The sequence below is a fragment of the Streptomyces sp. NPDC005803 genome (assembly GCF_040630435.1).
Taxonomy (GTDB): domain Bacteria; phylum Actinomycetota; class Actinomycetes; order Streptomycetales; family Streptomycetaceae; genus Streptomyces.
Genome location: NZ_JBEXXO010000006.1, coordinates 57535 through 169578, shown reverse-complemented (window position 1 = coordinate 169578; position 112044 = coordinate 57535). Strand labels below are relative to the sequence as shown.

Annotated in this window: 107 protein-coding genes and 2 pseudogenes (2 of these 109 cut by a window edge); 61 read left to right on the top strand and 48 right to left on the bottom strand. The window is 70.6% G+C overall.

Features of this window, described 5'->3' with window-relative positions; translation table 11 throughout:
* From ABZ454_RS11330 to ABZ454_RS11305, 6 genes are all read right to left on the bottom strand, one after another.
* On the bottom strand, positions 1–709 hold the start of the coding sequence (locus tag ABZ454_RS11330) for a hypothetical protein (RefSeq protein WP_359537338.1). The gene continues 1271 nt to the left of window position 1, outside the view; 709 of the gene's 1980 nt are visible here — the first part of the coding sequence; its start codon is at positions 707–709; the stop codon falls past the left edge of the window.
* Between the two features lie 3 nt (positions 710–712).
* On the bottom strand, positions 713–2500 hold the full coding sequence (locus ABZ454_RS11325) for a heparinase II/III family protein (protein ID WP_359537337.1): 1788 nt from the start codon (positions 2498–2500) through the stop codon (positions 713–715).
* Positions 2488–3252 (bottom strand): SDR family NAD(P)-dependent oxidoreductase, encoded by a 765-nt coding sequence (locus ABZ454_RS11320; protein WP_356319819.1) that lies wholly within the window; start codon positions 3250–3252, stop codon positions 2488–2490. The genes ABZ454_RS11325 and ABZ454_RS11320 overlap by 13 nt, the downstream gene beginning before the upstream one ends.
* 45 nt (positions 3253–3297) lie before the next feature.
* Positions 3298–4221, bottom strand: coding sequence for a carbohydrate ABC transporter permease (locus ABZ454_RS11315; protein ID WP_359537334.1), 924 nt, complete (start codon positions 4219–4221; stop codon positions 3298–3300).
* Positions 4208–5116 carry a sugar ABC transporter permease gene (locus ABZ454_RS11310; protein ID WP_359537332.1) on the bottom strand — a complete coding sequence of 303 codons (909 nt, stop codon included), beginning with the start codon at positions 5114–5116 and terminating at the stop codon, positions 4208–4210. Before ABZ454_RS11310 ends, ABZ454_RS11315 begins: the two co-directional genes overlap by 14 nt.
* A 72-nt stretch (positions 5117–5188) precedes the next feature.
* Positions 5189–6457 (bottom strand): ABC transporter substrate-binding protein, encoded by a 1269-nt coding sequence (locus ABZ454_RS11305; protein WP_356319822.1) that lies wholly within the window; start codon positions 6455–6457, stop codon positions 5189–5191.
* Positions 6458–6683: 226 nt separating this feature from the next.
* Here ABZ454_RS11305 and ABZ454_RS11300 point away from each other — a divergent pair, with 226 nt between their 5' ends.
* Positions 6684–7766, top strand: coding sequence for a LacI family DNA-binding transcriptional regulator (locus ABZ454_RS11300; RefSeq protein ID WP_359537330.1), 1083 nt, complete (start codon positions 6684–6686; stop codon positions 7764–7766).
* Between the two features lie 129 nt (positions 7767–7895).
* Here the strand turns inward: ABZ454_RS11300 and ABZ454_RS11295 are convergent, their stop codons facing one another.
* Positions 7896–9287 carry an endo-1,4-beta-xylanase gene (locus tag ABZ454_RS11295; RefSeq protein ID WP_356319824.1) on the bottom strand — a complete coding sequence of 464 codons (1392 nt, stop codon included), beginning with the start codon at positions 9285–9287 and terminating at the stop codon, positions 7896–7898.
* 597 nt (positions 9288–9884) lie between these two features.
* Here ABZ454_RS11295 and ABZ454_RS11290 point away from each other — a divergent pair.
* Positions 9885–10322, top strand: coding sequence for a VOC family protein (locus ABZ454_RS11290; RefSeq protein WP_359537329.1), 438 nt, complete (start codon positions 9885–9887; stop codon positions 10320–10322).
* A 105-nt stretch (positions 10323–10427) separates the two neighbouring features.
* Here the strand turns inward: ABZ454_RS11290 and ABZ454_RS11285 are convergent, their stop codons facing one another.
* Positions 10428–10871: a hypothetical protein gene (locus tag ABZ454_RS11285; RefSeq protein ID WP_359537327.1), complete on the bottom strand. Its 444-nt coding sequence runs from the start codon at positions 10869–10871 to the stop codon at positions 10428–10430.
* A 361-nt stretch (positions 10872–11232) separates the two neighbouring features.
* Complete coding sequence (locus ABZ454_RS11280; RefSeq protein ID WP_359537325.1) at positions 11233–13083, bottom strand: serine hydrolase; 1851 nt, start codon at positions 13081–13083, stop codon at positions 11233–11235.
* 181 nt (positions 13084–13264) lie between these two features.
* On the opposite strand from ABZ454_RS11280, the gene ABZ454_RS11275 reads away from it, so the two are divergent.
* Together ABZ454_RS11275 and ABZ454_RS11270 are read left to right on the top strand one after the other, a co-directional pair.
* Entirely contained in the window at positions 13265–14374 is a 1110-nt protein-coding gene (locus tag ABZ454_RS11275) for a nitronate monooxygenase family protein (RefSeq protein WP_359537323.1), read from the top strand.
* Positions 14371–15912, top strand: a complete 1542-nt coding sequence (locus ABZ454_RS11270; protein WP_359537321.1) for an acyl-CoA synthetase — start codon at positions 14371–14373, stop codon at positions 15910–15912. The genes ABZ454_RS11275 and ABZ454_RS11270 overlap by 4 nt, the downstream gene beginning before the upstream one ends.
* A gap of 234 nt (positions 15913–16146) precedes the next feature.
* On the opposite strand, the gene ABZ454_RS11265 is transcribed toward ABZ454_RS11270, so the two are convergent.
* Positions 16147–18579 carry a penicillin acylase family protein gene (locus ABZ454_RS11265; RefSeq protein ID WP_359537319.1) on the bottom strand — a complete coding sequence of 811 codons (2433 nt, stop codon included), beginning with the start codon at positions 18577–18579 and terminating at the stop codon, positions 16147–16149.
* A gap of 150 nt (positions 18580–18729) precedes the next feature.
* Here ABZ454_RS11265 and ABZ454_RS11260 point away from each other — a divergent pair, with 150 nt between their 5' ends.
* Positions 18730–20229 carry an acyl-CoA synthetase gene (locus tag ABZ454_RS11260; protein WP_359537317.1) on the top strand — a complete coding sequence of 500 codons (1500 nt, stop codon included), beginning with the start codon at positions 18730–18732 and terminating at the stop codon, positions 20227–20229.
* A gap of 171 nt (positions 20230–20400) precedes the next feature.
* On the opposite strand, the gene paaK is transcribed toward ABZ454_RS11260, so the two are convergent.
* Positions 20401–21696: a phenylacetate--CoA ligase PaaK gene (gene paaK / locus ABZ454_RS11255; RefSeq protein ID WP_359537315.1), complete on the bottom strand. Its 1296-nt coding sequence runs from the start codon at positions 21694–21696 to the stop codon at positions 20401–20403.
* A gap of 180 nt (positions 21697–21876) precedes the next feature.
* On the opposite strand from paaK, the gene ABZ454_RS11250 reads away from it, so the two are divergent.
* Positions 21877–23400, top strand: coding sequence for an alpha/beta hydrolase (locus ABZ454_RS11250; RefSeq protein ID WP_359537313.1), 1524 nt, complete (start codon positions 21877–21879; stop codon positions 23398–23400).
* 22 nt (positions 23401–23422) lie between these two features.
* On the opposite strand, the gene ABZ454_RS11245 is transcribed toward ABZ454_RS11250, so the two are convergent.
* Positions 23423–25057: an FAD-dependent monooxygenase gene (locus ABZ454_RS11245; RefSeq protein WP_359537311.1), complete on the bottom strand. Its 1635-nt coding sequence runs from the start codon at positions 25055–25057 to the stop codon at positions 23423–23425.
* A 254-nt stretch (positions 25058–25311) separates the two neighbouring features.
* On the opposite strand from ABZ454_RS11245, the gene ABZ454_RS11240 reads away from it, so the two are divergent.
* The 7 genes from ABZ454_RS11240 to ABZ454_RS11210 all read left to right on the top strand — a co-directional run bounded on the left by ABZ454_RS11240 (position 25312) and on the right by ABZ454_RS11210 (position 30638).
* Entirely contained in the window at positions 25312–26433 is a 1122-nt protein-coding gene (locus tag ABZ454_RS11240) for a SchA/CurD-like domain-containing protein (protein WP_359537309.1), read from the top strand.
* A gap of 76 nt (positions 26434–26509) precedes the next feature.
* Positions 26510–26944: a cupin domain-containing protein gene (locus tag ABZ454_RS11235; RefSeq protein WP_356319837.1), complete on the top strand. Its 435-nt coding sequence runs from the start codon at positions 26510–26512 to the stop codon at positions 26942–26944.
* A complete protein-coding gene (locus tag ABZ454_RS11230; RefSeq protein ID WP_356319838.1) occupies positions 26941–28209 on the top strand; it encodes a beta-ketoacyl-[acyl-carrier-protein] synthase family protein in 1269 nt (422 codons plus the stop codon). Before ABZ454_RS11235 ends, ABZ454_RS11230 begins: the two co-directional genes overlap by 4 nt.
* Entirely contained in the window at positions 28206–29444 is a 1239-nt protein-coding gene (locus ABZ454_RS11225; RefSeq protein WP_359537307.1) for a ketosynthase chain-length factor, read from the top strand. Before ABZ454_RS11230 ends, ABZ454_RS11225 begins: the two co-directional genes overlap by 4 nt.
* Positions 29445–29482: 38 nt before the next feature.
* The gene (locus ABZ454_RS11220) at positions 29483–29740 is read left to right on the top strand and encodes an acyl carrier protein (protein ID WP_356319840.1); all 258 of its coding nucleotides are present in this window, start codon (positions 29483–29485) and stop codon (positions 29738–29740) included.
* Between the two features lies 1 nt (position 29741).
* Positions 29742–30221: an SRPBCC family protein gene (locus ABZ454_RS11215; RefSeq protein WP_356319841.1), complete on the top strand. Its 480-nt coding sequence runs from the start codon at positions 29742–29744 to the stop codon at positions 30219–30221.
* Positions 30222–30305: 84 nt separating this feature from the next.
* Positions 30306–30638, top strand: a complete 333-nt coding sequence (locus tag ABZ454_RS11210; RefSeq protein WP_356319842.1) for a TcmI family type II polyketide cyclase — start codon at positions 30306–30308, stop codon at positions 30636–30638.
* A gap of 65 nt (positions 30639–30703) precedes the next feature.
* On the opposite strand, the gene ABZ454_RS11205 is transcribed toward ABZ454_RS11210, so the two are convergent.
* The 3 genes from ABZ454_RS11205 to ABZ454_RS11195 form a co-directional block, all read right to left on the bottom strand.
* Entirely contained in the window at positions 30704–31765 is a 1062-nt protein-coding gene (locus tag ABZ454_RS11205; RefSeq protein ID WP_359537304.1) for a methyltransferase, read from the bottom strand.
* A 35-nt stretch (positions 31766–31800) separates the two neighbouring features.
* Positions 31801–32874 (bottom strand): right-handed parallel beta-helix repeat-containing protein, encoded by a 1074-nt coding sequence (locus ABZ454_RS11200; RefSeq protein WP_359537302.1) that lies wholly within the window; start codon positions 32872–32874, stop codon positions 31801–31803.
* Positions 32875–33031: 157 nt separating this feature from the next.
* Positions 33032–34660, bottom strand: a complete 1629-nt coding sequence (locus ABZ454_RS11195) for an acyl-CoA synthetase (RefSeq protein ID WP_359537301.1) — start codon at positions 34658–34660, stop codon at positions 33032–33034.
* A 166-nt stretch (positions 34661–34826) separates the two neighbouring features.
* On the opposite strand from ABZ454_RS11195, the gene ABZ454_RS11190 reads away from it, so the two are divergent.
* The 7 genes from ABZ454_RS11190 (at position 34827) to ABZ454_RS11160 (ending at position 42647) form a co-directional block, all read left to right on the top strand.
* The gene (locus ABZ454_RS11190; RefSeq protein WP_356319846.1) at positions 34827–35627 is read left to right on the top strand and encodes a crotonase/enoyl-CoA hydratase family protein; all 801 of its coding nucleotides are present in this window, start codon (positions 34827–34829) and stop codon (positions 35625–35627) included.
* 15 nt (positions 35628–35642) lie between these two features.
* The gene (locus tag ABZ454_RS11185) at positions 35643–36584 is read left to right on the top strand and encodes an OB-fold domain-containing protein (RefSeq protein ID WP_356319847.1); all 942 of its coding nucleotides are present in this window, start codon (positions 35643–35645) and stop codon (positions 36582–36584) included.
* Complete coding sequence (locus ABZ454_RS11180; RefSeq protein ID WP_359537299.1) at positions 36585–37637, top strand: thiolase domain-containing protein; 1053 nt, start codon at positions 36585–36587, stop codon at positions 37635–37637.
* Entirely contained in the window at positions 37630–38796 is a 1167-nt protein-coding gene (locus tag ABZ454_RS11175; protein ID WP_359537297.1) for a thiolase domain-containing protein, read from the top strand. The genes ABZ454_RS11180 and ABZ454_RS11175 overlap by 8 nt, the downstream gene beginning before the upstream one ends.
* Before the next feature lie 283 nt (positions 38797–39079).
* Entirely contained in the window at positions 39080–39487 is a 408-nt protein-coding gene (locus ABZ454_RS11170; protein ID WP_356319850.1) for an ACT domain-containing protein, read from the top strand.
* A 131-nt stretch (positions 39488–39618) separates the two neighbouring features.
* Positions 39619–40119, top strand: a complete 501-nt coding sequence (locus ABZ454_RS11165) for a hypothetical protein (RefSeq protein ID WP_018550733.1) — start codon at positions 39619–39621, stop codon at positions 40117–40119.
* A gap of 239 nt (positions 40120–40358) precedes the next feature.
* Positions 40359–42647, top strand: a complete 2289-nt coding sequence (locus ABZ454_RS11160; RefSeq protein WP_359537295.1) for a glycoside hydrolase family 95 protein — start codon at positions 40359–40361, stop codon at positions 42645–42647.
* Here ABZ454_RS11160 and ABZ454_RS11155 read toward each other — a convergent pair.
* Entirely contained in the window at positions 42623–44836 is a 2214-nt protein-coding gene (locus ABZ454_RS11155) for a germacradienol/geosmin synthase (protein WP_359537293.1), read from the bottom strand. The genes ABZ454_RS11160 and ABZ454_RS11155 overlap by 25 nt on opposite strands.
* Positions 44837–45238: 402 nt before the next feature.
* Here ABZ454_RS11155 and ABZ454_RS11150 point away from each other — a divergent pair, with 402 nt between their 5' ends.
* On the top strand, positions 45239–46570 hold the full coding sequence (locus ABZ454_RS11150; protein ID WP_359537292.1) for a peptidoglycan recognition family protein: 1332 nt from the start codon (positions 45239–45241) through the stop codon (positions 46568–46570).
* A gap of 108 nt (positions 46571–46678) precedes the next feature.
* On the opposite strand, the gene ABZ454_RS11145 is transcribed toward ABZ454_RS11150, so the two are convergent.
* On the bottom strand, positions 46679–47821 hold the full coding sequence (locus ABZ454_RS11145) for an aminoglycoside phosphotransferase family protein (protein ID WP_356319854.1): 1143 nt from the start codon (positions 47819–47821) through the stop codon (positions 46679–46681).
* Between the two features lie 231 nt (positions 47822–48052).
* Between ABZ454_RS11145 and ABZ454_RS11140 the strand changes: the two genes are divergently transcribed.
* Positions 48053–49549 (top strand): hypothetical protein, encoded by a 1497-nt coding sequence (locus ABZ454_RS11140; protein WP_356319855.1) that lies wholly within the window; start codon positions 48053–48055, stop codon positions 49547–49549.
* Positions 49550–49662: 113 nt separating this feature from the next.
* Here ABZ454_RS11140 and ABZ454_RS11135 read toward each other — a convergent pair whose 3' ends face one another.
* Both ABZ454_RS11135 and ABZ454_RS11130 read right to left on the bottom strand, forming a co-directional pair.
* On the bottom strand, positions 49663–51123 hold the full coding sequence (locus tag ABZ454_RS11135; RefSeq protein ID WP_359537291.1) for a SpoIIE family protein phosphatase: 1461 nt from the start codon (positions 51121–51123) through the stop codon (positions 49663–49665).
* 348 nt (positions 51124–51471) lie between these two features.
* Positions 51472–51765, bottom strand: a complete 294-nt coding sequence (locus ABZ454_RS11130) for a hypothetical protein (RefSeq protein ID WP_356319857.1) — start codon at positions 51763–51765, stop codon at positions 51472–51474.
* Positions 51766–51986: 221 nt separating this feature from the next.
* On the opposite strand from ABZ454_RS11130, the gene rpmG reads away from it, so the two are divergent.
* Together rpmG and ABZ454_RS11120 are read left to right on the top strand one after the other, a co-directional pair.
* A complete protein-coding gene (gene rpmG / locus ABZ454_RS11125) occupies positions 51987–52151 on the top strand; it encodes a 50S ribosomal protein L33 (protein ID WP_359537290.1) in 165 nt (54 codons plus the stop codon).
* Positions 52152–52222: 71 nt separating this feature from the next.
* Positions 52223–52483 (top strand): type B 50S ribosomal protein L31, encoded by a 261-nt coding sequence (locus ABZ454_RS11120; protein ID WP_356319859.1) that lies wholly within the window; start codon positions 52223–52225, stop codon positions 52481–52483.
* A gap of 188 nt (positions 52484–52671) precedes the next feature.
* On the opposite strand, the gene ABZ454_RS11115 is transcribed toward ABZ454_RS11120, so the two are convergent.
* The 3 genes from ABZ454_RS11115 to ABZ454_RS11105 all read right to left on the bottom strand — a co-directional run bounded on the left by ABZ454_RS11115 (position 52672) and on the right by ABZ454_RS11105 (position 56433).
* The gene (locus tag ABZ454_RS11115) at positions 52672–53346 is read right to left on the bottom strand and encodes a YoaK family protein (RefSeq protein WP_359537288.1); all 675 of its coding nucleotides are present in this window, start codon (positions 53344–53346) and stop codon (positions 52672–52674) included.
* A gap of 126 nt (positions 53347–53472) precedes the next feature.
* Positions 53473–54846: a deoxyribodipyrimidine photo-lyase gene (locus ABZ454_RS11110; RefSeq protein ID WP_359537286.1), complete on the bottom strand. Its 1374-nt coding sequence runs from the start codon at positions 54844–54846 to the stop codon at positions 53473–53475.
* A 57-nt stretch (positions 54847–54903) separates the two neighbouring features.
* Positions 54904–56433, bottom strand: coding sequence for an SDR family oxidoreductase (locus tag ABZ454_RS11105; RefSeq protein WP_359537284.1), 1530 nt, complete (start codon positions 56431–56433; stop codon positions 54904–54906).
* 162 nt (positions 56434–56595) lie between these two features.
* On the opposite strand from ABZ454_RS11105, the gene ABZ454_RS11100 reads away from it, so the two are divergent.
* From ABZ454_RS11100 to ABZ454_RS11085, 4 genes are all read left to right on the top strand, one after another.
* The gene (locus ABZ454_RS11100; protein WP_359537282.1) at positions 56596–57249 is read left to right on the top strand and encodes a VanZ family protein; all 654 of its coding nucleotides are present in this window, start codon (positions 56596–56598) and stop codon (positions 57247–57249) included.
* A gap of 206 nt (positions 57250–57455) precedes the next feature.
* Positions 57456–57971 (top strand): DinB family protein, encoded by a 516-nt coding sequence (locus ABZ454_RS11095; protein ID WP_356319864.1) that lies wholly within the window; start codon positions 57456–57458, stop codon positions 57969–57971.
* 148 nt (positions 57972–58119) lie between these two features.
* Positions 58120–58566, top strand: coding sequence for a nitroreductase family deazaflavin-dependent oxidoreductase (locus ABZ454_RS11090; RefSeq protein ID WP_359537280.1), 447 nt, complete (start codon positions 58120–58122; stop codon positions 58564–58566).
* A gap of 191 nt (positions 58567–58757) precedes the next feature.
* Positions 58758–59156, top strand: coding sequence for a DUF6221 family protein (locus tag ABZ454_RS11085; protein WP_356319866.1), 399 nt, complete (start codon positions 58758–58760; stop codon positions 59154–59156).
* A 149-nt stretch (positions 59157–59305) separates the two neighbouring features.
* Here ABZ454_RS11085 and ABZ454_RS11080 read toward each other — a convergent pair whose 3' ends face one another.
* Complete coding sequence (locus ABZ454_RS11080) at positions 59306–59494, bottom strand: DUF6381 family protein (RefSeq protein WP_356319867.1); 189 nt, start codon at positions 59492–59494, stop codon at positions 59306–59308.
* A gap of 266 nt (positions 59495–59760) precedes the next feature.
* Here ABZ454_RS11080 and ABZ454_RS11075 point away from each other — a divergent pair.
* The 3 genes and pseudogenes from ABZ454_RS11075 to ABZ454_RS11065 all read left to right on the top strand — a co-directional run.
* Positions 59761–59958: pseudogene (locus ABZ454_RS11075) on the top strand (serine hydrolase); the annotation flags it as partial.
* A gap of 955 nt (positions 59959–60913) precedes the next feature.
* Positions 60914–61237: an NIPSNAP family protein gene (locus ABZ454_RS11070; protein ID WP_359537277.1), complete on the top strand. Its 324-nt coding sequence runs from the start codon at positions 60914–60916 to the stop codon at positions 61235–61237.
* A gap of 64 nt (positions 61238–61301) precedes the next feature.
* Entirely contained in the window at positions 61302–61847 is a 546-nt protein-coding gene (locus ABZ454_RS11065; protein WP_359537275.1) for an MOSC domain-containing protein, read from the top strand.
* Between the two features lie 302 nt (positions 61848–62149).
* Here the strand turns inward: ABZ454_RS11065 and ABZ454_RS11060 are convergent, their stop codons facing one another.
* A complete protein-coding gene (locus ABZ454_RS11060) occupies positions 62150–63049 on the bottom strand; it encodes a LysR family transcriptional regulator (protein ID WP_359537273.1) in 900 nt (299 codons plus the stop codon).
* Between the two features lie 269 nt (positions 63050–63318).
* On the opposite strand from ABZ454_RS11060, the gene ABZ454_RS11055 reads away from it, so the two are divergent.
* From ABZ454_RS11055 to ABZ454_RS11045, 3 genes are all read left to right on the top strand, one after another.
* The gene (locus ABZ454_RS11055; protein ID WP_359537272.1) at positions 63319–64419 is read left to right on the top strand and encodes a M20 family metallopeptidase; all 1101 of its coding nucleotides are present in this window, start codon (positions 63319–63321) and stop codon (positions 64417–64419) included.
* Between the two features lie 76 nt (positions 64420–64495).
* A complete protein-coding gene (locus ABZ454_RS11050) occupies positions 64496–64993 on the top strand; it encodes a hypothetical protein (RefSeq protein WP_359537270.1) in 498 nt (165 codons plus the stop codon).
* 135 nt (positions 64994–65128) lie between these two features.
* Positions 65129–65539, top strand: a complete 411-nt coding sequence (locus ABZ454_RS11045) for an SRPBCC family protein (protein ID WP_356319876.1) — start codon at positions 65129–65131, stop codon at positions 65537–65539.
* Between the two features lie 137 nt (positions 65540–65676).
* Here ABZ454_RS11045 and ABZ454_RS11040 read toward each other — a convergent pair whose 3' ends face one another.
* On the bottom strand, positions 65677–65925 hold the full coding sequence (locus ABZ454_RS11040) for a hypothetical protein (RefSeq protein ID WP_359537268.1): 249 nt from the start codon (positions 65923–65925) through the stop codon (positions 65677–65679).
* Positions 65926–66121: 196 nt separating this feature from the next.
* Between ABZ454_RS11040 and ABZ454_RS11035 the strand changes: the two genes are divergently transcribed.
* Both ABZ454_RS11035 and ABZ454_RS11030 read left to right on the top strand, forming a co-directional pair.
* A complete protein-coding gene (locus ABZ454_RS11035; protein WP_359537267.1) occupies positions 66122–66910 on the top strand; it encodes a DUF4232 domain-containing protein in 789 nt (262 codons plus the stop codon).
* A 779-nt stretch (positions 66911–67689) separates the two neighbouring features.
* A complete protein-coding gene (locus ABZ454_RS11030) occupies positions 67690–69243 on the top strand; it encodes a polysaccharide lyase family 1 protein (protein ID WP_359537265.1) in 1554 nt (517 codons plus the stop codon).
* 138 nt (positions 69244–69381) lie between these two features.
* Here ABZ454_RS11030 and helR read toward each other — a convergent pair whose 3' ends face one another.
* A complete protein-coding gene (helR, locus tag ABZ454_RS11025) occupies positions 69382–71526 on the bottom strand; it encodes an RNA polymerase recycling motor ATPase HelR (RefSeq protein ID WP_359537263.1) in 2145 nt (714 codons plus the stop codon).
* A 588-nt stretch (positions 71527–72114) separates the two neighbouring features.
* Here helR and ABZ454_RS11020 point away from each other — a divergent pair.
* Positions 72115–72672 carry a DinB family protein gene (locus tag ABZ454_RS11020; protein ID WP_359537261.1) on the top strand — a complete coding sequence of 186 codons (558 nt, stop codon included), beginning with the start codon at positions 72115–72117 and terminating at the stop codon, positions 72670–72672.
* A gap of 67 nt (positions 72673–72739) precedes the next feature.
* On the opposite strand, the gene ABZ454_RS11015 is transcribed toward ABZ454_RS11020, so the two are convergent.
* The gene (locus ABZ454_RS11015) at positions 72740–73696 is read right to left on the bottom strand and encodes a chlorophyllase (RefSeq protein WP_359537260.1); all 957 of its coding nucleotides are present in this window, start codon (positions 73694–73696) and stop codon (positions 72740–72742) included.
* 444 nt (positions 73697–74140) lie between these two features.
* On the opposite strand from ABZ454_RS11015, the gene ABZ454_RS11010 reads away from it, so the two are divergent.
* A complete protein-coding gene (locus ABZ454_RS11010; protein ID WP_359537258.1) occupies positions 74141–74683 on the top strand; it encodes a hypothetical protein in 543 nt (180 codons plus the stop codon).
* A 277-nt stretch (positions 74684–74960) separates the two neighbouring features.
* Here ABZ454_RS11010 and ABZ454_RS11005 read toward each other — a convergent pair whose 3' ends face one another.
* From ABZ454_RS11005 to ligD, 4 genes are all read right to left on the bottom strand, one after another.
* Positions 74961–75413 carry a helix-turn-helix transcriptional regulator gene (locus ABZ454_RS11005; RefSeq protein WP_359537256.1) on the bottom strand — a complete coding sequence of 151 codons (453 nt, stop codon included), beginning with the start codon at positions 75411–75413 and terminating at the stop codon, positions 74961–74963.
* A gap of 112 nt (positions 75414–75525) precedes the next feature.
* The gene (locus ABZ454_RS11000) at positions 75526–75936 is read right to left on the bottom strand and encodes a VOC family protein (RefSeq protein WP_356319883.1); all 411 of its coding nucleotides are present in this window, start codon (positions 75934–75936) and stop codon (positions 75526–75528) included.
* Positions 75937–76270: 334 nt separating this feature from the next.
* Positions 76271–77074 carry a methyltransferase domain-containing protein gene (locus ABZ454_RS10995; RefSeq protein ID WP_359537254.1) on the bottom strand — a complete coding sequence of 268 codons (804 nt, stop codon included), beginning with the start codon at positions 77072–77074 and terminating at the stop codon, positions 76271–76273.
* 198 nt (positions 77075–77272) lie between these two features.
* Entirely contained in the window at positions 77273–78241 is a 969-nt protein-coding gene (gene ligD, locus ABZ454_RS10990; RefSeq protein ID WP_359537252.1) for a non-homologous end-joining DNA ligase, read from the bottom strand.
* 203 nt (positions 78242–78444) lie between these two features.
* Here ligD and ABZ454_RS10985 point away from each other — a divergent pair, with 203 nt between their 5' ends.
* Complete coding sequence (locus ABZ454_RS10985; protein WP_359537251.1) at positions 78445–80478, top strand: prolyl oligopeptidase family serine peptidase; 2034 nt, start codon at positions 78445–78447, stop codon at positions 80476–80478.
* A 123-nt stretch (positions 80479–80601) separates the two neighbouring features.
* Here the strand turns inward: ABZ454_RS10985 and ABZ454_RS10980 are convergent, their stop codons facing one another.
* Positions 80602–81282, bottom strand: coding sequence for a winged helix-turn-helix domain-containing protein (locus tag ABZ454_RS10980; RefSeq protein ID WP_359537249.1), 681 nt, complete (start codon positions 81280–81282; stop codon positions 80602–80604).
* Positions 81283–81347: 65 nt separating this feature from the next.
* Here ABZ454_RS10980 and ABZ454_RS10975 point away from each other — a divergent pair, with 65 nt between their 5' ends.
* The 5 genes from ABZ454_RS10975 (at position 81348) to ABZ454_RS10955 (ending at position 87153) form a co-directional block, all read left to right on the top strand.
* A complete protein-coding gene (locus ABZ454_RS10975) occupies positions 81348–82982 on the top strand; it encodes an isocitrate lyase/phosphoenolpyruvate mutase family protein (protein WP_359537247.1) in 1635 nt (544 codons plus the stop codon).
* Between the two features lie 145 nt (positions 82983–83127).
* Positions 83128–84381 (top strand): amidohydrolase, encoded by a 1254-nt coding sequence (locus ABZ454_RS10970; RefSeq protein ID WP_359537245.1) that lies wholly within the window; start codon positions 83128–83130, stop codon positions 84379–84381.
* Positions 84382–84575: 194 nt separating this feature from the next.
* Positions 84576–85127 (top strand): YciI family protein, encoded by a 552-nt coding sequence (locus ABZ454_RS10965; protein WP_359537243.1) that lies wholly within the window; start codon positions 84576–84578, stop codon positions 85125–85127.
* 303 nt (positions 85128–85430) lie between these two features.
* On the top strand, positions 85431–86603 hold the full coding sequence (locus ABZ454_RS10960; RefSeq protein WP_359537241.1) for a serine hydrolase domain-containing protein: 1173 nt from the start codon (positions 85431–85433) through the stop codon (positions 86601–86603).
* 100 nt (positions 86604–86703) lie between these two features.
* A complete protein-coding gene (locus tag ABZ454_RS10955) occupies positions 86704–87153 on the top strand; it encodes a spore-associated protein (RefSeq protein WP_359537239.1) in 450 nt (149 codons plus the stop codon).
* Between the two features lie 180 nt (positions 87154–87333).
* On the opposite strand, the gene ABZ454_RS10950 is transcribed toward ABZ454_RS10955, so the two are convergent.
* Positions 87334–88224 carry an LLM class F420-dependent oxidoreductase gene (locus ABZ454_RS10950; protein ID WP_359537237.1) on the bottom strand — a complete coding sequence of 297 codons (891 nt, stop codon included), beginning with the start codon at positions 88222–88224 and terminating at the stop codon, positions 87334–87336.
* A 411-nt stretch (positions 88225–88635) separates the two neighbouring features.
* On the opposite strand from ABZ454_RS10950, the gene ABZ454_RS10945 reads away from it, so the two are divergent.
* On the top strand, positions 88636–88884 hold the full coding sequence (locus tag ABZ454_RS10945; RefSeq protein ID WP_356325749.1) for a DUF5133 domain-containing protein: 249 nt from the start codon (positions 88636–88638) through the stop codon (positions 88882–88884).
* Positions 88885–88992: 108 nt separating this feature from the next.
* Positions 88993–89337, top strand: a complete 345-nt coding sequence (locus tag ABZ454_RS10940) for a hypothetical protein (protein ID WP_359537235.1) — start codon at positions 88993–88995, stop codon at positions 89335–89337.
* A 170-nt stretch (positions 89338–89507) separates the two neighbouring features.
* On the opposite strand, the gene ABZ454_RS10935 is transcribed toward ABZ454_RS10940, so the two are convergent.
* Together ABZ454_RS10935 and ABZ454_RS10930 are read right to left on the bottom strand one after the other, a co-directional pair.
* Positions 89508–89861 (bottom strand): PRC-barrel domain-containing protein, encoded by a 354-nt coding sequence (locus ABZ454_RS10935; RefSeq protein WP_359537234.1) that lies wholly within the window; start codon positions 89859–89861, stop codon positions 89508–89510.
* Positions 89862–90203: 342 nt separating this feature from the next.
* A complete protein-coding gene (locus ABZ454_RS10930) occupies positions 90204–90374 on the bottom strand; it encodes a hydrophobic protein (protein ID WP_356321831.1) in 171 nt (56 codons plus the stop codon).
* Positions 90375–90689: 315 nt separating this feature from the next.
* On the opposite strand from ABZ454_RS10930, the gene ABZ454_RS10925 reads away from it, so the two are divergent.
* Complete coding sequence (locus ABZ454_RS10925; protein WP_359537232.1) at positions 90690–92000, top strand: ATP-grasp domain-containing protein; 1311 nt, start codon at positions 90690–90692, stop codon at positions 91998–92000.
* Positions 92001–92035: 35 nt separating this feature from the next.
* Positions 92036–94084, top strand: a complete 2049-nt coding sequence (locus ABZ454_RS10920) for a CocE/NonD family hydrolase (RefSeq protein ID WP_359537231.1) — start codon at positions 92036–92038, stop codon at positions 94082–94084.
* A gap of 65 nt (positions 94085–94149) precedes the next feature.
* Here the strand turns inward: ABZ454_RS10920 and ABZ454_RS10915 are convergent, their stop codons facing one another.
* The gene (locus tag ABZ454_RS10915; RefSeq protein ID WP_359537229.1) at positions 94150–94752 is read right to left on the bottom strand and encodes a gamma carbonic anhydrase family protein; all 603 of its coding nucleotides are present in this window, start codon (positions 94750–94752) and stop codon (positions 94150–94152) included.
* An 8-nt stretch (positions 94753–94760) separates the two neighbouring features.
* Positions 94761–95621, bottom strand: a complete 861-nt coding sequence (locus tag ABZ454_RS10910; RefSeq protein WP_359537227.1) for a hypothetical protein — start codon at positions 95619–95621, stop codon at positions 94761–94763.
* Between the two features lie 134 nt (positions 95622–95755).
* On the opposite strand from ABZ454_RS10910, the gene ABZ454_RS10905 reads away from it, so the two are divergent.
* Both ABZ454_RS10905 and ABZ454_RS10900 read left to right on the top strand, forming a co-directional pair.
* Entirely contained in the window at positions 95756–96034 is a 279-nt protein-coding gene (locus tag ABZ454_RS10905) for a hypothetical protein (protein WP_359537225.1), read from the top strand.
* A gap of 154 nt (positions 96035–96188) precedes the next feature.
* Entirely contained in the window at positions 96189–96575 is a 387-nt protein-coding gene (locus ABZ454_RS10900; RefSeq protein ID WP_359537224.1) for a hypothetical protein, read from the top strand.
* A gap of 136 nt (positions 96576–96711) precedes the next feature.
* Here ABZ454_RS10900 and ABZ454_RS10895 read toward each other — a convergent pair whose 3' ends face one another.
* The 3 genes from ABZ454_RS10895 to ABZ454_RS10885 form a co-directional block, all read right to left on the bottom strand.
* Positions 96712–96900 (bottom strand): hypothetical protein, encoded by a 189-nt coding sequence (locus tag ABZ454_RS10895; protein WP_359537223.1) that lies wholly within the window; start codon positions 96898–96900, stop codon positions 96712–96714.
* A gap of 290 nt (positions 96901–97190) precedes the next feature.
* Positions 97191–97454, bottom strand: coding sequence for a hypothetical protein (locus ABZ454_RS10890; RefSeq protein ID WP_359537222.1), 264 nt, complete (start codon positions 97452–97454; stop codon positions 97191–97193).
* A 1-nt stretch (position 97455) separates the two neighbouring features.
* Complete coding sequence (locus ABZ454_RS10885) at positions 97456–97707, bottom strand: hypothetical protein (protein ID WP_359537220.1); 252 nt, start codon at positions 97705–97707, stop codon at positions 97456–97458.
* Positions 97708–97895: 188 nt separating this feature from the next.
* Between ABZ454_RS10885 and ABZ454_RS10880 the strand changes: the two genes are divergently transcribed.
* Together ABZ454_RS10880 and ABZ454_RS10875 are read left to right on the top strand one after the other, a co-directional pair.
* A complete protein-coding gene (locus ABZ454_RS10880) occupies positions 97896–98693 on the top strand; it encodes a GntR family transcriptional regulator (protein ID WP_359537218.1) in 798 nt (265 codons plus the stop codon).
* Positions 98694–98766: 73 nt separating this feature from the next.
* Positions 98767–99021: a hypothetical protein gene (locus ABZ454_RS10875; protein ID WP_359537216.1), complete on the top strand. Its 255-nt coding sequence runs from the start codon at positions 98767–98769 to the stop codon at positions 99019–99021.
* Positions 99022–99404: 383 nt separating this feature from the next.
* Here the strand turns inward: ABZ454_RS10875 and ABZ454_RS10870 are convergent, their stop codons facing one another.
* From ABZ454_RS10870 to ABZ454_RS10845, 6 genes are all read right to left on the bottom strand, one after another.
* Complete coding sequence (locus ABZ454_RS10870; RefSeq protein WP_359537214.1) at positions 99405–99884, bottom strand: hypothetical protein; 480 nt, start codon at positions 99882–99884, stop codon at positions 99405–99407.
* 74 nt (positions 99885–99958) lie between these two features.
* Entirely contained in the window at positions 99959–100279 is a 321-nt protein-coding gene (locus ABZ454_RS10865; protein ID WP_359537212.1) for a hypothetical protein, read from the bottom strand.
* 240 nt (positions 100280–100519) lie between these two features.
* Entirely contained in the window at positions 100520–100867 is a 348-nt protein-coding gene (locus ABZ454_RS10860; protein ID WP_359537210.1) for a hypothetical protein, read from the bottom strand.
* A gap of 93 nt (positions 100868–100960) precedes the next feature.
* Positions 100961–101905, bottom strand: a complete 945-nt coding sequence (locus ABZ454_RS10855; protein ID WP_359537208.1) for a hypothetical protein — start codon at positions 101903–101905, stop codon at positions 100961–100963.
* A 45-nt stretch (positions 101906–101950) separates the two neighbouring features.
* Entirely contained in the window at positions 101951–102694 is a 744-nt protein-coding gene (locus ABZ454_RS10850) for a hypothetical protein (protein WP_359537206.1), read from the bottom strand.
* A gap of 252 nt (positions 102695–102946) precedes the next feature.
* The gene (locus ABZ454_RS10845) at positions 102947–105190 is read right to left on the bottom strand and encodes a hypothetical protein (protein ID WP_359537204.1); all 2244 of its coding nucleotides are present in this window, start codon (positions 105188–105190) and stop codon (positions 102947–102949) included.
* A gap of 827 nt (positions 105191–106017) precedes the next feature.
* Between ABZ454_RS10845 and ABZ454_RS10840 the strand changes: the two genes are divergently transcribed.
* From ABZ454_RS10840 to ABZ454_RS10815, 6 genes are all read left to right on the top strand, one after another.
* Complete coding sequence (locus ABZ454_RS10840; protein ID WP_359537202.1) at positions 106018–106407, top strand: DUF6221 family protein; 390 nt, start codon at positions 106018–106020, stop codon at positions 106405–106407.
* Positions 106397–106630, top strand: a complete 234-nt coding sequence (locus ABZ454_RS10835; protein WP_359537201.1) for a hypothetical protein — start codon at positions 106397–106399, stop codon at positions 106628–106630. The genes ABZ454_RS10840 and ABZ454_RS10835 overlap by 11 nt, the downstream gene beginning before the upstream one ends.
* 166 nt (positions 106631–106796) lie before the next feature.
* The gene (locus ABZ454_RS10830) at positions 106797–106937 is read left to right on the top strand and encodes a hypothetical protein (RefSeq protein ID WP_359537199.1); all 141 of its coding nucleotides are present in this window, start codon (positions 106797–106799) and stop codon (positions 106935–106937) included.
* Positions 106938–106958: 21 nt separating this feature from the next.
* Positions 106959–107192 carry a hypothetical protein gene (locus ABZ454_RS10825; protein WP_359537198.1) on the top strand — a complete coding sequence of 78 codons (234 nt, stop codon included), beginning with the start codon at positions 106959–106961 and terminating at the stop codon, positions 107190–107192.
* Between the two features lies 1 nt (position 107193).
* Positions 107194–107364, top strand: coding sequence for a hypothetical protein (locus ABZ454_RS10820; protein WP_359537197.1), 171 nt, complete (start codon positions 107194–107196; stop codon positions 107362–107364).
* 464 nt (positions 107365–107828) lie between these two features.
* Positions 107829–108815: a DUF4238 domain-containing protein gene (locus ABZ454_RS10815; RefSeq protein WP_359537196.1), complete on the top strand. Its 987-nt coding sequence runs from the start codon at positions 107829–107831 to the stop codon at positions 108813–108815.
* On the opposite strand, the gene ABZ454_RS10810 is transcribed toward ABZ454_RS10815, so the two are convergent.
* A complete protein-coding gene (locus tag ABZ454_RS10810; RefSeq protein ID WP_359537194.1) occupies positions 108816–109220 on the bottom strand; it encodes a hypothetical protein in 405 nt (134 codons plus the stop codon). It lies immediately after the preceding gene.
* Between the two features lie 20 nt (positions 109221–109240).
* On the opposite strand from ABZ454_RS10810, the pseudogene ABZ454_RS10805 reads away from it, so the two are divergent.
* Positions 109241–109324, top strand: a pseudogene (locus ABZ454_RS10805) (hypothetical protein); the annotation flags it as partial.
* On the top strand, positions 109313–110038 hold the full coding sequence (locus ABZ454_RS10800; protein WP_359537486.1) for a LysR substrate-binding domain-containing protein: 726 nt from the start codon (positions 109313–109315) through the stop codon (positions 110036–110038). The pseudogene ABZ454_RS10805 and the gene ABZ454_RS10800, both read left to right, overlap by 12 nt.
* A gap of 149 nt (positions 110039–110187) precedes the next feature.
* Here the strand turns inward: ABZ454_RS10800 and ABZ454_RS10795 are convergent, their stop codons facing one another.
* Positions 110188–110676, bottom strand: a complete 489-nt coding sequence (locus tag ABZ454_RS10795; RefSeq protein ID WP_359537192.1) for a flavin reductase family protein — start codon at positions 110674–110676, stop codon at positions 110188–110190.
* Positions 110677–111241: 565 nt separating this feature from the next.
* Between ABZ454_RS10795 and ABZ454_RS10790 the strand changes: the two genes are divergently transcribed.
* A protein-coding gene (locus ABZ454_RS10790; RefSeq protein WP_359537191.1) for a cellulose binding domain-containing protein crosses the window boundary here: on the top strand, positions 111242–112044 show its start. The gene runs 1324 nt beyond the window's last position; only the first 803 of its 2127 coding nucleotides appear in the window; the start codon lies at positions 111242–111244; its stop codon lies beyond the right edge, outside the window.

Below are 112044 nucleotides of genomic sequence, written 5' to 3'. Positions count from 1 at the left end.
CCGTCTGGTGCAGCCGGTAGCGGAACGTGCGGGAGAGGAAGCCGCCCCTGTCCCACCAGTCGACGCCCTCCGCCTCCTTCAGGAGGTCCAGGTGGGCGGCGAGGAACGGCACGCCGTAACGCCAGTAGACGACCCCCTCGGCATGCGATCCGTCCTCGGGCATCAGGTCCAGGACGGTGCCGAGGTTGTCCTTGGCGCGCTCGCTCCACTCCTCCTTGCCCAGCACGTAGCCGGCCGTCGCCAGACCCGCGTAACAGATCCAGTTGTGGTTCTGCCAGTACGACGACGACCACCAGCGGCCCTCGCTCGCCACCGCGAACTCGTACATGCGCCGGCCCTGGAGCAGCAGCTTGTACCGCAGGAGCGCCCGGACCTCGTCCGGCAGGTCGTCGTCGAGCCACCGGTAGGCGAGGGAGAGGTGGTGCAGCAGCCAGCCGGCGTCCAGGTCGTGGTCCGGCATGTGGGCCTTGCCCCAGTGCGGCAGCCGCACCGCGGCCTCGATCCAGCGCAGGCTCTCCGCCAGGTGCGCGGGATCGCCGCCGACCCGGTAGGCGAGAGCCGGGTTCGAGGCGGCCGGGCCGAGCCAGGTGATGCTGGCCGACGGGTGGGTACGGGGAGGGGCCAGCCCGCGGTGGCGGGCGGCCTCCTCGTACAGGCGCAGCTCCTGCGCCGGGCGCGGGCCGGGCGGCGGGGTCGCCGAGAGCAACAAGGGTCAGTCCTCCGTCCGGAAGGTCGCGGTGCTGCCGTCGGCCAGGCGTACCGTCAGCCCGTCGCCGTCCAGCCGTACGTCGCTCACCGCGGGGCCGGCCGACGCGGCCTGGTAGACCGAGGCGAACGTGACCTTGTCGGTGTCGGCGGTGAAGTCCACCCGGGTACGGACGCGTTGGGGGTCATCGGCCGGCCCGGGGCCCGGCCGGCTCACCGGGCGCACCGGGACGTCGGCCCGGTGCGTGTGCCAGCCGTGCAGGGTCTCGTCGCCGTACCAGGTGGTGCGGGTCGCGCCCGCCGCCTGCACCTGCACGTCCAGCGCGGTGCCGGGTCGGAGCTGGGCGGTGATGCGGCGGGACCCGTCGGCCGTCACGGTCAGCAGGTCCACCAGATAGCCGGCCCCCGCCACGATCCGTCGCACCCCGCGCACACCCTCGTACGCCGTGGTCACCTCGGCGGTGACGGACCGGGCGTCCGACCCCAGCAGCGCGCCCGCGCACTCCGCCTGTTCGCGGCCGTCCACCCGGAAGGACGGATGGGCCTCGGCCGATGCGTAGAGATCACGGAACTCGGCGTGGGCGTAGGGCACCTGGCCGGGATCGGGCTGCCACGGCGTGGTGTCGCCGTAGAGATAGAGGGACAGCTTGTCCCGGTGGCCGTGCGAACCGCCGTGCGGGCCGAAGTCCAGCAGCGCGTGGATGCCCGCGACCCGCAGCACGGCGTAGCCCGCCGTGGTGAACAGGGTGAGCGCACCCGGCGCCGGGCGCTCCGGGAGCGGCGGGCCGGTGAACCAGCCGCCCAGCTCCCGGTCCAGCCCGTCGTCATCCGCGCCCAGCTCCGAGCGGGCCCGGTCCGCCACCGCGTCCAGGGCGGCCGAGGGAACCAACTGCTGTGCCAATGACACCAGTTCAAGCCACTCAAGGGCCAGCGGGGCACGTAGGTACGGGCCGTCGTGCAGGGCCGGAAGAATGCCGCCCGGTGTGGCGATCGCCGCCAGCACATCCGTCATCCCCGCCAGCACGTCCACCACATCGGCCGGGACGGCCGCAGGATCGGTGCCCCGCAGCGCCAGCAGCGCCGCCCGCAGCACGAACCCGTGGTAGTAGGTGCTGCCCTCCCACTCCCAGCCGTCCTCGGCGACCGCGACCCGCAGATGCGCGTACAGCCCGCTGTCGCCCTCCAGCCACTCCTTGCCGCCGTCCCACTCCTGCCCGCGCACCGCCGCGGCTCCCCGCCCGGCGGCCACGCCCGCGGCGTTCAGCCACGCGGTGTAGTTGGAGGCGAGCTGCCCCTTGCCGACCAGCACGGCGCGGGCGTCGAGCGCCGCCCGCTCCAGGGAGTCCAGCAGCGGCAGCACCCCGGACAGGCCGTCCGTGCCGTGCTCGGCGAGCGTCAGCACGGTGTGCCCGATGTTCACCGCCCAGATCGCGTCGGTCAGCGCCTGGTGGAAGAGCCGCCCGCGCAGCATCCAGCCCTGCGCCTCGCCGTGCTGAGCGGTGGCCAGCTCCTCGTACAGGGCGGTGTACTCGACGAGACGCGCCACCGCCTCCCCGCGCTCCCCGCGGTGGGCGAGCACCCGCAGATGCCTGGCCCACGCCTGGTGCGACAGCACCAGCCACGCCCCGCGCACCGCCTCGTCGTCCACCCGGCAGCCGTACGCGCACCGCGCGCCACCCTCGGGGAACACCCCGGCGAGCACGTCGCCGTGGTCCAGCTCCACCCCGTGCGCCGGGCACACGTACGCGTGCCACCAGCCGCCGCGCTCCCGCGCGATCCGCCTCAACGCGGCCATACGCCACCGTCGATGTCCACCGTGGTCGCGGTGAGGAAGCCGGACGAGGGCGACGCCAGGTGGACCACGGCCGAGGCGACGTCCTCCGGCGTGCCGGCCCGGCCCACCGGGATGCCCGCCTCCATCGCCTGCTGCGCCTCGGGCGCGGTGAACGTGTCGTGGAAGGCGGTGCCCTTGATGAAGCCGGGGGCGACGGTGTTCACCGTGATGCCGCTGCCGCCGAGTTCCTTGGCCAGTCCCTTGGTGAAGCCGCGGATGCCCGCCTTGGCGGCCGCGTAGGCCACCGAACCGGGGCCGCCTCCGTTGTGCGCGGCCAGCGACGACATGGTGATGACGCGCCCCGCGGGCGATGCCTTCAGATGCGGCAGCGCCGCCCGTACCGTACGGAACGTCGAGGTCAGGTTGGTGTCGATGACCCGGTCGAAGTGGTCGTCGGACATCTCGGCGATCGTCGCCCGCCCGATCAGGTGGCCGGCGTTGCAGACGAGGACGTCGAGCCCGTCGAGGAAACCGGTGGCTTCCTCGACGAGGCGGTCCACCTCCGCCGTCACCGTCACATCGGCCCGGAACGCCTTGGCGCGCCGGCCCAGCGCCTCGATCGCGGAGACCGTCTTCGCGGCCTCGTCGGCGGACGAATGGTAATGGACGGCGACGTCGGCGCCGGCTTCGGCCAGGGCGACGGCGATGGCGCGGCCGATGCCGTGGCCCGCCCCGGTCACCAGCGCGCGGGAACCTTGGAGATCAGCAGACATGGGGGGGTAACCCTTTCGATAACCGGCCGTTGAGGACCGGACCGGTCACTTGAGACCGGCGGTGGCGAAGCCCTGCACGAAGTAGCGCTGGCCGATGAGGAAGAGGACGACCATCGGCAGGGTGGCGAGCGTGGTGCCCGCCATCAGGAAGTGCCACTGGGGGCCGTTCTCGGTCTTGAAGACGGAGAGCCCCACCTGGATGACCCGCAGACTGTCCGTCCGGGTCACCAGCAGCGGCCAGAGGAAGTTGTTCCAGGACGACTCGAAGGTCAGCAGCGCCACCGTGGTGAGGGCGGGCTTGACCTGGGGCGTCATGATCCGGGCGTAGATCCGGAACTCGCCGAGACCGTCCAGCCGGGCCGCCTCCTCCAGCTCCACGGGCAGGTCCAGATAGAACTGCCGGAAGAGGAAGACCGCGAACGGGGTGACCGCGCCGGGCACGATGAGCGCCCACCACGTGTCGAGCCAGCCGCTGCCGCCCTGGCCGAACAGGTCGTTACCGCCGGCGAGCGGCATGAAGCGCACGATCAGGAACTCGGGCAGCACCTTCGTGTACGTCGGGATCATCAGCGCCGCGATGAAGAGGTAGAAGATCACCTCGCTGCCCCGGAACCTGATCCGGGCCAGCGCGTACCCGGCCATCGACGCGATCAGCACGTTGAGCACGGTGTGGCTGGACGCGATGAGGAAGCTGTTGCGGGCGTACGTGGCGAAGGGCGCGGCCTTCAGTGCCTCGGCGTAGTTGCCGAAGGCCCAGTGCTCCGGCAGCAGTCCGGCGTCCTGCGACGCGATCTCCACCGGGGTCTTGAGCGACGTCAGCACCATCCAGATGAACGGCACCACCATCAGCAGGGAGATGACGGACAGCGTCACGTAGAGCGCGATCCGGCCGGCGGGGAGCGGCTTTCGCCCGGCCTTCGGGCGGGGCGGCTGCGCGACCCCGGACGTGTGCAGCTCAGTTGTGGCCACGGGTGCCTCCCATGATCCGCCGGTTGACCAGGGTGAAGCCCATCAGCAGGACGAAGAGCACCAGTGACTGGGCGCAGGCGTAGCCGACGCGGAACTCCCGGAAGGCGGACTTGTAGATCTCGTACGTCATCATCGTGGTGCTGTTGGCCGGCCCGCCCTCGGTGAGGATGTAGACCTGGTCGAAGGACTGGAAGGCGCTGATCATCGAGGTGATGAGCACGAAGAACGTCGCGGGCTTCAGCAGCGGCAGCGTGATCGAGAAGAACTGCCGCGCCTTGGAGGCGCCGTCCACCGACGCCGCTTCGTACAGTTCCCTCGGCAGGGACTGGAGCGCGGCCAGATAGATGAGCATCTTCATGCCGATGCCCTGCCAGACTCCGACCAGGATCACCGAGGGCAACGCCCACGTGGTCGACGAGAGCCAGGCCGGACCGTCGATCCCCAGAGACGAGAGCAGGGCGTTGAGCAGCCCGTTGCCCGGGTTGTAGATCCACAGCCAGACCAGGGCGATCGCCACCGTGGCGGTGACCTGCGGCAGGAAGATCGCGGTACGGAAGATGCCGCGCGCCTTCAGGCCCGTGTGCAGGGCGAGCGCCAGCAGCAGCCCCAGCATCATGCCGAAGGGCACGGTGAAGAAGGTGTAGATGACGGTGTTGACGATGGACTTGCGGAAGACCGCGTCGTCCAGCATCTCCCGGAAGTTGTCGAGGCCCACGAACTGCGGCGGCGTCAGCACGTCGTACGTGGTGAAGGCCAGGACGACCGAGGCGACGACCGGCAGGCCGATCCAGAGGGCGGCGTGCAGCAGGGCGGGGGCCACCATCAGCATGCCGGCCCGCTGCCGGCGGCGCCCCGGACCCGTCGGGGTCCTGCCGGTCCGCCTGGTGGCGGGCATGGTCTTGTCAGGCGGGGAAGGCGGTCGCGCGGGCCGTGCCTTCAGTACGGATACAGCTCCCACAGTGGCGCCTCACATCCGGCCGATGGCGGCCTCGGCGAGACGGCCGAGTTCCGCGATGGCGTCCTTCGCGGACTGTCCGCCCACGATCGCCGGCTCCAGCGTCGGCTTGATCTTCTCGCGGATCTCCATCCACGCGGCGGTGCCGCCCTCGGAGCAGGCGGCGCTCATGTTCTGGAGGGAGAGATCGACGAACTTGTTCTCCTTCACGTACCCGGACTCGTTGAGATCCTTGAGCCCCGGTACCGAACCGCGCTGCTTCGCGGCGCCCAGGATCGAGTCGGGGGTCGCGAGGTACTCGACCAGGGCGCGCGCCGCCGCCGGGTGCTTGGAGCTCGCCGACTGGGTGACGAGCGTGCCGCCCTGGAGCATCGCCGGGCGGCGGTTGGCGAGGATGAAGGCACCGAGCGTGTCGTTCTTCAAGAGGTCCGGCGACTGCGCGCGGGCCTGTTCCCACAGGGCGCTGGTCGTCATCATCATCGACGCCTTGCCGGTCTGGACGTTCGACGGAGCGCCGGCGTCCGTCTTCTTCGCGTAGTCGGCGGAGCCGTCCTTGATCAGGTCCTTGAAGAACTGCAGCGCCTCGACGCCCCGGTTGTCGGTGAACAGCACCTTCTTGCCGTCGGCGCTGAACAGCTGACCGCCGTTGGCGAACAGGAACGTCTCCCAGCACTGGCGCAGATCGATGGAGAACGGGTCGAATCCGATCCGGCCGTCCTTCGTCAGCTGCTTGGCCACGGCCCGCAGTTCCGCCCAGTTGGCCGGGGTCTTCTTGATGCCGGCCTCGGCGAAGTGGTCCTTGCGGTAGACGACGATGCGGGTGTCGAGGACCACCGGCAGCGCGTACAGCCTGCCGTCGTAACGGGACGGCTCCAGCACCCGCTTCTCGTAGTCGTGCGCGGTGGCGAACGACTCCGGCAGCGGGGCGATCGCCTTCTTGGCCGCGAACGGCGGGATCCAGCCGACGCCCATCATCAGCACGTCGGGCAGCAGCCCGCCCGCGAGACCTGTGGTGATCTTCTCGTTGAGCTGCGCGTACGTGGTGTAGTCCACGTTCACCTTGACGTCCGGATACTTCTTCCGGAAGCCGCCGAGGATCTCCTTCTCCAACAGCGTCTTGCCGTTGGCGCCCTCGTAGATCGGGGTGAGCAGCGTGATCTCGCCCTCGGCGGGACCGTCGGCGGAGCCGGCCGCGGTGGAGCCGGTGCCGCAGCCGGAGAGTGCGGCCGCAGCCGTCCCGGCGCCGATGGCAGCGAGCAGCGACCGTCGTTTGAGTTCCATTGGGCACCCCTTTTGAGGTGGAGGCAGTGGATCGATCCAGTGAAGGCAACCCAGCCATGGCTGGGAAGCGCTGGTAAATCGATGCACTGAGACTAAGAACGCCGTGAGAGGCTCGTCAACAGCTGATGCGCAACAATTTTCCGGGACGTTAACGGGTGTACCGGTGAAGAGAGTTCAGTAAATCGGTACACTAGTGTGGCTGAACACGTTCCGAACCGGAGGTGGCATGAGCGGGGTAACGATCCATCAGGTCGCGGAGGCCGCGGGTGTCTCCGCCAGCACCGTGTCGAACGTCCTCAACGGACGTACCGACCGCATGCAGGCGGCGACCCTGGCCCGCGTGGAGCAGGTGATCGAGGAGCTCAGCTACCGGCCCAACCGCGCGGCGCGCATGCTCCGCACCGGCCGGATCAAGGTCATCGGCCTGATCGTGCCGTCCGTCGCCAACCCCTTCTGGGGAGCGCTCGCCAGGGAGCTCGAGGCCATCGCGCTGGCCGAGGGGTACCACGTACTGCTCTGCAACAGCGAGCGCGATCCGGCCCGTGAGCTCAAGTACGGTGAGGAACTTCTGGCCGACGGGGTGAGCGGAGTGGTGCTCTGCTCCTCGCTGCCCTCGCTCGACCATGTGGCGCCGCTGCTCGGCCGGGGTCTGAAGATGGTGGCCTTCGACCGCACCGCCCAGGCGGGCGATCCGCCGTCGCTGGCCTCCATCAGCGTCGACAACGCGATGGGCGCCGAGCTCGCCACCCGTCATCTGCTCGAACTGGGCCACCGCCGACTGGCGTTCGTCTCCGGCTCGGTCAACAGCGTCAACCGCCGCGAGCGCCTGCGCGGCTTCAGGGCCGCCCTGGAATCGGCGGGCCTCGACCCGGCCGACGCGATCGTGTGGCCCGGTGCCGACACCACCGAGTTCGGTGACAAGGACGCGGCCGAGCTGGGGCGCAAGGCCGCCCGTGAACTGCTGTGCGGCCCGCGCCCGCCCACCGCGTTCGTCGCCATCAACGACATGTGCGCCATTGGGATCTGCCGGGGCGCGAAGGACGCCGGCCGCAGCGCCGGGCAGGACGTCTCCGTGGTCGGCTTCGACGACATCCTGCTCGCCGACCTCTTCGAACCGCCGTTGACCACGGTCCGCCAGCCTCTGCCGGAGATGGCCGCCGAGACGTTCCAGCAACTGCGTGCCCGTATCGACTCGGCCCCGGTCGCCGGACGTTCCCTGCTGATCCGGCCGAGGCTGGTGGTCCGGGAGTCGACGGCGCCCGCCCCTGCCGAGGTGGTGGCGGCGGTGGAGTCCGGCGCACGCGTGTGAGACGCCGGCGCGCCCGCGCGCGGACGGCGTGAGGGCACCGTCGCGGAGACGGTGCCCTCACGCCGTCGGCCGACGGGGTGTCCGGGGGCGCCGCCGCGCCCCCTCGCACCCCGTGGACCGGCAGGCGGGTCAGGAGGTGGTGCAGGCGCCGATGGAGGGCGCCGATGTGTTGCCGTTCGTCATGACGGTGAACCCGAAGGACGTCGAGGCGCCCGCGGCCAGACTGCCGTTGCCGTTGGGCTTCATCGTCATCACGTTGCCGCTGCCGTCCCAGGACGGGGATCCGTTCCAGGTCGTGACGATCTTCTGCGGGGACGTCACCGTCACGGGCACCGTCCAGGTGCTGATCGCCGAACTGCCGGCCGTGATGGTCACCTGTCCGTTGAAGCGGTCGCCCCAGGTGTTGGTCTTGGTGTAGGTGGCCGTGCACGCGCCGCTGCCACTGCCGCCGTCACCTCCGCCACCGCTCGTTCCGCCCAGTGCCGCGAGCACGGCGGTGTACGCCGGCTTCTTGCCGTAGTTGTCGTCGAACAGCAGCGGGGTGCCGCTGCTGCGCCACGAGTACTTGTCCGGGATGCCCCACACGGTGATGCCGTTGCATCGCGTCACGGCCAGACAGGCGTTCACGACCTTGGTGTAGCTGGCGGCCTGGGCCGACCCGGAGCCCTCGATGTCCAGTTCGGTGATCTGCACGTCGACACCGAGATCGGCGAAGCGCTGGAGATTCGCCTGGTAGTCCGAGGGGACGGGGGAGTTGCTGTTGAAGTGTGACTGGAAGCCGACGCAGTCGATCGGCACACCACGCTGCTTGAAGTCCTTCACCATGGCGTAGACCGCGTTGCTCTTCGCGTTCTGGCCGTCGGTGTTGTAGTCGTTGTAACAGAGCTTGGCCCCCGAGTCGGCGGCCCGGGCGGTGCGGAAGGCCTCCTCGATGAAGCCGTTGCCGAGCTTGTCCTGGAAGGGCGAGCTGCGCCTGGCCCCGCTGCCGCCGTCCTGGAAGGCCTCGTTGACGACGTCCCAGGCGTAGATCTTGCCCTTGTAGTGCGCCATCACCTGGTTGATGTGGTTGTTCATCGCCGAGCGCAGATCGGTGGCGCCGAGCCCGCTGACCCAGCCCGGCAGCTGGGAGTGCCACACCAGCGTGTGGCCGCGGACCTTCATGCCCTTGCCCTGGGCATGGCTGACGATCTGGTCCGCCGAGCCGAAGTTGAAGCTGTTGCGGGAGCCCTCGACGGCATCCCACTTCATCTCGTTCTCCGGGGTCACCATGGTGAACTCGGTGTCCAGGGTGGAGGCGTAGGCGGACTCGCCCAGGTGGTTGGCGGCGACGGCGGCGCCGAAGTACCGGCCCTTGGCGGCGGCGGAGGCCCCGAGCGTCGTGGCGGCCTCGGCGGTGCCCGCGAGCGAGAGGACGCCCGCAGCGGTCAGCAGGCCCGCCGTGGCGAGCACGGCGGCCCTTCGTGCCCGTGAACGCGGCTGGGGACGTGCGGCCTTGCCGGCGTGCGGTGCATTGACGATCACTTTCCAACACCTTCTTCCGGTTGCCGGGCGGCATGAGCGGGCCGCCCGGACTGGGGGGTGGACTGTGTGCGGAGCGGTACGTCCACCACGGGGTTCCGCCGGTCAAAGGCGGTCCCGCGGCGGGCAGTTGACCGGTGATGCAAGGGAGCGAGGGAGAGTATGCGCGCGCCCGAACGGCTCGTCAACGCCGCATTTCCGAAATATTTCGAGTGGATTAACTCGTGCATTGCTGCACTTCATGGCTGTGACCTGTGGTTATGAAGTTCCCTTCTCGTCCCGCCGGGGCGTGGATCGGGCACATACGCACATCTGCCCCTGATGGTTACGAAATTGATCCGAATGTTGTGCGCGGTAGTCGAAGTCGATGATCGTCGCACTGGCAGTGCCTTTTCTGGGCCACCTGCCTGAGCTGGCGTTTCTGTGCTCGCTTCAGCGAATCAGGGGACGGTTGAGTCAAGAGTTAGAGGGGAGGGGATCGAAATGTTTCGGCGTCAAAAGAATCATGAACCAGGTCCTGGAAATGTCCGTGACCCCGCATGGCACGATCGGTTCACCCGCAGCCGGTCGAGGCGCCGGTTGCTCTGCCCCGAGGGACGCATGGGAACACGGTGGAGCTTGACGATGGACTGCGCGCACCCCGCGCGACTGGCGGAGTTCTGGGCGTTCGCCCTGGGGTATGCGCAGAAACCGCCGCCGAAGGGGTTCGGCAGCTGGGAGGAGTGGTTCACGCACTACGACGTCCCGGAGGCGGAGTGGGACGACGGCGCGTACCTGTCGGATCCGGACGGCGAAGGGCCCGCCCTGTCCTTCATGAAGGTGCCCGAGTCGAAGGCGGGCAAGAACCGGCTGCATCTCGATGTGCAGGCCGGCGGCGGCCGCGAGGTGTCGTGGGAGGTTCGGTGGCCGCGTGTACTGGAGGCGCTGGAGCGGCTGACCGCCGCCGGGGCAACGGTCATCCACGAGTACGAGGCCCAGGGCCGGCCCGATCACTACATGATGGCGGACCCGGAGGGCAACGAGTTCTGCCTGCTGTGACCGTCCCAGGGACGATTCGTCCAGGGGCGGCCTGCGCGCGGTGCGGGCTCGGCGTGGTGAGGCCCGGCCGCATGCGGTCGCGGCCGGGCCGTAGTCGGTGGCTGATCAGGACGCGGGGCAGAGTGTCCTGCGCAGCCCGAAGTTGATGTGGCTGCCGTCGTCATCGGTCAGCGTGACGCCGTCGTAGGAGAACCGCTGTGCGGCACTGTGGTCGGGGTTCGCCGCGCCGCCGTTGAGGGCCGCGCACTGGTTGCGGGCCGCGTCGACGGCCTTGTCCTCGTCATGGGTGAGGTTGCCGTTGACGTCACGGACGACCGCGAGGACGGCGTCGCGCCCGGTGCCGGTGGGCTCCGGTGGCAGGCCGGCGTTCTCCGCGCCGACGCTCTCCTCCGCTGTACTCGACGCCTTGGGTGCGGCGCTCTTGACGGTGCTGGTGCTGGTGCTGGTGCTGGTGCCGGTGCCGGTGTCGCTGTCTTTGTCGTTGCCGCAGCCGACGACGGCGACGGCGAGTAGCGCGGCGATGGCCGCGGTGGTGGCGCGAATGCGCATGGTCCCCCCTGGTGTGACACGAGTAGGGACATGGTGCGGCCGGCGGGCCGCCGGGGCTTTCGCGGTGACAGAGTCGTGACGTGCTGCGGACGCGTTCGAAGCCGTTCCGGGCCTCGCGGCGGGGCGGAAGGCGCCGACCGGGTGGACGAGGCGGCGGCGTGCTCCGGTGGTGGGCAGCACCGGCGGGACGACAAGGACGACGGCCGGATTCGGGACGGCTTGTCGCGCAGAAAGCAGACACACGGGACGGCTCGTCGCGCAGACAACAGACACACGGGACGGCTTGTCGCGCAGACAGTAGACGGCAGACAGCCGGGGCGGCCGCAGTGGCCCGGCCGCCCCGGCCCTTCAAGGATGGTGGTCAGTTCGCCGAAGCGGCCCAGCCGTTCGCCTCGATGCGCCGGGCGTCACCCGGCCGCCCCTCGTCGAAGACCGTACGCCGCCCGTCCTCGACCCTGATGGCGTCCACGTACACCCCGCGGCCGACGTACAGCTGATCGGTGGCGTACCGCCAGCGCAGTCGCACCTCCCCTCCGCTCCACTGCGCGAGGTCCGCCTCCAGGCGGTGCCAGACCCGGCCCGACCAGCCGGACACCGAGCCCGCCGGATGCGGTTCGGGCTGCTCCGGCCCCTTCTGCGAGGCCGGAGTGGTGGTGAACGGGACCGGCTGCCAGGTGGCACCGGCGTCCCTGGAAGCCTCCAGGAACAGGAAGTCCGAGCCGGGCTCCGTGTCCCACCACACCGCGCAGCTCAGCCGGGCCCCTGAGGAGGCGAGAGCGAGCGGCGGGAGTGCCAGCGTGGCCGACGAGGCACTGGCCAGGCCGGAGAACCATGCCGTACGGCCCTGGGCCGGCCGGACCGCGACGGCTCGCGCCATCTGGTTGGCGGTGGCGACGCGCGGCGCGCTGCCCGAGCGCCAACTGCGTACCGGGTGGACCGAGTTGCCCAGAACGATCAGAAACGAGTCCGTGCTCGGGTCGAGGACCAGGCTGGTGCCCGTGAAGCCGGTGTGGCCCGCCGTGCGGGGGGTGGCCATCGCCCCCATGTACCAGTGCTGGTAGAGCTCGAAGCCGAGGCCGTGCTCGTCACCGGGGAACGCGGTGTTGAAATCGGTGAACAGCAGATCGACCGAGGCGTCCGACAGGATCCTCGCGGGGCCGTAGACGCCGCCGTTGAGCAGGGTGCGGGCGAGGATCGCCAGATCCCAGGCGCAGGAGAAGACCCCGGCGTGGCCCGCGACACCGTCCAGGCTGTACGCGTTCTCGTCGTGCACCTCCCCCCAGACCAGACCGCGCTCCAGCCCGGACCAGGGGAGCCGGGCGTCCTCGGTCGCGGCGATCTTCGGCTTCCAGGAAGCCGGCGGGTTGTACCGAGTGCGGTGCATCCCGAGCGGAGCGGTGATCTGCTCGCGGAGCAGCACATCCTCGGTCAGGCCGGTGATCTTCTCCAGCACCAGCTGGAGGGAGATCAGATTGAGGTCGGAGTAGAGGTACGCCGTGCCGGGCCGGCTCGCCGGCACCTCGTTCCACAGCAGCTCCAGCTTCCCCTCCCGGGTCGGCGCCTTGTAGAGGGGGATCCAGGCCCGGAATCCGGAGGTGTGCGTGAGCAGCTGACGGATCGTGATGTCCTGCTTGCCGCCCCCGGCGAATTCCGGCAGGTACGAGGCGACGGTCGCCTCCAGCTCCAGCCTGCCCCGCTCCATCTGCTGCACGGCCAGGATCGAAGTGAACAGCTTCGACACCGACGCCAGGTCGAAGACCGTGTCCTCGGCCATGGGGATCTGCTGGTCCGCCGGGAACTCCACGCCGGTGTCGGTCTTCTCGTCGTAGGCCGCATAGCGCACCGCCTTGCCGATCGGCCGGTGCAGCGCCACCGTGCCGCCCCTCCCCGCGAGCAGGACCGCGCCCGCGTACCAGGGGTGTTTCGGCGCGTCGGCAAGGTAGCGTTCCGCCTCCGTGACGAGCTGGTCGAGCGGCTCCTGCAACAGCCCCGCGCGGGCGGCCGATCCGCGCCGCAGCGTCGGCCTGGCCCGGCCCGGGGGCGTCCCCGCCGCGGTCCCTGTACCCATGTCCGACGACCCCGCCCCCGACTCCGTGGCAGACGCCGCCGCCGCGAACGGAACGGGCGCCAGGGCGAGTGCTCCGCCCAGGGCCAGCATCCCACCGCCCAGCCTCCGTCGGCTGATGCCCGCGCCCGCCGTGTCCTCGGTCATCCGGAACCCCTTCCCCTGTCTGAAAGTAACTTTCGAAATATCTTCCGAGCGTGAAACTTCCTGCCGAAGCAGAGAGTACTGTCACCCTCCGCCGTCCCGTAGGCCCCGGAGTCACAAAGAATCTGACACTGCATCAGAAAACCTCTTCCCTCGGTTGTCGGACTGCGGCATCCTGCGGCCCATGGAGACGGAGCTGAGCCAAAAACTGGGGATCGAGCACGCCATCTTCGGCTTCACGCCGTTCCCGGCGGTGGCCGCGGCCATCACCCGGGCCGGTGGATTCGGCGTACTCGGCGCGGTCCGCTACACCGCCCCCGACGACCTCGCACGCGACCTCGACTGGATGCAGGAACACACGGACGGCAAGCCGTACGGCCTCGACGTCGTCATGCCCGCGAAGAAGGTGGAGGGCGTGAGCGAAGCCGATGTGGAGGCGATGATCCCGCCCGGACACCGGCAGTTCGTCCAGGAGACCCTCGCCAAACACGGCGTCCCCGAGCTCGCCGAGGGCGAGGCGTCGGGCTGGCGCATCACGGGCTGGATGGAGGAAGTCGCCCGCAACCAGCTCGACGTCGCGTTCGGCTACCCCATCAGACTCCTCGCCAACGCCCTGGGCTCGCCGCCCGCCGATGTCATCGCCCGAGCCCACGACCGACACGTCCTCGTCGCCGCCCTCGCCGGAAGCGCCCGGCACGCCCGGCACCACGCGGACGCGGGCATCGACGTCGTCGTCGCCCAGGGGTACGAGGCGGGGGGCCACACCGGGGAGATCGCCTCCATGGTGCTGGTCCCGGACGTCGTGGACGCCGTCGGTCCGCTGCCCGTCCTCGCCGCGGGCGGCATCGGCAGCGGTGAACAGATCGCCGCCGGACTCGCGCTGGGCGCCCAGGGCGTCTGGCTCGGCTCCCTCTGGCTCACCACGGAGGAGGCCGACCTGCACTCCCGGGCGCTCACCGCCAAACTGCTCGCCGCGGGCTCCGGCGACACCGTCCGCTCGCGCGCCCTCACGGGCAAACCCGCACGCCAGCTCCGTACCGAATGGACCGACGCCTGGGACGACCCGTCGGGACCCGGGACACTGCCCATGCCGCTCCAGGGCCTCCTGGTAGCCGAAGCCGTCTCCCGTATCCAGAAGTACGAGACGGGCGCCCTGCTCGGCACGCCCGTCGGCCAGATCGTCGGCCGGATGAACACCGAACGCGGCGTGCAGGCCGTCTTCGACGACCTCACCCGCGGCTTCGAACGAGCCGTCGACCGGATCAACCGCATCGCCGGACGGAGTGCCTCATGAACCAGCCGCCCAACGGCTTCTGGGCCCAGGCCACCGCCGATCCCGACCGCACGGTCCTCATCGCGCCCGACGGTGAGACGTGGACGGCGGGACGGCTGCACGCCGAGGCCAACCGCATGGTCCACGGGCTGCGCGCGGCCGGCCTCGAGGAGGGCGACGCCTTCGCGGTCGTCCTGCCCAACGGCGTCGAGTTCCTCACCGCGTACCTCGCCGCCTCGCAGGCCGGCTTCTACCTCGTGCCGGTCAACCACCACCTCGTCGGGCCGGAGATCGCCTGGATCGTCTCCGACTCCGGGGCCAAGGTGCTCATCGCCCACGAACGCTTCGCCGAGGCATCGACCGCCGCCGCCGACGAGGCGGGACTGCCCGCGAGCCACCGCTACGGAGTCGGAACGCCCGACGGCTTCCGGCCGTACGCCGAACTCCTGGAGAACCGGCCGGTCTCGCCCCCGGAGGGGCGCACGCTCGGCTGGGTCATGAACTACACCTCCGGCACCACCGGCCGCCCGCGCGGCATCCGCCGGCCGCTGTCCGGAAAGCTCCCCGAGGAGAGCTACCTCGGCGGCTTCCTCGGCATCTTCGGCATCAAACCGTTCGACGGCAACGTCCACCTGGTCTGCTCACCGCTCTACCACACCGCCGTGCTGCAGTTCGCGGGCGCCGCCCTGCACATCGGCCATCCCCTCGTCCTGATGGACAAGTGGTCGCCCGAGGAGATGCTGCGGGCGATGGACACCCACCGCTGCACCCACACCCATATGGTGCCCACCCAGTTCCACCGCCTGCTCGCCCTGCCCGCCGAGGTCCGGCAGCGGTACGACGTCTCGGCGATGCGCCACGCCATCCACGGCGCGGCCCCCTGCCCCGACCACGTCAAACGGGCCATGATCGACTGGTGGGGGCGCTGTGTGGAGGAGTACTACGCGGCCAGCGAGGGGGGCGGTGCCTTCGCCACCGCCGACGACTGGCTGAAGAAGCCCGGCACGGTCGGCCGGGCCTGGCCGATCAGCGAACTCGCCGTCTTCGACGACGACGGGAACCGGCTCGGCCCGGGCGAGCTCGGTACCGTCTACATGAAGATGAGCACCGGCGGCTTCAGCTACCACAAGGACGAGGGCAAGACGAGGAAGAACCGCATCGGCGACTTCTTCACCGTCGGCGACCTCGGCGTCCTGGACGAGGACGGCTACCTCTTCCTCCGCGACCGCAAGATCGACATGATCATCTCCGGTGGGGTGAACATCTATCCCGCGGAGATCGAGAGCGCCCTGCTCAGCCATCCCGCGGTCGCCGACGCCGCCGTCTTCGGGATCCCGCACGCCGACTGGGGCGAGGAGGTCAGAGCCGTCGTCGAAGCCGCCGAAGGACACGAGGCGGGGGACGAACTCGCCGCCGACATCCTCGGCCACTGCGCCGAGCGCCTCGCCGGGTACAAACGGCCCAAGACGCTCGGCTTCATCACGACGATGCCCCGCGACCCCAACGGCAAGCTTTACAAACGGCGGTTGCGTGAACCGTACTGGGAGGGGCACCGCTGACGCGTGTACCGGCAGCCGGGCCGGGCCGCTCCGGCAGCGGGCAGTCGAGGAGGTCGCCTGCGGCGACCGGGTCGGGGACGGCCTGGGGGACCGGACTGCGCCCCGCCGGCCACCGCCGTCGCGCTGTCGAGTCCTGCGGCGCCGTCCCCGTCCGCCGTTGGGCCACGGCGGCCGTTGGGCCACGGCGGCCCCTGGACCGGGTCGGTCCAGGGGCCGGACGTGCGCCGGCAGGAGCTACCGGCTCTCGTGCACCCGCACCACCTTCAGGGCGGGCGAACGCGCGATGTCCTTCTCGCAGAACCGCGAGGTCACCCAGCGCTCGCCCGCGTACAGCTCGGTCTGATCGCTGTAGTGCGGGGACGCCGGATTCGACGACTGCGCGTACGTGAGCAGGGTGCGCGCCACCGGGCAGGGGCTGCCGTCCCAGCCGACCGCCTGAATGTAGCTGGAGCCGGTCGAGACGTCCGTGTACCCGCCCGCTGCGGCGTCCCACACGCCCTCGGTCTTGTTCCAGATGCCCAGGGCCTCCGTCCCGCCACCGACCGGGATGCGCCGCTCACCCCGCAGCACCGACTGGTGCGCGCCCAGGGGCGCGTCCAGCGCGATGCCCGCACTCCTCAGCTCGGCCACCGCGTCGGCGAGGGCCGCAAGGACGCGCGGGGCCGAGGTGTCGAGGGTGTTCGGCGTGCCGACCGGGTCGGCGGGGGAGAACGGCACCTTCCACAGCTCGGCCGCCGGCAGGGCCACCGCCCTGCGCCAGAACCGGTCGAAGAGCAGCGCGCCCCGGCTTCCCGTGTCGACCTTGCGGTCCCAGTCGCGCAGCACCGGGCAGGCCGCCGACACGTCGACCGCCGTGCCCGCGCTCCCGGAGGCCGTGCCACCGGGCAGCGCCGCGCAGGCGCGCGCCAGGTCCGCCGCGGCCAGGTCACCGGCGGGGGCCCGGTTGGCGAACTGCTGGCGCTGCAGATCGCCGACGGTCAGCCGGCCGCCCCGCGCCATCGCGGAGACGTCCTCGACGGCGCCCCGGGTCCGCAGGGAGCGCGGCGAGCCGACCGTCCCGAAGACGCGCTCGTAACCGGACAGCGGGGCGTCGGCGTTGGTCAGCCAGGCGCTGTCGTTGGAGTTCTCGACGTACGGCGCGTTCTCCACGGTGGGCATCCGGCCCGGGCCGAAGATCCCGGGCTGCACCGCGTCGGGGTCGGACCCCGGCGCGCAGTCGCTCCGCGAGCCGTCCAGCACCGCGAGCCCCGAGGTCGGGTACGTCGCCCTGCCGAGCGGGGTCGAGCACCGCTGCGCGAGTTCGTCCGTGATCCTCGGCAGCACCTGCGACTGCGAGAAGAGCGTGTGCCCCGAGGAGTCGGCCGCGATCGTGTTGACCCACGGCAGCCCCTGCGTACGGCGCAGCGCCTCCTTGATCCCGGCCGTGCTGCGGGCCTTGCTGAATCCGAGCGCGGTGTCTCCCGAGCGCAGGTTCACCGCGTTCGGATCGCCCAGCGCGTACGCGGCCGTCCGCGTCCAGGGCAGCGGCAGGCCCGCACCGAGCGAGGTGACGACGGGCCCGTAGCGGGTCCACCACTGGGTGCGCGTCACCTCCCGGCCGCCTGCTACGCCGACGGAGACCGTACGCTTCGTCATCCGCTGCGGCCGCCCGTCCACCAGGTAGACGGTCGGATCGGCCGGGTCGAGTGTCAGCTGGTGCAGATTCAGGGTGACGCCGGTGGCCACCGTGTGGCTCCACGCGACGTACGCGTTGTGCCCGATCGACATGGTCGCCGAACCCAGCAGCGAACCGCCCGCCACGTTCAGCTCACCGGGAATCGTCTGCTGGGACTGCCAGAACCGCCGGCCGCCCTGCCAGGGATAGTGCGGGTTGCCGAGGAGCAGTCCGCGGCCGTTCGCCGTCGTACTGCCGCGGAACGCCACGGCGTTGGATCCCATGTCCGCGTTCTGCGTCGACAGCAGCCGGGCCGCCGCGTCCGCCGCGTCCGCCGCGTCCTCGGGGGAGAGCGAGGGAGGCGGGGGAGTGACCGCCGGTGTGGCGGCGGGCGGCTGCGCCGCCGTGATGCCGTCGATGCCGCGGCCCTGACCGCCGAGTACGGAGAGCGCGAAGGCGCGCTCCGCGACGTCGAGCGTGGTCACCGGGCGAACCCATCGGGCGCCCCGGCAGGCGGGGTCGGTGATCCGGTTCTGTGCCAGCCAGGCGTTGTAGCCGGCCGCCCAGCCGCGCTGGAGTTCCTTCGTCGCGCGGCTCGGCCCGGCCGGGGCGGGCACCTTCAGCAGCTTCTCCACGGTGCGGGCGTCGCGTACCCCGCGGAAGTACAGGTCGCTGGACAGGTTCTTCGTCGCCGAGGACAGCGAGCCGTCCGGCACCGCGTCGGGACCGAAGTACCGGGACCGCTCGCCGCGCAGCGTGACGAAGCCGTCGGCGAGCGTGCACACCTGGTCGGCGGCCTGCGCCCAGCCGTTGCCGAAGCCCAGGTTCGCGTAGTCCTTCGCCACGATGTGCGGAATGCCGTACTCGGTGTAGCGGATCACGGCGGAGAGCCCGCCACCCGACGGGTGGTGGGTACGGGGCGTGAGCGCCGACGCCGGCGGCAGGGACGCCGACACGGTGAACAGCGCGAGACCGATGACGGCGAGCATCCTCAGACGGTTCCGGAAGGGCAACGGTCCTCCCAACTCTGTGCGTGCGAAAGGTGGTTACTCAGGAGTTCGAGATGTCATGGGCAACTCAGCCAGCACACCTGTACGTCTGTCAACATCCCGGTCGGTATCCAGACCCTTGACCGCGGGGCCCCGGCCGCACAGGATCACGCCATGACCGGTGTACGCAGCAGCACAGTCGACGGCGTCCTGACCCGCAGCGCACGGCGCACCCCCGAGCGCACCGCCCTGCGGTACGCCGACCGGACCTGGACCTACCGCGGTCTCGACGAGGCGGTCAGTACCGCCGCCGCCGTCCTCATGGACGGGCACGGACTGCGCCCCGGGGACCGGGTCGCCTCCTACGCCCACAACTCCGACGCGTACCTGATCGCCTATCTCGCCTGCGCGCGGGCCGGACTGGTCCATGTGCCGGTCAATCAGAACCTCACCGGCGAGGACCTCGCGTACATCCTCAGGCAGTCCGGAAGCTCCCTGGTCCTCACCGACCCGGACCTCGCCGCGCGCGTGCCGCAGGGGTACGCCGTACGGCCACTGCGCGACGCGGCCGGCTCGCTGCTGGCCGAACTCGGCACTCCGCGCCCCTTCGCATCCGCGCACGAGCCGTCATCGGACGACCTCGTCCAACTGCTGTACACCTCCGGCACCACCGCCCTGCCGAAGGGCGCGATGATGACACACGGCGCCCTCGTCCACGAGTACGTCAGCGCCGTCACCGCTCTCGATCTGAGCGCCGCCGACCGGCCTGTGCACGCCCTGCCGCTCTACCACTCCGCGCAGATGCACGTGTTCCTGCTGCCCTACCTCGCGGTCGGCGCGGAGAACACGGTCCTGGACGCCCCGGACGCCGCCCGGATCTTCGACCTCGTCGAGTCGGGCCGGGCCGACAGCCTCTTCGCCCCGCCCACCGTCTGGATCGGCCTCGCCAACCACCCGGACTTCGCGTCCCGCGACCTCGGCGGCCTGCGCAAGGCGTACTACGGGGCGTCGGTCATGCCCGTCCCCGTGCTGGAACGACTCCGCGCACGCCTTCCGGATCTCGCCTTCTACAACTGCTTCGGCCAGAGCGAGATCGGGCCCCTCGCCACCGTTCTGGGCCCGGATGAGCACGAGGGCCGGATGGACTCCTGCGGGCGGCCCGTCCTCTTCGTCGAGGCCAAGATCGTCGACGAGGACGGCAAGGAGGTCCCCGATGGCACCGCGGGCGAGGTGGTCTACCGCTCGCCCCAGCTGTGCAGCGGCTACTGGGACAAGCCGCAGGAGAGCGCCGAGGCGTTCCGTGACGGCTGGTTCCACTCCGGGGACCTCGCCGTCCGCGACCCGCAGGGGTACTTCACGGTCGTGGACCGGGTGAAGGACGTCATCAACTCCGGCGGCGTCCTCGTCGCCTCCCGCCAGGTCGAGGACGCCCTCTACACCCACCCCGCCGTAGCCGAGGCGGCGGTCGTCGGGCTGCCCGACCCGCGCTGGATCGAAGCCGTCACCGCCGTCGTCGTCCTGCGCGAGGAGGCGACCGAAGCCGAACTGATCGCCCACGCCCGTGAGAAGCTCGCCCACTTCAAGGCCCCGAAGAGGATCGTGTTCGTGGACGGTCTCCCGCGCAACGCCAGCGGCAAGATCCTCAAGCGGGAGCTCCGCGACCGCTTCGCCTGAGAGGGCCCGGCCCCTGCCGGCGGACGGACGCGGCCCCGGCGGGGAAGCTGTCGGTGGCGCGCTCCCGTGGTGCTGACGGCAGCGCCTCGGCAGGGCGCAGGACGAGCGGGCCGTCGCGGCCACCACGAGGACGTGACGACCGGTCCGCGGGACCGCCGGGCTGGGCTGCCGTCAACTCCCCTTCCGCTCCCGCTCGTCCACGATCCGCCGGAACTTCCCGACCGACCTCTCCAGCGTCTCGGGGTCCAGGATCTCCACACCGACCGAGACCCCGATCCCGTCCTTGACGGCCGCCGCGACCGAAGCGGCGGCCGCCGCCCGCTGCTCCGGTGTCGCCCCGGCACGGGCCTCCGCCCGTACCGTCAGCACGTCCAGACGCCCCTCACGGGTCAGCCGGAGCTGGAAGTGCGGCGACACGCCGGGGGTACGGAGCACGATCTCCTCGATCTGCGTCGGGAACAGGTTCACCCCGCGCAGGATCACCAGGTCGTCGCTGCGCCCGGTGACCTTCTCCATGCGCCGGAAGACGCGGGCCGTGCCGGGGAGCAGCCGGGTGAGGTCCCGGGTCCGGTAGCGGATCACCGGCATGGCCTCCTTGGTGAGCGAGGTGAACACCAGCTCGCCCTCCGCGCCTTCGGGCAGTACCTCGCCGGTGAACGGGTCGACGACCTCCGGATAGAAGTGGTCCTCCCAGATGTGCAACCCGTCCTTCGTCTCCACGCACTCCTGCGCCACACCCGGGCCCATCACCTCGGACAGCCCGTATATGTCGACCGCGTCGATCGCGAACCGCTCCTCGATCTCGCGGCGCATCTCCTGCGTCCACGGTTCGGCCCCGAAGATCCCCGCCTTCAGCGACGTCGTCCGCGGATCGACGCCCTGCCGCTCGAACTCGTCCAGGAGCGTCAGCATGTAGGAGGGCGTCACCATGATGATCTCGGGCCGGAAGTCCTGGATCAGCCGGACCTGGCGGGCCGTCATGCCGCCCGAGGCCGGAATGACCGTGCAGCCGAGCCGTTCCGCCCCGTAGTGGGCGCCGAGCCCGCCGGTGAAGAGTCCGTACCCGTACGCGACATGGACCTTCTGCCCGGGGCGCCCCCCGGCCGCCCGGATCGAGCGCGCCACCACGTCCGCCCAGGTGTCCAGATCCTTCTCGGTGTAACCCACGACCGTCGGGGCGCCGGTCGTCCCGCTCGAAGCGTGGATCCGCCGCACCTGCTCCTCGGGGACCGCGAACATCCCGAAGGGATAGTTGTCGCGCAGATCGGCCTTGGTGGTGAACGGGAACCGGGCCAGATCGGCCAGTGAACGGCAGTCGTCCGGATGCAGCCCCGCCCGGTCGAAGGCCCGCCGGTAATGGCCGACCCGGTCGTACGCGTGGCGCAGGGTGGCCCGCAGCCGCTCCAGTTGCAGCGCCGCCAGCTCCTCGCGGCCCATCCGTTCCGCCGCGTCCAGCAGAGCCGTCATGCGGATCTCCCTCTTCCGTGCCTCCGTGCAGACGACCGATCATTCGGTCGTTCCTTCCGGGAGCAGTAACGCAGGATCTTCCACCGTGTGGCAAGAGGGGTGACGCATGTCGCGGCCGCCGCGGCTACGCCCGTACCGAACACAGCTGCGTCACCCGGTCGGCCCTGTTTGGATGGGTCCATGCCGACTTTCCACACGTACGACGGGACCGAACTCGCCTATCACGTCATGGGGGAGGGGGCGCCGCTGATCTGCCTGCCGGGCGGCGCGATGAGAGCCGGCGCCTACCTCGCGGACCTCGGCGGACTCTCCGCCGTAAGGCAGTTGATCGTCCTCGATCTCCGGGGGACCGGGGACTCCGCCGTACCGAAGGACACCTCCACCTACCGTTGCGACCGGCTGGTCGAAGACGTCGAGGCGCTGCGCCGGCACCTCGGGCTCGACCGCGTCGACCTGCTCGCCCACTCGGCGGCCGGCGACCTCGCCTCGCTCTACGCCGCGAGGTACCCGCAGGCCCTGCGCAGCCTCGTCCTCGTCGCGCCCACCACCCAGGCGGTCGGCTTCGCGTTCGTCGAGCGCGAGGCCCGGGAGGCCGCCGCGCTGCGCCGCTCGGAGCCCTGGTACGCGCAGGCGCTCCCCGCCCTGGAGGAGATCTGGGCGGGAAAACTGACCGACGAACTACGGGCCGCGGCAAGGCCGTTCCTGTACGGGCGCTGGGACGCCGCCGCGCAGGCGCACGCCGCCCTGTCCGCCGGGCAGATCAACGCCGAAGCAGCGCGGGTCTACTACGGACCGGGGGCGTTCGATCCCGCCGCGACGGTCGCGGCCCTGCGAAGCCTCCCGGCCCCGGTGCTCGTCCTCGCCGGCGAGTACGACGGTGTGACCACGCCCGACCGCGCCGCCGGGCTGGCCGCACTCTTCCCGGAAGCGGAGTTCGCCGTGCAGCGCGAGGCCGGACACTTCCCCTGGCTCGACGATCCGGGGGCGTTCGTCCGTACCGTCACCGCCTTCCTGGACCCGGACGTGCGCAGTGTCCAGGCCGGCGGCATCCGGCTCGCCTACCGCGTGTGGGGGGACCCGTCCGCACCGCCCGTCGTCCTCGTCCACGGGCGCTGCGGCTCCAGCACCACCTGGACCGCCGTCGCCGAACGGCTCGCCGCCCGGCACCGGGTGTACGCGTTCGACTTCCGCGGCCACGGACTCAGCGACTGGACCGGCCGCTACTCCTTCGAGCTCTTCCGCGACGACCTGCACGCCTTCCTCGAGGCCCGCAACCTCTCCGGTGCCACGGTCGTCGGTCACTCGATGGGCGGCGCCGCGGCCTATCTGCTCGCCGGACGCCAGCCCGGACTCATCGGCCGCCTCGTCATCGAGGAGGCGCCGCCGCCCTTCCCGCTCGACCCGCCGCGCGGGCCCGCCGAACACCCCGGCGGGACACTCGACTTCGACTGGCCCGTGGTGCCGGCCACCGACGCCCAGCTGAACGAACCCGATCCGGCCGGGCGTGAGCGCCTCGCGGAGATCACCGCACCGACCCTCGTCATCGGCGGCGGGCCCAGGAGCCAGATCGCCCAGGAGGACCTCGCCTGGATGGCCCGGCAGATCCCCGGCGCCCGGCACGTCACCATCGACGCGGGCCATCTCGTGCACACCGAACGGCCGGAGGAGTTCCTGACCGCCCTCCGGTCGTTCGGCGTGGGCTGAGCCCGCGGAGCCGCCCGCGGCGTCAGTCCCGGCGCAGGAGCGCCACCATGACCTCGTACAGTGCGGCCTCGGCGTCCTGGACGCCCGACTCCGCACGCCAGGCGACGAACCCGTCGGGGCGCACGACCACGGCGCCCTCGGCGCTCGTCCCGTGCGCCTCGGCCCAGTCGGCGCCGTCCTCCGGCACCAGGTCGCCGCCCGGGCCGGTGCCGATGCCGAACGCGTCGAGCCGCATGCCGAGCCGGTCGCCGACCCGCGCTGCCGCCGGGCGCCACGCCACGTCCGCGGCATCGGTCAGCAGCACGAACGACCGCTCGTACAGATCCAGCGTGGAGATCCGCTCACCGGCCCGGCGGACCCACAGGTGCGGCGCCCTGCTGCCCGGTTCACCCGTCAGCTGCACGCCCTCGGGCACCACGGGCCGGTCCGGGCCGATGCCCAGGACCGCCCCGTCCACATAGCGGTAGCCCAGCGCCACGTTCAGCATCCCGCCCCGCTTGCCGCCGCCCACGGTCGGCGGCGCCGCGTACCCCGGGTGGCTGTGCTCCCCGGAACGGGCCGAGGCCCGCTCGCTCGTGGCCCGGGCCACCGGCCGCCGCTCCGCCTCGTACGTGTCCAGCAGGCCCGGGCCCGCCTCACCGCGCAGCACGGCCGCGAGCTTCCACGCCAGGTTGTGCGCGTCCTGGATGCCGGTGTTGGAGCCGAACGCGCCCGTGGGCGACATCTCGTGCGCCGAGTCACCGGCGAGGAAGACCCGGCCCCGGGCATACCGGTCGGCCACCCGCTCCGCCGCGTGCCAGGGCGCCTTGCCCGTGATCTCCACGTCGATGTCCGGGGCCCCGACCGCCTTGCGGATGTGCGCCACGCACCGCTCGTCCGTGAAGTCCTCCAGCGTCTCGCCCCGGCCCGGCTGCCACGGGGCGTGGAACACCCACTCCCGCTCGTTGTCCACCGGCAGCAGCGCGCCATCCGCCTCCGGATCGGTCAGGTAGCACACGATGAAGCGCCGATCGCCCAGCACATCGGCGAGCCCACGGGAACGGAAGGTGATGCTCACGTTGTGGAACAGGTCACCGGCACCTGAACGGCCGATGCGCAACTGCTCGCGGATCGGGCTGCGCGGACCGTCCGCGGCGATCAGGTAGTCCGCCCGCACGGAGGTGTGCTCACCCGTCTCCCGGTTCTTCAGGACCGCCCCGACGCCCGATGCGTCCGGGTCGAACGAGAGCATCTCGGTGGAGAACCTCAGATCGCCGCCCTGTTCCCGGGCCCGGTCCAGGAGGACCGGCTCCAGGTCGTTCTGGCTGCACAGGCACCAGCCGGTCGGGCTGAAGCGGGCGAGTGCGCCACCCGGGTCGATTTCCTTGAACAGCCACTCCTGGTCGTCGCCGGTCAGAGAACCGGCTTGCAGGATTCCGTGGTTCTCCGCCAGGACCGACGCCGCCGCACGGATCTGCGGCTCCACCCCGGCCCGGCGGAAGATCTCCATCGTGCGGACGTTGTTGCCGCGCCCCCGCGGATGTGTAGAGGTGGCGGCGTGCTTCTCGACCAGCAGGTGCTCGACGCCGAGCCGGCCGAGGAAGAGGGACGCGGACAGGCCCACCAGGGAGCCGCCCACGATGAGGACCGGTACTTGGACGTCGACGTTCTCGTTCATCAATCGCTCCTGCTCGGACGCCGTACAGATGCAGTGTCCATGCCCTTGTCGGAGCGGTTCGGACGCCCGCTCACCTGAACGGTTCATAAATCTGGCGTCAGCCGGACCAGCGTTTCACGATCGGTCACGGAGACGTCGCCCACGGTCCGGGCGGACTGTGCGCATCCGCCGGGAGACGCCCCGCTCCAGCCCCCCACTCGACGGTTCCCCATGGGCCCCGCCGGCCCTCTCACCGTCTCGAAGGAGTTCGCACCATGACCACCACCCTCTCGGAACGGACCTCCCAGTCCGCCTTCGACGGCTCCAGGCTGCGCGTCATCCTGTTGCTGGACCTGTACGACGGTGCCCAGAAGCAGTTCCTGGAGGCGTACGAGCACATGCGCAACCAGGTGGCCTCCATCCCCGGCCACATCAGCGACCAGCTGTGCCAGTCCATCGAGAACCCCTCCCAATGGCTCATCACCAGCGAGTGGGAGAGCGCCCCGCCCTTCCTCGCGTGGGTGAACAGCGAGGAGCATGTCGCCACCGTGCAGCCGCTGCACAGCTGCGTGCGCGACACCCGTTCGCTGCGCTTCAGCGTCCTGCGCGAGACGGGCGCGGCCTTCGAGGAGAGCTTCGAGCCCGTCAAGGGCGGACTCCAGGCCGCGCCCCGCCTCGGCGACGGGATCGTGCGCCACGCGCTGACCTTCACCGTCAAGCCGGGCACCGAGGAGATCGTGGCGAAGATCCTCGCCGAGTACGACCCCCCGCGGGCCCGCGTCGACGAGCACACCCGGCTGCGCCGCACCTCGCTGTTCCTGCACGGCAACCGCGTGGTGCGCGCCGTCGAGGTCGAGGGCGACCTCCTCGCGGCCCTGCGCCACGTCTCCCGGCAGCCCGAGATCCGGGCCGTCGAGGAGGCGATCAACCCGTACCTGGAGCAGGACCGCGACCTCGCCGACCCCGACTCCGCCCGGATGTTCTTCACCCGGGCGGCGCTGCCCACCGTCCACCACGTGACGACGGGCCGCCACTCCCCCGCGGAGGTCCAGCGGCACGCGCTCTTCTACCAGGCCAAGGAGGGCTGCGGGATGGCCCTGGCCCGCCTGCTGGCCGGTAACGACGAGGAGGCCGCGGACGACACGGGCAGCCCCATCGACAGCAGCACGATCTTCCAGCGCGACGACATCGTGGTCCGCCTCCTCGAGGTGAGCGGCCCGCTCGACGCGCACCCCACCCAGGCACTCGGCATCCACGGCCCCGACAAGGCGGCCCGCCTCGCCCGCCTCCTCGACGGTGAGGCGAACGCCGTGCCGGCCACCGACCAGGACGCCGCACGCTTCCTCGCCCGGTCCGAGATGCGGCTCATCACCGACCGGCGGGCCGCGGAGTCCTGAGCGCGCAGCAGCACCCTGGGGGGTTCTCGCTCAACCCGTCGACACAAACGCGCAATGCGCCAGGAGGAAAGCAGTCATGACCATGCACCGGCCACGCATCGTGGACCTCAGCGAGACCCAGCCCAACCGCAGGCGCGGAGGTGACCTACGCGCACTGCTCACCCCAACGGCCGTGGGCGCCACCAGCGGCTTCATGGGACTGGCCATCGTTCAGCCCGGCGACCGCATCGGCGAGCACTATCACCCGTACTCCGAGGAGTTCGTGTACGTGGTGAACGGGCTCCTGGAGGTCGACCTGGACGGGGAGACGCACGCGATGCGGCCCGACCAGGGACTGCTGATCCCCCCGCACGTCCGGCACCGCTTCCGCAACGTGGGTGATGTCGAGGCGCGCATGGTCTTCCATCTCGGCCCGCTCGCCCCCCGCCCGGAACTCGGTCACGTCGACACCGAGGTCACCGAGTCGGCCGAGCGGGGCGCGCCGCCAGAACGAACCGAGGCCGCCTCATGACCCGGCGTGTGGCCGTCACCGGCGTCGGCGTCGTCGCTCCGGGCGGCATCGGCACCCCGGCCTTCTGGGACCTCCTGTCCAACGGGCGCACCGCGACCCGCGGCATCACCCTCTTCGACCCGGCCGGCTTCCGCTCCCGGATCGCCGCCGAGTGCGACTTCGACCCGGCGGCGTACGGGCTGGACGAGGAGGAGGTCGCCCGCGCGGACCGCTACGTGCAGTTCGCGATGGTGGCCGCCCGCGAGGCGCTGGCCGACGCGGGACTCGACCCGGAGCGCACCGACCCGTGGCGCATGGGCGTCTCGCTCGGCACGGCGGTCGGCGGCACCACCCGGCTGGAGCACGACTACGTGGCCGTCAGCGGCAGCGGAGCACGCTGGGACGTCGACCACCGTCCGGCCGGGCCGCATCTGGAACGCGCCTTCTCACCGAGCTCGCTGGCCTCGGCCGTCGCCGAACAGGTCGGCGCGCACGGGCCGGTGCAGACCGTCTCCACGGGCTGCACCTCCGGCCTCGACGCGATCGGCTACGCCTTCCACTCCATCGAGGAGGGCCGTGTCGACGTGTGCATCGCCGGTGCCTCGGACTCGCCGATCACCCCGATCACCGTGGCGTGCTTCGACGCGATCAAGGCGACGTCGGCCAACAACGACGACCCGGAGCACGCCTCCCGGCCCTTCGACTCCCGCCGCGACGGCTTCGTGATGGGTGAGGGCGGAGCCGTACTCGTCCTGGAGGAACTGGAGCACGCCCGGGCGCGCGGGGCGACGGTGTACTGCGAGATCGCGGGCTACGCGACCTTCGGCAACGCCTACCACATGACCGGGCTGACCCCGGAGGGCCTGGAGATGGCCGAAGCCATCAACCAGGCGCTCGGGCACGCCCGGATCGCCGCCGGCGACATCGACTACGTCAACGCGCACGGCTCGGGCACCAAGCAGAACGACCGGCATGAGACCGCCGCCGTGAAGCGGGCCCTCGGCGCGCACGCCTACGAGGTGCCGATGAGCTCCATCAAGTCGATGGTGGGCCACTCGCTCGGGGCGATCGGCGCCATAGAGATCGCTGCCTGCGTACTCGCCCTGGTCCACCAGACGGTGCCGCCGACGGCGAACTACGAGTCCCCGGACCCCGAGTGCGACCTCGACTACGTGCCCCGCACCGCACGTCCGCTGAAACTGCGCAGCGTCCTGTCGGTCGGCAGCGGATTCGGCGGGTTCCAGTCCGCGGTGGCCCTGACCAGAAGCGGTGGGAGGACACCATGAGCACCCGCAAGGCCCGTCGCACCGTCGTCACCGGCATCGGCGTCGTCGCCCCCAACGGCACGAGCACCGAAGCCTTCTGGAAGCGGACGCAGGAAGGCATGAGCGTCCTGGACCGGGTCACCCGCGAGGGGTGCGAGGAACTGCCGCTGCACGTGGCCGGCGAGGTCAGGGGCTTCGACCCGGTCTCGCTGATCGAGGAGCGCTACCTCGTGCAGACCGACCGGTTCACGCACTTCGCGATGGCCGCGGCCGACATGGCTCTGGACGACGCCCGGCTGGGCCGCGCCGACTACGAGGCGGCGCCGTTCAGCGTGGGCGTGGTGACCGCCGCCGGTTCGGGCGGCGGCGAGTTCGGGCAGCGCGAGCTGCAGCGGCTGTGGGGCCAGGGTTCCAAGTACGTCGGCCCCTACCAGTCGATCGCCTGGTTCTACGCGGCCAGCACCGGCCAGATCTCCATCCGCGGCGGCTTCAAGGGGCCGTGCGCGGTGGTGGCGAGCGACGAGGCCGGCGGCCTCGACGCTTTGGCGCACGCCGACCGGTCCGTCCGGCGCGGCACCGACGCGGTGGTGGTCGGCGCGGCCGAGGCCCCGCTCGCGCCCTACTCCGTCGTCTGCCAGCTCGGCTACCGCGACCTGAGCGCGGAGGAGGACCCCACGAGGGCCTACCGTCCCTTCACCTCGGACGCCTGCGGCTTCGTTCCCGCCGAGGGCGGCGCGATGTTCGTGGTCGAGGAGGAGGGGGCGGCCCGTGAACGAGGTGCCCGCATCCGGGCCGAACTCGCCGGGCACGCGGCCACCTTCACCACCGCCATGCGCTGGGAGGAGTCCCGCGAAGGGCTCGCCCACGCCATCGAGGGCGCGCTGCGGGAGGCCGGCTGCGCCCCCGAGGAGATCGACGTGGTCTTCGCGGACGCCCTCGGAGTCCCCGCCGCGGACCGGGCCGAGGCGCAGGCCCTGGCCGACGCGCTCGGCCCGCACGGCCGGCGCGTGCCGGTGACCGCGCCCAAGACCGGCATCGGACGGGCCTACTGCGGAGCCCCCGTCCTGGACACGGCCGCCGCCGTCCTCGCCATGGAGGACGGCCTGATCCCGCCCACGCCCAACGTCTTCGACGTGTGCCACGACCTCGACGTGGTCACGGGCCGGGCCCGCCCCGCCGAACTGCGCACGGCCCTCGTGCTCAGCCGCGGCCTCATGGGCTCGAACGCGGCGATGGTGCTCCGGCGCCCCGCATGAACCCCACCGACACCCCTCGTGAGAAGGAGAAGACCCTCATGTCCGATCGACTGACGTACGAAGAGCTGGCCGCCCTGATGAAGAAGGGCGCCGGCCTGACCGTCGACCCCCGGGAGATGGAGAACCGGTCGGATACCGCCTTCGACCAGTTCGGCCTCGACTCGCTGGGCCTCCTCGGCATCGTCGGCGTACTGGAGAACCGGCACGGACGCCCGCTGCCGGCCGACGCCGACCGGTGCAAGACGCCCCGCGAGTTCCTCGACCTCGTCAACAACAGCCTCATGACAGGAGCCTGAAGTGTCCGGACACACCGAGAACGAGATCGTCATCGCCGCACCCCTGGACCTCGTCTGGGACATGACGAACGACCTGGAGAACTGGCCCCGGCTGTTCAGCGAGTACGCCTCGGTCGAGGTCATCGAGCGTGACGGAGAGCGGACCACCTTCCGTCTGACCATGCACCCCGACGAGAACGACAAGGTGTGGAGCTGGGTCTCCGAGCGGACCACGGACCGCCCCGGACGCACCGTCCGGGCCCGCCGCGTCGAGCCCGGCCCGTTCCAGCACATGGACATCCGGTGGGAGTACTCCGAGGCCCCCGGCGGCACCCGCATGCGGTGGACGCAGGACTTCGCGATGCGTCCCGACGCCCCGGTCGACGACGCGTGGATGACCGACAACATCAACCGCAACTCGCGCGTCCAGATGGAACTCATCCGGGACAAGATCGAGCAGCGCGACCGCGAGCGCCGCACGGCCGCCGTCCCGGCCAACTGACCCACCGTCCGCCGACCGTCGTCCTGGTCGCCCGGCCCTCCGACGGGCCGGGCACCGGGACGGGTATCAGAAAGGCACCACCCGATGCACCACGCTCTGATCGTCGCCCGGATGGCGCCGGAATCGGCGCCGGACATCGCCGAGCTGTTCGCCGCCTCCGACAGCACCGAGCTGCCGCACCTGGTGGGTGTCACCCGGCGCAAGCTCTTCCAGTTCGGCGACGTCTACCTGCACATGATCGAGTCCGAGCGCCCGCCGGGCCCGGAGATCGCCAAGGTGACGGGGCATCCGGCGTTCAAGGACATCAGCGACCGGCTCACCGCCTTCGTCAGCCCCTACGACCCGCAGACCTGGCGGGGGCCGAAGGACGCGATGGCGCAGCAGTTCTACTGCTGGGAGCGCGACTCCACCGCCTGACGGCACGACAGGGCCCCGGGACCGAGCCGTGAGGCGGTCCCGGGGCCTCGCCATGTGAGGAAGCGTCAGCCGGGGATCACGCACTCGAACGCGTGGAGGTACGGGTTGACCGGCCGGATCTCCCCGATCTTCAGTCCGGCGTCCGTCAGCCGGTCGACCAGGCTCTGCCGGGTGTGCTTGGCACCCCCGACGTTCAGGAGCAGCAACAGGTCCATGGCGGTCGTGAACCGCATCGACGGGGTGTCGTCGACCAGGTTCTCGATGACGACGACCCGTGCCCCGGGACGGGCCGCCGTGACGACGGCGCGCAGCGCCCGGCGGGTGCTGTCGTCGTCCCACTCCAGGATGTTCTTGATGATGTAGAGGTCGGCCGCGACCGGAATGCCCTCACGGCAGTCTCCGGCCACGATGCTCGCCCGGCCGGCCAGCGGACCGCCGTCCCGCAGCCGCTCGTCGGCCCGCGCCACCACACCCGGCAGGTCCATCAGCGTGCCGCTGACCGTCGGGTGCTTCTCCAGCAGGCTCGCCAGTACGTGCCCCTGGCCGCCGCCGATGTCGGCGATCTCGGACACCCCGGTCAGGTCGAGCAGGGCGGCCACGTCCAGCGCGGACTGCATGCTGGACGTGGTCATGGCCCGGTTGAACACCTGGGCCGACTCGTGGGCGTCCTGGTGGAGGTAGTCGAAGAACTCCTTGCCGAACACGTCCTCGAAGACGTTGCCGCCGGTGCGCACCGCGTCGTCCAGCCGGGGCCAGACCTCCCACGTCCAGGGTTCCGTGCACCACAGCGAGATGGAGCGCAGGCTGTGCGGGTCGTCCTCGCGCAGCAGGCGGGACATGTCGGTGTGGGCGAAGGCGCCGTCGGCGTTCTCGGTGAAGATGCCGTAGCAGGACAGGGCGCGCAGCAGCCGCTGCAGCGGTACGGGTTCGGCCTTCACCACCCGGGCGAGCTCGGCCGCGGTGGCCGGGGTCTCACCCAGCGCGTCCGCGACACCGAGCCGGGCGGCGGCGCGGACGGCCGCGGAGCGGGCCGCGCCGAACACGATCTCGCGCAGCCGCATGGCCGGCTGCGGAGTGGGAAGGGGCTGGACGGGAGTGGTGGTGGGGGTGGTGCTCACGGTGGTCATACCGTCTCGCTTCTCCTCGTGCGGGGGGACACCGGTCAGCACATCCCGGCCGGTGCGGAGGTGGTGCAGACATTGCCGGTGAAGCGGTTGCCCGTGCCGGTGTCCTGGTTGGCCAGGTCCGCCGGCCGGTTGCCCAGGACCGTGTTGTCGCGGATGGTGTTGTCGGTGTTCTTCGCCCCCACGAAGCTCTTGAACAGCACGACGCCGCCCGAGAGCGGGGTGGCGCCCACGTTGTCGCGGATCTCGTTGTTCCGCACCTCGGTGGACTCGGTGCCGGTGAGGACGATCCCGGAACCCTGGATCGCGGGCAGCCGCTCGGTGGCGGCGCAGAACTTGTTGTTGCCGGTGATCCGGTTGGACCGGATGGTCATGGCGCCGGCCTGCGGCTTGCCTTCGTCGCCCACGACGAACACCCCGCTGCAGTTGGCGGTGAAGGTGTTGCGGTTCACCGTCAGGTTCCGCACGCGCCGTGCGGTGAACCCGATCCGGTTGTCGGTCAGGGTGTTGCCCCGGACCCGGGTGCCGCCGGTGTCGATGGCGCCGCCCTCCTCGTCGACGCTGTTGGCGACGAAGATGCCCGCGTCCCCGTTGGAGCTCGCGGTGTTGTGCAGGATGTCGGAGCGGGTGGACCGCTGCTGCGCGATGCCCCAGACCCCGTTGGACCGGGACGTCACCGAGCGGACCTCCAGCCCGTCCGTCCAGGACGCCCAGACACCGCTCTTGGTGAAGCCGGACACGGTCAGGGAGCTGATGGACACGTCGTCCACGGTGCCCTGGGCCGTGCCCAGCACGCAGATCCCGTTGCCGGCCTTCGCGCAGGCGTTGTCCGTCCGGCTCCCGCTCGCACCGGGCTCGATGACGGTGCGTTCCCCGGCACCGCGCAGAGTCAGTCCGGGCGTCGTGATCAGCACGCTCTCCCGGTAGGTGCCGGGCCGGACGAAGATGGTGTCACCGGGCCGCGCGGCGTCCACCGCTGCCTGGATCGACTGGCCCGGACGCACCACATGGCCGCCGTCGGCGGCGGCCGGGACGGTCGGAGCGACGACGCCGAGTCCGGCAGCCGAGGCGGCTGCGATGCCCACGAGATATTTGCTGTGTCGTTTCCTCATGAGCCGAAGTTATGGGCGATCACCCCGCGAAGCCACGCAGGGTACCCGGATGGACACGGGGCGTGCCCGAATGGCTTACGCCGCCGCCCCGGCCCCGCGTCCGTCGTGCACGCGGGGCCGCGCACTCGGGTGAATCGCGCGCGGGGTGCGAGGCCGGTCAGTCGGTGGCCGGCCGGGCGGGCGCGACGACGGAGCGGGCCCACCGGTAGTCGGCCTTGCCGCTGGGGGAGCGCTGGATCTGCGGGGCGAAGACCAGGTGGCGGGGGATCTTGTAGCCGGCCAGCCGGGTGCGGCAGTGCGCCTGGACGTCGTCGAGCGAGGGGGCGTCGGCGCCCTCGCGCAGCTGCACCACGGCGGCGACCCGGTTGCCCCAGCGCTCGTCGGGAGCGCCCGCGACCAGTGCGTCGTACACATCCGGGTGGGACTTGAGGGCCTGCTCGACCTCCTCCGGATACACCTTCTCGCCGCCGGTGTTGATGCACTGCGAGCCCCGGCCGAGCACCGTGACGATGCCCTCGGCGTCGACCGTCGCCATGTCGCCCAGCAGGACCCACCGCTCCTGGCCCTTGCGGAAGAACGTCCGGGCGGTCTTGTCCGGGTCGTTGTAGTAGCCGAGCGGTACGTGACCGCGCTGGGCGATCCGGCCGGGCTCGCCCGGGGCCACCGGCTCGTACGTCGCCGGGTCGACCACCGCCGTACGGGCGTTGACCCGGAGCCGGAAGCCCTTCTCCGGGCCGGAGTCGGCGGTCGCCGTGCCGTTGAAGCCGGACTCGGAGGAGCCGAAGTTGTTCAGCAGCATCACGTGGGGCACCAGCGCCTGGAACTCCGCCCGCACCGAATCCGACATGATCGCGCCCGAGCTGGAGACGGAGAACATCGACGAGCAGTCGGTGCCCTTCAGCGGTCCCTTCAACGCGTCGATCAGCGGCCGCAGCATCGCGTCGCCCACCAGCGACACGCTCGTGACCTTCTCCTTCTCGATGGTGCGCAGCACCTCGTGGGGCACGTACTTGCGGTGCACGACGACCCGCTGCCCGAAGTTGAAACCGATGAACGCGGTGAGCGTGGAGGTGCCGTGCATCAGCGGGGGAGTGGGGAAGAAGGTGATGCCCTCCCCGCCGGCCGCCACCCGCTCCGCCAGCTCCTGCGGGGTCTTCACCGGATCACCCGTCGGTGCGCCGCCGCCCAGACCGGAGAAGAAAAGGTCCTCCTGGCGCCACATCACCCCCTTGGGCATGCCCGTGGTGCCGCCCGTGTAGATGATGAACTGGTCGTCGCCCGAGCGGGGCGGGAAGCCGCGTCCCGGATCCCCGGCCGCCTCCGCCGCGGTGAACGCGACGGCGTCCGGCCCGGGTGCCCCGTCCGCCGGCAGGCCCACCCGCACGAGGTGGCGGAGCTTAGGCGCCCGCGGAGCGGCCGCGGCCACGCGCTCGTCGAACTCCGCGTCGAAGACCAGCGCCGCCAGATCGGCGTCACGGTAGAGGTAGACCAGCTCCTCCTCCACGTAGCGGTAGTTGACGTTGACCGGGACGATGCGCGCCTTCAGGCAGGCCAGCACGGTCTGGAGGTACTCGATGCCGTTGTAGAGGTGCAGCCCGAGGTGCTCGCCGGGGCCGATGCCCGCCTCGACGAGGTCGTGGGCGACGCGGTTGGCCGCGGCGTCGAGCTCCGCGTACGTGAGCCTGCGCTCGGCGCCTGTTCCGGGATGGTCGAGGTAGACGAGTGCCTCCCGGTCCGGGACAGCGTCGACGACCGATTCGAACAGGTCGGCAAGGTTGTACTCCACCGTTCCTCCTGACCCCGGTTGCTGAGTGGCCCGGCGGTCATTAGAGCGCCCACCGGCACAAGTGGGAAGGGGGCCCGGCGAAGAAATCTGACTCCCTGTCAGAAAACTATTGAACTGCCTCCCCGCTTACTGCAACCTGTTCTAGCCTTACGACGGGAGACAGACCATGGGCGGTACGGAACACCTCACCGTGCAGCGCGAAGGCGCCACACTGGTGCTCACCTTGAACAGGCCCGAGAGCAAGAACGCGCTCTCACTGCCGATGCTGGTAGGCCTCCACGACGGCTGGCTCGCCGCGGACGAGGACGAGGAGGTCCGCTCCGTCGTCCTCACCGGAGCCGGCGGCTGCTTCTGCGCCGGCATGGACCTCAAGGCCCTCGCGGGCGGCGGCATGGACGGCGAGCAGTACCGGGACCGGATGACGGCCGACCCCGATCTGCACTGGAAGGCCATGCTGCGCCACCACCGCCCCCGCAAGCCCGTCATCGCCGCCGTCGAGGGCCACTGCGTGGCCGGCGGAACCGAGATCCTGCAGGGCACCGACATCCGCATCGCCGGCGAGAGCGCCACCTTCGGCCTCTTCGAGGTCAGGCGCGGCCTCTTCCCCATCGGCGGTTCGACCGTACGGCTGCCGCGCCAGATCGCCCGCACCCACGCCCTGGAGATGCTGCTCACCGGCCGCCCGTACAGCGCCGAGGAAGCGGCCCGGATCGGCCTGATCGGCCGGGTCGTCCCCGACGGCACCGCACTGGAAGCGGCCCTCGCCGTCGCCGAACAGATCAACGCCTGCGGTCCGCTCGCCGTCGAGGAGGTCAAGGCCTCCGTCTACGAGACCGCGGAGATGACCGAGACCGACGGACTCGCCGCCGAACTCGAGCGCGGCCGGCCCGTCTTCGCCACCGCCGACGCCAAGGAGGGCGCCCGCGCCTTCGCCGAGAAGCGCCCGCCCGTCTACCGGCGGGCCTGACCAGAGGAGGCAACCGTGCCCGACGTCCTCAGCGCACCGCTGGTGGTCGAATTCCCCTTCACCCGCTCCCTCGGCCCGGTGCAGAGCGCCTTCCTCACCGGGCTGCGCGAACGCACCGTGCTCGGCGTGCGGACCGGCGACGGCAAGGTGATGGTCCCACCCGTCGAGTACGACCCCGTCACCGCCGAGGAGATCCGCGACCTGGTCGAGGTCGCCGCCACCGGAACAGTCACCACCTGGGCCTGGAACCCGCGGCCCCGCCGCGACCAGCCGCTGGCCACCCCCTTCGCCTGGGTGCTCGTCCGCCTCGACGGCGCCGACACCGCGCTCCTGCACGTCCTGGACGCGCCGGGGCCGGAGGCCGTCCGCACCGGCATGCGCGTCCGCGTCCGCTGGGCCGAAGCACGCACCGGCGCCATCACGGACATCGCCTGCTTCGAACCGTACGAAGGCGAACCCGGCGGATCCGCGCCGCACGACGGTGAGTTCGCGGACCCCGTCACCGGCATCGTCACGCCCGCACGCCTCGACTACACCTACTCACCGGGCCGCGCGCAGAGCGCCTACCTCGAAGCGCTCGCGAGCCGGCGCGTCGTAGGAGAGCGGTGCCCGTCCTGCCGCAAGGTGTACGTCCCACCCCGCGGCGCCTGTCCCACCTGCGGCGTCGCCACCGCCGAACAGGTGGAGGTCGGACCGCGCGGCACGGTCACCACCTTCTGCGTCGTCAACATCAAGGCGAAGAACCTCGACATCGAGGTGCCCTACGTCTACGCGCACATCGCCCTCGACGGGGCCGACCTCGCCCTGCACGCCCGCATCGGCGGCATCCCGTACGACCAGGTGCGGATGGGCCTGCGCGTCGAGCCCGTATGGACCGACGGCAGCCGCCACCCGGACCACTACCGGCCCACCGGCGAACCGGACGCCGACTACGACGCGTACAAGGAGCTGGTCTAGATGCGGGACGTGGCGATCGTCGCCTTCGCTCAGACCGACCACCTGCGGCGCACCGACGAACTCTCCGAAGTCGAGATGCTGATGCCCGTCCTGCACCAGGTCCTCGACGCGACCGGCCTGAGGACCAGCGACATCGGCTTCACCTGTTCCGGCTCCAGCGACTACCTCGCCGGCCGCGCCTTCTCCTTCACCATGGCGCTCGACGGGGTGGGGGCGCACCCGCCGATCTCCGAGTCCCACGTCGAGATGGACGGGGCCTGGGCCCTGTACGAGGCGTGGGTGAAGATCCAGACCGGCGAGGCGGACACCGCGCTCGTCTACGCGTACGGGAAGTCCTCGCCCGGGCAGGTGCGCGACGTCCTCACCCGGCAGCTCGACCCGTACTACGCCGCCCCGCTGTGGCCCGACTCCGTCGCGCTCGCCGCCCTCCAGGCGCAGGCGCTGATCGACGCGGGCGACACCGACGAGGCCGCGCTCGCGGCCATCGCCGCCCGCAGCCGAGCGGACGCGTCGGACAACCCGCACGCCCAGCTCAGCGGGACCGTCCCGAGCGGGGACTACCTCGTCCAGCCGTTGCGGACCGGCGACTGCCCGCCCGTCGGCGACGGCGCCGCCGCCGTCATCCTCGCCGCCGGGGACACCGCGCGGGCCCTGTGCGCCCGCCCCGCCTGGATCCGCGGCATCGACCACCGCATCGAGGCCCACAGCCTCGGGGTGCGCGAGCTGACCGAATCGCCCTCGACCCGGCTCGCCGCCGAACGGGCCGGGGTCTTCGAACGCCCCGTCGACACCGCCGAACTGCACGCCCCGTTCACCTCCCAGGAAGTCGTGCTGCGCAAAGCCCTCGGCCTCGGCGCCGAGGTCCGGATCAACCCGTCCGGCGGCGCGCCGGCCGCCCATCCGCTGATGGCCGCCGGGCTGATCCGCCTCGGCGAGGCCGCCGCCCGCATCCACCGCGGCGAGTCCGACCGGGCGCTCGCCCACGCCACGTCCGGTCCCTGCCTGCAGCAGAACCTGGTCGCCGTCCTCGAAGGGGAGAGTGCTCATGCCTAAGGAGCCCGTGGCCGTCGTCGGCGTCGGCCAGACCAAGCACGTCGCCGCCCGCCGCGACGTCTCCCTCGCCGGCCTCGTCCGCGAAGCCGCCGTGGCCGCCCTCCAGGACGCCGGGCTGACCTGGGCCGACATCGACGCCGTCGTGATCGGGAAGGCGCCCGACTTCTTCGAGGGGGTGATGATGCCGGAGCTCTATCTCGCCGACGCCCTCGGCGCGGTCGGCAAACCGATGCTCCGGGTCCACACCGCGGGCTCGGTCGGCGGCTCGACCGCACTCGTCGCCGCGAACCTCGTCGCCGCCCGCGTGCACCGGACCGTCCTGACCCTCGCCTTCGAGAAGCAGTCGGAGTCCAACGCGATGTGGGGCCTCTCGCTCCCCATTCCGTTCCAGCAGCCCCTGCTGGCCGGCGCGGGCGGCTTCTTCGCCCCCCACGTGCGCGCCTACATGCGCCGGACCGGGGCGCCCGACACCGTCGGCTCCCTCGTCGCGTACAAGGACCGGCGCAACGCGCTCAAGAACCCGTTCGCCCACATCCACGACCCGGACATCACCCTGGAGAAGGTCCAGGCCGCGCCCATGCTCTGGGACCCCATCCGCTACTCGGAGACCTGCCCCTCCTCCGACGGGGCCTGCGCGATGATCCTCACCGACCGCACGGGCGCCGGCCGTTCACCGCATCCGCCCGCCTGGGTCCACGGGGGCGCGATGCGCAGCGAACCCACCCTCTTCGCGGGCAAGGACTTCGTCTCGCCGCAGGCCGGGAAGGACTGCGCGGCCGATGTGTACCGGCAAGCGGGGATCAGCGACCCGCGCCGGGAGATCGACGCCGTCGAGATGTACGTGCCGTTCTCCTGGTACGAACCGATGTGGCTGGAGAACCTCGGCTTCGCCGACGAGGGCGAGGGATGGAAACTCACCGAGGCGGGAGTCACCGAACTCGACGGCGACCTGCCCGTGAACCCCTCGGGAGGCGTGCTCTCCACCAATCCCATCGGCGCATCCGGGATGATCCGCTTCGCCGAGGCCGCACTCCAGGTACGGGGACGGGCGGGCGAGCACCAGGTGGACGGCGCCCGGCGGGCGCTCGGCCACGCCTACGGCGGCGGGGCGCAGTTCTTCTCCATGTGGCTCGTCGGCGCCGAACCGCCCACGGGCTGAGCGCGAGTGCCCCGGACAGGCCGCACCGACCACGCCCCGCGGCCTGTCCGGGACCACTGCGACGCCGGGCGTCCCGGCAGCCCGCCGCTGGTCCTCACGCCGGCCAGGTGGCGCGCGCGTCGTGAACGCCCGGCACGGAGCGTTCGACCCCGCCCGACGGCCGTGGCCGGCCCACCGGCAGCCCTCCGCCCGCCCGGGCCGGGCCGGGGGACGGCGCGCCGGGCGACCGCGCGCCCGCCCTCCCTCACGAGCGGTCACGCACACGGCGGGTAGCGTGGGGGGTGTGACAGGTGAGAGTGATCTTCGCGTTCTGCTGAGCGAACTGCGTCCGCAGGCGCACCCGGGGCGGTACGTCTACGCCACCGCGCCCGACGGAGTCGTGCCCGACGGCGTGGCCCCTGTCGTCACCGTCCGTGAGGCCGAGGGGCTCACGCTGGTGCTCCCGGAGGCGGAGGCCGAGGCGGCAGGACTGCCCTCCGCCTACGCGGCCTGCTGGATCACCCTCCGCGTGCACTCCGCGCTCGAGGCGGTCGGGCTGACCGCCGCCGTCTCGCTCGCCCTGACCGACGCGGGGATCAGCTGCAACGTGGTGGCCGGATTCCACCACGATCACCTCTTCGTCCCGTACGACCGGGCCGACGAGGCCGTCGCCGTACTGGAGAAGCTCGCCGCCGAGTCGCGCGCCGGATGAGCCGGTGGCGGGGCGGCCGTCCGGTCCGGCCGGCCCCCCACCGCGGGCGCACCTCTCCGACGCGCCCCGCCCCGCCCCGGCCTCCACGGGCCCGGCTCGGCGAGGTGGGCCCGGACACGTAACATGTCTCCATGTCCTTCCTCCGCCGCCGTAGCGCCGCCACCCCCGCGGGCCCCGACTTCGACGTCCTGGCCATGGACCCGGGCGACTGGCCCGGAAACCTCGGCGCCGGTCTGCTGCCCGCCCCCGACGGCAGCTGTCAGGGCGTGTTCCTGCGCTACGACCTGTTCGGCGGCCGCGGCCCGGCGATGATCATCGGCAACCTCCCGGAGGGCTCGCCCGCCCGCGAGACGGAGGAGGGCCAGGTCCCCTTCGAGGTGGCCCAGCTGCTGCTCGCGCTGGAGAACGACGAGCCGGTCGAGGTCACCGGCACCGAGGACATGCCCGTGATGCAGGGCGACAACCTGCTGATCGTCCGGCGGGTGAAGCTCTCCGAGAGCCGCATCTCCTGCGTCCAGTTCGACCGCAGCGACGGCGTGCTCGTCACCATCGCCAGCTGGGACCGTCCGATCACCGACGACCTGTACACGCTTCTGAAGCCGCTCCCCGCCGAACTCTTCCAGCAGGGCTGAGCCGGCCCGGGCGGCCGCACGGCGCCCGGAGCCGGTGGACTGATTTCCGTCCAAGTACCCGCGGCCTCCGTCCAAGAGGCCGCATTGTCATGCGTCTTGTCCAGGCAGTCATCGGACCTCTAGCGTCATCCGGCATGACATCCGGGATGACGCGACGTACCACTGTGAAGACAGCGATCGGCGTAACGGGCGCTTTGGCGCTGGGGGTTCCCGCTCTCTCCGGCACGGCAGCCGCCGCCATGACCTCCGATGAATCGGGGGCCGGGAAGCGGAAGGCGGAGCTGCCGGACCCCGTACTCCACTACCGTGCGCCGGCCGCCGACTGGGAGCGCGAGTCCCTGCCGATCGGCAGCGGGGCTCTGGGGGCGAGCGTCCATGGAACGCTCGCCTCCGAACTCCTCACCCTCAACGAGAAGACCCTCTGGACCGGCGGCCCCGGCTCCGCCCAGGGATACGACTTCGGCAACTGGACCGCCCCCAGACCCGGCGCCCTGGCAGCGGTGCAGGAGCGCCTCGACAGCGAGGACGCCCTCGGTCCCGGGGCCGTGGCCGCCGAACTCGGGCAGCCGCGCCGCGGCTACGGCGCCTACCAGGTCCTCGGGGAACTGCACCTCGACGTGCCGGGCGCACCGGCCGCGCCCGATGCCTCCTACCGGCGCGGCCTGGACCTGCGCACCGCACTGGCCTTCGTGACCTACACCCATGAAGGGGTCTCCCACACCAGGGAGTTCTTCGCCTCCCACCCGGGCTCCGTCATCGCCGGACGCCTGACGGCGGACCGCCCGGGGCAGGTGGCCTTCACCCTGCGGTACACCTCGCCGCGCGACGACTTCACCGCCGCCGCCACCGGAGACCGGCTCACCGTGCGCGGCGTGCTCAAGGACAACGGTCTGCGTTTCGAGGCCCAGATCCGCGTCCGCGCCACCGGCGGCCAGGTCATCGCCGGGGCGGACGGCAGCCTCACCGTCACGGGCGCCGACAGCGCCTGGTTCTTCCTGGCCGCGGGAACGGACTACGCGGACGCCTACCCCGCGTACCGGGGCGAGGACCCGCACCGGGCGGTCACGTCCGCGGTCGACACCGCGGCGGCCGCCTCGTACGAAAGCGTCCGCCGCGCCCATGTCGACGACCACCGCGGCCTCTTCGACCGGGTCGCCCTCGACATCGGCCAGCAACTTCCCGACGTTCCCACCGACCAGTTGCTGAGCGCCTACACCGGCGGCGCGAGCGCCGCGGACCGGGCCCTGGAAGCGCTCTTCTTCCAGTACGGCCGCTACCTGCTGATCGCCTCCTCGCGGGCCGGCTCGCTCCCCGCCAACCTCCAGGGCGTCTGGAACAACTCGACCAACCCGCCCTGGTCCGCCGACTACCACGGCAACATCAACCTCCAGATGAACTACTGGCTCGCCGAGGTCACCAACCTCGCCGAGACCACCGCCCCCTACGACCGCTTCATCGAGTCGATGCGAGAGCCCGGCCGCAGGACGGCGCGGGAGATGTTCGGGACCGCGGGCTGGGTCGTGCACAACGAGACCAACCCGTACGGCTTCACCGGGGTCCACGACTGGTCCACCGCCTTCTGGTTCCCCGAGGCCGCCGCCTGGCTCACCCAGCAGATGTACGAGCACTACCGGTTCGGCGGTTCCACCGGCTACCTGCGCTCCACCGCCTATCCGGCGATGAAGGAGGCCGCCGAATTCTGGCTCGCCAACCTGCGCACCGACCCGCGCGACGGGCTCCTCGTCGTCACCCCGAGCTACTCGCCGGAACACGGGGACTTCACCGCCGGGGCCGCGATGTCCCAGCAGATCGTCCACGACCTCCTCACCAACACCCTGGAGGCGGCCCGCACCCTCGGTGACGCACCGGCTTTCCGCAGCCGCCTCCGGACGGCCCTCGACCGCCTCGATCCCGGCCTGCGCACCGGGTCCTGGGGGCAGCTCCAGGAGTGGAAGACCGACCGGGACGACCCGGCCGACACCCACCGCCACGTCTCCCACCTCTTCGCCCTCCACCCCGGCCGGCAGATCACGCCGGGGAGTGTCTGGGCCGACGCCGCCGAGGTCTCCCTGCGTGCCCGCGGGGACGGAGGCACCGGCTGGTCCAAGGCCTGGAAGATCAACTTCTGGGCGCGGCTGCGTGACGGCAGCCACGCGCACAAGATGCTCACGGAGCAACTGAAGGGTTCCACCCTGCCCAACCTCTGGGACACCCACCCGCCGTTCCAGATCGACGGGAACTTCGGCGCCGCCTCGGGCATCGCGGAGATGCTGCTGCAGAGCCAGCACGGCGCCGTCGAGATCCTTCCCGCCCTCCCCGCCGCCTGGCCGGACGGATCCGTGCGCGGACTGCGCGCACGCGGAGGATTCACCGTCGACATCGAATGGGCCGCGGGGCAGGCCCGCCGCGTGGTGATCACGGCGGGCCGCACCCGCGAACTGACCGTACGCAGCACGCTGTTCACGAGCGGCGAGAAGGTCATCAGGGCCCGCGCGGGACGGCGCTACACGCTGACCCCCGAGAGCTGAGCGAACAGCGAGGTCACCTGCGCCGCAGAGGTGCCGAGCCCCGTGGGACCGCTCAGGTGCCACGGGGCCCCGGTGCCCCGCCGCAGGTCCTCCTCGCGGTAGCGCCTGCATCCCCGGTGCCAGATCAGGATGCCCGCGAGCCAGTGCTTCAGTTCCAGCACATACCCGGCGAGGGTCTCCCGGGCCTCGGCGTCCAGAGCGAAGTCGTCGTACAGCACCGGAAGTTCGTGCTCGGCGACATGGAGGAACTGGCGCAGCCGCGACTTCATCAGGTCGTACAGGATCGCCATCCCGGTCGGATAGTCCACCCCGAAGAAGTTCTGGACCACCAGGACACCGTTGTGCACCTCACCCTCGTACTCGACCTCCTTCTGGTACGAGAACAGGTCGTTGAGCAGCGCGGCGTAGTCGGCGGCCGCGTTCTCCAGTGAGCGCAGCGGGCCGCTCTCGTAGATCTCCTGCGGCACCTTCCTGCCGTGGCCGAGCCGGCACAGACTCATCGTCAGGTCCGAGCCGAACGTCATGCGCCGCATCTCGACGTAGTCCACCGGGTCGGGAATCCGGTTCTGGGCCTGGTTCGCAAGCTCCCACAGCCAGCTCGCCGTCATGTCCTCGACGGCCTTGCGGAACGCCCGCCTGGCGCCGTCGTCCATCGGCGCCGAGGTGCACTCCCAGAGATCGCCCAGCCCGCGCTCCAGCGCGTTGACCGGCTCCGGCATCGCGCTCCCGTCCAGCGGCATGAACAGCGACAGCCGCTCATTGGCCAGCCGCGCGCCCGCCAGATCGCGGGTCCGCCCGTGCACCACCGGGAACCAGTCGTCCCCGTACGTCCCCCACGCCAGCCACCGCGAGGACAGGTCCAGCCCGTCCGGGGTGGCGTCCGGATGGATACCGGCCGCGCACAGCGGCAGGTCGATCGCCCGCAGCCGCTCCTCGTCCCAGATGTGCGAGCCCAAAACCCCCGGCTGCGCCTGAAGAATGCCCATCCGGTCCGCCCAGTCGACCAGCCGCTCCCGGGCGCCGTCGAGATGAGGGCTGAGCGTCGTGCCGAACGGCAGGTCGAAGTCGGGCAACAGGGACGGGCCGACGTGCTGGAACGGCACATGGGTGTGGGCGCGCAGCCGGGCGGACTCCGAGCGGGGAGTGAACCGGATCGACGCGGCAGCCATACCGAAACCCGGCGCGGCCCGCGCGGCCCCGCCGTCGTTCATGTAGCGGCTGGAGCGCATGTGCCACTCATGGCCGCCGGACTGCCAGTCCTGCAGCCCCTTGACGTACGACAGCACCGCCGCCGTCTGCGCCGGGTCAAGGCCCTTTCCCGCGCAGAGCGGGCCCAGCTCGGTCAGCGCGGTGTTCTCGAACTGCTGGAGCCGGGACGTCAGCAGATCGTTCACCGCCTCGGCCGCCTCCTGCGTCGAGCAGCCGAGGAAGTGCTCGAGCACCAGGACGCCGTTGCTGTTCTCGCCCTCGTCCTCGACCTCCCGCTGGTACGAGAACAGGTCGTTGCGCAGATGGACGCCGTCGGAGAACGCGTCGCGCAGCACCCGCAACGCCCTTTCTCCGGCCACCGCTTCGGGTACCTCGGCGCCCGCCGCGTACTCCACCAGACCGGCCGACCAGGGAGCGCCGCCCACCTTGCGGCGCATCTCGATGTACTCCACGGGGTTCGCGATGCGGCCCTCGTTGATGTTGGCGAGCTCCCACAGTGACTCGTTCAGCAGGTTCTTCGTCGCCTCGGCGAACCGCACCCGCCACGCGTCGGACATACCGGGAACCGTTCGCGCCCACAGATCCGCGAGCCCCGCCTCGACCGGGTTGGCCGGCTCCGGCGTCGGCGCTCCCCGCTCCATCGGCATGAACGCGGGCAGCCGGTCCAGGTACCGCTTTCCGCCCTCGCGGTCCGGTGTGCGCTTGAACAGCTCCAGGAAGTGGTCGTCGAAGAAGAAGACCCACACGTACCAGTCGGTCACCAGCGACAGTGCTTCGGCCGAGCAGTCGGGATGGGTGTAGGCGCACAGCAGCGCGTAGTCGTGGGAGTCCAGATCCTTCTCCTCCCAGATGCCGGATCCCTCCAGCATCCCTATGGCCCGCGCCCACGTCTTCGTGTGCTGTCGCGCCTCCTCCACGTGCGGGTTGAGGCGCGCCGGATACGGAACATAGAAGTCAGGAAGGGTGAAGGGCTGTGCCATGTGCGTCCGGCCTTTCGGTGGGGCTGCGCGTGAGCGTCACGCGGTGCGGTCGTGTCCGCGCGAGCACTACCCTTCGGCCGTTCGAGGCACGCACGGCCGCCATTAGTCACACAAGAAGTGCGCTCGTTCGGGGGACGGCACGCGGCCGCGCGGGCCGGTCCGCATCTGCGTAAAACTCAGGTAACGCGGCACCGCCAGAAAGCCGTTGCGGCTTTCCGTCCGCAGGTCAGAGCACCTGCCAGTGGTCTGGTCCACTGGCTCGACCCGCAGCCTCCACCACACCCTTGACGCGCCATCACCTCAGGTCACAGAGTGTGCGCGCACAGCGGAACACCAGATCGGAAATCGAAGACCTCTCGATCCACGCGGCTTCGAAGACGCACAGCTCCAAGAAGGGTTGTCATGACGTCCAAGCAGAGGACCGGACGCGCACTCGCGCTGACCACCGCCGGCGCGCTGAGTCTCGCGCTGCTCAGTCCCGCGGCACACGCGGGCGCGGACGGGGTCCGGCCGGAGTGCCCGCGCTCCCTCGCCTGCGACTGGGTCCCGGCCGCCTACCAGCAGACCGGCGACCCGGCCGACAAGGAGACGTACGGCAACTACGACACCGCGGACCGGCCGAACAGCAACAAGATCAAGTTCATCGTCCTCCATGACACCGAGGAGGACTTCGACACCACCCTGAAGATCTTCCAGAACCCGCTGAAGCAGACCTCCGCGCACTACGTGGTGCGTTCCGGAGACGGCCATGTCACGCAGATGGTGAAGAACAAGGACGTCGCCTGGCAGGCCGGGAACTGGTACCTCAACACCCACTCGATCGGCATCGAGCAGGAAGGCGTCGCCACCGAGGGCGCGAAGTGGTACACCCCCGAGATGTACCGCTCGACCGCCGCTCTCGTGCGCTACCTCGCCGCCAAGTACGACATCCCCCTCGACCGCCAGCACATCATCGGCCATGACGGAGTGCCGCCCACCAGCGCCGCCGGCACCAAGAACATGCACTGGGACCCGGGCACCTACTGGGACTGGAACCGCTTCATGGCGCTCCTCGGCAAGCCCACCGTGCCGACGGCCCGCAAGGGCGGCGAACTCATCACCGTCAGCCCCCGCTTCAAGGACAACCAGCAGGCCTTCCGCGACTGCGAGAAGGGCGTGGACCTGCCCGTCCAGGGTTCCAGTGCCGTGCCGCTCCACACGGAACCCTCCGCCGACTCACCGCTCTTCTCCGACCCGGGGCTGCACACGGACGGCGCGCCCGGCACCAACTGCGCCGCCGACTGGGGCAGCAAGATCAGCGCCACCCAGCAGGCCGTGGTCGCCGACCACGCGCCCGGCTGGACGGCGATCTGGTGGTACGGCAAGAAGGCCTGGTTCAGCACCCCGGCCCGCACCCGCACCACCACTCCCACCTCCGGCTACGTCGTCAGGCCGAAGGCCGGGAAGACGGAGGTCCCGGTGTACGGGGTGGCGTACCCCGAGAAGTCCGAGTACCCCGCCGGCTTCGCGGACCAGCGGGTGGGCACGGCCCTGCAGTACACCATCAAGGCCGGCCAGTCCTACCCCGGCGGCGGCGAGGCCCCCACCGGCTTCTTCTACGCGCCGACGATCGACGCCTCGTACCCCCTGGACCACGCCTACTTCCGCGGCCAGGAGAGGTACGTGACGGTTCAGATCGGCCACCGCATCGCCTTCGTGAAGGCATCCGACGTGGACACCGTCCGCGCTCGCTGACCCCGTTCGCCCCGGGGTCCGGGCCCCGGGCCCCGGGCAGCACGACAGCGCGCCGCGGACCCGGTGTGTCGGCATCGGTCCCGCGGCGCGCGTCCCCCGTCGAACAGGTCAGCGAGTGCCGACCGCGGCTCGCACGGCACTGCGCGCCATGGCGCAGTCGTCGTGCAGGCGGCGCAGCAGCAGACGCTGTTCCTCGCCCGACGACAGCGCACCCGGACGGTCCTGAGCCGTCGTCCTGGCCGGCGCGGTGGTGTCCCGCATGGCCCGTTGGAGGGCCGTCTCGTACGTACGGATCTCCCGCGTGAGCACGAGCATCAGATTGACCAGGAACGCGTCCCGCGCCGCGGGGCCCGCGACCTGGGCCAGCTGGCTGATCTGACGTCGCGCCACCGGCGCGTCACCCAGGACCGCCCAGAGCGTCGCCAAGTCGTAGCCCGGCAGGTACCACCCGGCGTGCTCCCAGTCGACCAGCACCGGGCCGGCGGGCGAGAGCAGGATGTTGGAGAGCAGCGCGTCACCGTGACAGAACTGCCCCATGCCCTGGCGCCCCCCGGCGTGAGCGAGCCCGTGCAGCAGCTTCTGCAGGTCGCCCAGGTCACGGTCGGTGAACAGACCGAGCTCGTGGTAGCGCGCGATGCGTGCCGCGTAGTCCAGGGGGGCGCTGAACAGACCGTTCGGCGGGCGCCAGGCGTTCACCCGGCTCACCGCACCGAGCACCGCCCGCAGATCGGCCCGCGGGGGCACCTCCGACGGGTGCCTGGTCAGCGCCGCCACCCGGCCGGGCATCCGCTCGATGACCAGGGTGCAGTTCTCCGGGTCCGCAGCGATGAGCCGGGGCGCCCGGACCGGCGGGCGGTGCCGGACGAACGCCCGGTATGCCGCTATTTCGTGGCGGAACCGCTCCGTCCACGCGGGGGAGTGGTCCAGTAAGCACTTGGCGACCGCGGTAGCGCGGCCGGTGGTCCCGACGAGGAGCACGGAACGGCCGCTGCGCCGCAGCACCTGCACCGGGTTGAACTCCGGGCAGATCCGGTGCACCGAGGCGATCGCCATCCGCAGTTGGGCGCCCTGCGGGCCGGACAGGTCCAGTCTTCCGCTGAGTGAGGTGGCACCCGCCCCTGCCATGCGCCGGGGCCGGCCGATGCCGGGCGCGGGGATGGCGGCGCGGGGGTCGAGGTACGGCCCGCCACCCGCTCCCAGGGGTCGCAGCGGCCGGGGCGGGGCGGACACGGAGGACGATGCTGTGTACATGGGCGAGACAGATCCCTTCGTGCGCCGACAAGTTGCGTGCGCCGCCCCGGCCGACGGCCGTTCGGCACCCTGGGGAGTACCTAGGGCTGCCGGGCGGGGTGGCGCTTTCCTACCTGACACCGCCCCGCGGGTGGCAGACCATGTGGCGCACCCTGGCGAACCCTGGCGAATAGTCGCAAGGCATCTGACAGGGGGTTACTGTCAACACAGCCGAGAACCTGGGGGCTTGACGTGACCGGAGAACCCAACACCCGCCTGTCGGACCTGTTCGGCCTTGCCGGCTGGTCCAAGGGCGAACTCGCGAGAATGGTGAACCGGCAGGCGGCGGCCATGGGCCACCCGCAGCTGGCCACCGACACCTCGCGCGTGAGGCGATGGATCGACATGGGGGAGTCCCCGCGCGATCCCGTGCCCAAGGTGCTGGCAGCCCTGTTCACCGAGCGGCTCGGTCGTGTCGTGACCATCGAGGACCTCGGGTTCGGCCGGCGCGGGCGTGTGGGGAAACGGCGAGAGACCGGGACGGAACACAATCCCGATCAACTCCCGTGGGCGCCCGAGCGGACGGCAGCGGTCCTCACCGAATTCACGGGAATGGACCTCATGCTCAACCGACGCGGCTTGGTGAGCGCGGGCGCCGCGCTCGCCGCCGGCTCCACGATCGCCGGCCCCATGCACGACTGGCTGCACACCGACCCGGTTCTGGCGGCCGACGCCCCACACAACGACGACCCCCTGCACGCGGACCCGGCCGGTTACGACCGGTACGAGGCCGTGCCCATCGGCTCGGAGGAGATCGAGGCGCTGGAACGCTCCGTGGAGGTGTTCCGCGCCTGGGACGCCTCCCGCGGCGGCGGCCTCCAGCGCAAGGCCGTGGTGGGCCAGCTCAACGAGGTGGGGGGCATGCTCGCCTACCGCCACCCCGACCACCTGCAGCGCCGCCTCTGGGGCGTCGCCGCCAACCTCGCCGTCCTCGCGGGCTGGATGTCCCACGACATCGGCCTGGAACCCACCGCCCAGAAGTACTTCGTCATCGCCGCGCACGCCGCGCGCGAGGGCGGTGACCGGCCGCGGGCGGGTGAGGCGCTCTCCAGGGCGGCTCGCCAGATGGTCCACCTGGGCCGCCCCGACGACGCCCTCGACCTCATGAAACTCGCCAAGTCCGGCTCGGGCGACATGGTGCTGCCGCGCACCCAGGCGATGCTGCACACCATCGAGGCGTGGGCGCAGGCCTCCATGGGCCGGGGACAAGCCATGAGGCGCACCCTCGGCCGGGCCGAGGAGCTCTTCATCTCCGACAAGGGGGACGTGCCCCCGCCCAGTTGGATGCAGATGTTCGACGAAGCCGATCTGCACGGCATGCAGGCCCTGGCGTTCCGCACGCTGGCCGAGCACGACCCCTCGGTCGCCGTCATCGCCCAGCGTCATGCGAAGCAGGCCCTGGAACTGCGGGTCAACGGACGCCAGCGGTCCAAGATCTTCGACTACATCTCGCTGGCCTCGGCCTGCTTCATCGCGGACGACCCCGAGCAGGCCGACCGCTACGCCCGGCTCGCTCTGGTGACGATGGGGGAGACCTCCTCCCACCGCACCTGGGACCGGCTGCGTGAAATGTACCGGCTGACGGGGCAGTTCGCGGGCTACGCGAAGATCGAGGACCTGCGCGAGGAGATCAAACTCTCGCTGCCGCAGAGCTCCGTCATCAAGAGGCCCAGGAGTTCGGAGATCTGAGTTCCGGCTGCGGCGACGAAGAGGTGTCGCCGGAAGGAGGCGCCACGTGAGCAGGGGTGCCAAGCGGAAGAGCGGCACATGAGAAGGGGCCCCGTTCCACCACGTCCGTTCGGCTAAGCCCCGATACGGGCGATCAGTACGCAGGCGTCGTCCAGTCGCTCGGCGCCACCGAACTCCTCGACGACGGTCCGTACGCATTCCTGCGCGCTACGGGCGTCGCTGAAGCGCGGCGCGAGTCCGAGCAGCGTGTCGGTGCCCGGTCGTAGCCCGTGGTGCGTGCTCCCGGCGCCCCGGGCCAGCCCGTCGGTGTGCAGGACCAGCACGTCACCGGGCAGCAGGTGCACTTCGTCCTGCTCGTACGCCACCCCGGACGCCGCTCCGAGGAGCACCCCGTCCGGCTGGGGAATCGGGCGCCCGGCTCCGTTGCGGAAGAGCAGCGGTGCCGGGTGTCCGGCCTGCGCCCAGTCCAGCCTGCGGGTGGCGGGGTCGAACCGGCAGCACACCGCGCTGCCCAGGGCCGGCTGGATCGATGTCTCCAGTAACCGGTTGAGGTGCCCCATCAGTGCTCCGGGCTCGATCCCGGCCACGGCCATGCCGCGCAGCGCGCCGAGGATCATCGCCATGGTGGAGGTCGCCTGGATGCCGTGACCGGTCAGATCGCCGACCGTGAGCAGTGTCCTGCCGTCCGGCAGCTCCATCGCGTCGTACCACCCACCGCCGATCAGACCGCTCGACTCCGACGGCAGGTAGTGGGCCGCGATGTCCAGCGACCCGGGCCCCTGGTCCGGGAGGCTCAGGGAGCCGCGCCACGGGGGGAGCACGGCCTCCTGCAGTTCCACCGCCATCCGGTGTTCCGCCCTGGCGATGTCCTGTTGGCGTCGGAGCGAGTCCTGGGTCCGGTGCACCGCCTGCTGGCTGCGGCGCAGCGCGCTGACATCGCGCAGGACCGCCCACATGGAAGCGGTGCAGCCGTCGGCGTCGAGGACGGGTTCGCCCATCATGTGCAGGGTTCGCGTCCGCCCGTCCGTGTGCCGGATGCGGAACTCGCCGTCTATCGGCTTGCCGTCGATCAGGCAGTCCGTCACCAGCGCCGTGAGCAGGGGCTGGTCGTCGGGCAGGAGCACGGAGGGAAGGTCGTCCAGGGAGAGCGGCCCCGCCTCGGGGGTGCGGCCGAAGATCTGCAGCAGGTCGTCGGACCAGCTCACCTCGTCGGTCAGCAGATTCCACTCGGCGCTGCCCACCCGGCCGATCAGCGACCCCGGTCGTTCACCGGCGGAGGGGTCCTGGCCGGTGAGGTCCGCCGCCTCGGCCGCGATCTGCTCCGCGGATTCCGACGGCAGGCCCTGCCTGAGCTGTCCCAGGTGCGCGCCGAGGTCGTCGAGCTGATGGACCGCGAGATCGCACAGCGCACGCTGCCAGCGCAGTCGCGGGTCGTCCTCGTCGACGAGGACGGTGTCGCGCCGCACCGCGTCCACGTCGCCGCGCAGCCGGTGCGTCCGGTTGATCAACGCGTCGACGGCCGCGCGCTCGGGCGGCTGGGGGGCGGGGGTGCCCGCGGGCGGGTGGGGCGGCATGTCGTACTCCGATACAGGCGCGGTACAACCAGGTCTGAGGGTGGACCGGATACGACTGTGACACAGCCGCCTGGAGCCCGTAAGTGGTTTGGCAACACTCGATGCGTTCATGCGTCCGGCATATGCCAGCGGCTGCCCGGAACCCCGATTCGTCGAACACCCTTGCTGCTTGCGGGCGTTGACGGGCTCCGTTCGGCGCTCGACGGCGGGCGTGCGTGCCCCTGTGTGACGTTCGCCCGGGGCCTCGCGGAGCACGTCGGGGTAGGCGCGGGCCGGAGCCCCCGCGAGGTGCGGGGGCTCCGGGGATCTCGTGCGAGCGGGCTGCCGGAGCGGTGGCTGCCCGCGGTGTCAGCAGAGGGCGATGCGGCCGTACGAGCCCATCTTCCACTTCCATTCGAGGGTCTCCCCGGGGGAAGTGGTCCAGCACGCCCGGTCGGGACCGTTCTTGATCACCAGCTGGATGTGCATGTTCCGCCCGCAGTTGTTGGTCGTCCAGGCGGTCTTGTTCTGCTTGATGACCTCACGCGCCACGCAGGCGGGTGCGGTGTCCCCGGCGGCGACCGCCGGACCGGCCGCCGTCATCGAACAGGCGGTGATCATCGCGGTGGCCGCAAGGGTGGTCAGGGTGTTCTTCAGGTGCATGGCTCACGTTCCCTCGGGAGGCCGGCGGCAGTGCCGGGCACAGCGATCAACGAGCGTCGGGGCCCCGCGTGACGGCCGCGGAGGAGGGCCCGGACTCGGCCCGGAAAGTGCCGGGAGCACCCGGGAATGCCCCCGGGGGTGGACGCGTTACACCGGCAGAACGAAAACGAATCCCGTTCCCATCAAGGGTTCGGGGACAGTACAGAAGCCCGGAGGCGTCCATGGCCCGCAGTGAGGCCCGTCCCGTCGTCACCCTCCGCTCGACCGCCGGAACGGGGCAGAGCTACGTGACGCGCAAGAGCCGTCGCAACGACCCCGACCGCCTGGTCCTGCGCAAGTACGACCCCGTAGTCGGCGGGCACGTTCTGTTCCGCGAGGAACGCTGACCGTCGCCCAGCCGCCCGCCGCGGTGCGGCCCGCACCGCCCGTCCGCTCTCGTTCCAGGGAAGGAATGCACATGAAGTCTCGAATCCACCCCGTCTCCCGTCCGGTGGTCTTCCGCGACCGCGCCGCGGGGGCGGCCTTCCTCACCCGTTCCACCGCGGATTCCGATCAGCGGGTGACGTGGGAGGACGGCCGGAGCTATCCCGTCATCGACGTGGAAACCTCCTCGGCGAGCCACCCGTTCTACACGGGGACCCGGCAGGTCCTGGACACGGCCGGCCGGATCGAACAGTTCAACCGTCGTTACGGCACCGAGGCGCCCGCCGGCGCGTGACGCCACCCCCTGCGCCCGGCCGTCCGTGCCCTGGATCACAGTCCGGGGGGCGGATTGCGGGGAACAGGGCAGGGTGATTTATTGTTCACCTATATGTGGGCGACGCACACGGAGCGCCCGCCACAAAGCCGCCCCGGCTGGATTCCCCCGATCCGGCCGGGGCTTCCCCTTGTCCCGCCCGCGTCCGGTCACGGGACGGCCCGCCGGCCCGCGGCTTCGACGAGAAGGGCGGCGGCCGCCGCCCCCGCGGCCGCCACAGCACCCGACGCCGGCCACAGGCGCACCGTCAGCGCGGCCAGTGCCGCGCCCGCCACGACAGCGGACAGCCGGCCGGTGACCCAGCCGTCACCGCGACGCCACGACCTCAGGGCCAGCCGTCCGACGAGCGACGTCAGCGTTCCGGTGAAGTAGTTCGTGGGGACGGCCCGGACCCGGCCCTGGATGCCCATCGCGAGCCCCATGACCACCAGGAGTCCCAGCCGGTCCGCGTCCGACGTGATCAGGCCGCACGCCCACAGCACCGCGCCCGCGGTGAGCAGCGCGACCTCGGTCAGCAGCATGACGGGCAGCCGCCCCCACCTGCGCTCTCCCGCCACCGCGCCCCAGGCCACCCCGCATCCGTACGAGAGCAGCGCGGTGACCGAACGCGGCGCGACGCCCTCCTCGCCGGCCCCCGCGGCCGAGGCGCCCAGCAGCACCAGATTGCCCGTCATCACGCCGGCGAAGACCTGGCCGACACAGAGGAAGACGAAGGCGTCCGCCGCCCCGGAGGCCGCCGACAGCAGCAACAGCGCCGCATGGGCGCGGGGGCCCTCCGCGGTGTCGCGGCCGGCCGGTTCGGTGGGTGCGGTGGGAGTCGGCACGTCAGCATCTTCGCCGCCGTCCGGCCGGCCGGACGGCGTTGCCTCCGGTCCGGCGCGGCGGACGCTCCCGGCGTCATGCGCGTACGGCCGGGGCCTCGGACCTCACGCCGGAGCCCGTCGTGCCCTTCACTCCAGGCCTCGCGCATGCCGGAAACGCGCAAGGCCGTCGGCCAGCTCCACCACCGGCTCCGGGTAGTCCGGCCGGGCGCGCCCCGCGCCGCGGAGCTTCCACGGCTCGTGCACGGCCGACCCGGGCACCGCGGCCAGCTCCGGCACCCAGCGCCGGACGTAGCTGCCGTCCGGGTCGTATCGCTTGCCCTGGGTCACGGGGTTCAGCACCCGGTTGGGACGGCTGTCCGTGCCGGTCCCGGCCATCCACTGCCAGTTCAGCTGGTTGTTGGCCACATCGCCGTCGACCAGCAGGTCCAGGAAGTGCCGCGCGCCGATGCGCCAGTCCACGTACAGCGTCTTGGTCAGGAAGCCCGCGGTGAGCAGCCGCCCGCGGTTGTGCATCCAGCCCTCGTGGCGCAGCTGGCGCATCGCCGCGTCGACCACGGGATATCCGGTGCGCCCCTGCCGCCAGGCCTCGATGTCCCCGGCCGCGTCCGCCTCCGACCGCCAGTGGTCGTGCCGGGTGCGGTAGTCCTGCCGGGCCGCGGCGGGCCGGGCCGCGAGGACCTGGTAGTGGAAGTCGCGCCAGCACAGCTGCCGGACGAAGGCCTCGGCACCCGCGCCGCCGGCGGTACGGGCGCGATGGACCAGCTCGACGGGGGACAGGGCGCCGAAATGCAGATGCGGGGAGAACCGGGACGTCGCGTCGCCCGACAGGTCGTCGTGGCCTTCCTCGTATTCGGCGAGCCCGTGGCGCAGCCATGCGGTGAGCTGCTTGCGGGCCTGACGCTCCCCGCCCTCGGCGAGGCCCTCCGACACCCCCGGCACCGCGCCTCCGGCCGGCACGGCCTCCGACCCCGGGCCGTCCGGGACCCGCACGGTGCGGGGCGCGGCGAAGGTCTCGCGGAGCCGTTCCGCGGACCACCGCCTGAAGTACGGCGTGAACACGGCGAAGTGACCCGAAGCCGCCGGTGTCACGGTCCCGGGCGCGACCGCCGTGACCACCCCGTCGTGGACGTGCAGCCGCTTGCCCCCGGACTCGAGCGCCTCGCGCAACCGCTCCTCACGACGGTGGGCGTAGGCGCTGACGCCGGCCGCGAGATGGACGTCCGCGGCGCCGGTCTCGGAGACGACCCGGCCCACCTCCTCGACCACATCGCCCGACCGGATCACCAGCCGGCCGCCCCGCTCCCGCAGCCCGGCGTCGAGATCCCGCAGGCAGTCGGCGAGGAAGGCCCGGCGGTTCGGGGCCGCGAACCCGGCCTCATGGATCGCTCTGTCATGGACGAACAGCGGCACGATCTCGTCCGAGGAGGCGAGCGCGGCCCGGAGCGGGGGGTGGTCGTGCAGCCGGAGGTCGGCGGTGAACAGGACGACCGCTACGGTCATGGCGCAACTCCTGAGGAGGCCGGGGACCTGCCATGCTGCCGTGCGCGCAGGCACCGGTCAGGACGACACCGCGGCGCTCGCCGGTTCGGGTGACGTCACGCCCGCTGCCGTACGCGCGATGTTGCGGGCCATCCCCCCGAACACGACCGCGTGGAAAGGCCACACACTCCACCAGTAGGCGTGTCCGAGCAGCCCGCGCGGATGGAACAGCGCCCGCTGCCGGTAACGCGAGCGGCCCCGGCCGTCGGGCTCCACACACATCTCCAGCCAGGCCAGGCCCGGCAGCCGCATCTCGGCGCGCAGCCGCAGCAGGCGGCCCGGCTCGATCTCCTCGACCCGCCAGAAGTCCAGCGAGTCGCCCACCCGCAGCCGGTCGGTGTCGCGCCGCCCGCGGCGCAGGCCCACCCCTCCCAGCAGCCGGTCGAGCCATCCGCGCACCGCCCAGGCGAGCGGGAACGAGTACCAGCCGTGTTCCCCGCCGATCCCCTCGACGACCCGCCACAGAGCCTGGGGGGACGCGTCGACGCCGAGGCGGCGCACATCCGTGTACAGGCTGCCGCCGGCCCAGTCGGGGTCCGTGGGCAGCGGGTCGCTGGGGACCCCGGGCGTCGACGCGGACGACCACCGGGTGGTGACCCGGGCCTCCCGGACCCGTTGCAGGGCGAGCCGCAGTGCCTTGTCGAGGTCGAACGGCTCCCCCGGCCCGTCGGGGACGTACCGTGCGATGTCGTGCTCCCGGCACACGACCTCGTACCGCAGCGACTCGGCGAGCGGGCGGGCGATCGCCCTCGGCACCGGGGTGACCAGACCGATCCAGTGGCTCGACAGCCGGGGAGTCAGCATCGGAACGGGCAGGATCAGCCGGTGCGCGAGCTTGGCGACCTCGGCGTACCGCTGCATCATCTCCCGGTAGGTGACGAGGTCGGGCCCGCCGATGTCGAAGGTGCGGTTCACCTCCCGCGGCATCCGCGCGCTGCCCACCAGGAGACGCAGCACGTCCCGGACGGCGATCGGCTGGATCCGCGTGGACACCCAGCTCGGCGTCACCATGACGGGCAGCCGTTCCGTCAGATACCGCAGCATCTCGAACGAGGCCGACCCGGAGCCGATGATCACCGCGGCCCGCAGAGCGGTGGTGGGGACGCCGGAAGCCAGCAGGATCCGGCCCACCTCGGCCCGCGACCGCAGATGGGGCGACAGCTCCTCCTCGGGTACACCGGACGGAGTCAGGCCGCCTAGGTAGACGATGCGGCCGACCCGCGCGAGGCGCGCCTGCTCCCCGAAGACCGTGGCGGCCCTGCGGTCCGTGTCCTCGAAGCCGCCGCCGGCCGTCAGGGCGTGCACCAGGTAGTAGGCCACGTCGACGTCCCGCATCGCCGGGGCGAGGGACCGTGCCTCGGTGACGTCGCCACGGACGATCTCCACCTCACCGGCCCACGGGTAGTCCCGCAGCTTCTCCGGGCTGCGGGCCAGGCAGCGCACCCGGTACCCGGCCGCCAGCAGCTCCGGGACCAGCCGGCCCCCGATGTAGCCGGTGGCGCCGGTGACCAGACAACGCTGAGGCTCGTTCCCGCGGTCGCTCGTCATGTGATCTCCGCATCGGTTCGTCCAGCCGTGCCCGCGGGGCCGTCCGAGCTCGGCCGCTCCCCTCAGTCTGGCCCGCGCTCACCCTCGCCGCACCACGCCGGTGCGTCCGGACGGTGCGGCGACGCCAGGTGTGACGCGGCCGGGCGGGGGCACCAGTCGGCCATGGACGCAGAGTCGGCAAGAGACGCGCGCGACACCACACGCGACAGGTCCTGGGGCCGGGTGCTGCTCCAGGTCGCCATCCTGGTGACGGCCTTCCTGGCCATGGTCGCCTTCTCCGTCGTGCTGGCGAAGGTGACGCTCACGCCGTCACCCGCCTCGCGGGACCTCGTCACGTCGAACCTCCACCCGGGGCGCTCGCTGCGGCAGTACGCCGAGGACTACACGTTCCTCGCCGCCTGCAAGCAGGCCGGCGGCAATCTGGTGCTGGGTATGCCGTTCGGCGTGCTGCTGCCCATCCTCGTGCCACGACGACTGCGCATGATCCGCATGGTCCTGCTGACCGTCCTGGTCATCGTCGTGGTCGAACTGGTACAGGGAGCGCTGGTCGCGGGGCGGGCCTTCGACATCGACGACGTCATCCTGAACACGGCGGGCGCGCTGCTCGGCTACCTGTTGCTGGGGAGGCGCCTGAGCCACCGCTACCACGTGCTGGCGGAGGCGCCGGCGCGCAAGGCCGCCCCGGACCGCCCCCGGCGGCCGGAGCCCGCCCCTGCCCCGGCGAAGCGTCGGAGCGCAAAGGCAGCCACACCGTGGGCGCGGGCACGGCAGGGGATGCGGGACGGCTTCACGCGTATCCGCGTCCGCAAGGGCTGACCAGCGGCCGGGGCCCCGCCGGGCGCGGGCGGGGAGCGCCCCCAGCGGGCAAGGCGCTCCCCCTCTTCGTCCGCCTCCTCGGACCCCTCGGCAGCGCAGCGGCACGACGTCCATGCCCGCTCGACGTCCGACGCCACCGCCCTTCTTCCGATGCGGCAGGCGTAAAGGGCTCGCGCGATCATCCTGTCGACCGGCATGATCACCTGATGACATGGACAGCACCTGAAGCCACTCGTACCGAGGGTTCGCTCGTCGCCGCGGAGCGGGAGATGCTCACCGGTTACCTGGGCTGGTTCCGCGCCACGCTGCTGCGCAAGTGCGCCGGCCTGACGGGCGAACAGCTGGCCGAGCGGACCACCCCGCCGTCGAACCTCTCGCTGCTCGGACTCCTCCGCCACATGGCCAAGGTCGAACGCACCTGGTTCCGGCAGCGGTTCGCCGGTCAGGACCTCGCCCCGATGTACGACCCGCAGAAGGGCAAGGACGCGGACTTCGAGGACCTCGATCCGGCCCGTGCGGCCGAGGACTACGCCCGGCTGGTCGAGGAGTGCCGCCTGGCGGACGAGATCGTCGCCGGTGCGTCGTTCGACGACACGTTCGTCCACAACGGCGAGGTCTTCTCGCTGCGCCTGGTGCACGTCCACATGATCGGAGAATACGCACGTCACATCGGCCACGCCGATCTGCTGCGCGAGCGGCTGGACGGCGTCACGGGGGACTGAAGCAGGACCCCGGACGGCGACGGAACCTGCGCGCACGGCCCGACACGCGACGGGGCGCGCTTTTCGGGCGGCCGGTGGTGCTGAAGCCATGATGAGGGGACGCGGCCGGGAGACGCCGCGAACGGACGTCGACGACGGGACAGTTGCCATGCCGCTTCAGGGTGAGTACGAGCCGAGCCCCACGCCCCAGGTGCGTGACCAGGTCGAGCAGTACGAGAGTTCGGGCGGGACGGAGGGGACGACCATGCGCGGCATGCCCGTCATCATCCTGACGACGCTGGGCGCCAAGAGCGGGAAGATCCGCAAGACGCCCCTGATGCGGGTCGAGCACAACGGCGCGTACGCGGTGATCGCCTCGCTCGGCGGGGCTCCGAAGCACCCGGTCTGGTACCACAACCTCACCGCCCACCCGCACGCCGAACTGCAGGACGGCCCGGTGCGCCGCGACATGACCGCCCGTGAGGTGACCGGGCAGGAGAAGGAACTCTGGTGGGAGCGCGCCGTCGAGGCGTACCCCGACTACGCCGACTACCAGAAGAAGACCGACCGGGAGATCCCCGTTCTCGTACTGGAACCGGTGGAAGCCGGCCGCTGAGCGGCACGTACGGGTACGGCCGGGCCGGCCGCGGCCGGCCCGGCCGGCCGCGCGGAGCCGGACGCCGCACCTGGGCAGACGGGTACATGCCGCCCACGACCGGCCGTCGCGCACGGACGCGGTCAGCACGACGGGATACTCTCCAGCACGGCTCCCGAGGCGGGGGGCCGAGCGGAAGGATGCACAACCAGATGACAGACAACTCCGAGCTGGTGGCGTTCGTCCGGGCGCGCCTCGACGAGGAAGAAGGGGTCGCCCGTGCGGCCGGCGGCGAGGGCTGGCGGTGCCCGGCCGAAGTCCCCGGCGAGATCCACGACCGGACCGGTGCCATCGCGTTCACTCTGAGGACGCACGGCTACGACCACCACATCGCCCTGCAGGATCCTGCGCGCACCCTCCAGCGCATCGAGACCAGCCGGGTGCTCCTCGACGAGTACGCGGAGGTCGCCGCCCTGGACATCGACCGCCCCCAGCGGGACTTCGCCTCCGGCCGGGCGTTCGGCCTGGGGTTCGTGGTGCGGCAGATGGCCGCGGAGCATGCCAGTCATCCCGGCTACCAGGTGAAATGGCTGCCCCGTTTCACCCAGTAGGCCCACCGTGCCGGGGAAGGCGGCTTCGCCTCCCGCGGCACCGGGAAGGCCCTGACCCGGTCATCTGCGCGCACGGGGCCGACCGCCCCACGTACCCGACCGCCCCACGTACACCACGAGGGACCACGGGCGTCAGGCACCGCGGGCGGTCAGAGCGGGTTCGTGCCGCCTTCGCCCTTGGTGGACACCTGATCGCTCCGCTCCTGCAGGCGGCGCGCCTTGTCCTGGAGACGCCGGCGCTCCTGCGGATCGGAGACACGCTCGGCTGCCTCCCTCATTTCCTCCGCCTTGGCGCGAATACGCTCGGCGCGGCCGCCGGTTTCATCCGCAACACTCATGATCACTCCTGGGTCTCGGGGGAGAGCCGACCCCACCAGCGAATCAGCGTGCCCCCGCACCTGCATCTCGAACGGTCACGCGCCGCTGTGCGATGCGGTGCGATGCGGTGCGCGGCCCGGCCGCGTCGGCCGGCCGACGCTGGTCCGTCCGGCGGCAGAAGGAAGAGGGGGACACGTGCGGTACCCACACGCTCGGCGTCTCGCAGCGGCTCTGTTCGCGTGGTCGGGCAGCGCACCGGTGGTGCGGGCATGAGCCTGAACGAGCTGCGGCCGTCCGCTTCAGCGACAACACCGCTGCCAACCTGCTGGTCGACCGGTTCGGCGGACCCAGGCACTTGGAGGCCGAGCTGCGGGAGCTGGGTGACGACGAGACGAGACGCGGGCGGACCGCATGGAGCCGCGACATCGCCGTCCGGTGGCCGCCCCACGCGGCCCCGATCGTGGTGGCGATCATGTCGAACCGTCCGGACGAGGACGCTCCTGGCCGACCGTACAAGGTGGTCGGGGCAGGCGACATGATGAGCGGCATGACGGAGATACCCGGGTACGAAGGTCGCCCTCTCGTCCACCAGCCGGAGCTGCTGGAGGAACCTCTCTTCTGGCTCGGCCACCTGTACGCGTGCGCTCACGACGAGGAGACGGAAGAGCTGCTCTTCGGTGCGGACTACGAGGCGGCCGAGATGTTCCACCGGGAGCTGCTGGAGCGGACGATGTGGCCCGTTTTCACCATTCCGCTGGCCGCCGCGAACCTCCTCCACGTCGTCTGCCGCGCGTGGAAGGACGACCCCGGTGTCGACTACCTCCTGCATCACCCCAGTGAGGAGCGAGCGCTGTTGCTGGCCAAGGTCGACGGGCACTTCATGGGACCGGCTCTGTCCTGGCCCGAATTGTTCTCCGCGGCCGACTACGGGCTGCCCGGTGGCAGCACAGTCGATTCACACCGCCGGCTCCTGTTGCTGTGGCCCGCGCTGGGAGACGACAGCATCCCGGACAGCGCAACACACCACCTGACGGCAGCTCTCAGCGCCGTTACTGCCGTTGAGGCCCCCGAAGAACTCGCTGTCGCTCTCGTGGAAGGCCAGGGTGCAGGCGGGGCTTCCCGCTGGACCAGCAAGGACGGTATGCGCGTGGACGACGGCGCGTACTCGTACCGGAACCCGTCGAATGGCTTCGCCCTTACGCCGGAAGAGCTGGCTCGCGTGTCGGCGGCCTTCATGTCCTGAGCCCTGTGAACCAGCCGGCTGGGGCGTCGCAGCGGCTGGAGGAAAGGTCATGGTTTCGTCGAAAGGAACACGGGCGAGCAGGCAGTGACGCAGCTGCCCTCACACACGGCTGACAGGTGCCGCAGAGCCTGCGTGTGCCAATCCCACCGGGGGGAACCCGTCCGGGCCGTTCGACCGCTGAGGCATCATGTGGTCGGTGATCACCATTCATCTGAAGTACGAGATCGACCCCGACCGCATCGAGGACTTCGAGGAGTACGGCCGCAGATGGGTCGTCCTCGTCAACCGGTTCGGCGGCACCCACCACGGCTACTTCCTGCCCAGCGAAGGTGACAGCGACATCGCCTACGCGCTCTTCTCGTTCCCGGGCTTCGCCGCGTACGAGCGTTACCGGGCGGACAGCGTCACCGACCCCGAGTGCCAGGCAGTCTTCGAGCTGGCGCGCCGCACGGGGTGCATCCGACGGTACGAACGCCGCTTCCTGCGCCCCCTGGACACCGGGGCGACGGGCACCCCGTGAGATCCGTGCACGGCTCCGGGGCGGGGCGCGTCACGCGACGCAGGACGAGGGAGCGGGGAGCATCGTGACGGCGCGGGTGACGGCGGTGAGCAGTGACCCGACGTACTCCTTCGGCAAGCCGAACCGGGCGCGCGTCACCCTGCTCGCCGGTCTTGGCGTCGAGGACGACGTCCACGCGGGGCAGACCATCAAGCATCAGTTCCGCATGACGTACGAACCACAGTCGCCCAACCTACGTCAGGTGCACCTCATGCACGAGGAGCTCTTCGACGAACTCGCCGCCAAGGGGTATGCCGTCGCCCCGGGCGAGCTCGGCGAGAACGTCACCACCCGGGGGATCGACCTGCTCGGTCTGCCCACAGGTGCGTTGCTGCACCTGGGCGAGGAAGCGATCGTGGAGGTCACGGGTCTGCGCAACCCGTGCTCGAAGATCAACACCTTCCGGCCGGGGCTGCTGGGAGAGATGTTCGCGATCGATGCCGCCACCGGTGACTTCACGTTCAAGTCCGGGATCATGGGTGTGGTCCGGCAAGGCGGCCGGGTGCGCCCCGGAGACGCGGTCGGCGTGGATCTGCCCGCCGGCCCGCACCGGCCGTTGGAGCGCGTCTAGGGTCGGGCGGACCGGCCGGCGCTGCGGGCAGCGGCGTCACCCGCCCAGCTTCTCGGCGGCGGCGGCCCGAAGAGCGGCGGCCCCTGCGCGCGAGGCCGGACAGGCGGGACGACCGGCGACCGTCTGCCGACCGCCGCTGTCCCGTCCGGGGCGTCAGCGGCCGGTCAGCCCCGGCGGGCGGCGGCGCACCAGCTGTGACCGCAACGTCCTCGGCCGCCGGCCGCCGGCTACCGAACGACGCCCGAGTGTGCCGCCGGTCTCGGGCAGGCGCCGCCCTGCCGGTGGTCCCTCCCCGCCGAGGGTCATGCGGGCGGCGGCGAGCCGGCCGCCACGCGCAGCAGTCGGAGCAGTTCCAGGGCGGCGGGGAGGGGAGAGGCCGGCAGAGCGACGTGCACGGTCCGGCGCAGAGCCGGGTCCGTGAGGCCGCACAGGACGAGGGTCTCGGGGACCGCCCCGGCGGCGAGCGAGGGGACCAGTGCCACGCCGAGCCCCGCGGCGACGTATCCGAACTTGCCGGTCCATTCCGCGATGCGAACGACCTTCCTGGGGCTGAAGCCGGCCCGGGCGCAGGCATCCGCGAGCATCGTCGGACGATCACCGTACGCGCTCTGGAGCCAGGCCTCGTCACGCAGCTCCCGTAGGTCGAACCTGCCGGATCCGGCCAGCCGGTGCCCCCGGGGGAGGGCGACGCGCAACTCGTCCTCGCACAGCACCGTCGTGGTGACCCCGTCGGCCGGTGGCAGGCCGGACGGGTAGTCGCTGACGACGGCGAGGTCCAGCGCACCGTTCGCGAGCCGCCCCATGAGGATGTCGGTCGGGCCTTCGGACGCCACGACCTCGACTCCCGGCCTGGTGTCGCGGAGCGACCGCAGCGCGCCGGGAACCAGGGAGATGTTGGCGGTGGCGAACGCGCCGACGTGCAACAGCCCGCCGTCCCCGGCGTGGAGCACGGCCAGTTCCCGCTCCGCCCTCGCCAGCCGCTCGAGCACCTCGGTCGCGTGCCGGTGCAGCGAGCGGCCGGCGGGATTGAGCCGTACACCCCTGGGCAGCCGGTCGAACAAGGGGCCGCCCGCCTGCTGTTCCAGCGAGGCGATCCGCCGGGACACCGCGGACTGCGTGTAATTGAGCCGCGTTGCCGCCTGGGTGAACGAACCGCACTCCGCCACGGCCACGAGCAGTCGGAGAGCGTCGTTCTCGAACACTCACCCACCCCCTTCCGGCAATTGACCGCCCCGCCCGCCATTCTTGCCCCTCCCATGCCTCACGCGCATGGCTTCCATGCAATTCAGTCGCTGGTGGCATGGCCGGCGCCGCCCTAACGTCGATCGCACGGCGACGCGGTCGCAGCACATGCGCGCTCCGCCGCTCCAGACATGCTTCAAGTGGCCTTAGGAGGACGTGTGTCGGTACAGAGACGAGCGATGACGAGGCAGACCCGGTGACGGGGGCGAGGGGCCTTTCCCTGCCGGCGATGCTGACCGATCTGGAGGCGCTCGTGCGGTGCGAGTCCTTCTCGGCCGACCTGGCGGCGGTGGCGCGCAGCGCGGAGGTGGTCGCAGCCCTGGGGGAGAGGCTGCTGGGGGCCGCGCCGCAGCGGATCGTGATCGGCGGTGTGAGCCATCTGCGGTGGTCCTTCGGCACCCCGAAGGTCCTGCTGGTCGGACACCACGACACGGTGTGGCCGATGGGCTCGCTCCGTAACCGCCCCTGGACGGTGGCGGACGGCAGGGCACGCGGGCCAGGAGTCCTGGACATGAAGGCGGGACTGGTGCAGATGTTCCACGCGCTGGCGTCCCTCCCCTCACCGGAGGGGGTGAGTGTCGTCGTCAACGGGGACGAGGAGGTCGGCTCCACGACCTCCCGGCAACTCATCGAGCAGTCCGCCCAAGGGTGCGCGGCCGCCTTCGTACTGGAGGCGTCGGCCGACGAGGGGGGTGCGCTCAAGACCGCCCGCAAGGGCACGTCGCGCTACGAGATCGTGGTGCACGGCAAGGCCGCGCACGCGGGCCAGGAGCCAGGGAAGGGAGTCAACGCCACCGTCGAGGCAGCCCACCAGGTGCTGTCCGTCGCCGGCCTCGGCGCCTCGGCCGCCGCAGCCGAGGACGGCCACGCCCTGGGCGCGGCGACCATCACGCCCACCCTCCTGTCGTCGGGAACCGCCCGCAACACCGTGCCCGCACTGGCGCGGCTGGCGATCGACGTACGGGTGCCCAGCACGGCCGTCCAGGAGACGATCGACGCGCTGGTACGGGGGATGACCCCCCGCACACCAGGGGCGCGACTGGAAGTCCGGGGCGGCGGACAGCGGCCGCCCATGGGACCGGACTCCTCCGCGGCCCTGTTCGCCCTGGCGTCGCGGATCGCCGCCGAGCAGGGCCAGGAACCGCTGAGGGGGGCGTGTGTCGGCGGCGCCTCGGATGCCAATTACACCGCGGCGACGGGCTGTCCGACGCTGGACGGTCTCGGAGCCGTGGGCGCCGGAGCCCACGCGGACTCCGAGTACGTGGACATCACCCGGATGGTTCCCCGGGCCGGTCTGCTCGCCGAACTCATCGCTCGGACGAGGACATGACGTGGTCCTCCGGAGCGAGCGAGCGGACCATGCCCCCCTTCGAGGCGACCATTCGAACTTCAAGGAGACGATTCGGATGAGACAACGCGTGCGCGGGTTCGGCCTGGGCCAGGCGTGCGGTGACTACGCTGTCGCCGGCGTGGGAGGCGCGCTCGCGCAGACGGCACGGCGGGGGCTCGCCGTGCTGTGCCTGGTGCTGCTCGTCCTCCTGGTCGTCAAGAAGCCCCCGGCGGCGTTGACCAAAGGCGCCGTCATCGCCGGGATCGCACTCGCCGTCTGGGGGCTCACCCGGGCATGGGGCCTCATATCCGCCAGGTTCGGGATCCGCAGGTGCTATCTGTTCGCGGGGGGCCTGGTGGTCACCGGTCTGTTCGGCCGGCCGCGAGGAGTCGTGGCATGGAGCGAAGTGACGGCCCTGAACGTGATGGTCTCCCGGTCGCTCCTCATGGCCTTCCACCGGTTCGAGGTCGAGCGACGTGGGACGGGACGCCTGGCGTTCCTGGCCATGGGCATGCAGCCTGCCTTGGTGCAACCGCTGCTGAGCCGTGCGGCGGCGAACGGGGTGGGGCGCTGACTCCGGCCGCGACCGCGGCCGCGGCCCCGGCCCGCCGCGGGTGCGGAGGGCGGTCCCGCGGTCCTTGAGCACCACGACGGGCTGTGTCCGTTTCCTTCAAGAAGAGGAGGTGATCAACCCGATATTCTCGCCGCCATGAACAGCACCGGAAGCGAATCGCGCCATATCAGCGTCTATATCGCCCGCCCTGTCGAGGCTGTCTACGCCTTCGCCTCCGATCCGGCCAATCTTCCCGCATGGGCCCTGGGCCTGGGTGGCTCCATCGAGAGGATCGACGGGCAATGGGTGGCGGGAACCTCCCCCATGGGGCGGGTCGTCGTCGCCTTCGCTCCGCCCAACGAGTGGGGCGTCCTCGACCACGACGTCACGCTGCCCTCCGGGGAGACCGTCCGCAATCCGGTCCGCGTCATCGCGGACGGCGCCGGAAGCGAAGTGGTGTTCACCCTGCGACGTCAGCCGGGCACCAGCGATGCCGACTTCCGGCGTGACGCCGACATGGTCGCTGCCGACCTGGCGCGGCTCAAGGAGTTGACGGAGTCCGCCTAGAAGATTCATGGCAGCTGGCCGGCGCACTCGGGGGGCCTGGTAGCGGCCCTCGGTGCGGGGCTGGGGGCGGGGCTGTGGGCGGTCGAGGGTGCGTCGTCCTCCCGGTGCCCGGGCAAGGTCTCACGCTTAGGGGACCGTCAGATCTGCGTACCTGACCATCGTTCAGGGAGAAGCGGCACGATGTCGTACTGCGGACAGGGCGTCGTGATGCATTGCTTGGGCGCGGGGACACAGACGTATCCGGTGGGCGCGGCGACGAACGCGCAGGGGGACGCATGCGACGGGGCGTATTTCTCCACGGCGTGCGCAGGGACCGCCAGGGCGACGGTGAAAGGCAGGGCGGTCAGGGCGACCGCCGAAGCAGCGCGCATCAGGTTCTCGATCACGAACGACAGGGATAGCCGCCTTCTCGCCCGGCCGAAAGTCCCTGGCAGCCCAAGTCACCCGCACGGGCCGAAAATTGCCCCGCAGAGGGGACTCCCGTCCGCCCGCTGGTCCCTCTGCCTCCTCGCTTGGCCCCTCGGTTGCGGCCATGCGGTGCGGGGCAGGTTCGAACGGCGCGAAAGCGAGCAGGTGAGGGGTATGAGTTCACTCTCGCGTACCACACCACCATCGTCCGGACGATCGCGTCGGCCGCGGAGCGGGAGGGCGGCCCGGAAGGCTCGCACGCTTCGTCGCCATGTCCTTGTCCCGGTCGCGATCGCATCGATCACGCTTGCGGCAGCCGGTTGCGGCGGCGCCCCCGATGCATCCGGGCAGCACGTCGCTTCGACCGGACCGCACGCCGCTTCATCCGGACCGCACGGGGCGACCGGTTCCGCGCCCGCCGGCTCCGCCCCGGGTGCCTCAAGCCCTTCTGACGGGTCCCCGTCCGCGCCTTCCGCGGATACGGGCGCCCCCGAGGGCCCCTCCGACCAGGACTCCGCTGGTCGTGGCACCACTGCCGGTACCGGGGCGGGCTCCGGGACGGGGACCCGGCGCTGCACGGCCGAGGGCCTGGCCATGAATCTGGGCCGTGCGGACGCCGGCGCGGGGCAGATCTACTACCGGCTCACGTTCGCCAACAAGTCCACGACCGCGTGCGCTCTGCGTGGCTTCCCCGGAGTCTCACTGATCAAGCGTGACGGCAGTGTGATCGGTGTGCCCGCCGAACGGGAGGGCGCCATGAGGGAGCAGACGGTGATCGCGCCTGGCGGGACGGCGGAGGTCACCTTGCACACCCTGAACCAGGGCATCAAGGACTCGGGCTGCTGGAGCCGGCCTGACTACCTGCGGGTCTATCCGCCCGGTTCCAAGGAGGCGCTGACCCTGCGAACCTCCGCGCTCCACGTGTGCGGCGACCGCTTCACGACCACGGCGGTGGCCGGCTGACAAGGCCGCGGGACCCACGTGGCCCGGACGGCCCCGGTACCTGTGGGCCGCCCATGCGCGCGTCGGATCCAGGGGCAGGCGTACCGGCGTCATGAAGAACGCACTCGCTTGATGAACACATTCGCTTGAAGAACGCGCTGCTTGAAGAACGCGCTTGCTCACCTGCAAGCGGATCGATTCGGGCCCGGTCGGGCCACCGCGGCGCTCGTCGGCAGTGTCGCTCAATCACCGTTAAATACAGCGAACTTGGGGCAGTCGCTCCGGCCGGCGAAGCTGTTGACGCCATGGGTGTGTCCCGGGCCTTGCCAGTCCGGTGGGAGCGGTTCTATTCTCACGTCAAGAAAGCGCTTTCCGCTTTGGTGAACCCCCGTTCCGGTGACGGTGGGTCCGTGGCAGCAGCTGCGGCCCCACGAGCCAGCCGCCTCTGATCCGGTACGGGCTGTACCCGCGGTGCCGACACGTCATGGGGTCGAGGACGCACACCATGACGACGAGGTGCCGCGCGCTCCTTCGCGCTTCCGAAGGCGACGGCCTCCTGTAGGGACGGCGGCGGTGATCCCGCGGCCGGCATCTACGCACGCGTAGCTCCAGCAGCAGTGGCGCGGCTCATCGGGTCGCGCCGAAGAAGAGCACGCGGCACGCGCGACGACGTAGGCCGGGGCTTGTCCGGTGAGGAGCCGAACAGTCGAACAGCCGGCATGCGGCAGCCGCAGGACTGCTTCATGTCATGAGCATGCCATTTTCCGTCTGGCCCAGAAGACGAACAGGGAGAAACCAGCATGAAAAGACGAGTCGCACTGCGACTGTACGCGGCGCTGACCACGGCCGCCCTCGCCGCCGCGACCGGTGCCGTCGTGTCGATGCCCTCGGCGTCGGCCGCGACCGGTGGCGCCACGGGCTACGCATCGCAGAACGGCGGTACCACCGGCGGCGCGGGCGGACAGACGGTCAGGGCCACCACGGGCACCGCGATCCACCAGGCGCTGTGCGGCCGGGCCAGCAGCAGCACCCCCATCACCATCCAGGTCGAGGGGACCATCAACCACGCCAACACCGCCAAGGTGTCCGGCGACAGCTGCAACACCGCGGCCGGTGTGATCGAGCTCAAGCAGATCAGCAACGTCACGATCGTCGGCGTCGGCAGTGGCGCCGTCTTCGATCAACTCGGCATCCACATACGGCAGTCCAGCAACATCATCATCCAGAACGTGACCGTCCGGAACGTCAAGAAGTCGGGGTCGCCCACGTCCAACGGTGGTGACGCCATCGGCATGGAGAGCGACGTCCGCAACGTCTGGGTCGACCACACCAGCCTGGAAGCGTCAGGAGGGGAGTCGGAAGGGTTCGACGGCCTCTTCGACATGAAGGACAACACGCAGTACGTGACGCTGTCCTACAGCACCCTGCGCAACTCCGGCCGCGGCGGACTCATCGGGTCGAGCGAGACCGAACTGTCGAACGGCTTCGTCACGTTCCACCACAACCTGTACGAGAACCTCGACTCCCGTACCCCCCTGCTGCGCGGCGGCATCGCCCACATCTACAACAACTACTACGTGAAGCTCAACGAGTCCGGGATCAACTCCCGGGCCGGGGCCCGCGCGAAGGTGGACAACAACTACTTCAAGGACTCCAAGGACGTCCTGGGCACCTTCTACACCGATGCGGCCGGATACTGGCAGGTCAGCGGCAACACGTTCGACAACGTGACGTGGTCCGCGCGCGGAAGCGAGAACAACCCGGCCGGCCCCGACCCGAAGTCCAACACCACCGTCAGCATCCCCTACGCCTACAGCCTCGACGCGGCATCCTGCGTGCCCGGCATCGTGGCCCAGACGGCAGGCGCCAACAAGGGGCTCAAGGTGTCGGACGGCAACTGCTCGCCGCAGACCCCGACCCCGACCCCGGACCCGACGGATCCGACGCCCGACCCGACCGACCCCACCCCGGATCCGACCGACCCCACCGGGACCAACCTCAGCCTCGGCGCGGGAGCGGACGGGTCGAGCAAGGCCGACGGCACGAGTTACGGCAATGTGCGCGACGGGGACCTGAGCACCTACTGGTCTCCGGCCGGAGCCACCGGTTCGGTCTCCATCAAGTGGGGTGCCGCGACCGCCGTTTCCTCGGTCAACATCCGGGAGGCGTCCGGCTCCGCCGGCAGCATCGGGACCTGGAAGGTCCTCAACGGCGACACCGGCGCCGTACTGTCCTCCGGCAGCGGCGCGGGTGTCATCACCATTCCGCGGACCTCGTTGCGCAAGATCACCTTCCAGATCACCGGCTCGACGGGCACCCCGAAGATCGCGGAGTTCGAGACCTACGCGGGTTAGCGGACCGCCCCGCCACTCGTCCGGGTCCGGCACGACCGGATCCGGACGAGCACCGGCGACGAGCGTCGCCGGCCGGGCGCCGCGAGGCGGCGGAGCCGTCCCTGACCGTCCGCCGCCTCGGCGGACGGTCAGGCACGTTCAGGAGCTCGTGAGAATGACGAGCCGCTGGGTCGCGCGGGTCATGGCGACATAGCGGTCGACCGCCCCTTCGATGCCCGTGCCGCATTCCTCCGGGTCGACGAGGACGACCAGGTCGAATTCGAGCCCCTTCGACAGCTCCGGGGTCAGGGAACGGACCCGGGGTCTCGCCCGGAACGTGGGATCGCCGATGACACAGGCGATCCCCTCGGCATGCGCGGCGAGCCAGGTGTCGAGGATGGTGTCGCGTTCGGCAACGGATCCGTGGACGACGGGAATACCGCTGCTGCGGACGGAGGTCGGCACGTTCGCGTCGGGGAGCGCGGCGCGGATGACCGGCTCGGCTTCCGTCATGACTTCCTGAGGTGTCCGGTAGTTGATGCTCAGGGAGGCCTGGTCGATCCGGTCGAGCCCGATCCGCTCCAGCCGTTCCTGCCACGACTCCGTGAACCCGTGCCTGGCCTGGGCGCGGTCCCCGACGATGGTGAAGCTCTTGGAGGGGCAGCGGAGCAGCAGCATCTGCCATTCCGCATCCGTCAGTTCCTGCGCCTCGTCCACGACGATGTGCGCGAATGGACCGGCGAGCAGGTCGGGTTCGCCGCCCGGCGGTGAGGAGCCGTCGACCAGGGTGTCCTTGAGATCCTGTCCGTGCAGCATGGTGACCGCGCCCTCGCCGTCGGCATCGGCCTCGAGCAGGGCGTCGATGACGTGGGCCATGTGCTCGCGCTCGGCGGCGAGGGTGGCCTCGTGCCGGCGCCGGCGCCGTGACGTCTCCGGGTCGCCGAGCCGCTGGCGCGCCGCGTCCAGGAGCGGCAGGTCGGACACCGTCCAGGCCTGGGCGTCCCGGCGCTGCAGCCGCGAGACGTCGTCGCGGCTGAGCCAGGGAGCACACGTGCGCAGGTAGGCGGGCACCGACCACAGGTCTCCGACGAGGTCGGCCGCTTCGATCAGCGGCCACGCACCGTCGAGGACCGCGAGCAGCTCCCGGTTCCGCATCAGGGACGTGCGGAGGAGGCCGTCCGGGACATCGCCGTCGTGCCGGTCCACGAGAATCGTGACCAGTTCCTCCAGGACCTGATCCCGCGCCTCGTTGTGCGGAGTGCCGGGTGCCGCTTCGAACGCCACGGCCCAGTCGTCGGCGGTCAGCGGTATGTCGGACCACTGGGTCGTGACCGTCATCCCCTCGGCGGGGGGCTCTTCGTAGAACCTGACGGCCGCCTCGATCGCCTTCACCAGATCCGCGGACGACTTCAGGCGGGCCACGTCAGGGTCGGCCTCGACCGTTGCCGTGGCCCCCTCGGCCACGAGGTGGCGCAGGGTGCAGGTCTGCACGCCCTCCTCCCCGAGGCTGGGCAGGACGTCGGCCACGTAGCCCAGGTAGGGCTCGTGCGGGCCGACGAACAACACGCCGCCGCGGTGGTGGCCGAGGCGGGGATCGGAGTAGAGGAGGTACGCGGAACGGTGCAGCGCTACGACGGTCTTTCCCGTACCCGGACCGCCGTCGACGACGAGAGCGCCACGGGATCCGGCACGGATGATGGCGTCCTGGTCGGCCTGGATGGTGCCGAGCACATCCCGCATCCGTGCCGACCGGTTGTCGCCGAGGGAGGCGATGAAGGCGGACTGGTCGTCGAGCGCCGCGCGCCCGACGCCGCCGTCCGGGGTGAACACCTCGTCCCAGTAGTCACTGACCCGGCCGCGGGTCCAGCGGTACCTGCGGCGGCTCGCCAGCCCCATCGGGTTGGCGTGGGTGGCTCCGAAGAACGGCTCGGCCGCGGGAGAGCGCCAGTCCAGCAGCAGGCGACGGCCTGTGCTGTCCGTGAGACCGAGCCGCCCGACGTACACCGGCTCGGAGCCGTCCGCGCCGGCCATGTGCCCGAGGCACAGATCCAGGCCGAACCGGCGCAACGCGCGCAGCCGGGCGGTCAGCCGGTGGATCTCGATGTCCCGGTCCATCGCCTGACGGCCCATGCCGCCGGGCGATCTGCGCTCGGCGTCGAGGCGCGCGGACAGTTCGGCTATCGACTGATCGAGACACTCGGCGATGGCCGCGAAGTGTTTCTCGTCCCCGGCGATCAGTGTCGGGTCGGCCTTGGGTGAGAGGCGGTCGGGAAGGTCGAACGCGCTGGTGGTCAGGGGGTTCATGTCATCAGCTCCGATCCGAGGCCGCGCCCGGGGAGTCCGCCGACGCGCCCTTGCGCGCCTCGTCGCTCGGTGCCCACCGCACGGCGAGTCGCACCACCGGGTCGCCGCCACCCCACCACCCGTGAACCGGCAAAGACATACGCACTTCGTGCATCTCCCATTTCCGCAGCTTCTGGCATCGACGAGTGATTCTGCGGTATGACCGGGGCCTTGCCGCAAGCCCCCCACTGCGCTATAAGTTGAGAGTGGCGAGAGGTGGGTATTCCCTTTCCCCCGGCGACACCGGCCGCGCCCATGCCGAGCGGACAGCGGGCAGGACGAGCCGGAGCGCCATCAGATCCCCGTTGCCCTGGCTCATCGGGGCGCGGCTGTTCCGGCACGCAGGTCCGTGCGGCAGTGGGGGCTCGCGACCTTCCGCCGCGCCCCGACCGCCGCTCCTTCACCTGCCGCGTGGCCGCGACCCCGCCACGGCCATCACCGGGCCGCGCTTCCGACGCCCGACGCCCGCGTGGCGGTGCGCCGCCGGACAGTCGGGCGGAGGGGAAGCCTGTCGTCGGGCCCCGACGGCCGGGGTGGACGATGAGCGCCATGACCACATCGAGCAGACGAGCTGAGATGTTCACGGGCGCCGGGCCCGGCCGCGACCGCCGGTTCAGCGGTTCCGGAACCAGCGGCGAGAAGGCCATGCTGACCGATTTCCTCGGAGATCAGCGCGCGACGCTGGAGATGAAGTGCGCTGGTCTGGAAGGGGAGTTGGGCCGGCGGTCAGTGGAGCCGTCGACGCTTTCCCTGCTCGGCCTGGTACGCCACCTGGCGGAGGTGGAGCGCCGCTGGTTCCGCAAGGTACTGGCCGGGGAGGACGCCCCTCTTCTCTTCTGCTCCGAGGACAACGCCGACGGTGACTTCGAAGCGGTGCCTACCGACCCTGCGGCAGTCGCGGCGTCCTGGGCGGCGTGGCGGGCGGAGGTGGCGTTCGCCGACCGCCTGGTCAGGCGGGCGCCCCACCTGGACGTCCAGGGGCACGACGCCTGGCGCGGAACGGTGTCGCTGCGGTGGGTGCTGATTCACATGATCGAGGAGTACGCCCGGCACAACGGGCACGCGGACCTGCTCCGCGAACGGATCGACGGAGCCAGGGGGCTGTGAGGCCTTGGCCGCCGGCGTGGTCGCTCCGCGGCGGCGGCCAAGGCCTGCCGGTCTCCAGGCCTTTGCCCTACTTGGATTCGACGCGGCCGAGCGGGCCGGCCGCCAGCGCCTCACGCGCCGCTTGCCAGGCCGGATCCCCGGGGTACAGCTCCGAGCGGAGATAGGCCCAGGTGAGCCGTTGGACCGCGGAGACCCGCTCGGGGTTGTCGTCCGTGGTCTCGGCCACGTCATATCCGGAGATGCCGCCGAGGCCGTGCTCGGCGTCGAAGAGGGTGAGCAGGGACTTGGGGCCCGGCGCGAGGGTGTAGGGATCGGCGTGCCAGTCCGGGCCCCGCACCGTGAGGTGGGCGGATGCGTCCTTGTCGCCGGCGACCACGAGCGTGGGCGTCGTCATCCTGGAGAAGTCCGTGGTCAGGAGGAAGGGGAGGTTCTCGGCCGTGAACGCGCTGAGTGCGTCGCCTCCCCGGCCGGGCGCCGCCAGTAGTACGCCCGCCTTGATGCGGGGTTCGGTCAGGTTCACCTCCGTTCCGTCCTCCGGATCGGTGAGCCGGGCGCCGAGCAGCAGGCTCGCCGTGTGCCCGCCCATCGAGTGCCCGGCCACGGCGACCTTGCTGTGGTCCAGGCGTCCGAGGAGGTGGGGTACCGCGGCCTCGATCGCACCGAGCCGGTCGAGGATGCGCGTCATGTCCTCGGCCCGGGACCGCCAGTACATCGGTGCCCCGGGCGTCTCCGGATCCAGGCTCAGCGTCGACGAGCTCAAGTGGGTGGGCTGGATCACGACGAAGCCGTGTGCGGCCCAGAAGTCGGCGAGAGGGGCGTAGCCGTTCAGCGACGAGAGGTGGTGCGAGTAGCCCTGTCCGTGCGAGAGCAGCAGGACGGGCAGATCACGTCCCGTCACGGGCGCGGAGATCCGCATCCGCAGGTCCACGGCCCGGCCGGGAACGGGCAGCACCACCGGCGCGATCGAGAGAACGGGAGTGGGCGAGGCGGAGGGGGCGCCGGCCGCGTGGTGGAAAGAAGTCATGGAATGCGCATCCGTTCAAGAACCTCTGCCGCGGCCTGCGGCCGGCGGCGGATGAGGCGGTCAGAAGGGGTCCGGCTCCGGGAAGCCCAAAGCGGAACGTTGTTCCAGTTACAATACGGATCAGCGTTCCGCTTTGTCAACGGCTGATGATGAGGAGGGCTGAGCGTGGTCCCTCGCCCGTCGCGGCGGGCGACCTGTGGTCCGCGTCCGGCGCGGGGCCGCCCCGGGTCATCGGCGTACAACGAAGAGGGCTGTACGTGTCGGTGACGGCTCCGGGAGGGACGCCGGGCGCTTGTCCGACCCTCGGCTGACACACCGTCGGCGTACGGTCGCCGAGGCCTGCCGCGATCGGCATGCGTAACCCGGCTGTCGGACGCTACGGCGAACCATCGCGGAGCCGCCCGGACGGGCTCATGGACCGGTGACGAGACCTAGCATCGCGTCATGATCACGGTTGCCGTCACCATCGCGTTGGCCTTCATCGGCTTCGCGGCCACGTATCTCAACGGTCTGCGCCTGTCGCAGCGTCAGGAACGACTGGCGCGTACGAATCGTCAGCTCAGCGACTTCTACGGGCCGTTGTACGCCCTTACGGAGGCCAACAGCCGTATCTTCGGCGCATTCCTGGAGCGCAACGCCCGCCCTGACGGGCGGTCCCCCTTCACCCATGAGACACCGCCCTCCGAGGAGGAACTCGCCGAATGGCGGCTGTGGGTCACGACCGTGTTCCTCCCGAACATCCAGGCGATGCGGGATCTCGTCATCAGGCACGCCGACCTCCTGAGCGGCTCGGCGATGCCGCCGATCCTGCTCCAGCTGTGCGCACACGTCTCGGGTTACGAGATCACAGTCGCCCGATGGGAACAGGGCGGCTACGACCAGCACCTGTCCGTGGTGCCCTTCCCCAGCGAGGAGATAGCCGCGTACGCGCGGCAGGGCTTCGTCGGGCTGAAACAGGAGCAGGGGCGCCTGCTGCGCCAACGGTGAGCAGCGGCCCCCGTCCGGACGCGGCCCCACCCTCCCTGCTCGGCCCTCCGTACGTCCTCCAGGTTGCCGGTCACGTCACCCGGGCGGCCCGGCCGACGCCCGGTCCACGGGTGAAGCGCTCGTCACGACAGGGTCTCCGACGGCTGGAGGCCGCACGGGGAGCCCCGGGCCCCGTGGCTTTCCGTACGCCTCCATCAAGCCCTCTCCCTCGGGAAGGGCTCCTCGGCGGAGCGACGGAGTCCGGCGCGCCCCTCACATGCGGTCTCACCAGGCCCGTTCAGATACGGGCCGGTTCCGGCTGGACGGCCGGCCTCCTCGCCGCCTGCTTCGGAACCCACGGCGTCATTGCCGCCCCGGGGCCTGTCGAGCGGTCCCGATAGACATGAGGCAGGACTCCGACGAGTTCGGCGAAACGTGTACGGAAGATGCCCGGTGACGGGCAGCCGACCGCGCGGCAGGTTTCGGCCACGCCGAGGTCGCCGTGCCGCAGCAAGGCGGCCGCGCGTTCGATGCGACGGGCCGTGAGGTACGCGTACGGCGACGTGCCGTACGCCAGCCGGAACTGGCGGCTGAGGAGCCCGGCCGGCATGTCGGTTTCGAGAGCGAGGGCTTCGACGTTCAGCGGCTGCGCGTACTCCCGGTCGATCCGGTCGCGTACGCGGCGCAGCCGTGCGAGGTCACTCAGGCGCTGCGCCGTGATGCGTGCGCGCCCCCACGCGGGGTGACACATCCGAGCTCCGTTTCGTCGATGTCTGTGACTACCCGGGGTACGGCGGCCGGCTGCGGGGCGGGCCGCCGCACCCCTTGCGGGAGGCCGTCGCCGGCCACCATGGCCGCACGGCTCAGCGAAGCTCCTGAATGCGGACCAGGTTGCCCGCGGGGTCGCGGAAGGCGCAGTCGCGGATGCCGTACGGCTGCTCCGTCGGCTCCTGGACGACCTCGGTGTCGCTCGCCTGCACCTTCTCGAACGTGCCGTCGAGGTCCGGGGTGGCCAGCAGGATCCACCCGTAGGTGCCCTTGGCCATCATCTCGCTGATGGTGCGGCGTTCGTCCTCGGTGATGCCGGGGTCGACGGCCGGCGGAGCCAGCAGGATGGACGTGCTGGGCTGCCCGGCGGGGCCGACCGTGATCCAGCGCATCTTGCCCTGCCCCACGTCGCTGCGGACCTCGAAGCCGAGGATGTCGCGGTAGAAGGCCACGGACGCGTCCGGGTCGTCGTGCGGGAGGAAGCTCGTGTGAATGGTGATGTCCATGAAGATCATGCTAGGGCGGCCCTCGTGACCCGCGCTTCTTGATTCCTGATCGATCCGGCCGATTCTTCCGCTCCCATTCCCCGGCCACCTCGGCTTCCAGGTCCTCGCCGTCCTGGCCGGGCCCTGGGACGTCCACACGCTCGTGCGGGCCTTCCCTGTGCCGTGCCGCGCGCCACGGCTTTCTCGGGCAGCGCGAACGCCTGGGCGCACCGCCCGGCTGCGCCTTGCCCTCCTCGCGCCCCACCGCCTGATGACCGGCGCCCAGGTCATACGCCTTCAGGCGGGCGTTGCCGGCCGGGCGGTCCAGCCGTGCCACGGCACGCGCCCCGCGGGGTCATGGACGGCGCCCCCACGCGGAGATCATGGGGGCCGTGGCGAGGTCGAGGAGCCCGGTGGCGACGTTGGCCAGGTGGCGGTCGATCTCCTCGTCGGTGGCGAGCCCTTCCGCCACCAGCAGGCCGCGGATCTGCCGCACGGTCGCGGCCTCGAGGACGGAACACGCCGGCGAGGTGACCGGGAAGTACGCGTCGGCCCGCACGCCCTCCAAGCCGGCTTCCCGCAGCAGCCTGGGCAGGGTCCGTCCGTACGTGAGGTCCGCGCCACGGGCCGCCATCAACGCGCGGAAGCCGGAGCGCAGCCGGTTGGCGAGCCGCTGTTCCGGGCCGTACTCGTCCGGGCACAACAGCGGCTGCAACCCCGGGTCGGCATCCTCCAGGAGCAGCCGGCCGCCCGGCCGCAGCGCCTGGACCATCCGGCGCAGCGCCTCGGCCCGGTCGGGGACGTGCACCAGGACCAGGCGGGCGTGGACGAGGTCGAAACCCCCGGGCGGCGGCGGGTCGGCCGCCACGTCGTGGCGCGCCACCTCGATCACTCCGTCGGACGCGCCCTGGGCCCACGACACGTCGATGTCGGTGGCGACCACCGCTCCCGCCGGGCCGACCCGCTCGGCCAGTCCCAGGGGCACGGAGAGGGAGCCGGCACCGACCTCCCAGCACCGCATCCCCGCGGTGATGCCGAGCCGGTCGACATGCCGGAACGTCACCGGATCGAACAATTCGCTGAGAGCAGCGAAGCGGATTCCCGCCTCCGACTGCTGATTGTCCAGAAGGTACCCGTGCTCCGCTCCGTGTTCAGCCATGGAGCGATCCTGCCAGGAGCCGCAGTCGCGCATGGATGAGGCGCCCCGCCCTCGACGGCACGGCGGCCGGCCCCTGCGCCCCGGAGGGAGACACCGTCCGTACGCGAGGCGGTGTCAACGGAGCTGAGCACCGCGTCGACGTGCGGGCCGCCGGTTCCCGGGCGGGCGCGGCGGTCCGCCGGGCGCGGTCACCGCGTGTCAGTCCAGCCGGGTCAGATCCGGTCGCAGCCGTTCCCACACGGGGTGGCGCAACCGGCCCGCCCTGGTCCATTCCGACGCGGTGACCTCAGCGACCAGCCGCGGCTCCACCCAGTGCGCGCCCGCCACGTCGACCTGGTCGGCGAACGGGGACGTCGGTCGGGCGATGACCGCGAAGTACGCGGTGAGTTCGCTCTGTTCGCGCTCGGACATGCCCGAACCCACCGATCCCGCGTACCGCAACCCGTCGGGCCCGGCCACGCCGACGAGCACCGCCCCCGGCACACCCGCGGCGGCACCCCGTCGCTGCGTCCACCCGCCGATGACCACGTCCAGGGTCTCCACCCGCTTGGTCTTGCGCCAGTGAGCCGATCGGGTGCCGGGCGTGTACGGGGACGAGAGCCTCTTGGCAACCACGCCCTCCAGACCTTCATGGACCACGGCGTCCCACACCTGCGCCCCGCGTCCGCGCACGTACGAGGGCGCCGACCAGTGCGCCCCGGCCGGTCGCAGGCCTGACAGGGCTTCACGGCGCTCGTAGTACGGGGCGTCGAGCAGGAGGTGGCCGTCGATGTACATGACGTCGAAGATCATCAAGTGGGCGGGGCAGTCGAGTGCGAGACGGCCGGCGCGCCGTGCGTTGGCCACGCCCATCCGGCTCTGGAGCCGGCCGAAGTCGGAGCGGCCGGACGCGTCGAGGACCACGACTTCACCGTCCAGGACCACGCCCCGCCCGCGCAGCTCACTGCCCAGACCCTGCAGTTCCGGGTAGGTGACCGTGATGTCGTTCCCCGCGCGCGAGGTCAGTCGCACCGATCCGTCGCCCGTCGTGGTCAGGACGCAGCGGACACCGTCCCACTTCGTCTCGAACGCCCAGTCCGCGTCGGGCACGGGAAGCGGCCCCGGCACGGCCGTCATCGGTGCGATCGACGGCGGCGACCAGAGGGCGCCGGAAGGAATCGGAGCCATAGCCCCGATGATCGGACGTCCGGCGGATCCGCGCAGACCGGCGACGGACGCACGCCGGCGCGGCCGCGCACCTCTCCTGTCCCGGTCCGGCCCCCGCCCGTACGCTGGCGGGGTATGCGGACCGGGGGAGCGGGCCGGGCCTCCGCCGGCCCCGTGCGGCGGAGATGGTCCCGCCGCCCGTGGGAAGCCTGCACAATTCGGTGGTGATCAATGATGACCCGTACCTGTGGCTGGAAGACGTCGAGGGCGAGGCCGCACTCGCCTGGGTGGCCGAGCGGAACGCCGAGACGGAGGCCGCGCTGGCGTCCGGCCCTGGTTTCGGCCCCCTGAAGGAGCGCCTCCTTGAGGTGCTGGACGCGCCGGACCGGATTCCCTACGTCTCGCGTCGCGGTGAGTTCCTGTACAACTTCTGGCGGGACGCCGGGCACGCACGGGGTGGGTGGCGGCGGACGACGCTGGATGAGTACCGCACGGACGCTCCCCGGTGGGAGGTCCTCCTCGACGTCGACGCGCTGGCGGCCACCGAGGGGACGAAGTGGATGTGGGCCGGTGCCCAGGTACGCCACCCCGATCACGGCCGCGCCCTGGTCTGTCTCTCGCGTGACGGCGGTGACGCCGTGGAGGTCCGTGAGTTCGACCTGGCCACCCGGACCTTCGTCGAGGACGGGTTCCAGGTGGCGGAGGCGAAGACCCGGATCGGGTGGATCGACGCCGACACCGTGTTCATCGGCACGGACTTCGGGCCGGGCTCCCTCACCGAATCCGGCTATCCGCGGACGGTCCGCAGATGGCGCCGCGGGACGCCGCTCGAAGCGGCCGACCTGGTCTTCGAGGGTGAGGCGCGAGACGTGGCGGCCGGGGGCCGGCACGACTCCACACCAGGTTTCGAACGGGACTTCGTCGTCCGGTCGGTGGACTTCCACCACAGCGAGCTGTATCTCGTCACCTCTGACGCCTCGCTCGTCCGGATCGATGTGCCGGACGACGCGACCGCGTACGCCCACCGTGAGCACCTGATCGTCAACCTGAAGTCGGACTGGCTCGGACATCGGGCGGGCTCGCTGCTGGCTTTCGGCTTCGACCGCTTCCTGGCGGGCGACCGCACCCCGGAGGTGCTGTTCACCCCGGACGCCCGGACCGCTCTGGCCGGGCACGCGTGGACCCGTCACCATCTGATCCTGAAGACGATGCACGACGTCAGCACCCGCATCGAGGTACTCACCCCCACCCCCGGGTCCGGCTGGGCGCGCGAGCCGCTCGCGGACGTTCCGGCCCTGTCCACCGTGACCGTCGTCAACACGGATCCGGATGTCTCCGACGAGTTCTTCCTGGACGTGTCGGGCTTCCTGCAGCCGTCCACGCTCTACCACGGGACGATCGGTGGCGGCACCGAGATCCTCAAGCAGGAGCCCGCCCACTTCGACACGGCCGGCCTGGCCGTGGAGCAGTGCTTCGCGGTGTCCGAGGACGGCACGCGGGTGCCGTATTTCGTGATCGGCCCCGACCACGCCTCCACGGGCCCCGGCCCCGCCCTGCTCTACGGCTACGGCGGCTTCGAGGTCTCGCTCACGCCCTCCTACGGCGCGGTGACGGGCCGGGCGTGGCTGGAGCGCGGCGGCACCTACGTGATCGCGAACATCCGGGGCGGCGGCGAGTACGGACCGGACTGGCACCGGGCCGCACTCGGCGCGGACCGGGCACGGGCCTTCGAGGACTTCGCGGCCGTCGCCGCCGATCTCGTCGCACGGGGCGTCACCACCCCGGCCATGCTGGGAGCCACCGGAGGCAGCAACGGCGGACTGCTCATGGGCGCGATGGTCACCCGCTACCCGCACCTGTTCGGTGCGATCGTCGCGCGCGTCCCGCTGCTGGACATGCTCCGCTTCCACGAGCTCCTCGCCGGCGCGTCCTGGATCGCCGAGTACGGCGACCCGGACGACCAGGCCGATCGCGAGCACCTGAGCGAGCTGTCCCCGTACCACCGGCTTGCCGCCGGCGAGGCCTACCCGCCGCTGCTCCTGACGACCTCCACCCGGGACGACCGCGTCCACCCCGGCCACGCCCGTAAGACGGCCGCACGGCTGCGTGAACTCGGCCACCGGGTCCTGCTCCACGAGAACACCGGTGGAGGCCATGGGGGCGCCGGTGACAACGAGCAGTCCGCCCACAACAACGCGCTGACGCATACCTTCCTGTGGCACCACCTCGCACAACCGGCTCCGCCGGCGCTCGGTTGACCCGAGGACACCGCGCCGGGGCGGGGGAGAGGACGGAGGGCACGGGCATCCTGCCGGGAGCAGGGGCGGGCGGTCGGTCAACCGGAGGTGAGACCAGCAGGCCGGGCCTCCCTTCGCGTCGCTTCAGCCGACCTCCGCGCCCAGCAGTTCCCGGAACGTCCGGGCTCCCACCGGGGTCACCTTCACCGCCCGGCCGGAGCCGATCCGCCGCACCCACTGCCTCTCCAGCGACGTGGCGCACAGAGCCGCCCCCAGGAGTCCGGCCAGATGCGACCGGCGCTCCGTCCAGTCCAGGCAGCTCCGCACCAGGGGCCGGCGTCCGCCCGCAGGGGGCCGGTACCCCAGGGCGTCGGCCAGCCACGCCCGGCCCGCCGGAGTGACGGTAAGCCCGGCGTCTTCGCAGACCAGACCCCGGGCGAGCATGGCGTCGGCCAGGGCCACACCCAGTTCACCGGCCAGATGGTCGTAGCAGGTCCGGGCTTTCGCCTCGGCGCCCGCCTGCCCGGACAGGCGCAAGGTCCGGGGGCGGGGAGCAGCACCGGGGGCGAACGAGGCGACGGCCTCGATCAGGGCGGCCGCCTCCGGGCCCGCCAGCCGCACATAGCGGTGCCGGCCCTGGCGCTCCTCGGCCAGCAGGCCGCCCTCGACGAGACGGGAAAGCTGCTCACTGGCCGTGGGCGCGCTGACCCCGGCGCTCCGGGCGAGCTCCCCCGCGGTCCAGGCGCGGCCGTCGAGCAGGGCCTGACAGAAGGCGGCCCGGGTACGGTCGGCGAGCAGCGAGGCGGTCTCGGAGAGGGAGGACATACAGCCATCATGCCGCCGCGACGGTTCGGGCGGCGCCGAAGCGTCGCGGCCCTAGCGTCGGGGCCATGACGCACACCACCCATGAGTTCGACCGCTACGAGGACGTACGCTCGGCGCTTGCCGACCCGGCGCTCGTCCCGGACCGGCCGGCCGCGGAAGACGGTCTGGCCGGGGCGAGTGTCGCCTGGCTGCGTGCCACCGTGGCCCGCTTCAGTCACGGGGAGCCGCACCGGCGGCGGCGGGCTCTGGCCGAGTCCGAACTGGCGCGCCTGACGCCCGCATCGCTGCGGGAGTCGGCAGCCGTGGCGCCCGGGGGAGACCTCCGGGTCAGGGTGGTGCGTACACTCGCCGACGCCCTGGGCATGCCGCAGCCCGCAGCAGTGGCCGAGGCGGTGACCGAGGTGGCCGGGGTCTACTTCGGCGGCGGGAGTGCGGCCGCCGACGAAGCAGTCGCCCGGCTGGTGAGATGGCTGGCCCCACCTGCGCCCGGGCCGGATCCCGGCCCCGCGGCCACGGGGGACGGGCTCGGCCGCGAGCCCGCGTCAGGCGCCGTGCCCGCGTCCCCGCCGGGCGAGGCCGCTCTGGAGTGCGCGGCCAGTCGCATCGGTCTGCTGGTCCAGGCATGCGAGGCGACGGCCGCGCTCGTGGATGCCGCGGCCGGCAGCGAAGGTCTTCCGTTGGCGCGGGTCCTGCGGGACCTGCCGCCGGTGCGGGGGATGCGCCGCGTCGCCGTCAGGGCCACCCGGGTCGCAGGCCGGGAGATCGCCGAAGGTGACGTGGTGCTCCTCGACCTGGCCACCGCCCACCGGGCGCACCCGGTGCTTCTCACCTTCGGCGCGCTGCCCCGCACCTGCCCCGGCAGGGCCCACGCCCTCGCCCTCGCCGAGGGCTTGCTGCGGCGACCGCTCACCCCGTTCGCCCGCCTGCACCACGGCACGACCCCACTGCTGCTGCCCAACGCCTGGGACTACGCCTCAGCCGCCGCACTGACGGCCCAGGGCTTCGCCGCCGTCGGCACCACCAGTCTGGGCGTAGCCGCCGCTGCGGGCCTGCCGGACGGGGCGGCCGCCACGGCCGGGGCGACCTTGACTCTGGCCCGCCGCCTCGGAGCGGGCGGCTTCCTGTTCACCGTCGACGCCGAAGGGGGGTTCAGCGACGACGTGGCGGAAGTGGCCGAGCTGGCGCGGGCCCTGTACGAGGCCGGCGCGGCCGGCGTCAACCTCGAGGACGGCCGCCCCGACGGAACCCTCGCGCCCATGGAGTCGCACGCGGCGAAGATCGCCGCCGTCAAGAGCGCGGTGCCCGGCCTCTTCGTCAACGCACGCACCGACACCCACTGGACGGCCCGCCAGGAGGACGAGACCGCCGAGCGCCTGGCCCTCTACGAACAGGCCGGCGCCGACGGGGTGTTCGTGCCGGGGTTGTCGGATCCGGACAGGATCAGCGAGCTGACCTCGGCGCTCGTCGTACCGTTAAACATCCTGTACAGCCCGGCCGGTCCCACACTTCCCGAACTCGCCGCGCTGGGTGTGCGCAGGGTCAGCCTCGGCTCGTTGCTCTACCGCAGAGCGCTGGCAGTTGCCCTCACCGAGGCGACCGCCATCCGGGACGGGCGGCCGACCGACGCGGTCGTCCCGTCCTACGCCGAGGTCCAGGACCTGGTAAACACGGCGCGGGCACGGACACCCGGGCGACGGTGACGCCGGCGCGCCGCCCCTCACATGCCGTCCCGCGCTGCCCGGCGGTGCCTCGACGCCCGTCCCGCCCGGACGCGGCAGATGCCGCCGTGCGCACCGCCTGGCCGGAAGGTACCGTGCGCGAACCGGCACGTAGGAGGTAGGGGACATGACCAGCACGGTGACCGAGGGGCTGCCGCAGATTCGCGAGGACCTCGCCGACTTCTACCGGGACCTGCACCGCCACCCGGAGTTGTCGCTGCAGGAGACCCGGACCGCGGCTCTGCTGGCGCGGCGCCTGCGCGCCGGCGGTTTCGACGAGGTCGTCGAGCACGTAGGCGTCACCGGCGTGGTGGGCGTCCTGCGCAACGGGGACGGCCCCGTGGTGATGCTGCGCGCGGACTTCGACGCGCTGCCGGTCGAGGAGAAGACCGGGCTGCCGTACGCCAGCACCGCACGGGGCGTCGACGGCGACGGACACGACGTGCCCGTGATGCACGCCTGCGGGCACGACATGCACGCCGTCTGCCTGACCGGCGCCGCCGCCTTGCTCGCCCAGGCCCGCGACCGCTGGAGCGGCACGCTGCTGGTGGTGTTCCAGCCGGCCGAGGAACTCATGGTCGGCGCCCGCGGCATGGTCGACGACGGGCTGTTCGAACGGTTCCCCAAGCCGGAGATCGTCCTGGGCCAGCACGTCGGGCCCCTGCCCGCCGGTTTCATCGGTTACGGCAGCGGGCCGGTGATGGCGGCCGCCGACTCGCTGAACATCACGCTCCACGGCCGGGGCGGCCACGGATCCAGGCCGGAGGCGGCGATCGACCCGGTCCTGATGGCGGCGAACGTGGTCACCCGGCTGCAGGGCATCGTCGCCCGCGAGGTCCCGGCGGCGGAGTCCGCCGTGGTGACGGTGGGGCGCCTGCAGGCCGGCACGAAGGACAACATCATCCCGGACACCGCCGAGCTGGGCGTGAACATCCGCAGCTTCACCCCGGCGGTACGCGACCTGGTCCGCGCCGCCGTCGAGCGCATCGCCGAGGGGGAGTCCCGCACGAGCGGCGCGCAGCAGCCGCCGGACTTCACCTGGTTCGCCTCCGCGCCCGCGCTCGTCAGCGAGCCGGAGGCGACGAACACGACAGTGGCGGCCTTCTCCGAACACTTCGGCGCGCAGCGGATTCTGCCGATGCCGCAAGTCAACGCGAGCGAGGACGTGGGTGTGTTCGGCGAAGCGCTCGGCGTGCCCACGGTGTTCTGGTTCTGGGGTGGGCTGGAGACGGAGCCGACGCTTGCCGCGTTGACCGCGGGACGCATCGACGAGCTGCCGGCCAACCATTCCTCGGCCTTCGCGCCGGTCATCGAGCCGACGCTGAGCACCGGCGTGGAAGCGCTGGTCGTGGCGGCGCTGACCTGGCTCGGCAAAGCGTGACAGCTCCGCCCTCCTGACCCGGGCGCCGAGCGGCCCCAGCCCCTCGGCGCCCGGTCCGCCGTCACCAGCCGTCGGGCCGGGCCCCCTTCCGGGCCGGCCGCGCCCGACGTCCTCACGTCCGTTGCACAGCGGCCGCCGCGCCGTCCTCGTCAAACCGGTCGACCCCGCTGCCTCCGCGCGGTGACCATCAGGGCATGGAGTTCCTCTGTTACCACCGCGACCGGCCCGGCTCCCTCCCGCTGCGTGACGAGCTGCTGGAAGAACACTGGTCCTACATGGACCGGTACGCGAAGGAGATGATCGCCCGCGGCCCGACCCTCGCCGACGACGGTGACACACCCACCGGAAGCGTGCACATCGTCGATCTGCCCGACGCCACCGCTGCCCGCGCGTTCGCCTTCGAAGAGCCGAACTACCAGGCCGGCGTCTACCGGGACGTGCTGCTCAGGCGGTGGCGCAACACGCTGGGACGCACCATGTGGGACTTCCCCGGGGGGCCGAGCGGCGGAAACCGGTACCTGGTGATCGGCCTCGGCGCGGGCGAGGCCGCCGACCTCGCGCTGCCCTTTGACCGCGACGGGCTGATCGCCTACGGGCCGCTGCTGTCCGACGACGGCGCGACCTGGCTGGGCACGGCGGCGCTGGTGCGGGCGCCGGAGCCGGACGCGGCACGCGCCGTCCTGACCCCGGGCCGGTACGCGGCCATCGAGGTGCACCACTGGCAGTCCGGCGGGAGGCCCTCCTGACCCGAGGGCCTCCGGCCCGCACCACCTCGAAGGCCCAGGACACACCGGCCTGTCAGGGGCCGGCCGCACCGCGCCTCCGGCAGGTCGCCTCGGCCCTCGGCAACGAACGCCCCGGCCGCGCACCGCGTCGGTCTGCCGAGGGAGGCCGCGTGGCCGTACCGACCGGGCCCGACGGACCCGCCTCCGGCCGGCGACCCCGCGCGACGGCCGGCCCTCGGCTGGATGGAGCAGAGCCGCGCGCCGGTCGCACGGCGGCGGGCGAAGCTGGACATTCCACCGAGCTCACGTCTCAGGAGTCCCTCCGTGCTGCTTACCGGCTCCCCGCAGGTCCGCCTGCCCCTTGTCGCCCTGCTGGCCGCTGCCTGCACCGCCGGGCTGCTCCTCTCCCCGGCCCAGGCCGCCGACGCACCCGCCGACCACGACCGCGCCCTGCGCGCGCAGTTGCGCGAACTGACCAGCGCGCCCGGCGGACCGCCCGGAGTCATCGCCGTCCTCACCCGCGGGTCCCGCACCCAGGTCCTCCGGGCAGGCGTCGCCGAGACCGGCACCGGCCGTCCGATCGAGGCGACCGACCACATGCGTATCGCCAGCACGGCCAAGGCGTACAGCGGCGCGGTCTCCCTCCAGCTCGTCGACCGCGGGAAGCTGCGTCTCGCCGACACCATCGGACACGTACTGCCCAGGCTGCCGCGTGCCTGGCACCGCGTCACGCTGCGACAGCTTCTGCAGCACACCAGCGGGCTGCCGGACTACACCGATGACCCGGAGTTCGTGTCCCTGCTGACCGCCGACCCCCGCCGCCACTTCGACTCCCGCCGGCTGCTGGACTTCGTCGCCGCCGAGCCGCTGAGATTCCGCCCGGGGGCCCGCTACTCCTACTCCAACTCCGACAACATCGCCGTCGCACTGATGGCGGAGGCTGTCACGGGCCGTCGCTACGAGGATCTGCTCGCCCGGCTCGTGTACCGCCCGCTCGATCTGCGCAGCACCAGCCTGCCGCAGGGATACCGCATGCCCGAGCCGTACATGCACGGTTACGACGTGACCCCGCCGGACCCGCCCGAGGACGTCAGCGAGGCGCTGAGCGCGTCGGGCGTGTGGGCGTCGGGCGGGATCATCTCGACGCCCCAGGACATGACGGCCTTCGTCCGCGGCTACGCCGGCGGAAAGCTGATCTCCGACCGGACCCGCCGCCAACAGCTGGACTGGGTCGACGGGGCATCCGAACCCGCGGGCCCGGGCGAGAACAAGGCCGGTCTGGCGATCTACCGGTACACCACCCGGTGCGGCGCGGTATACGGCCACACGGGCAACTTCCCCGGCTACACGCAGTTGGTCGCCGCCACCCCGGACGGCGAGCGGTCGTTGACCTTCACCCTCACCACGCAGGTCAACAAGACGAACAAGCCCGCACTGCTGAAGCGGCTGCGGACCGTGGAGGAGAACTTCGTCTGCGCCCTTCTGCGCACGTCCTGACTCCGCGGCGATGCGCAGGGGTGCGCGGCACAACCATCCCCGCCGCTCGCGGGTCCCACCAAGTGGGAGCAAACCGCTCCTGAAGACACATGGGGGAAATATGGGAAGCATGCGTAATATCGCGGTCGCCGGAGCGTTGGGCGCACTGGTGGTGGGTGCCATGGCCGTCAGCGGCACGGCCGCCTCCGCCGCACCCAACGTCACACCGCAGCGGGTCTGCGGCAGCGCCTACAAGACCGTGAACTCGGTGGCCGTCGGCTCACTGGGCACCGTCTACCTGACGTACAACTCCTCGAACGGGAAGAACTGCGTCGCCACCATCCGCGCCAACCCGGGCACGGCCAAGGACATGTCCACGTACGTCTACGTGCCCGACACCGACGAGTGGGCGGGGGACTCCGGCACCTACACGTCGTACGCGGGGCCGGCCTACGTCTACGGCAAGGGGCACTGCGTCAGCTGGGGCGGCAACATCGCCAACGTGTACGTGTCGGTGGACAACTCCAACTGCGCGGCACGCCAGGAACACCGGGTCACCGAGATCCGCTGAGCCGGGCGAACCCGAGCCGTCCACCGCCCGCACGGGCGTCGTGGGTGACGGCGGCCTCCCAGCGGCCCGGACAGGGGCCGCATCCGGTCACGGGCGCCGCCTCGCACCTCTCGGAGACGAGGTGCGAGGCGGCGGTGACGACGCCCCCGGGGGCGACCGTTCCCGTCCTGGGGCCGTCGTCTACAGCTCGTCCCCGAAGGCCTCGGCCAGGGCGCGCCATTCGGCTCGCGGCAGACCGGCGCCGCCCTCGTCGGCGGTGAGCACCTGAAGGGCGACGTGATCGGCGCCGGCCTCGAGGTACTGCCGTGTCCGGTCCCTCACTCGCTCGGCATCGCCCAGTGCGAAGAGGGAGTCGAGGAGACGGACGCTTCCGCCGTCCTCGAAGTCGCTCTCCGCGAATCCCAGGCGCAGCAGGTTGTCGGTGTAGTTGGGCAGCCGCAGGTACATCGCCAGCATGTTCCGCGCCGTGGTGCGGGCCCGGTCGAGGTCCGTGTCGAGTACGACGGAGAGTTCCGGGGCGAGCAGAGCGTCGGGGCCGAGCGCCGCGCGGGCCTCCGCCGTGTGCTCGACGGTGACGAGATAGGGGTGGGCGCCCCGCGCCCGGCCCGTCGCCAGCTTCAGCATCTTCGGGCCGAGCGCGGCCAGTACACGATGCCGGGAGTCCACGGGCGGGGTGGCGGAGTCCAGCGCGTCGAGGTAGTCGACCATCGCGCTGTACGGCTTCGCGTACTGCGGCACCATCGGGCCGTGGCTGACGCCGAGGCCGAGGACGAAGCGCTCGCGGGCGCTCGGATCGAGCGTCGCGATGTGGGCCGCCACCTCCGCCGCGGGGTGGTCCCAGATGCTCAGGATGCCTGTGGCCACCGTGATCGACCGGGTGGCGGCGACCACGGCGGTGGCATCCTCGGCCGAGGGGCTGCCTCCGATCCAGAGCGTGCCGTACCCGAGGTCCTCGAGCTCGCCGACGGCCTCCGTGATCGCCGCTCTTCCCACGTCGTCCGTCCGCGACGAGTGCAGGGCGCCGCTCCAGATGCCGACCTGTCCGAACGCCTCACGTGTCTCAGAAGTCATAGTGAGACCAACATCGACGGGCGCTCACTATTCCCTCCCACGTGCCGTGTGCCCGGCCGGGCTGACCTCGGCCCGGCCCTCCCGGCTCTCCCGGCTCTCCCGGCCCTCCCGGCTCTCCCGGCCCGTACGCCGGCGGAGGGCCGGGACGGCGCTACGCCGACGGACCCACTGCTGTTGCGGTCGAAATCCGTCCCCAGGATCATGGGGCCGACGACCTTTCACGCCGCGGAACACTCACCGACGCACGGCGGGCAAGCGGTCCATGAGCGCCCGTGCGTGCCGCTGCGCGGGGCCGACCCTGTGAACGGGGGGCCTGGCCGGCTGGAGAGGCCGGCAACCTGCGCATACAGCCCGGGATGCCGGGCAGCCGTGCACGCAGAAGTGTGTCTCGTGAGGCGAAGGAGAACCGTCATGCTGCTGGCCCATCCGGTGGTGCTGTCCGGTCTGATCAGGGAGTACCGGGCACTGAGGCTGCTGGACAGTGAGAACGGCAGTCCGGCGGCCCGCCGACGGATGGACGACCTGTCGTATTCGCTGTGCCTGTCGACGGGGACGCAGGATGTCGACGCGGCGCTGATAGCCGCTCGCCACCGGCTTCCGGGGGCACGGACCGAAGACGACTCCGTACTGGCGAGCACGGCGCGCAGGCTCGGTCCTTGAGCGCTCAGACGCGCGCCCCTCGGCAGATGTGCGGCAGGGCCGGCTCCGCCGAGGCCGCGAACAACCACACGACACCGGAGTACCCCACCAGAAAGGAGAGTCACCGCGATGGTCACCGTGACCCTCTCAGGACCGTCCGAGGACGATGCCACCACCGTCTTCGGCGTATTGCGGACGGCGTTTCCCACCGACGGCGCCACCGACGCGGTAGCCGAGGATCAGCAGGGCGATCGCCCACTCGTGTGGACAGCTCACTTCGAGCCGACGCGTGAGCGGACACAGGTCGAGCCTGCCTCGCTGGGCGCCCCGGTCACCGCCACGGTGCAAGGTGGCTATGTCGAAGTGGACCAGCTCTGTGCGGCCCTGGGCGCCGCGTTCGAAGTACAGGAGGAAGGCGCCGCGTCGGGAGACCAGGAGAAGGAAGTCGGTCTCCGGCTGCGGGCGAAGAAGTAGGGGCGGGCGGACGCAGCCGGCAGGGACGCCGGCCCGCACGCGCGGAGGATGCTCGTCCTGGCCGAGCGGCGCGGGACGGCCGGCGCGCAGAACGTCGAGAAGCGTGAAGGGGCCCGGCCGAAGACTGCGAGTCTTCGGCCGGGCCCCTTCACGCTGTCGAGTCGTGCGAGTCAGGTGCGGCGGTGGCTGTGGTAGTAGTCGCCGACCTGCTCGTGGTACCCGGCGTCGCCCACGTGCTTGTCCTTGTCGAACTCGGGGGAGTGCTTGATCTGGTCCCTGGTCAGGTCGACGAAGATCCTCCGCTGCTCCGGTTCCACGCTGACGACCGTGCCGGCCGGGAGCAGGACGTGCTTGCCGAAGATCCAGACACCTGTGTCCACCACGAGGTACGAGGAGTTGACTTCGTCCGAGTGCTTGTCGACCTTCCCGATGCTTCCGTCGGTGGCTTCGACCTTGTAGCCGATCAGGTCGGTTCCCGCGGTGTAATTGGCGGCCGGCTGGTAGCCCCAGATGTTGTCACTCATGGAATGGCTCCTTCGTAGAGATTCTTCCCTCTCCACCGATGTGATGTGGAGGATGTCTGCGCCTCCCGGTAAAAGGGGATGACGCTCTCTCGAAAGGTCGCCTGCCCTGCATCCACGGCCATATGCGTCTGCGTCTCAGGGGAAGTCCCGACGTGGAACGGACCGGCCGGATGACGCATTACTGAGATCCATAAGGGCGGGTCGACACATCCTGCCCTGGAGTCGGTGCGTGCTGCCGCGGCCCCGCCTTCCCCGCAGCCTTTCGAGCGCGCCCAAACGGGGTGGGGCGGACTCCGGCACTGTGCCGTGGTCCGCCCCACCCCGTCGATTGTTCAGTTTTCCTTACCAGCGATACCAGCGCCCTCGCTTGCCGCCGCTTGCCGCGGGGCGGATCAGGAAGCCGAGGAGCCATACCACCAGCACGACAACGGCGATCCACCACAGGGCCTTCAATGCGAAACCGGCCCCGAAGAGAAGCAGTGCGAGCAGAAGAACCAGAATGATAGGAACCATGGTTATCAACCTCCGAGACGTCATGTGCCCCGGCATCAGGACTCCATTCCTTTAAATCTTCGGACGTCCTCCCGAGGCTGCGATGCCAAGGCCGCTCCCGCCCGAAGAAGTCGGTCGCCGCGGTGCCCGCCCTGAGCGGACCGTGGCAGCGGGCGCTCCGGATGTCCGGCTGTCCGCCTCCGCCATCGGCTCCGCGGCATAGGGCGCCGGCCGTAGCCGTCGGCACTGGCGACGGCCGGTCGAGCGCGTCCGGCTGTGCCGGTTTGGAGCTCCTGAGTCGGGTATGCGCCGTGAATCCCCCGAAAGGAGAACGCTGTGCCCCGACAGCGAGACATCTTCGTGCTCGGCCTCGACGAGGCCAACCTGCCAACACTGAACGCCGTCCCGGGCGCCGAAACGTACAGGTTCCACCCCTTGCTGAGCATCGGCGAGTTGCAGGAGGGGGAGGTATCGGTGGCGGATCTGATGAGCCGGGCCCGCGCGATCCTCGACGCACACGACGGCCCCGTCGACGCGATCGTCGGCTACTGGGACTTCCCGGTCAGCACGCTCGTCCCGATGCTGGGCCAGGAGTACGGCACCCGCACCACCAGCCTGGAGTCGGTCGTCAAGTGTGAACACAAGTACTGGAGCCGGCTGGAACAGCAGAAGGCCATCGACGAGTACCCGAACTTCGGACGGGTCGACCTCGACAGCGACGACCCGCGACCGCCCGACGGCGTGAGTTTTCCCATGTGGCTCAAGCCCGCCCTGGCCTACTCGTCGGAACTGGCCTACGGGGTTTCGGACATGACGGAGTTCCGCGAAGCGGTCGAGACCATACGGAAGGGGATCGGCCGGGTCGGGAGGCCGTTCGAAGCCGTGCTCGACCTGCTCGAACTGCCCGAGGAGATGGCGGGGGTGGGAGGCCAGGTCTGTCTCGCCGAGGAGACGATGAAGGGCCTTCAGGTAGCCGTCGAGGGCTATGTGAAGGACGGGGAAGTCACCGTCTACGGAGTGCTCGACTCGATCAACTACCCGAATTCTCCGTGCTTCCTCCGTCATCAGTACCCGAGCACCCTTCCCCCTTCGGTGATCCGGAGGCTGCACGAGGTGAGCAAGCGGACGATGCGACAGATAGGCATGGACTCCGCCACCTTCAGCATCGAGTACTTCTACGATCCGCAGGCCGACACGATCAGCCTGCTGGAGATCAACCCACGCCACTCCCAGTCGCATGCGGAGCTCTTCGAGTACGTGGACGGCGTACCCAATCACCACAGGATGATCAGCCTGGCGCTCGGTCTCGACCCCGCCTCCCCCAGCGGACAGGGCCCGTACCGTATGGCCGCGAAGTGGTACTACCGCTGGTTCGGCGAAGGCACGGTGCACCAGGTGCCCACGCCCTCCGAGCTCGCCGCCATCGAGCGCCGGATACCCGGAGTACGCATCGACGTCGTGCCGGCCGAAGGGCAGAAGCTCTCCTCCACCTCCCAGCAGGACAGCTACAGCTACGAGATCGCCCACATCTTCACCGGCGCGGACGACGAGGAGGGTTTGCGGAGCAAGTTCGACCAGTGCGTCGCGGCGCTGGGGCTCACGTTCGACGAAACGTCTCCAGGGGGCCGTGACCAGAAGACGAAGTGAGCCGGGCCGGAACCAGGAGGGAGCAGACCATCGGTATGCGCTATGTCGATCAACTGCCGTACACAGTCCAGAAGGACGACCACGTCACCATCACGATGTCGGACGGGGTCCGGCTGTCAGCGCGGGTGTGGCGCCCCACCACTTCCACCCGTGACCCGGTCCCGGCGATCCTGGAGGCCGTTCCGTACCGGAAGAACGACCTGACCTCCACCCGTGACGCGATCCACCACCCCTACATCGCCGGCCACGGCTACGCCTGCGTGCGCGTCGACCTCCGGGGCACGGGGGAATCGGAGGGCGTCCTGCTGGACGAATACCTGGAGCGGGAACAGCGCGACGCGGAAGAAGTGCTCGCCTGGCTCGCCGAGCAACCCTGGTGCGACGGCAGCACGGGCATGATGGGCATCTCCTGGGGCGCCTTCTCCGCCCTCCAGGTCGCCGCCCGGCAGCCGCCGAGCCTGGGCGCCATCGTCATCGCCTCCTTCACGGACGACCGGTACGCGGACGACATGCACTACGTCGGCGGCGCCATGCTGTCCGACAACCTGGCCGAGGCCGGGACGATGTTCGCCTACGCTACCTGCCCGCCCGATCCGGCCGTGGTCGGCGCGCGCTGGCGCGACATGTGGCACGAACGCCTGGACAGCGCCCGCCCCTGGGTCCTGGAGTGGCTGCGGCACCAGCACCGCGACGACTACTGGCGCCACGCGTCGATCAGCGAGAACTACCAGGCCCTGCGCTGCCCCGTGCTCGCCTCCAGCGGCTGGGCCGACGGGTACTCCAACGCCGTGACACGCCTTCTGAGCCATGTCGATGTGCCGCGCAAGGGTTTGATCGGACCCTGGTCCCACAAGCTTCCCCACCTCGGCGAACCCGGGCCCGCCATCGGGTACCTCCAAGAGGTGGTGCGATGGTGGGACCGGTGGCTCAAGGGCGTCGACAACGGCGTCATGGACGGCCCCATGATCCAGGCCTGGATGCAGGAGAGCGTGCCGCCGTCCACGTCGTACGAGGAGCGCCCCGGCCGCTGGGTGGGGGAGCCGAGTTGGCCCTCGCCCTCCATCCAGGAGGTGGTCCACCCGCTGCGTGACGGGACCATCGTGCGCCCGGGGGAGCCGGGCGGCCCGTCGGAGACCGACCCCGTCGCGGAGCGTGTCCACACGATCCAATCACCCCTGTCCGTAGGGCAGTTCGCGGGCAAGTGGGCCTCGTACAACGCACCGCCCGATCTCCCGTACGACCAGCGTGAGGAGGACGGCGGTTCGCTGGTCTTCGAAACACCGCCCCTGACGGAACGCCTCGAAATTCTTGGCGCGCCCTCGGTGGAACTGCTCGTGTCCTCGTCCGGGCGGACGGCGCAGATCACCGTCCGTCTGTCGGACGTGGCACCCGACGGTCGTGCCACGCGGGTGACGTACGGGGTGCTCGACCTCGCCCACCGGTCAGGTGACGGCACGCCCCAGCCCCTTGAGCCGGGCGAGAGCCATCGCGTGCGCATCCCCCTCAACGGAGTCGCCCAGGCATTCTCTGCCGGGCACCGCGTGCGGCTGTCGGTCTCCACCTCGTACTGGCCCCTGGTCTGGCCCGCGCCCTCGCCCGCCCAACTGAGCGTGCACGAGGCCGGCAGCCACCTCACGCTGCCGGTCCGGCCCGCCGAGAACCCGGACGAAGGGTCCTCGACGCCCTTCGGCGCGCCCGAAGGGTGCGAACCGCCCGAGGTCACCCAGCTGACCGAGCCCGAACAGGCGTGGACCGTCACCAGGAACCTGGTCGACTACCACTCCTCGCTCGACATCGTGAAGGACCGAGGACTGCAGAGGTACGAGGAGAACGGGATCGAAGTGGGGCTGCGGGCCTGCGAGAAGTACACCTGCGTCGCCGACGATTTCGGTTCGGTGAGGGGCGAGTCGGCCTGGACCATGCGGTTCCGGCGTTCCGCGTGGGACGTCCGGGTGGAGACCCGCACCCTCCTGACGTCGGACGAGACCGCGTTCCATGTCGACGCCACCCTGGACGGCTACGAGGACGGCCGCAGGGTCTTCTCCCGTACCTGGAACGAAAGCGTCCCGAGGGCGGATGTCTGACGGCGATCCCTTGACGCGCGCCCCCTTGAGGGGGAGCGGTGGACAGGGGCTGGGTCGGCGGCCACTCAGATCTGTCGGTCGTCGCTGTGGCGGCCGAGGGCGCGGCCGAACCGTTCGGAGAGGGCCGGCATCAGACTCTCTCCGTCGGCCGGACGGTTCAGGCCGAAGACGTACCCGGGGAAATCCAGGTCCTTCTGCACCGCCCAGATCCCGTCGTGGTCCTCCGGCGGAAGGATGCGCACGGGGTCCCCGACGGCGACCCAGCCGATCGGCACCGTCGAGTCGGCGGGCAGCACGGTGCGCAGATGCACGATCCCGTTGATGCGCACCTCCGAACGGGTCCCGATCCTCGCTCCGTTGAAGACGCGGCTGCCGGTGGCCAGGAAGACCTCGTCCTCCACCCGGCAGCCGGTCAGGTACGAGGCGGGCCCCACCAGCACGTGCCGTCCCACAATCAGCGGATCCCGTCGCGTGCCCCGCAGCACCGCGTTCTCCATCACGATGCTCTCCTCGCCCAACTCCACCGGCCCGCCCTCGGCGGTGAGCACCGCGCCGAACAGCACCCGGCATCCGGCTCCCACCCGCACGTTTCCGCACAGCGTGGCGGTCGGGGCGACATAAGCCGTGGGGTGGACCGTCGGCGAACAACCCTCATGAGTGATCAGCATGGCCGCGATCATGCCGTACCCAAGCGGTCGGCGGCGGTCTGCCCACCTGGCGGGACGCCTGCTCCCACGGGCTGAGCGTGCGCGGAAGTGGTGGTCCGTTCGTGGGTGCCGGGGGCGGTCGACGTGGTCCGTTCGTGGGTGCCGGACGCGGTCAACGCCGCGACCAGCCGCGCGAACTCGGTTCGCTGCCGGTCGGTCAGGGTGGCGTACAGCGGGGCCTGCAGTTCATCGGTGAGCCGCTCGGCACGCCGATACCGGGGGAGCAGGCCCCCGGTATCGGGATGCGGGCCCTGCCAGCCGTAGTGGGTCGCCTGCTCGGCACCCAGGTTGAGCACCATCGCCGCTCGGGCGCTCAGCCCACACGCGCGCACCGCCGCCAGATGGCAGGCGCCCCGGTGCTCCCGCAGTACGTGGATACGCTGCATGGCCGCCCCGACCGGGTCGTCACCCCCGCAGGGCAGCGCGCGCCAGCCGGCGAACAGAGGCAGTGCGCCGCCGTCGGCGGCGTCGATCAACTGCTGGGCCAAACGGTTGAAGTGCTCCACGTCGACATCGGCGGCGATGTGGGCGCGCCCCCACGCCCGGACGGCCTGCGCGTAGCAGGCAGCCGCTTCCTCCGCCGGCATCACCGCCTGACCGGCCCGCCAGCCCGCGGTGACCAGGTGAGGGCCGAGAAAGCCCTGGGCCGCTTGGACCACCGGGACCGGTGCCTCGCCGAGGACTCCGAACCGTCCGCGGCAGTAGAAGCCGCGCCCCGGGGAGAACCCGGCCCGCAGACCGACGGCGGCGGTCGCCTCGTCGGACATGAACTCATCACCGAAATCGTGGAGGGGCCGGGCGACCACGGCGAGGCAGTCGAAGATTTCCATGCGCTGAAGGTCGCTCACCACAAATTCTTTGTAGAACATCTACTTGAGAGTTTCGCGGGCCCAACTCTGTCGATCGCCAGCGGGCTGCTGGTGCAGCCGAACAGACTGGTCGCCCGATGACGAGGAGGGGGCGTATGGCCACCAGGAAGATCCTGACGATCAAGCTGGAGATCGAGGTCAACGAGAAGGTGACTCGGCACAGCCGCATCCGCGATACGTACCGCGAGATCGTAGCAGCGGCTATCGAGGCAGCTCGCGAGCAGATGCCGACCGACAGCATTGAGCAGGTCACCACTCAGGCGCGCTGGGAGTACCGGCACTGGGACCCTGAGCCGGTGATCATGCCCAAGGGGGAGTACGAGGAGTTCGAAGAGATTACAGACGACGACTTCGAGTGGGACGACGAAAGCTGAGGCGGATACATGAACGCTGTGGGGCGGGCACGGTTGGAAATGGTTTGCGGGTCAGCGTCGCTCGGCGCTAACCGGGGGCTGAGTTCTACCGGATATACCCCTCGTCTGTGAGAACTCAGGAATTCCTAGAGTGTCTCTCCCTAGCCTTCTCGGTATGTCGTTCACGAGCCCTCCGGGCATCCCTCCGCTTCCCTCCAATCCGCCGAAGAGGCCCGGCTTCTGGAGCATGTGGTCCAAGCGGAAGAGGGTCGCCGTCATCGCCGTCGGTGCCGTCGTCGCGGTTGGCGCATGCGGAGTCATCACGGCAGCTCAAGGGGGCGAGGAGCGCGTAGAGGCCTCCACCTCCGAGGGCCTCACGAACGGAGCTGACGAGGCCGTTCGGGGGTGCGCAGACAGTTGGAACAAGGACAATGCCAACAAGGGAAACGTCGCCTCGATCGCGACGGCGGCACAGCAGTCAGAGAACGCCACGGCCTACGTCAACGTCGGGTTCAGCGACCTATTCCCGGATCGGTGCATGATGACGGTTGCTAACCCGTAAACTCTCTACGAGCAGCAGTATTTGCAGGACCCAGGAAATGGCTGGTCCATGATTCCCGCGTGGAGTGGAACGGCCAGTCAGCTCGACTCGTCCAACCTCCCGTGGAACGGACGGATGGCCCAGGACGGGGCCGTCATCATTCGCTGATGCCCTGTTGGGCCAGCGCCTCGGTGGTGGCGGCCCATACGGCGACCCGCTCGTCCAAGAAGCGGAGGAAGCCGGTGTGAGTCCCGGCCGCCTGAGCGGCCTGGATCACCTCGCCGATGAACTCGTAGGCCTCCTCGTCTGTGAGGCGGGCCATCCAGGGAAACGCGCGGCTGTGCACGAGGGGCACTCCTTGTACTTGTGCGGCTCCAGCGAATCGAAGGGCCCCGGGCGCGAGACCGGGGCCCTTCTTGCCCCGCCTGGGGCGGGGAGTCGTGTGTCAGAACGAGTCTCGCTCTGCCTGGGGGGCGGTGACCGTCAGGCGTTCTGAGGTGGGGGCCGTCCACTCGACCCCGCCGTGGAGCGGGCGGAGGATGTATCCCTCCTTCCTTCTGACGTCCGTGATGATCGCCTCTCGGTCGGCGTCTTCGTCGTGCACCTGATCGCCCACCCAGGGCTTGCGGTCCCTCGTCACTGGCCCTCCCCGGAATAGGGGTTGCTTGCGGCCGGGGAGACCGCCCAGAAGCTCGTGATGACCGCTCGGAAGTTGCGGTGGGTCGGGTTCTCCCCCGTGTGCTTCAGGGCCCAGACCTCAGCAGGAACGCGGGTGCCCTCCTCGGCTCCTGAGCCGTCCGCGCAGGTGGTGCACTCCGCCTCGTAGAGGGCTCCCCTTGGGGCGCCCTGTGCTGTCTCCGGACCAAGGGTCCACTCCGCAGCTCTGATGATCGTTGCCATGTCAGTCCTTCACGGTGAACTGGGCCCAGACGCCGCGTCCGTCTGCACAAGTGCCGGACATGGAGGCCCAACCGCTGACGATGGTGAAGCCGGGGCCGTGGCTGTGGCGGAGGACCAGCTCTCGCGAGCCGGCTGCCGTGATTCGACTGCGGGTACCTGCTGTCGAGAGGGTCATCTCGACAGTGGGGGTACCAGTGGCCATGACCGCAAGGAACAGCTCATTGGCCACCTGTGCGGCGTCCAAGTCGTCCAAGCGGAGAGAGTCACCCAGCAGCGGACCAGACGGGCCGTCCCGGGATGCGCCTCAAACTGGCGACTCCATGATTGTCCCGATTCGGGCATGCTCGTCCCCGGATCCACGGCTTTCCATGCACAGATAAGAACTATCTGTGCACAGATTGGCGGGGTGGTTGGCGCTGGTCAAGCCGATCGGGGCAATATGTGTGCACAGAAAGAGCGCGATCACTCGAAACGGTGGTGGGTGTGGCACAGCCTGAGTACCTGCGAATCGCTCACGAGCTGCGGCGACGCATCTCATCGGGCGAGTTCAGGGCTGGTGATCGGCTCCCAACGCTCCCGGAACTCTCCGAGGCGTACGCCGTCTCGGAGACGACGATGCGCAATGCGCTGGCTCAGCTCCGCAACGAGGGCCTGATCGAGACCCGGGCGCGGGCCGGAACACTCGTGCGCGCCACGCCGCCTGTGCACCGGATGGCGGCTGACCGCTACCGGAACGAGCCCGGCGCCCCGTCCACGCCGTACACGCGGGACCAGGGCATCGGCTGGTCCGAGTACCGGTTGGACAAGCGCTTCGAGCGGCTGGATGCCACCCCGGAGCTCGCCGCCCTCTTTGAGTGCGAGGTGGGAGAGAGGCTCCTCGCCCGCCACTTCGTCTTCCACGACAACGACAACCCGACCCAGATGAGCACCTCGTACGTGCGCTGGTCAGATGTCGAAGGGACTCCGGTCGCCGATCCGATCCACGAGCCGTGGCCGGGAGGGACGAGGGCGCAGATGAGCTCCCTTGGCATCCGGGTCACCAGGATTACCGAGAGCTTCACCTCGGGGATGCCGACCGAGCGCGAGGCCAAGACGCTCAGGATCGGTTCCGGCGTCCCGGTGCTGCGGTACACCCGGCGTCACCTCGCGGACAACGGCCGGATCGTGGAGGTCGCCTACCCGATCGTGCGGCGCGGTGACACCACCGTGGTCGACTTTGTCATCAACCTTGAGGACTGACGCACCCTTCCAGGCAGACGAGGTTGGCCATACGCTGGCTGCCCCGTTGAGCCTGTATGACCTGGGGGACTGTATGGCTGATCAGCCTGTTAAGGCGCACTTCACTGACGATGTCGTCCTTCCCGACGGTAGGAAGATCCGCGTCAGCGCGTACCCAGACGGCAGCATCCGCTTTCGTGTCGATGGCCTGCCGTACGTCCTGACCGAGGCGTACCTCACCGGCAACCCCGAGAAGAACCAGGCGATCCTGAAGATCTCGCCGGGCAAGCAGGGGAGTAACGCGGCGCACAACTACGTCGAAGGGCTGGGCAAGAAGGCCAGTAGCTAGACGCACGAAGGGTGCCCCCTCCAGGCGTCAGCCAGGAGAGGGCGCGTCGTTGTACAGGGGTTAGCTTTTGGGGACGTGGAGGGCGTACCAGGCCCGGAGGCCATGTGAGGGCCGATCCGGTCCAGCCCTTCCTGTGGACGGAGTTGTACTTCCGCTGCCACGCCTCGTAAGAGGCGACGTCCCCGGAACCGATGGTGTCCATGTTTGCCGAGGACTTGTACCGGTTGCAGCCGACGGTCACCAGGCGGGCGTGCATCCGGGCAACGATGGGGCTCTTACGGCCCCTGGTGAACCATGTGCTGCCCGGGAAGGCCTGGTAAGTCTTCGGCTGGGAGGCGGGCTCCTGCGGCTTTGCTCGCCCTTCGGTCGCGGAGCACCCTCCTTCACCCAGGCGTAGAGCGGGCCGCCAGGGCAGGCGGTTGCGTAGCCGTCCCGGTGACCCTTGATCTCGACGCCGGCTCCGTGCTGTCGAAGCAGCTCGATGCCCTCCCGGATCGCGGAGAGCATCTCGTCCTGGGCTTGGTCAGGCCCTCGCTGCCCACCAGGCCCACGATGGCGTAGTGCGCGACGTTCAGCGGCTGGTTGCCGTTGGCCCCGGTGCGCTTGCCGATGCCACGACCCTCCAAGAGGTAACCGTGCGGGCAAGCGCCGTAGTTGTACGCGATGTCGGAGGAGTTCTCGCGGATGTTGGCCAGGTGGCTCTTGCGGATGGCCTTCCACTCCGCGAGGCACTCGGCATGATCCGTCAGGAGCCGGGTGGAGACCTCGGTCCCCTCGTAGTGGACCTTGACCCCCTTGGTCTTTGCCTGGGCCGGAGCGGCCGACGCGGGCCACCCGAGCTGCATACGGGTCACGAGCTTCAAAGGGACTCCTCGGGGTTATGGCGGCATGAAGAAGCCCCTCCGGGCCGATGCCAAGAGGGGCGGGGGAAGGGCCTTCAGGAGGCCGCGGGCGGCTTCTCAGGGTGCTGCCGCCGGTAGAGGAGGTACGAGAAGAAGCGGACCAGGAGGAGGGCGTCAATGGCGCTCAGGAGCCCCAGGGACAGGGCTACGTCCCACCACTCGTGGGAGGGGAGGTCACCGCGGATTCCCAGGAGCACGCACGAGCGCGCGTACCCGAGGCCGACGATGATGACCCACCACGAGGCGTTGATCTCGGTGACCCGGAAGAAGTGTCGGGGGCGATGCAGGACCACGAAGCCGACGGAGGCGGCCAGGCCGGTGCCCAGCAGGGCGTACAGAGTGGCGAGGTAGAGCACGGAGACCCCCTTACGATCGGCCGGTCGCTGAGGCGGCCGATGACGATGCCCTCGATGAAGTCGCTGTAGGCGTTGGCTCTGTTGTGGGCCTTGAGCTGCTTCTTTACCCGGCAGCTCTCCTTGAGCTTGGCCTCGGACTCGGGAGTCCGGGCTTGCGCTTCCTGGAAGGCCTCCTCGGCGGTCCTCTTCGCGGTCTCCGACTCTGGAGACACCTGGCTACGTAGGGTGAAGGACCACATGTCAGGCGCTCCCGGGGGCTGTGTGGGGCCGATGGCCGAGCTCCAGGAGAAGGGCGTTCATCGCCCTGCCCTGCTCGGTGGCGACGTCCCCGCGCTCCTCGGCTTTGGCGAGCTGCTCCCGGGTCACCTGATGAGCGGCGCGTTCCTGCTCGAAGGCGGAGCGCCAGTTGTCCTTCTCGGCCATCAGGCCTGCCATCACGTACTTGGGGACGAGGATTCCGAAGATCAGCAGCACGATGATCAGTCCGACCACGCCGTACTGGGCGAAGCCGCCGATCATCTTGCCGATGTCGGCAGGGGTCTCGGTCGCCTCGGCAGCGGTCAGGATCATGAGCAGGTCAGGGAGCAACGGTCCTCCTTGCGGGATAAGCGCAGGAGGATCCAGCGCGTCTTCGAGCAAGCGAAAGCCCCGACTTTGGGGCCGGGGCCTTCGGGGGCTGGGTCAGCTTTCGGGCGTTGGCTCGGGATCCAGGACAGGTATGGGCCCAACGCCGGTGATCGTCATCAGCCGAGGAGGTCTGTTGCTCTGAAATGGGCTCCTCGTGCCGGACGCCCTCACTTCGTCCTGCCCCGTCAGGTACAGGCTGCACAGATCGCAGTACAGGACGTCCATGCTGCTAGGGAGGCTGCCCTCCTCGGAAGGCAGGAGTCTGACCGTTGCGAGACCCTTGCATGCAGGGCAGTCCACAGTGGCGAGATGGAAGTAATGGTCGCCTGTGGGTAGCTCGTTAAGCCACCTTGCATTGAGACCAGGATCGAACCTTGGCACGCGTGGCTCAGCTGATGTCAGCACATGCGCCACAGTGCCTTCGGGTAGGTCCTTGAACCTGTCCTCGAAGAGGTGCCGGGCCTGCTTGATCCGAATCTCTACATCCCGCTGAATCTTGCTGCGCTTCTTGTCGACAGCCACGCCGACCGCGCTCGTCCAGCGCCCCCAGAACGCCGGTTCGGGGAGTCCGAGATCTTGCAGCAGGGCACCGATGTGTACAGCGAGCGTCGGCAAGTGCGACTTTGCCTTTTCGCCGGTCGACGTGTGAGCAGCTCCGTTGCGGATCTCGATCAGCAGGTCAAGCTGCGGATCAGGGCCGAGCACTGAGAGCCGGCGAAGTCGCTTGATGGCGTCCTTCGCCCCAACGGTCCTGACTTGGTCGATATCCAGCTCAAGGTCACCGCAGAGGTAGAGCAACATGTCCGGGTTGCCGTTACGGAACTCGATCAGGTAGGCCGGATTCTTCTTGACCAGGACCGCCTTGGCGAGTCGCTCGACGGCGACCCCGGCGTGAAGCGCGAACTCGTCGTACTCGCCACGCCCGTGATCGCCCATGGCTCTGTGGGCGGCCTTCTTCGCACCCTCAAGGAAGCTCTCGAAGGAAAGGGAATCATCCATGATGGGACGATAGCGGCGCTTGTAGTACAAGGCGACCGGACTGGTCTAAAGAGGAATGAGGTTGACGTCGAGGCCTTCAGGAAGCGCCAGGGCCGTCATCAGCTCGTGTGGGATCGCGGCAGGGAGCGGCCACTCGATCGGCTCGTCCGGTTCCCACATGGGCCGCAGGGATGGCAGTGTCTCGTAAGGCGTCAGCCTGTACTCGGCTCTTACGTCGGGCGCGCGGATGATCTGCACCAACATGCAGCCGATCCGCAGTGTGCCGATCCAAGCAACGCCGCCCATCTCTGCCGTTCCGTACCCCTGACAGAGCGTGTCCAATAGAGGCACGGAGTCGTCTGGCGGGTAGTTCACAAACCCCAGCCGGCCAAGCATGGATCTGGTCGGTCGGCGGTTCTCGTGAAACGCGCTGAAGTCTCCCGACGGGATGGCAGCGCGCACCTCGGAGCGGTGGGTGTACTGAAACATCAGGATGGTCTTCAGTGCCCAGCTCGCCAGGGACCGCTGCCTCACCGAGTCGAGGGTGCATGGCAGTCCCCGGATCAGGTCTGGCAGAAACGGCCGTACGTCTTCCTCAAGCTGATTCATCCAGCCGCTGTTGCAGTCAGAACAGACGACCTTGACCTGATCGTTCAGCGGAGGAGCGTCATGGCGCTGGACACCGTCCCGGCTTAGCCGGACGTATCGGACCGTCCGTACCGTCGGGTCCATCGCGACCTTGAGCCAGCGAGGCAGGACGTGCTCTTTCGTCAGGGGGGTGCCTCCGCAGAAGACACAGACCTTGGCCATGTCAGGACCTTAGAGGTCACCGACGATCGATGGGCGTGAATTCTCAGCTCCGGGCGAGGCACACCCAGGTTCTCAGCCGTCTGTTCCGTCATGTATTGCACGATCCTCCGGCCACGCGAGACCTACACCGCAGTGACGCCCTCGGCATCCAGGGCGGACACCACATCGGCAGCGGACAGAGGTTGAGCCATACTCCCTCCAGGGCATGGGAAAGCCCTGGCCGTTGGAGCGGGGCAGGGTGTTGGCCAGGGATTACACGATCTGCTCGTATACCGAGAAGATCAGGACGGAGTGCGCGCCGACCGCCGTCACCGTGCCCGTGCTGGCCGAGGTCCTGGCCGCTGACAGGCGCAGGGTGTGGGTTCCGGCGGCGAGACTGGTGATGTCCCACTGCTGCGACGGTGTCCCCTGGGAGCCCGCTGCGGTATCGCCCCACCGGCCAAAGGTCGGGATGGTGGAGCCGTCGACTACCAACTGTGTGGAGCAGAAGGACGACGCGGTCAGGGCGGTCCCGCCGTTGAGAAAGTTCACCGCTCCGTCCGCGATGATCCGGGCGTTCGCCCCGGTCGTGACGGTGATCTCGGCGCCGGGGATAAGGGTGGTCGTCCCGGTCACGGCTAGGTCACCTGTCCCAGTTGCCGAGTACACCTCGGGCCGCGCCCAGTTGAGGCGCAACGAGGTCAGGCGCATCCCGGACAGAATCGGCATGTGGTCCTCCAACAGGGCGGCGATGGTCGGGGTAGCGAGGCGGACGTCGGTGCCGGACGCCTGCGCCTTGGCGACGCCGTTGATGCTGCGCGTCACAGAGAACGACTGCGAGACAGTCGTGCCGATGCAGGAGTTAACCCGCATCACCTCACCGCCGACCCGGATGTTGAACGGGAAATCCGACGGGTACGTGGCCGAGTCGACCCAGCGGGGGCCGACGGTCGTGTTCACGTTGCAGACGGTTGTGGTCGCCGTCATCGCCCCGTTCAGCACGGTGCCAGCCGTGTCCGCCCGGGCCAACGCGGGGTCACCCTCGACGCCCACCTGCCACGGGCTGGCGGGCGTGCAGTTGTACGTGAGCGTCCACTCGAACTGGCTGAGCACCTCCGTGTATCCGAGCGCGTGCTGGTCGATGGTGTCCGGGGGCAGCCACGCCGGGGGGTGCGCGATCGTGAGCCGGTCCCCGATGTCCATGCCGAGGACGGTGTCGATGAGGTGCGGGGCTGCGTGCAGCCACACACTGATCGTCGGGTAGCGGGCCTCGTCCACGGTGCCGAGGTGGACCCGCCATCCGACGATCCGCTCGGGCTGCGTGTCGTCGTACAGCGACAGGGTCAGGGACTCGTCATACGGGCCGACCCCGGCCGGTGGCGGGTTCACCGAAAGGGGACCGGCGGCCTGCACGACTCGGTCGGACGACCCGCCGGAGCAGGTGACGGTCGTGTCATTGCGGAGATTCTGGTCGTCCTCGGTCGGCTCCAGCGGCGGCGGCACCTCGCCCGTCGCAAGGTAGTCGAGGGCCAGGGCCACGCGCTGGTTGTACAGCGAGGCCCGGTCCCGGTACACCAGGACGGCCCGGTCCAGGCGCTCGTGCAGGATCCCGCCGTCCGTCTCGGCCGCCTCGCCCAGCAGGTCCAGCAGCGTGCTCGGGCGCTGCGGCCCCATCCGCTCGGACGACGTGCTCGGGTCCCCGACACGCCAAGACAGGTCCAGCTGCGCCGCCTCCTCGTCGGCGAGCCGGGCCATGCGGTTGACGACGGATTCACCAGCGAACCCGTCGTCCGCGCCCTCGAAAATGCTGGACGCGGGCGGGCTGCCAGACACTCCCGTTCCCGGGGTCCCGGACACCGCGAGGTGCCCAATGGCCATGCCCTCAGTCGCGTGCCCCCACAACCCGCGGACGGTGGTGACCCGGCCCTGTGTCGTCGTCGCGAACGTCGACGCGTAGTAGCGGATGTTTGCCGACACGTCCCGCCACGTTGCCTGGACCCGGGTCTGTCCGCCGCCCGCATCCCCGGAGTAGATCGCCACCCGGTTCCATCCCCCGGTGAAGGCGGCGATCGACGGCTCGCCTGTGTTCAGGAAGAACGCCAGGATGGCGTCGTCCTTGTCGAGCATCTCGATGCGGATCCCGGCCGTCGACGCGTACAGCACGACGGTGCGGAGCACGGCTCCGGTGACGGCTACCCGCACGATTTCGGTCTGCGCGGCGGGCATGGTCGGGAGGTTGTAGACGAATTCGACCTGCCACCCGACCGTGGTGGTGCCGGGCACCCGGGTCATGAGCGAGGCCGGGTTCGTGAGTTTGGGCAGCGGGGACGATCCGCCCAGGCTGTCCTCCGCTGCGAAGTCGAGCCCGGTCGTGGTCAGGGGCAGGACGTTGGGCAGCGGCGAGTATGCGGCGGTCGCGCCCTGCTCGTCCTCCATCGGCCAGTACGCGAGCATGCCCGTACTGGACGGGATACGGCGGCGCAGCGTGGAGTCCAGAGCCTTTTTGCCCTGCCCCATGCGGCGGAGGATTCCGGCCGCCTCGATCGCACCCACACGTCCTTGCCGGACACGTCCCAGCGGGACGGCCACGCACTGATCTCACCGACGAATCGGTACTGCCTGTTGCTGATGGCAGCTGTTCCGGTCACCGACCAGACTCGGCCGGCCGAGTCCGTGAACCCGGTCGCACCGGGGGCCTTGGCCCGGAAATCCGGGGACGCCACCACGGTCCCGCCGATGCCGTTACGGACCTCGGCCCGGTGCACACGGCCCCGGAGCGGGGCGACGCCGGTCGCGGCGAGCGGCGCCAGCTCCAGCGTGGCGGTGCCCGCGAAGATGCTCGTCACGCCCGGCACCACGAGCGGGGCACCGATCACAGTCCAGGGACCGGCCAGCGACTCAGCCCAGTACAGGGTTGCGGTCAGCCCGCCGGCCCCGTTGTCCACGTCGAGGGTAGCCCGGAGAGCAGCGCGGCGCGGTAGCGCAGGCAGCGGCTGGGACGCGAAGAAGGTACTGGCCCCGTTGGGGGACCAGTTCAGGATGACGGTGCTGTCGGAGAGCCGGAGCATGTAGCTCTTCTGGCTCGTCGCGGTGATCCACTTTCCGATAAGTGCCTGCGACCCGGCCGCGTACCAGTCCGCGGTGGCCTCCACCCGGATGTCGATGCCCCCCGTGATGTCGAGGGCGGCCGCGTCCGGTGTCGTGTGGTCTCTCAGGAGCTGCTCGCGGAGAGGCGCAGGCGTGTCATCGCTGGGTCCCTCCGGTGACCGGGAAATAGCGCAAGTTCCCCTCCGCCGGAGCGGGTTGCCGTGGATGATGGCCCCCAGCGCTTACTGACGAGGGGGATGGCGATGATGCGAGACGACTTCGAGCTCAAGGTGGAGTTCCTGGTGGCCCGCCTTCGCGAGGACGAGAAGGCCGCCCGTGCACTGAAGCCCGGCAAGAACGCGGACGTGGAACAGTTGCAGGCCCGGGTCCTCGCCGACGTCGAGATGAAGAGAAGGCTCCTGGGGTGGATGTACGAGCCCCAGGAGAGGGTGGGGGACGGGGGGAACTCCTTCTGGGGTGGCGTCGTCGCTAGTGCGATCACCAACCAGTGGATGAGGTCTCGTCAGCCGGTGATCGAGGAACTCGTTCTGGCTTACGTCGGCCACCCCGACTACCACGCCGAGTGGCTGCCGATCGAGGACGAGGTCCCCGTCCGTACCCGGAGCCGCGTCGGCCATGAGTCCTGAGGCCCGCCAAGAGGACCTGGAGCGCCACGGGCTGGCCGAGGAGCCGGATGGATACCTCCTCTCCCTGCGGGGCTTTCAGGCGGGCATGAGGGCGGCTCGGGCCCTGCGGGACCAAGGGGACGAGGAGGCGGTACGGCTGCTGGCCCTGGATGCCTCCGACCCACTCCGCTGGGAGTACGCCCGGTGCCTCCAGATCGAGGCCTTCTCCCGCTCGGGAATTTAAATTCGAGGGCTCACCCCTCGCCGCACTCTAACGATTATTGGAGAACTCCCCAGACCCCCAGAAGTCCGCTACCCTGATCGCGCAGGCCCGCTCTGGATTTACCTCCGGAGCGGGCCTCGTGTCGTATCTGGGGTTCGTCGATTTTAAATTTCTTGAGGGGGCATCTATGGCGCAGTGCCCGACCTGCAACGACGGGGAGTTCCGCTGTCCGCCCGTCTGTCCGTTCATCCCGCCCGGCGGGACCGCGGAGCAGGCCATGGCGATGCTCGCCGACGACGAACCCGAGGTCTTCGATGGCGACTGGTGAATTTAAATTCGAGGGGATCCCATGGAATGGGAGCAGAAGGGCCACTACGAGACCGAGAGCGGCGACCGGGTCACGGTGCTGGAGCTGGGTGGGAGCTGGAAGCTCGCCTGGTCCTACGGCTGGCCGCACTGCGGTCTCCAGCTCATCGACTTCGGCACCGACGGCGGGCGGGCGGTGACCACCTTCACGAGCTCCCGGGAGGGCAAGGCGCTCACCTTCGACAGTCGCGAGGCCTGGCAGAACGGGAGCGTCTGAGATGGCCATGCTGTACACGGTGCACGCCTTCAGCAACCTGTCGGAGCACGCTCCGAGCCGGGGAGGCGTGTACATCATCACCGACCTCACCGAAGCCCAGGTGGAGGCCCTGAAGGCCCGGGAGACCGAGGAGCACCCGGACCGCTGGCTGAAGGTGGAGGAGCAGGGATGAACGTGCGCTGCCCGGAGTGCTACGAGCCGGCCCAGGAATCCCCGGCCACCGACATAGCCCCGTGTTGGGGTCCTCCCGTGGTCGGCGCCAGCGGGTATGAGCCCGCTCAGCCGGAGTTCTTGTGAAGGGTCTGGTCATCATCGACCCGGAGGCCCTTGGCGGCTTCCGAAGGGTCTTGTACGGGCCCGTCGTAAATGGCCGCCCCCTGCGTTCTCCCGCCGCGCGAAAGCTTGTGGGCAACCTGGTTGCCTGTCAGCTTCGTTGGGCCGAGAGGGAACGCCTGGAGGCCGCCTGGGTCGAACGGCAGATGGCCACTGCGCCCCCGCTGACCGTGGCGCAGACGCGGATGCTCCGTCGCGTGAAGACTGACCTGACCCGGGCGGCTCGCATCCACGGGGCTTCGGGACAGCGGCATCTACGGTAAACCCCCTGGCGTTGTCAGTCGGTGCGCTTACCGTAACGAGATGGGAAGCTCCAAGAAGGGCCTGAAGAGGGCCAATCACACTGTGCCCAGGTCCTACCTGGAGCGCTTCGCCGACGAACATAAGCAGATTACGAAGGTGCGCCTGGGGGGCGGGGAGGGTCGTCGAGAGCCGATCAAGCGTTCTACCGTTATCAGAGACTTCTACCTCATGGAGACCGCCTCCGGCGAGTGGACTGATGCTGTCGAGGATGCGTTCGGTGACATCGAGAACAAGGGCATCCAGGCGATACGGGCGATCGTTGATCAGAGGGAGTGGCCGCCAGCTAAAGAGCATCGCGTCGCGCTCTCCATGTGGGCGGCACTCCAGCACGTCCGTGTCCCGGCGGTCAGGCAGCAGGGCGATGAGATCGCCGATTACCTGCTCAAACTGACCATCGCGGTTAAGGGCAAGCCGCAGATTCGCGAGGTCATGGAGAAGTCGCTCGGTCGGCCGCCCACCGCGGGGGAAGTGGAGGAGCGGTGGCAGTCGCTGACCGACTTTGACTCCTACTCCGTGAAGCAGCACCCGAACTACCACCTCAAGCTCATCAAAGATCTGGTGCCTCGGACCGCAGCCTTCTTCCACAGCCGGTCGTGGGGGCTCTGCCGCTTCGAGAAGAAAACGCTTCTGACCTCGGACAGCCCGCTTGTTCTCGTGCCGAGGCCGGGCGACGATCCGTACGAAGGTGTTGGGTTGGCGACGGCTGCGGGTTTCCTGCTCCCTCTTGACCGGCGTGCGGCCCTCATGATCAGAGGAGATGAGGGTGCGGACTCGCGTATCCCGCCGACTGCGCACGTGGCGAAAACAATCAACCAGAAGGTCGTGCTGGAGGCGTACCGCAGCGTCTTCCATCATCCTGACGACAAGATCCTGGATGGCTTGGTCGTACCGGAGCCGAGTACCCGCGAGGTGGACATTAGAGGCGATCTTCGTGGCTTCCTCATGCCGGACGGGTGGCCAGCCCCCGTGGAGTCCGTGGACTCCTGATCACTTCCAAAACACCTCGACCCGGCCCGGGTTCCACACGTTGACGGGCCGGGTCGCGGGGTGGATCAGGATCTCCCTGATCAGGCTCCGGTATACGGACTGCTTCCGGGAGACGGAGTAGTCCCCCCACGCCTTACGCAGCTCCGCTGCACCGATCTCGGTGAGGTTGGCCTTGACGCTGTACTCGGCCGCCTCTCGGCGGGCCTTGGCGATGTTCTCGTCCAGCTTGGCGATGTTCTCGTCCAGCTTGGCGATGGCGTTCAGGATGACGCGCGGGGAGTGCTCGCCCGTGAGGGCCTCCTCCTCCCACTCGGCCTTCGTCTTCTCCCACTTCGCGAGCTTGGTCTCCAGAGCCGGCCGGGGGTCGTTGGGGTCGCTCTCGGCGAGGGCCTCGACCTGCTCCATACGCCCGAACAACAACCTCTGCGGTTTCCCAGCAGCTGTCCGCGCTGCGGCGCGACGTGGGAGTCGACCTGCTGCGCCCCGACGGGCGAACCGTGGCACTGACGGAGGCGGGGCGGGTGCTCCTCGAACACGCCGACCGGATCCTCGCAGCCGTGCAGGAGGCGGAGAGCGCCGTCGCCGCGGTCAAGGACACGGTCGGCGCCTCCGCCACGCTCGCCGCGTTGCCTTCGACCGTAGCCACGATCGTGGCCCCCGCGCTGACCACCCTGGGGGCGGACCACCCGCAGCTCACGGTGACCTGCCTGGTCACCGATCAGGCACAACTGCGGGAACTCACGCTGGGCACCGTCGATGTGCTGCTGGGCCAGAGGTACGACCACCTGCCCGCCACCGCGCCCCGGGGCATCGAGATCGTGCCGCTGCTCGACGATCCGCTGCTCGTCGTCAGCGCGGCCGGGCAGACCGACGAACGGCCGGTCGCCCTGCGGGAGCTGGCCACGCGCAGTCTCGCCCTGCCGCCGCCGTCCACGGACTGCGGGCAGGCCATCCGGCACGCCTGCCACCAAGCCGGATTCACCCCGGTGACGCGGTACCTCACCGCCGACATCGCCGCCCAACTCGCCCTCGCGCGGGCCGGCCTCGCCACCGCGCTCGTCCCCCGAACGGCCATCGACCCGGCTGCACCAGGCATCAGGACGGCGCCCATCGAGGACCGCCCGATCCAGCGTCTGCTCTTCGCCGCGACCCGTCACACCGAGACCGTGAACCCGACGATCACGGCCGTGGTCACAGCCTTGCGCACTGCCGCGCGGCAGTGACGGCCCCTCACGGGCGGGCCGCCGGGCCGCCTGGGGCTGGGGGAGTTCCTCGCCCCTCCCGGCAGGGCGCTCACGACATCGTGGACGAGGGCCCCTGCGCCCCCGCCTTCGGCCCGCCGTACGGCCGAGCGGCGGGCCGACGCGCCCCGTCAGTCCGCCGGATGCCCCGGCGTGATGTCGACGCCGTCGGACAGGAGCAGGAGACGGAGACCATCGCCCCCGGGGTGTTCCGCCGCCTCGGGAGCGAGGAGGAAACCGACGTGGTCGCCGCCGTCGACCCGGCTCTCGACCCGGCCGACGAACCAGGCGGGCGCCTCGTCGAGGACCGGGGCCCCGCCCGGGCCCGGGTGCCAGCGGGTCCGGGAGAACTTGTCGGTCTCGTCCCCGGTCTCGCCGCCGAACAGGTGGGCCAGGTGGCCCTGGTCGCGGCCCAGCAGGTGCACCGCGAGGCGATCGGCGCGGGCGGCGACGCGATAGGTCCGGTTGGCCTTCGACAGCCACACCATGAACCGGGCGGGTCGGATTGAGCACTGGGAACCGAAGCCGACGAGACAGCCTGACCGCTCGCCGGCCACGTCGGCGGTGACGACGTACAGCGGATAGTCGAGCGCGTCGGTGAAGGGATCCAGTTCGGTCACGGTTCTGGGCTCCTTGCCCGCGAGGTCGGATGCGGGGGTCACGTCCGAGGGGGATGTCATTTGAGCATCGAGACAGGGGTGTGATCCAGTCTGCCTGGGCCGTCAGGAGTGCTTCGGGGTGCGCCCCTTCACTTCCCGCGGACCGGGGGCGAGTCGTCGGCCGCGTGCGTGTGGTGATCCCCGCGACGGTGACTGCGGTGATCGACGGGGCGGGCGCATGGTTGCGCACGAGGGTGTGGCTTGCGCGGGGGCGGACATCGATGACCGAGGCTGGTCCGACACGCGGGCTTCGGCGTCACCGTCACGCCCGGCGAGGCGCGGTTGCCGTCACCCCGCCCGGATCCGACGTGCCCGGGCGTTGACAGGACATCGCCCCCCTCCCATGATGGGAGCGCTCCCATAGGCGACTCCGGCCGCCCCCGCACGTGCACGACCGCTCCGCACTCACGCCTCGTCGTCCGTGCCATCGGCGCGGAACGTCCGCATCCGCGGCGGCACCTGGTTCGTCAGGCGTCACGGTCCGACATGCCCCGTCCGTGCCACCGCATTCCTAGGGAGGACCCCCATGCCACGACCGCACCGACCCGCACGCCCGGCCGGTACCGGTTTACGCCCCCTCGCGCGTGGCGCGGCCGTGCTGGCCGCCTCGCTGGCCCTGCTGGCCTCGCTGGTCGGCGTCGCTCCCGCCGCGCCGCAGGAGGCGGACGAGGCGGACGTCGGTGTCCAGGTCAACGCCCAAGCGTCGCTGGGCACGTTGTCCGGCACCGCCCGCGGCGTCAACACCGCCATTTGGGACGCGCACATGAATGATCCCGAGGTCGCCGACCTGATGAAGGCGGCCGATGTGGGGGCGATGCGCTACCCGGGAGGTTCCTACGCGGACATCTACCACTGGGAGACGCATACGGCTCCCGGCGGGTACGTCGCCCCGGGCACCGGCTTCGACTCCTTCATGGCCACCGCCCGCGCCGCCGGCGCGCAGCCGATCCTGATCGCCAACTACGGCTCCGGCACCGCCGAGGAGGCGGCCGGCTGGGTCAGGTACGCGAACGTCACCAAGGGCTACGACGCGAAGTACTGGGAGATCGGCAACGAGATCTACGGCAACGGCCACTACGGCAGCGGCTGGGAGCACGACGACCACGAGGACAAGAGCCCCCGCGAGTACGCGCGCCAGGTGCGCGCCTACGCCGCGGCCATGAAGGCAGTCGATCCGACGGTCAAGATCGGCGCGGTCCTCACCACCCCGGGTGAGTGGCCGGACGGTGTCGTCGGCACGGGCGACTCCGGCGACTGGAACCACACCGTGCTCCCCGAAGTGGCCGACGTCATCGACTTCGTGAGCGTGCACTGGTACGCGGGTGGCGG

What these genes read in the sequence shown, in the direction of transcription:
- ABZ454_RS11325 (WP_359537337.1), bottom strand. Translation starts at nt 2,500, where the DNA reads ATGGCCGCGTTGAGGCGGATCGCGCGGGAGCGCGGCGGCTGGTGGCAC.
- ABZ454_RS11320 (WP_356319819.1), bottom strand. Translation starts at nt 3,252, where the DNA reads ATGTCTGCTGATCTCCAAGGTTCCCGCGCGCTGGTGACCGGGGCGGGC.
- ABZ454_RS11310 (WP_359537332.1), bottom strand. Translation starts at nt 5,116, where the DNA reads ATGCCCGCCACCAGGCGGACCGGCAGGACCCCGACGGGTCCGGGGCGC.
- ABZ454_RS11305 (WP_356319822.1), bottom strand. Translation starts at nt 6,457, where the DNA reads ATGGAACTCAAACGACGGTCGCTGCTCGCTGCCATCGGCGCCGGGACG.
- ABZ454_RS11300 (WP_359537330.1), top strand. Translation starts at nt 6,684, where the DNA reads ATGAGCGGGGTAACGATCCATCAGGTCGCGGAGGCCGCGGGTGTCTCC.
- ABZ454_RS11290 (WP_359537329.1), top strand. Translation starts at nt 9,885, where the DNA reads ATGGGAACACGGTGGAGCTTGACGATGGACTGCGCGCACCCCGCGCGA.
- ABZ454_RS11285 (WP_359537327.1), bottom strand. Translation starts at nt 10,871, where the DNA reads ATGCGCATTCGCGCCACCACCGCGGCCATCGCCGCGCTACTCGCCGTC.
- ABZ454_RS11280 (WP_359537325.1), bottom strand. Translation starts at nt 13,083, where the DNA reads ATGACCGAGGACACGGCGGGCGCGGGCATCAGCCGACGGAGGCTGGGC.
- ABZ454_RS11275 (WP_359537323.1), top strand. Translation starts at nt 13,265, where the DNA reads ATGGAGACGGAGCTGAGCCAAAAACTGGGGATCGAGCACGCCATCTTC.
- ABZ454_RS11270 (WP_359537321.1), top strand. Translation starts at nt 14,371, where the DNA reads ATGAACCAGCCGCCCAACGGCTTCTGGGCCCAGGCCACCGCCGATCCC.
- ABZ454_RS11260 (WP_359537317.1), top strand. Translation starts at nt 18,730, where the DNA reads ATGACCGGTGTACGCAGCAGCACAGTCGACGGCGTCCTGACCCGCAGC.
- paaK (WP_359537315.1), bottom strand. Translation starts at nt 21,696, where the DNA reads ATGACGGCTCTGCTGGACGCGGCGGAACGGATGGGCCGCGAGGAGCTG.
- ABZ454_RS11250 (WP_359537313.1), top strand. Translation starts at nt 21,877, where the DNA reads ATGCCGACTTTCCACACGTACGACGGGACCGAACTCGCCTATCACGTC.
- ABZ454_RS11245 (WP_359537311.1), bottom strand. Translation starts at nt 25,057, where the DNA reads ATGAACGAGAACGTCGACGTCCAAGTACCGGTCCTCATCGTGGGCGGC.
- ABZ454_RS11240 (WP_359537309.1), top strand. Translation starts at nt 25,312, where the DNA reads ATGACCACCACCCTCTCGGAACGGACCTCCCAGTCCGCCTTCGACGGC.
- ABZ454_RS11235 (WP_356319837.1), top strand. Translation starts at nt 26,510, where the DNA reads ATGACCATGCACCGGCCACGCATCGTGGACCTCAGCGAGACCCAGCCC.
- ABZ454_RS11230 (WP_356319838.1), top strand. Translation starts at nt 26,941, where the DNA reads ATGACCCGGCGTGTGGCCGTCACCGGCGTCGGCGTCGTCGCTCCGGGC.
- ABZ454_RS11225 (WP_359537307.1), top strand. Translation starts at nt 28,206, where the DNA reads ATGAGCACCCGCAAGGCCCGTCGCACCGTCGTCACCGGCATCGGCGTC.
- ABZ454_RS11220 (WP_356319840.1), top strand. Translation starts at nt 29,483, where the DNA reads ATGTCCGATCGACTGACGTACGAAGAGCTGGCCGCCCTGATGAAGAAG.
- ABZ454_RS11210 (WP_356319842.1), top strand. Translation starts at nt 30,306, where the DNA reads ATGCACCACGCTCTGATCGTCGCCCGGATGGCGCCGGAATCGGCGCCG.
- ABZ454_RS11205 (WP_359537304.1), bottom strand. Translation starts at nt 31,765, where the DNA reads ATGACCACCGTGAGCACCACCCCCACCACCACTCCCGTCCAGCCCCTT.
- ABZ454_RS11200 (WP_359537302.1), bottom strand. Translation starts at nt 32,874, where the DNA reads ATGAGGAAACGACACAGCAAATATCTCGTGGGCATCGCAGCCGCCTCG.
- ABZ454_RS11190 (WP_356319846.1), top strand. Translation starts at nt 34,827, where the DNA reads ATGGGCGGTACGGAACACCTCACCGTGCAGCGCGAAGGCGCCACACTG.
- ABZ454_RS11180 (WP_359537299.1), top strand. Translation starts at nt 36,585, where the DNA reads ATGCGGGACGTGGCGATCGTCGCCTTCGCTCAGACCGACCACCTGCGG.
- ABZ454_RS11175 (WP_359537297.1), top strand. Translation starts at nt 37,630, where the DNA reads ATGCCTAAGGAGCCCGTGGCCGTCGTCGGCGTCGGCCAGACCAAGCAC.
- ABZ454_RS11165 (WP_018550733.1), top strand. Translation starts at nt 39,619, where the DNA reads ATGTCCTTCCTCCGCCGCCGTAGCGCCGCCACCCCCGCGGGCCCCGAC.
- ABZ454_RS11160 (WP_359537295.1), top strand. Translation starts at nt 40,359, where the DNA reads ATGACCTCCGATGAATCGGGGGCCGGGAAGCGGAAGGCGGAGCTGCCG.
- ABZ454_RS11155 (WP_359537293.1), bottom strand. Translation starts at nt 44,836, where the DNA reads ATGGCACAGCCCTTCACCCTTCCTGACTTCTATGTTCCGTATCCGGCG.
- ABZ454_RS11150 (WP_359537292.1), top strand. Translation starts at nt 45,239, where the DNA reads ATGACGTCCAAGCAGAGGACCGGACGCGCACTCGCGCTGACCACCGCC.
- ABZ454_RS11145 (WP_356319854.1), bottom strand. Translation starts at nt 47,821, where the DNA reads ATGTACACAGCATCGTCCTCCGTGTCCGCCCCGCCCCGGCCGCTGCGA.
- ABZ454_RS11135 (WP_359537291.1), bottom strand. Translation starts at nt 51,123, where the DNA reads ATGCCGCCCCACCCGCCCGCGGGCACCCCCGCCCCCCAGCCGCCCGAG.
- ABZ454_RS11130 (WP_356319857.1), bottom strand. Translation starts at nt 51,765, where the DNA reads ATGCACCTGAAGAACACCCTGACCACCCTTGCGGCCACCGCGATGATC.
- rpmG (WP_359537290.1), top strand. Translation starts at nt 51,987, where the DNA reads ATGGCCCGCAGTGAGGCCCGTCCCGTCGTCACCCTCCGCTCGACCGCC.
- ABZ454_RS11120 (WP_356319859.1), top strand. Translation starts at nt 52,223, where the DNA reads ATGAAGTCTCGAATCCACCCCGTCTCCCGTCCGGTGGTCTTCCGCGAC.
- ABZ454_RS11110 (WP_359537286.1), bottom strand. Translation starts at nt 54,846, where the DNA reads ATGACCGTAGCGGTCGTCCTGTTCACCGCCGACCTCCGGCTGCACGAC.
- ABZ454_RS11105 (WP_359537284.1), bottom strand. Translation starts at nt 56,433, where the DNA reads ATGACGAGCGACCGCGGGAACGAGCCTCAGCGTTGTCTGGTCACCGGC.
- ABZ454_RS11100 (WP_359537282.1), top strand. Translation starts at nt 56,596, where the DNA reads ATGGACGCAGAGTCGGCAAGAGACGCGCGCGACACCACACGCGACAGG.
- ABZ454_RS11095 (WP_356319864.1), top strand. Translation starts at nt 57,456, where the DNA reads ATGACATGGACAGCACCTGAAGCCACTCGTACCGAGGGTTCGCTCGTC.
- ABZ454_RS11090 (WP_359537280.1), top strand. Translation starts at nt 58,120, where the DNA reads ATGCCGCTTCAGGGTGAGTACGAGCCGAGCCCCACGCCCCAGGTGCGT.
- ABZ454_RS11085 (WP_356319866.1), top strand. Translation starts at nt 58,758, where the DNA reads ATGACAGACAACTCCGAGCTGGTGGCGTTCGTCCGGGCGCGCCTCGAC.
- ABZ454_RS11080 (WP_356319867.1), bottom strand. Translation starts at nt 59,494, where the DNA reads ATGAGTGTTGCGGATGAAACCGGCGGCCGCGCCGAGCGTATTCGCGCC.
- ABZ454_RS11055 (WP_359537272.1), top strand. Translation starts at nt 63,319, where the DNA reads ATGCTGACCGATCTGGAGGCGCTCGTGCGGTGCGAGTCCTTCTCGGCC.
- ABZ454_RS11050 (WP_359537270.1), top strand. Translation starts at nt 64,496, where the DNA reads ATGAGACAACGCGTGCGCGGGTTCGGCCTGGGCCAGGCGTGCGGTGAC.
- ABZ454_RS11045 (WP_356319876.1), top strand. Translation starts at nt 65,129, where the DNA reads ATGAACAGCACCGGAAGCGAATCGCGCCATATCAGCGTCTATATCGCC.
- ABZ454_RS11035 (WP_359537267.1), top strand. Translation starts at nt 66,122, where the DNA reads ATGAGTTCACTCTCGCGTACCACACCACCATCGTCCGGACGATCGCGT.
- ABZ454_RS11030 (WP_359537265.1), top strand. Translation starts at nt 67,690, where the DNA reads ATGAAAAGACGAGTCGCACTGCGACTGTACGCGGCGCTGACCACGGCC.
- helR (WP_359537263.1), bottom strand. Translation starts at nt 71,526, where the DNA reads ATGAACCCCCTGACCACCAGCGCGTTCGACCTTCCCGACCGCCTCTCA.
- ABZ454_RS11020 (WP_359537261.1), top strand. Translation starts at nt 72,115, where the DNA reads ATGACCACATCGAGCAGACGAGCTGAGATGTTCACGGGCGCCGGGCCC.
- ABZ454_RS11015 (WP_359537260.1), bottom strand. Translation starts at nt 73,696, where the DNA reads ATGACTTCTTTCCACCACGCGGCCGGCGCCCCCTCCGCCTCGCCCACT.
- ABZ454_RS11010 (WP_359537258.1), top strand. Translation starts at nt 74,141, where the DNA reads ATGATCACGGTTGCCGTCACCATCGCGTTGGCCTTCATCGGCTTCGCG.
- ABZ454_RS11005 (WP_359537256.1), bottom strand. Translation starts at nt 75,413, where the DNA reads ATGTGTCACCCCGCGTGGGGGCGCGCACGCATCACGGCGCAGCGCCTG.
- ABZ454_RS11000 (WP_356319883.1), bottom strand. Translation starts at nt 75,936, where the DNA reads ATGGACATCACCATTCACACGAGCTTCCTCCCGCACGACGACCCGGAC.
- ABZ454_RS10995 (WP_359537254.1), bottom strand. Translation starts at nt 77,074, where the DNA reads ATGGCTGAACACGGAGCGGAGCACGGGTACCTTCTGGACAATCAGCAG.
- ligD (WP_359537252.1), bottom strand. Translation starts at nt 78,241, where the DNA reads ATGGCTCCGATTCCTTCCGGCGCCCTCTGGTCGCCGCCGTCGATCGCA.
- ABZ454_RS10980 (WP_359537249.1), bottom strand. Translation starts at nt 81,282, where the DNA reads ATGTCCTCCCTCTCCGAGACCGCCTCGCTGCTCGCCGACCGTACCCGG.
- ABZ454_RS10975 (WP_359537247.1), top strand. Translation starts at nt 81,348, where the DNA reads ATGACGCACACCACCCATGAGTTCGACCGCTACGAGGACGTACGCTCG.
- ABZ454_RS10970 (WP_359537245.1), top strand. Translation starts at nt 83,128, where the DNA reads ATGACCAGCACGGTGACCGAGGGGCTGCCGCAGATTCGCGAGGACCTC.
- ABZ454_RS10965 (WP_359537243.1), top strand. Translation starts at nt 84,576, where the DNA reads ATGGAGTTCCTCTGTTACCACCGCGACCGGCCCGGCTCCCTCCCGCTG.
- ABZ454_RS10955 (WP_359537239.1), top strand. Translation starts at nt 86,704, where the DNA reads ATGGGAAGCATGCGTAATATCGCGGTCGCCGGAGCGTTGGGCGCACTG.
- ABZ454_RS10950 (WP_359537237.1), bottom strand. Translation starts at nt 88,224, where the DNA reads ATGACTTCTGAGACACGTGAGGCGTTCGGACAGGTCGGCATCTGGAGC.
- ABZ454_RS10945 (WP_356325749.1), top strand. Translation starts at nt 88,636, where the DNA reads ATGCTGCTGGCCCATCCGGTGGTGCTGTCCGGTCTGATCAGGGAGTAC.
- ABZ454_RS10940 (WP_359537235.1), top strand. Translation starts at nt 88,993, where the DNA reads ATGGTCACCGTGACCCTCTCAGGACCGTCCGAGGACGATGCCACCACC.
- ABZ454_RS10935 (WP_359537234.1), bottom strand. Translation starts at nt 89,861, where the DNA reads ATGAGTGACAACATCTGGGGCTACCAGCCGGCCGCCAATTACACCGCG.
- ABZ454_RS10930 (WP_356321831.1), bottom strand. Translation starts at nt 90,374, where the DNA reads ATGGTTCCTATCATTCTGGTTCTTCTGCTCGCACTGCTTCTCTTCGGG.
- ABZ454_RS10920 (WP_359537231.1), top strand. Translation starts at nt 92,036, where the DNA reads ATGCGCTATGTCGATCAACTGCCGTACACAGTCCAGAAGGACGACCAC.
- ABZ454_RS10915 (WP_359537229.1), bottom strand. Translation starts at nt 94,752, where the DNA reads ATGCTGATCACTCATGAGGGTTGTTCGCCGACGGTCCACCCCACGGCT.
- ABZ454_RS10910 (WP_359537227.1), bottom strand. Translation starts at nt 95,621, where the DNA reads ATGGAAATCTTCGACTGCCTCGCCGTGGTCGCCCGGCCCCTCCACGAT.
- ABZ454_RS10905 (WP_359537225.1), top strand. Translation starts at nt 95,756, where the DNA reads ATGGCCACCAGGAAGATCCTGACGATCAAGCTGGAGATCGAGGTCAAC.
- ABZ454_RS10900 (WP_359537224.1), top strand. Translation starts at nt 96,189, where the DNA reads ATGTCGTTCACGAGCCCTCCGGGCATCCCTCCGCTTCCCTCCAATCCG.
- ABZ454_RS10890 (WP_359537222.1), bottom strand. Translation starts at nt 97,454, where the DNA reads ATGGCAACGATCATCAGAGCTGCGGAGTGGACCCTTGGTCCGGAGACA.
- ABZ454_RS10875 (WP_359537216.1), top strand. Translation starts at nt 98,767, where the DNA reads ATGGCTGATCAGCCTGTTAAGGCGCACTTCACTGACGATGTCGTCCTT.
- ABZ454_RS10855 (WP_359537208.1), bottom strand. Translation starts at nt 101,905, where the DNA reads ATGGATGATTCCCTTTCCTTCGAGAGCTTCCTTGAGGGTGCGAAGAAG.
- ABZ454_RS10850 (WP_359537206.1), bottom strand. Translation starts at nt 102,694, where the DNA reads ATGGCCAAGGTCTGTGTCTTCTGCGGAGGCACCCCCCTGACGAAAGAG.
- ABZ454_RS10845 (WP_359537204.1), bottom strand. Translation starts at nt 105,190, where the DNA reads ATGGGGCAGGGCAAAAAGGCTCTGGACTCCACGCTGCGCCGCCGTATC.
- ABZ454_RS10840 (WP_359537202.1), top strand. Translation starts at nt 106,018, where the DNA reads ATGGCGATGATGCGAGACGACTTCGAGCTCAAGGTGGAGTTCCTGGTG.
- ABZ454_RS10835 (WP_359537201.1), top strand. Translation starts at nt 106,397, where the DNA reads ATGAGTCCTGAGGCCCGCCAAGAGGACCTGGAGCGCCACGGGCTGGCC.
- ABZ454_RS10830 (WP_359537199.1), top strand. Translation starts at nt 106,797, where the DNA reads ATGGCGCAGTGCCCGACCTGCAACGACGGGGAGTTCCGCTGTCCGCCC.
- ABZ454_RS10825 (WP_359537198.1), top strand. Translation starts at nt 106,959, where the DNA reads ATGGAATGGGAGCAGAAGGGCCACTACGAGACCGAGAGCGGCGACCGG.
- ABZ454_RS10820 (WP_359537197.1), top strand. Translation starts at nt 107,194, where the DNA reads ATGGCCATGCTGTACACGGTGCACGCCTTCAGCAACCTGTCGGAGCAC.
- ABZ454_RS10815 (WP_359537196.1), top strand. Translation starts at nt 107,829, where the DNA reads ATGGGAAGCTCCAAGAAGGGCCTGAAGAGGGCCAATCACACTGTGCCC.
- ABZ454_RS10810 (WP_359537194.1), bottom strand. Translation starts at nt 109,220, where the DNA reads ATGGAGCAGGTCGAGGCCCTCGCCGAGAGCGACCCCAACGACCCCCGG.